The following is a 110,459-nucleotide window of genomic DNA, read 5'->3' on the forward strand; positions in this document are numbered from 1 at the left end:
CGCGCGAGCATGGGGGCGATCTTCACCCAGCGGCTGGTGCAGGCCGAATGGGACGAGTTTCTGCCCTGGCTGCGCAGCGGGCGCGGCGAACTGGTCGCAACCTGGCTCGGCGACGACACCAAGGATTATCAGGCGGTGCGTTATGCCGCCCCCACCTTCATCCTGATCGGCAATGAATCGCAGGGCCTGCCGCAAGCCTATGCCGAAGCCGCCGACGTGCGCGTAAAAATGCCGATGATGGGCAAGGCCGACAGCCTGAACGCGGCCGTTGCGGCCGCGGTCATGGCCTATGAAGTGCTGAACCAGCAGCGAAGCTGAACGCCGGCCATGCAACCTGTTCAGCGGCCGGCCATTGGACCCGAGGTAACCGCCGCCGCGAAAGGATTTGTCATGAAGATGCTGCTTGTCCCCGCCCTCGCCGCCGCAGCGACGCTTGCCGGCTGCGCTGCCACCGGCACCGGACCCGCGACGCCCGCTCCGCCGGCCGAGGCCTATATGGCGCTGGGGACCGAGCCGGGCTGGACGCTGGAAATCACGCCCGCGCGCCTTGCCTATAATGGCGATTATGGCGCGACGCGCATCGCGGTCGCCAACCCCGGCGCGCGGCCGAGTTTCAACGGCGAGCGCTATGTGACCGGCCGGCTGACCGTCGATGTGACGCACAGCGCGTGCAGCGAAGGGATGAGCGACCGCCGGTATCGCGACACGGTGACCGTCACCGCCGACGGCAAGACGGTGAATGGCTGCGGCGGCGCGATCTTGCCGCCCGCCGACCTTACCGGCACCCGCTGGACCTTCGTGTCGATTGGCGGCACGCCGGTCGCCGCCGATCGCCCCACCGAGCTGGTCTTTGAGGGAGAACGGATGAGCGGCAGCGCGGGCTGCAACCGCTTCGGGGGCAGCTATGCCGTCAAGGACGGCATGCTGTCCGCAGGACAGCTTGCGGCGACGCTGATGGCCTGCCCCGGCGCCGGCATGGCGCAGGAACGCGCCTTCTTCGACCTGATGAAAACGCCGGTGCGGCTGAGCTTCCCGTCCGACGGCACGATGGTGCTGACCGGCGAAAGCGGCCAGACGGCCGTGCTGAAGCGCGTGATCTGACGCGCCATATCGCTTCCGCCCGCGCGGGGGCGACAGGTCATTCGCTCGCGTCGTTTACCGCAGCCGGTGCCGCCGCAAGCTTCGCCAGCGGCCGCGCCGCCTGTTCGGCAACGGGCAGCACGGGAATTTCCTTGCCGCCCGTCTCGACGTCGAGCGCCTCGAAACGCTTCGCCTGCGTCAGCACCTGGCTTTCGAAGCTGCCCACAAAGGCGTTGTAGGCGCCGGTCGCCTGATCCAGATTCTTGCCGACGCGGGCGATATGCCCGCCCATCGTCGCCATGCGCGCATAAAGCTCCTTGCCCAGCGCGGCGATCTCGCGCGCCTGCCCCGCCAGCTTTTCCTGCCGCCAGACCGCCGCGACGGTGCGCGCAATCGCGATCAGGTTGGTCGGCGTGGCGAGCAGCACCTTGCGGTCGAAGGCATAATCCCAAAGCTCGGCGTCATGATCGAGCGCGGCGGCGAGGAAATGTTCGCCGGGAACGAACATCACCACATAGTCGGGCGTGTCGTCGAACTGGTTCCAATAGGCTTTGGCGCTCAGCGTGTTGACGTGCGCCTTCATCGCCGCGGCATGTGCGGCGAGATGCGCGGTCTTTTCGGCTTCGTCGACCGCGCCAAACGCGTCCTGATAGGCGTTGAGCGACACTTTGGCGTCGATGACCAGGCTTTGCCCGCCCGGCACCTTGACCACGACGTCGGGACGCAGCCGCCCGCCTTCGCCATCGGCGACGCTTACTTCGGTCTGGAAATCGGCATGTTCGGACAGGCCGCAGCTTTCGAGCACATTGCGCAGCTGTTGCTCGCCCCAGCGGCCGCGCGCCTTGGGCGCGTTGCGCAGCGCGTTGACCAGCTTCGCCGCCTCGCTCGACACGCGCTCGGTCCCTTCGCGCATGGCGGCGATCTGGCCGTGCAGCAGCCCGAAGGCGTCGCGACGTTCGGCCTCGACCTTGCCGACCGCCTCTTCATATTTGGCCAGCCGTTCGTGAACCGGCTGGAGCAGCGCCTTCAGATTCTGCCCCGCGCTTTCCTCACTCTGGCGGAACCGCTGATCGGCACGTTCGAGGAAGTTTTTCTGCGCCTCGCCCAGCATCGCCTGTCCGACCTCGCGGAATTGCGCGGTGAGCGCCGCCTGTGCCTCCTTGAGCTGCGCGATCTGCGCGTCGTGGGCCGCGTCGCGCGCCTTTTGTTCGGCGAGCAGCGACGCGAGCTGGATATCGGCGGCCTTGCGTGCCTCCGCTTCGGCGGCGAGATCGGTGACGGCGACCCTGAACCGTTCGGCGAGCCCGTCGCGTTCGGCCTTGAGCCCGCCCGCCTGCCGTCCAGCGAACAGCCAGCCGATCACGGCACCGACAACAAGGGCGGCAACGACGGCTAGGAGCAGGGGCAAGGTCATCGGCGGAACATAGGACGAACGCAGCGCGCTTGGCTAGCCGCTAATTTAGCGACCCGATCTGCCGGAGGCTCCCTCGCCCGGCGCGTCAGCCCTTGTCATAGGCATTGCGGCCGCGCGTCGCGGTCATCCGGTGCGACGAGGCGAGCGCGAGGTCGTGGCTGCGCACCGAGCTGACGAAATGCCAGTCGGCAGTGACACGCTCGGGCGTCAGCGCCACCGTCGCATAGCCGCGATCGCGCGTGTTCGCCCAGCGCAGCTGCGGCGACGCGGCGCGCAGGGCGGCGACCCGTATGTCGTCGGGGATGGCCGGCGTGTAGCTTTCGAACCCCGGCGAGGTAACGCTGTGTCCGCCGACCTCGATCCCCGCCGGTCGGCCGCCATGCGTCAGGTCGAAGGCCCAGGCATTGTGGCTGTCGCCCGACAGGGTGACGAGATTGGCGCCGGCGCGCTGCGCCGCGGCGAGCAGGCGGTCGCGCGCGGCGGGATAGCCGTCCCAACTGTCCATATTGAGCGGCAGCCCGGCCTTGGCGGCGAGCTGACCGATCTCGACCCGGCGCTGCACATAGTCGGGCAGGTTGGCGCCGAACCAGTTTTTCGATTCGGGCGGCGTGAACAGGCTGCCCATGACAATCTGCTGCGCGCAGACCTGCCAACGCGTGCCAGATTTCGCCGATGCCGCGAAGCCGTCGAACAGCCATTTTTCCTGCTCACTGCCCAGCAACTGCCGCGCTGGGTCGCGATAACCGGTTTCGGCAAATTGCTTGAGCGCGGCGGCCGCGTCGCCCTTGTCGGCAAGGATGTCGCCGATCTCGAACTGCTTGTCGCGCGCGGTGATGCGCGTTTCGGGCAGGAAGATCGTCGCCAGATCGCCGACCTGATAGCTGCGCCAGCGCGCGCCGCCGACCGGCATCCATTCGTCATAGGCGCGCATGGCGGCGGCTTCGCGCGCGCTCCAGTCGCCCTCGTCGGGTTGGTGGTTTTCGGCCCCGCCCTTCCAGGTGTCATTGGCAAATTCATGATCGTCCCACTGCGCGACGATCGGGAACAGCTGGTGAAGGCGCTGCAAATCGGCGTCGCTGCGATAAGCGGCATAGCGCAGCCGGTAATCGGCGAGCGCGATCAGCTCGTTCGAAGGTTGGATCAGGCGGCCGGGCACCGCCTCTTTCGCCGACGGATAGGTGCCGACCTTATATTCGTAGAGATAATCGCCGACGTGAACGACCAGATCGATGTCCGAACGGGCGGCCGCATGGCTATAGGCGTTGAACCAGCCGAAGGGCAGATTCGCGCAGGAGAACAGCGCCAGGGTGAAGGCGCCCGCTGCCCCTTCCGGCAAGGTGCGCGTACGCCCCGTCACCGACATCGTGCCGTCGGGCGCGACAAAGCGATAGAAATACCAGCGGCCGGGCTCGAGACCGTCGACGCGCAGCTTGGCGGTGTGATCCGCGTCGCCGGCGGCGGTGACGCTGCCGCCACCGACGATGCGCACGAAGTCGGCCGTGTCCGACACCTCGGCCGTCAGCGCGGTGTCGGCCGCAGCGGCATAGCGCGTCCATAGCAGCACCGACCGCGGACCGGGCTCGCCACTCGCGACCCCGTGGGTGAAGCCCTGTGCCGCCATCGCCTGCGCCGCGCCAGGCAAGGCCATGGCGGCAAGCCCTGCCGTGCCGAGCTTCATCAGCAGGCGGCGATCCATTTCGGCCCAAAGCTGGTGCATCGATTTTCCTCCCATTTCGCCGGGTCTGTGCCCGGCTTTCATGACAATTATGCGCTCACCCGCTCATACCGAGCGCGAGCAACAGCAGCATGAAAGCGATGACCGCGAACAGGCTGAAGAAAAGCAGCAGGGTCGTCCGTGCAAGCGCACCGACGCGCGACGAGCGATAGGCGCCGCGAAGCTGGCGATACATGTGGAACGGAACATAGAGCATCGCGAAGAAGGTCGCGAGATCGCCCAGCAACGTCAGATTGAGCAGCCGCACCACGACGAAGAGTAGCAGCATGAAGCTGATCGAATAGGTGACGAAGACGAAATGGTCATAGGTGTGGAAACGCCGGCTGAACGGATAGAGCAGCCACATGAAGGGCAGCGACAACGGGATCAGCGCCCAGGCGAATTTATAGGCGTTGGCCTGCAATTTGTAGAGAATCAGCGCCGGGTTCGCGAACGCCTTTTGCAGACCATGGTCGATGAAGGGCACCCCCGTATCGACCTTGTTGCGCGTGACGAAATCGGCGCTGGTCTTCACCTGATCGACGGGGTTGTCGAGAACCGGCGGCCCCGCGGCGCGGTCGGCCGTGCGCTCATCCTTGCTGCGGCTCCGCGAAATGCCTAGATAGTCGGCACTTTTCTGAAGAGTGGCGCGCTCGTCCTGCAATTCCTGGCGCTGCGCCGCGGGGAGATCCTTTTTCGCAAGTTCGGTATCGATACGGTCGACCTCGACCTGCATGCTGTCCTTGATCGCGGCCGATCGCGTCTGTTCGGCCGCGGCCTTGTTCAGTTCCTCCCCGACACCGCCGCCCGCGCCGACCATCGCCAGCACCGCATAGGTCAGGAACACCGCAAACAGGAACAGCGCCAGCGGCGAAATGAAGCTCGCCCGCTCGCCGTGAATGTAGCGGCGCGTCAGATCGCCAGGCCGCCATGTCAGGAGCGGCAGCGTGTTCCACAGCTTGCCCTCGAAATGAAAGATGGCGTGAACCAGATCATGTCCGATCGCGCCGAAGCTGCGATGGACATCGGCCTTCTGCCCGCAGCGGTGGCAGTGCGACCCGCGCAACACCGTCCCGCAATTGAGGCAGCGGGCGCCCGCGTGCGCGCTGCCTTCGCCATGCCCCGGCTCGATCGCGCGGCCTGCAAGCCCTGCCGTGATCGCCGCCCCGAATGCTTCGATGTCCCCGCTCATGCGCCCTGACTAGTGGGCCGAATGACCTCGTGCAACGGGGCTTTCGGGAATCACGCCAAAAGTGATATTGGCCCGTCGCATGAACGCTGAAACCTCCACAGCCCTCGGCGCCGCGCTGCACCATAACGACGCGGATACGCTGATCGCCGACATGGGCGCACGCGCACGCTTGGCAGCGAAGGCGCTCGCGGTGGCGACGACAGCCGAAAAGGCCAAGGCGCTGCGCACGGCTGCGGCCGAGCTGCGCGCGCGCGCCGCGACGATCCTGGATGCCAATGCGCGCGATATGGAGGCGGGGCGCGAAGGCGGCCTGTCGTCGGCGATGATCGACCGGCTGCGCCTCGACGAGAATCGGCTCGCCGCGATTGCCGACGCGGTCGAGGGTATTGCCGGCCTGCCCGACCCGGTCGGCGCCGAAATCGACCGGACCGAGCGCCCCAACGGCATGACGCTGGCCCGCGTGCGCGTTCCGCTGGGCGTCGTCGGCATCATCTATGAAAGCCGCCCGAACGTCACCGCCGATGCTGCGGCGCTGGGGCTGATGTCGGGCAATGCGGTAATCCTGCGCGGCGGCAGCGAGGCGGTTCACTCGAACCGAGCGATCCACGCCGCACTCGCCGCGGGTCTCGCCCAGACCGGCCTCCCCACCGATGCCGTGCAACTGGTGCCGACGCAGGACCGCGCCGCGGTGGGAGCGCTGCTCCGCGCGCAGGGCCTGATCGACATCATCATCCCGCGCGGCGGCAAGGGGCTGGTCGCCCGCGTGCAAGACGAGGCGCGCGTACCCGTGCTCGCCCATCTCGACGGGATCAATCATCTCTATATCGACGGCGCCGCCGATCCCGCCAAGGCGGTGGATCTTGCGGTCAACGCCAAGATGCGCCGCACCGGCGTCTGCGGCGCGACCGAAACGATCCTGATCGACCGGGCCTATCCCGCGCCGCTTGCCATCGTCGACGCGCTGATCGCCGCGAGCTGCGAAGTGCGCGGCGATGCCGCCATCGCGGCGCTCAGCTCCCATGTCACGCGCGCGAGCGCGACTGATTGGGACTGCGAATATCTCGACGCGATCGTCTCGATCGCCGCGGTCGACGGGATCGAGGGCGCGCTGTCGCATATCGACGCCCACTCCAGCCACCACACCGACGCGATCGTCACCGAGGATGTCGCGACCGCCGAGCGGTTCCTGTCCGAAGTCGACAGTGCGATCGTCATGCACAACGCCTCGACGCAATTCGCCGACGGCGGCGAGTTCGGCCTTGGCGCCGAGATCGGAATCGCGACGGGACGCCTCCACGCACGCGGCCCCGTCGCACTCGAAGGGCTCACCACCTATAAATGGCTGGTGCGCGGGAGCGGGCAGGTTCGACCCTGACCCGTCCGCTTACCACCGGCCTCCTCGGCGGCAGCTTTAATCCCGCGCATAGCGGGCACCGCGCGATCAGTCTTGACGCGATCGATGCGCTGAGGCTCGACGAGCTGTGGTGGCTCGTTTCGCCCGGCAATCCGCTCAAGGCGCAGGCGGGCATGGCGCCGCTTGCCGCCCGGTTGGCCTCGGCACAGCGCATGGCGCGGCGCTCGCCGATCCGCGCCACCGCGATCGAGGCCGAGCTGGGTACGCGCTATACGGTCGACACGCTGCGCGCGCTCATCCATCGCTATCCGAATCGGCGCTTCATCTGGATCATGGGCGCCGACAATCTGGTTCAATTGCCCCGCTGGCGCGACTGGCGGGAGATTGCGCGATTGATGCCGATTGCGGTTATCGCGCGTCCGGGCTATAATGGCCGCACCCATGCTGCAGAGGCGATGGGTTGGCTGCGGCGCTTTGTCCGGCCCGCGGACCAGAAACGTCTTTGGACAGACTGGAGACCGCCTGCCCTCGTGTTCCTGCGTTTTTCGCCCGATGTGCGATCCGCAACTGCAATACGGCAGGCCAACCCCCGCTGGTTCGAAAGCTATGCAGGCCGCGCGCTGCGCGACCCTGTCACGCATTCGCGGCTGGCCATGGATGAAAGGAATGAAACCGCTTGATAGCCGCCAGTAAGGATGCCGCGCCCGGCGCCGCGTCCGCACCCAAGTCTTCGGACGACAGCGTGGAAAGCCTCCACGCGCTGATCCTTCACCAGCTGGACGAGGATCAGGCCCAGGAAACCATTTCCATCCCGCTTGCCGGCAAGAGCAGCATCGCCGACCATATGGTGATCGCGAGCGGTCGGTCGACGCGCCATGTGTCGGCAATCGCCGACAAGCTGGCGCAGCGGATCAAGCAGGAAACGGGCCGGCCGGTCCGCGTCGAGGGGCTGCCCAATGCTGATTGGGTGCTGATCGACGCCGGCGACGTGATCGTCCACTTGTTCCGTCCGGAAGTTCGCAGCTTCTATAATCTCGAACGCATGTGGTCGTTCGGCGATGCACCGCCGGTTGCCGCGGTAAATTGACGCCTTTGCCTCGCTAACGTAGGCGAGGCGTCATGTTGCTGCACATCATCGCGCGCGGGCGCATCGGGCGCGGGCCCGAGGCCGAACTGGTCGAGCGCTATATGAAGCGCGTGACCTGGGCGCAGAAGATTTCGGAGCTTCCCGACACCGGCGGCCGCGTGCCCGCCGCACCCGTCGGCAGTCGCACCGTGCTGCTCGACGAAGGCGGCGAACAGATGTCGTCGCTCGAATTCGCCAAACTGCTGGAAAAATGGCGCGACGGCGGCGTACGCGAGGCACGATTCTGTCTTGGTGCCGCCGACGGCTTCACCCCCGACGAGCGCGAAGGGGCCGACAAGGTCATCGCCTTCGGCCGCGCGACCTGGCCGCATCTGATGGCGCGCGCGATGCTCGCCGAGCAATTGTGGCGCGCCACCAGCATCGTTGCGGGCCACCCCTATCACCGCGAGGGTCGCCAATGAGGGCCGCCTTGCTTGTCGTCGTCGCCTTCGCAGCGATCGCCGGCGGCGCGCTGGCGCTTGCGCAGAGCGACGTTTTCGATCCCGCCGCGATTGCGGCGCGCGAGCGCCAGCAACTGCTGACCGCCAAGGCCCAGTCGGCCGCGGCAATGCGGCGAAGCGCGGTGCTCGAAGCGCAGGCAAGCGCCGCGCGCGACGAGGCCGACCGGCTGAAGAAGCGCAGCGCCGCCCTCGCCGCGCGGATACAGTCCGCCGAGGCCGACATCGACGCGGCAGAGGCGCGCGTCGCGCTGGTCAGCCGCCGCCTTGCCGATCAACAGACGCGGCTCGCCGAACAGCAGCAACCCCTGCTCGCGCTCACCGCCTCGCTCCAGCAATTGAGCCGCCGCCCGCCGGTGAGCGTGCTCGCCCAGCCTGGCTCGCTGCGCGACATGGTCCACGCGCGCGCCGTACTCGACGCGGTGATGCCGGTGATTCAAGAGCGCACCGCGGGAGTCCGGCAGGAACTCGCGCGGCTGCGCACTACGCAGCAGCAGCAACGCGTCGCGCTGCAGGCGCTTTCGGCAAGCAAGGCACAGCTTGCCGAGCGGCGGGACGCGCTGACGCGGCTCGAGAATGAAGGCCGGCTGCGCTCGCGCGACCTGATGAGCAGCGCGCAGCTCGAAGCCGACCGCGCGCTTGGTCTCGGCGAAAAGGCGCGCGACATCGTCGATCTGATGGACGCGCTGGAGGCCGACGCGGCGGTGCGCGGCGAACTCGCTGATCTGTCCGGGCCGCTTCCGCGCCCCGCCGACCCCGCGAGCGCGGCGCCGCAAGCCGCGCCCGTCGCGCCGGCCGCAAGCCGCGATGCGGACTTCGGCGCGGGCGCCTATCGCCTGCCGGTCGTCGGACGCATCGTTGCGGGGCTCGGCGAAGTGAATGACAGCGGCGTCCGCTCGCGCGGCATCACCGTCGCGACGCAGCCCGGCGGTCAGGTGGTCGCCCCCGCCGCGGGCCGCGTGAGCTTTGCCGGCGATTATCGCGGCTATGGCAAGATCGTCATCATCGACCATGGCGGCGGCTGGACATCGCTGATCACGGGAATGATCGCGCTGTCGGTTTCGGTCGGCGACACGCTGGACGCCGGGGCGCCGGTGGGCCGCGCCGGGTCGGACGACAGCCGCATCACGGTCGAACTGCGCCGCGCCGGGCGCCCGGTCGATCTGGTCGCGATGCTTGGCTGACGCCGCCGCCGTTAACGCGCCGTTCGGGCGACCTTTGCTAGGGCAATCGCGCGCTTGACGCCGATGCAAAGGCATTGGACGATGGCTCGCCGGGGATTATAGTGCGGCCTATTCCGCGTGACTGAAAGACATCCATGACCGAATCGACCAAGACTCCCGCCTCCCCGAAGCGCCGCTTCGCCTTCTGGCAGGGGGCTGCCGCGCTCAGCACGCTGGCGCTCGTGCCGCTCGCAACCGGCGCGATGGCGACGGTCGATTCGAAGACCACCGAGGAAATCCAGCGCTTCATGGACGTGTTCCTGGAAGTGAAGGCCAATTATGTCGAACCGGTCAGCGACGACAAGCTGATCGAAGGCGCGATCAACGGCATGCTCGCCAGCCTCGATCCCCATTCAGGCTATCTCGACGCGCGCGACTATTCGACGCTGCGGACGCAGACCGATGGCGAATATGGCGGCCTGGGCCTGTCGGTGACGATGGAGGACGGGGTGGTCAAGGTGATCGCGCCGACCGCCGACACACCGGCCGACCGCGCGGGCATCAAGGCCGGCGACTATATCACCCATATCAACAAGCAGCTCATCTTCGGCATGACGCTCGACGAAGCGGTCGAACAGATGCGCGGCCGTCCCGGCACCGAAGTCGAGATTACGGTCGTGCGCGAAGGCCAGGACAAGCCGATGGAGCTGACCCTGAAGCGCGAGATCATCGACGTGAAGCCGGTCAAATGGGAGGTGAAGGACGATGTCGGCGTGCTGACCATCGCCAGCTTCTCCGCCGATGCGGGTCGCGATCTGCGCGCCGCGATGGTCGCGGTCGAAAAGTCGCTCGGCCATAAGCCGCGCGGCTGGATCGTCGACCTGCGCTCGAACCCTGGCGGTCTGCTCGATGAGGCGGTGAGCGTCAGCGACGTCTTCCTCGACCGCGGCGAAATCGTCTCGCAGCGGGGGCGCCGCAAGAACGACATCGAGCGCTTCTTCGCCGAACCCGGCGACCTTGCGCAGGGCGCGCCGCTGATCGTGCTGATCGACGCCGGATCGGCATCGGCGTCCGAAATCGTGGCCGGCGCGCTGCAGGACCAGCACCGGGCGCTGATCATGGGCGAACGCAGCTTCGGTAAGGGGTCAGTGCAGACCGTGCTGCCGCTGACCGACACGACGGCGCTGCGCCTGACGACGGCGCGCTATTACACCCCGTCGGGTCGGAGCGTGCAGGAAGGCGGAATCGAACCCGATATCCGTGTGCCGCAGCTGTCTGACCCCGACTATAAGGACCGTCCGCGCTTTCGCGAAAGCGACCTGCGCCGCCATCTGATCAACGAGAAAAAGGTCGACAACAGCCTGCTCGAAAAGGACGAGAAGGACGATCCGCGCTTCACTGCCACCGCCGAGGAGCTGAAGGCCAAGGGCATCGACGATTATCAGCTCTATTATGCGCTGCAGACGCTCGGCCGCATCGGCCCGCCAACGTCGCGCATGGCGCAGGCGACCAAGCCCGCCGCCAAGCCGACGACGCGCAACTAAGAGGGGCTGACCGACGATGCGAACTTCGCGTTACGCCGCGCCGCTTGCCGCGCTTGCCATCCCGCTGGCGCTCTATGGCGGTGCGCTGGTGTCGCAATTCGGCTTCGGACTCCACCCGTGCGAGATGTGCTACTGGCAGCGCTGGCCGCATCAGGCGGCGATCGTGCTGGCGGCGCTGGCACTGCTGCTCTCCCGCAATACGGCCGCGATGCGCGGGCTGACCCTGCTCGCCGCAATCGCCATCGCGATCAGCGGCGTCATCGGCGTCTTTCACGCCGGGGTCGAATATGGCTTCTGGGAAGGGCTGACGACGTGCAGCACCGGCGTCAGCGGACCGGTATCGCTCAGCGACATCATGGCGGCGCCGATCACCCGCTGCGACGTCCCGCAATGGACGCTGCTCGGCGTTTCGCTCGCCGGTTTCAACGCGATCTTCTCGCTCGCCGGCGCGGCGCTCGTCTTGACCTTGCTGCGCCGCCGTCCCACATCGGCGGCATGATGACAGCTGACCGCAAAACGGCCTCGATGATCCGCGTCGATCAGGCGGGCGAATATGGCGCGACGCGCATTTATGCGGGTCAGCTCGCGGTGATGGGCGACCGCCATCCGATGGCGCGCGAGATCGCGCATATGGCCGAACAGGAAGAGCGACACCGCAAATTTTTCGACGCGATGGTCGCGCGCCGCGGCGTGCGCCCCACCGCGCTTCAGCCCTTCTGGAACGTCGCAGGCTTCGCGCTCGGCGCCGTCACCGCCGCGATGGGGCCGCGCGCCGCCATGGCCTGCACCGCCGCCGTCGAGACCGAGATCGATCGCCACTATCGCGAACAGCTTGATACGCTGGGCGACAGCGACCCCGAACTGAGCGCAGCGGTTGCCGATTTCCGCGCCGAAGAGCTGGAGCATAAGGAAGCGGCGATTGCCGCGGGGGCCGAAAGCGCACCCGCCTATCCGTTGCTCAGCCTCGCGATCCGCGCGGGCTGCCGCGCAGCCATCGCGCTGTCGAAGCGTATCTGATAGGGTTCCACAGGGAAAGCCTGACCGTTCAGCGCGGATGCAGGCAGCGGGTGGCAAGCCGCCCGAAACGAAAAGGAAATGACGATGACCCGCCTGCCGCTTGCCATGCTGATCCTCGCCGGGGCAGCGATCGCCCAGCCCGCCGCCGCGCAAGATACGGGGCCGGTGGGCCCCGCGAATGAGAAGATCAATCAGGTCATCGTCTATGGCAACGACAAATGCCCCGAGGCGAATGGCGATGAAATTCTGGTCTGCGCCGTGTTGCCCGAAGGCGACCGTTACCGCGTCCCGCAGATTTTCCGTGGCGGCGACCCGCTCGACCCGCGCAACGAAGCCTGGGTGAACCGGGTCGTATCGCTCCAGCGCGTCGGCCGCTTCGGCACCGACAGCTGTTCGCCGGTCGGACTCGGCGGCTTCACGGGCTGCACCCAGCAATTGCTCGCCGGCGCCAAGGCCGAACGGCAGGCCGCCGACAAGACCGACTGGCAGGCGATGATTGCTGACGAGCGCGCCAAGCGCCTCGCCGGGATCGATGCGGCCGCCGACACGGTCGAAGCAGCCGTCGTCGCCGAGGAAAAGGCGCTGGCCGACCGGCAGAAGCAGGCCGAAGAGACCGCGCCCGCAACCGACGCACCGGCAACCGACAATCCCGACGCCGAACCGCTGCCGGTCCCCCCGCCGCGCTGATTTGCGGCACGGCGCGCGGCGCGCGCCCCTCTCTACCGCTATTTTCGACTCGGGCAGAGTTCGGCCTCGCGACCGGGGCTGATGGCGCGCGCCTTCGCGCCCGGCTCCCGGTGAAACAACCGAATCTGCCGCAATATCAGCCGTCGGACCCGATTTTGTTGCGATTCTGCGGTGAATCGAACCCGAAAATTAACGAATCGCTGGCAACCTGTCTTGACTTGGGAATTTTCGGCTGAAAACTTCGCATTTATGGGAATCGCCAGCCGGGGAGGCTGAAAAACAACATGGCATCGACCTTCGAACCGCGCCTTTGGCGCCGCGCTACCGCCAGCGTTCCACCGGCACGCAGTCTAGGTCGTCGCATGACCTGGCACGCCGCCGCCGCGCTGATCGTTTTTGCGGCCCTCCAGGTCTGGCTGGTCATGAGCGCGGTTTCCGCCGGCGCCCCGTCGATGCTGGCGGTCGTGTCGCTGATCGTCGTCCTTGCGCTCGCGCTTCCCGTCGCGCGCTCGACCGAGCGGCGCTGGTATCATCTGAGCCGCCAGGCGCTGGCAAGTTGGGGGCTGCACGCCCGCTTCCGCCGCGATGTGCGCCGCCTGTGGGTTGCCGCGATCACCCTGCCCTTCCTGTGGGTCAGCGGTGCGATGGCGGCCACCGATGCCATCGCCGCCATCGCGCGCTGAAGCGCACGTCATCCGACTTTGATTTTGACGCCCCGCCGCGCGCCGTATAGGGCGCGGCCATGCTGAGTGTTTCCGAAGCCCTCGACCGCGCGCAAATGCTTTGCGCCGCCGCGACCAAGGCGGGCGCCGACGCCGCCGACGCGCTTTACTATTGCAATGCCGCGACCTCGGTCTCGATGCGGCTGGGCGCGCTCGAGGATGTCGAGCGGTCCGAGGGGCAGGATATCAGCCTGCGCGTTTTCGTCGGGCAGCGCAGCGCCAGCGTCTCGACCGCCGACATGGATGCCGCCGAACTGGCGAAGCTCGTCGAGCGCTGCGTTGCCATGGCACGCGAGGCGCCCGAAGATCCCTATGCGGGCCTCGCCCCCGCCGACCGCCTGTTCACCGGCCCGGTCCCCGATTTCGATCTCGACGACGGCAGCGAAGCCGATCCCCAGGCGCTGCGCGAGGCCGCGCTGGCGGTCGAGGAGGCTGCGCGCGCCGTCGCCGGCGTCACCAACAGCGAAGGCGGCAGCGCGAGCCACAGCCGCACGCGCTTCGCGCTCGCGACGAGCCATGGCTTCGCCGGCGGCTATGGGTCGAGCGGGCACAGCCTGTCGGCGAGCGTCATCGCCGGCGAAGGCGCGGCGATGCAGCGCGATTATGGCTGGCACAGCGCGCATCATCTGTCCGACCTCGAAAGCGCCGCCGAAATCGGCGCGCGCGCCGGAACCCGCGCCGTCGCGCGGCTGAACCCCGGCAAGGCGCCCGTCGGCAAGGTGCCGGTCGTCCTCGATCCGCGCATCGGCAGCAGTATCGTCGGCCATCTGCTCGGCGCGATCGCCGGCCCCGCGATCGCCCGCGGCACCAGCTTCCTGCTCGGCAAGGAAGAGCGGGCGCTGTTCGACAGCGCAATCGTCGTGCGCGACGAACCGCATCGTCCGCGCGGGCTGCGCAGCCGGGCCTTCGACGGAGAGGGCCTGCCGACCGCCGCGCGCGATATCGTCGCCGATGGCCGCATTACGGGGTGGCTGCTCGACACCGCGTCGGCGAAGCAGCTCGGGCTCGAACCGACCGGCCATGCGAGCCGCGGCGGCGGAGCGTCGGGGGTCTCTGCCAGCAATCTGCATCTCGCGGCCGGGTCGATTGCGCCCGACGCGCTGATCGCCGACATCGACCGCGGCGTCTATATCACCGAACTGATCGGCCAAGGCGTCAACCCCGTGACCGGCGATTATAGCCGCGGCGCATCGGGTTTCCTGATCGAGGGCGGGCGGATCGCCGGCCCGATCGCCGAATTCACGATCGCGGGCAATCTGATCGACATGTTCGCCGCGCTGGTCCCCGCCGACGATCTGGTCTTCCGCCACGGCACCAACGTGCCGACGCTGCGCATCGACGGCATGACCGTCGCCAGCAGCTAGGCCGGCCGCCCGATGCCCGCGCGCAACCTGGAAGCCGTGATCGCCGCGACGCGCGAGGTCGGCGACATGGCGATGGCGCGCTGGCGCGGCGAGGGCAAGGCAGTCAATGTCTGGCACAAGTCGGAAAATAATCCGGTCAGCGACGTCGATCTGGCGGTCGATGCCCGGTTGAAGGCGGTTCTCGGCGCGATGGTGCCGGAGGCCGGATGGCTTTCGGAGGAAACCGCGGACAACAGCGACCGGCTGTCGCGCCGTTTCATGTGGTGCGTCGACCCCATCGACGGCACCCGCGACTTCATCCGCGGCCGTCCGGGCTGGGCGGTGTCGGTCGCGCTGGTCGTCGACGGCGCCCCCGAAATCGGCGTGCTCTACGCGCCCGCGCTCGACGAACTGTGGGTCGCCCGCAAGGGTCAGGGTGCGACGCTCAACGGCGAAACGCTGCGCGCCAGCCGCCGGATGATCTTCAACGGATCGCGCGTTCCCGCCGACAGCCTGCCCAAGATCGACCGCGACCTCATCATGGTGACAAAGCCCAACAGCATCGCGCTGCGCATGGCGCTGGTCGCCGACGATCGCGCCGATCTGGTCGCGACGCTGCGCTGGGGTTTCGAATGGGACGTCGCCGCCGCGGCGCTGATCGCGACCGAGGCCGGCGCGACCGTCACCGACGCCTTTGGTGAGCCGCTCGTCTTCAACACGCCGCGCGCGCAGGCCTTCGGTGTCATCGCGAGCGCGCCGGGCATTCATGGCGCGGTCGTCAACCGGCTGCACGACCGGGCGGTGGCGCTGACCGCCGATGATTGAGGCGCGCCCCGGCAGGCTGCAAAAGCCGCCGCTTCGCTTGACAATTCGCCCGACTCACCTTAATTGCGCATCCATTCCAACACCCTGACCGGACGGCGAAACGCTCAGCGCGTCTTCGTGGTCCGTTTTTTGCGTTGGAAAACAGACGCTTTGAGATAGGGCTCGTTTGCCAGCGAACCCTGTGGAGCAGGAGAAAGAACAGATGGCACGTATCGCGGGCGTAAACCTGCCCACCAACAAGCGCGTAATCATCGCGCTCACCTACATCCACGGCATCGGCCGCAAGACCGCCGTCGACATCGCCGACAAGCTCGGCATCGACCACACCCGCCGCATCCAGGACCTGTCGGACGCCGAAGTCCTGCAGATCCGCGAAACGATCGACGCCGACCTCACGGTCGAGGGTGATCTTCGCCGCAACACGGCGATGAACATCAAGCGCCTCATGGACCTCGCCTGCTATCGCGGCCTGCGTCATCGCAAGGGCCTTCCGGTCCGCGGCCAGCGCACGCACACCAATGCGCGCACCCGCAAGGGCAAGGCCAAGCCGATCGCCGGTAAGAAGAAGTAAGAGCAGAGATTCGTCCGGGGGACGGATTTCCTTATTTCTCCGCCGGAGGTCGCCATCGCACTGGCACCACCGGTCGTTTTCAGGATTTAGGGTTTAGGAATTCAAAATGGCTCGTGAACCGCAGCGCCTTCGTCGGCGCGAACGCAAGAATATCTCGTCGGGCGTCGCCCACGTCAACGCGACCTTCAACAACACGATGATCACCATCACCGACGCGCAGGGCAATGCGATTGCCTGGTCGAGTGCCGGCATGATGGGCTTCAAGGGCAGCCGCAAGTCGACGCCCTATGCAGCGCAGGTTTGCGCCGAGGACGCCGGCAAGAAGGCCGCCGAACATGGCGTCCGCACGCTGGAAGTCGAAGTGAAAGGCCCCGGCGCCGGTCGTGAATCGGCCCTGCGCGCGTTGCAGGCGGTCGGTTTCCACATCACGTCGATCCGCGACGTGACGCCGATCCCGCACAACGGCGTACGTCCGGCCAAGCGCCGCCGCGTCTGACGTTTCCGGACTGGCGGTCTTCGGGCCGCTCTGCCGTCACCATATCTAACGCAGGACAGGCTCGACCCGCCCCGCCCGTCCCGCCCAAAGCAAAGGGAAGTCCATGACTGTCAATATCCGGAACTGGCAGGAATTGAAGAAGCCCAGCAACCTGGAAATCAAGGCTGGCAGCGACAGCAAGCGCAAGGCCACCTTCGTCGCCGAACCGCTCGAACGCGGCTTTGGCCTGACGCTTGGCAACGCGCTGCGCCGCGTGCTCCTGTCGTCGCTCCAGGGTGCGGCCATCACGTCGATCAAGATCGAGAACGTCCTGCACGAATTCTCGAGCCTGGCCGGCGTGCGCGAGGACGTGACCGACATAGTTCTCAACGTGAAGCAGATCGCGCTCAAGATGGAAGGCGAAGGCCCGAAGCGGCTGCAGCTTTCGGCGACCGGTCCCGCGACCGTCAAGGCCGGCGACATCATGGTGTCGGGTGACATCAAGGTGATGAACCCCGATCACGTGATCTGCCACCTCGACGACGGGGCGACGCTGAACATGGAACTCGTTGCCGACACCGGTAAGGGCTATGTTCCCGCGACGGCCAACCGTCCGGCCGACGCGCCGATCGGCCTGATCCCGGTCGATTCGCTCTACTCGCCGGTGCGTCAGGTCGCCTACAAGGTCGACAATGCTCGCATCGGTCAGGAACTGGACTATGACAAGCTGTCGCTGACCGTCGATACCGACGGCACCGTGACCCCGGAAGATGCCGTCGCCTATGCTGCGCGCATCCTCCAGGACCAGCTTCAGGTCTTCGTCCACTTCGAAGAAGCGATGAACGACAGCGGCCTCATCGGCATGGCGGCTCCGTCGGCTTCGACCGAGGAATCGGACGTCAACCAGCTCAACCGCTTCCTTCTCAAGAAGGTCGACGAGCTCGAACTGTCGGTTCGTTCGGCCAACTGCCTCAAGAACGACAACATCATCTACATCGGCGACCTGGTCCAGAAGACCGAGGCCGAGATGCTCCGCACGCCGAACTTCGGCCGCAAGTCGCTCAACGAGATCAAGGAAGTGCTCTCGTCGATGGGTCTGCGCCTCGGCATGGACATCCCCGGCTGGCCGCCGGAAAACATCGAGGAAATGGCCAAGAAGCTCGAACAGGAGCTACTGGGTTAAGTCCCGAACTGTTCCCCGGCGAAAGCCGGGGCACAGGTGCAACGCTGAATCTGGACCCCGGCCTTCGCCGGGGAACACAAAGGGAAAAGGGCTCCCCCGCAAGCGGGCCTGGCTTGGGGTTCCGTAAAACGGCCCCTCTGACAAACGAAGGAATGGATTATGCGTCATAAATCGGGTGGCCGGAAGCTTCAGCGCACCGGCGCGCATCGCATCGCGATGTTCCGCAACATGTCGGCTTCGCTCATCAAGCATGAGCAGATCACGACGACCGTCGCCAAGGCGAAGGAACTGCGTCCCTATGTCGAAAAGCTGATCACGCTCGCGAAGCGTGGCGGCCTTGCCAATCGCCGTCTGGCGATGAGCCGTCTGATGGACGAAGCGCAGCTTCAGAAGCTGTTCGACGTCCTCGCCGAACGCTACAAGGACCGCAACGGCGGCTACACCCGCATCATCAAGGCCGGCATCCGCGCTTCGGACGCCGCGCCGATCGCGATCATCGAATTCGTCGACCGCGACGTCGATGCCAAGGGCCAGGATTCGGGCCCGGTGCTGACCGACGAGGAACTGGAAGACGCGGCCTGAGCCGAACTTTCCATCGACACAAGGTCAAGGGCGGCGTCCAACCGGACGACCGCCCTTTTTCTTGGCCAGCCGCCGGGGACCAGCGCGCAGCAAGCGATTATCCGATCTTGAGGACGATCTTTCCGACGTGCGCGCCCGCCTGCATCCGCGCGTGCGCAGCGGCGGCATCGGCAAGCGGAAAGGATTGATCCATCGCGGGCTTCCAGGCCCCGCTGGAAAGGCGCGGCCACAACGTCTTGTGAATCTCGTCGGCCAGCGCGGCCTTGAAGTCGGCGCTGCGCGCCCGCAGCGTCGATCCGGTCATCGTCAGGCGGCGGCGCATGAGCTGCGACATGTCGATTTCGGCTTTCGCGCCCCGCTGGAAGGCGATGGTGACGTGCCGCCCGTCGTCGGCCAGACACGCAAGATTGCGCGGCACATAATCGCCGCCGACCATATCCAGCACGACATCGACCCCCGCCCCGCCGGTAAAGCCCTTTACCGCCTCCACATAATCCTCGGCCGAATAATCGATCGCGAGGTCGGCGCCGAGCGCCCGCGCCGCGTCGCATTTGTCGGCGCTGCCGCAGGTGACGATGATGCGGATATCGAATAGCTTGCACAGGCCGATCGCCGTCGTTCCGATACCGCTGGTCCCCCCGTGGACGAGCGCTGTCTCCCCTTCCTTGATCCAGCCGCGCTCGAACAGATTATGCCATACCGTGAACACCGTTTCGGGCAGTGCCGCCGCTTCGGCCATGGTGAATCCTGCGGGAACGGGCAGCACGCTGCCCACGGGCGCGACGCAATATTCGGCATAGCCCCCGCCCCCGACCAGCGCGCACACCGCCTGCCCCAGCATTTCGGGATCGCCGCCCGGTCCGGTCGCGACCACTGTCCCGGCGATTTCGAGGCCGGGAAGGTCCGACGCGCCGGGCGGCGGCGGATAGAAGCCCATGCGCTGGAGCACGTCGGGACGGTTCACCCCCGCCGCGGCGACGCGGATCAGCAACTCGCCCGGCCCCGGCCGCGGCACGGGTCGCTGCTCGGCAACGAGCACTTCGGGGCCGCCGGGTTCGCGGATCGCGACGGCGGTCATGCTCTCGGGCAGGCTGGTCACGCTAAATCCCCCACTTTGTTCGATTTCCCACTCGTCCCGCCTTATTGACAGCCGCGGCGCGGGGGTCAACAGTTCGCGCCCCACAAGGCCGCAATTCGACAGGGAGGATGGCCATGGACGACGACGACCTTCCCCGCCGCCGCGACGATGTGCTGACGGCGCTCGCCAAACAGTCGCTCGACCCCTTGTCGGTCGCCGAACTCGACGATCGGCTTGCGGTGCTGGAAGCCGAGATAGCACGCACAAAGGCGCACAAGGCGGCAGCGGGCAGCTTCAAGGCAAATGCGGAGGCACTGTTCCGCAAGGGATGACGGGGCGGCCGTCGCTGCAGCGCCATGAATCTGCAGGCAAAAGCGGCCGATTTGGCGGGGTCGACTCTTGCCCGCCGCATGGGCTCTGCCTAGCCTGTAGCCGAAATTTTCCCCCGAAATCAGGAACGGAACGAGCCCATGCCCCTTATTGTCGCGCTTTCGATTGCCGCCCTGGCCAGCACGCCGCCACCCCCTCCGCCCATTGTCATTCCGGCTCCTGTCGACAAGTCGCCCCTTCCGCTGCTTGAGTCTGCCGACGGTTGGCCGGCGCTGCTTTCCTGGGATATCGCCGATGCGCGCTGCAGCGACGGCGCCCTCGACACTGCGGGCGTAAAGGCCGTCCTGCGCGCGATGTCGAACCGGCCGATGCGCACCGCCGCCCAGATAATTTATCGTTTCGACATCGACGCCGACGGACGGCCGATTTCGATCGAGAGCGACGGGTCGCCTGGCGCTCTTGGTCAGGATCTACCGGCATCGCTGGCGGCAAGCCGTTTCCCGGTCGGGCAAGCCCGCACCCGATGCACGATACGCTATCGCATCAGCGCGCAGGCGGTCGGCGCCGCTGCACCCCCGGATCTGCTCGCTTATACGATGACGCCGATTTCGGGACCGTTGCCCAAAGAGGGATGGGCGCGCATCCGCGACATCGGCACTTGCGCCGCACCGCCGCGCCCCCGGCCGCTCCTTCGCGCCTTTCCGGACTTTTCGAAAATCCCGGCGACGCGGGGACGAAAAGACTGGTCCTTTGTCCTTTACGACACCGATGCGAAAGGGCGCCCCGTCAACCTGAAGACATTTGCGACGTCGGGCAATCGGGAGCTCGATGCGGCGGCGCGCGACGCCGTGGCACGATCGCGCTTCACCGGAGGCGTTCGCACGCAATGCCTCTACCCTTATCGGCGGGCGCCAGAGACGGTATCACCGCCGCCGATTCCCGATGCCGACGCATTCAGGCCGCAGGGCGCGACCTGCGGCGACGATCGCGCGTGGGACCGCAAGCCGGCCCTGATCTACCCCGCCGCTTATCGCCGGCGCGCAGTCGAAGGCTGGGCGGTGCTGACGTATGACATCGCCCCTTGGGGTGAAATCGGCAATGTCAAGGTTGCCGCGGCGCAGCCTGCTGCCGACTTCGGCACCCAGGCGCAGCGAATGCTCCTGTCCGCGCGGGCCGCGGCTTCGCCGCAAGGATGGACGGGCTGCGTCGAGCGGGTCCGTTTCCAGATGGGAACGGCGCAGGACGACGATGACAAACCCGACTCCGACGACGCGACCTAGCGCAGGCCCTGTGATTGAGCGGCGTCGCGCCCGCCAAATCGCAACGCTGCGTTAACCATAAGACAAGCCTGTCATCGTAATTTCACACGAGCTTCCGCTTTTCCCTTGCGGAGAGACGGGAGCATCGCCACGTTGTGTTCCTAGGGGCGGCCTCTCCCCGGCACGTCCCCGCAAGGAGATGAAGACCATGCCGTCCTTTTCGGAGTCCCTCGAAAAGACCCTGCACAACGCGCTGAAGGCCGCGTCGGAGCGCCACCACGAATATGCGACGCTGGAGCATCTGCTCTACGCGCTGATCGACGACGAACATGCTGCCGAAGTGATGCGCGCGTGCGGCGTCGCGCTGGGCGAGTTGCAGTCGGCGGTGGTCCATTATCTCGACACCGAACTCGACAGCCTGAAGGTCGAGGGGCACAGCGACCCCTCCCCAACCAGCGGTTTCCAGCGCGTCGTCCAGCGCGCGATCCTGCACGTCCAGTCGTCGGGCAAGGATGAGGTGACGGGCGCGAATGTCCTCGTCGCGCTGTTTTCGGAGCGCGAGAGCTATGCGGTCTACTTCTTGCAGCAGCAGGATCTGACGCGGCTCGACGCCGTTTCCTACCTCAGCCACGGGGTCGGCAAGGGCGGCAAGCCGTCGCCCACCGCCGAGCCCGAGGAAAAGGAAGAAGCGAAGGACAAGAGCGAAGGCAAGAACAAGAAGGAAACCGCGCTCGACCAGTTCACGGTCAACCTCAACGAAAAGGCGAAGGGCGGCAAGGTCGACCCGCTGATCGGCCGCAGCGCCGAGGTCGACCGCACGATCCAGATCCTTTGCCGCCGCAGCAAGAACAACCCGCTCTATGTGGGCGACCCCGGCGTCGGCAAGACCGCGATCGCCGAGGGCCTCGCGCGCAAGATCATCGAGGGCGACGTGCCCGAGGTGCTGAAGGAAGCGGTGATCTATTCGCTTGATATGGGCGCGCTGCTCGCCGGCACGCGCTATCGCGGCGATTTCGAGGAGCGGCTGAAACAGGTCGTCTCCGAACTCGAAGGCATGCCGCACGCGATCCTGTTCATCGACGAGATCCACACGGTGATCGGCGCCGGCGCGACGAGCGGCGGCGCGATGGATGCGTCGAACCTCCTGAAGCCCGCATTGTCGGGCGGTGTGATCCGCTGCATCGGTTCGACCACCTACAAGGAGTTCCGCAATCATTTCGAGAAGGACCGCGCGCTGCTGCGCCGGTTCCAGAAGATCGACGTGATCGAACCGAGCATCGAGGACACGAAGAAGATCCTCGCCGGCCTGCGCGACGCGTTCGAGAGCCATCATAATGTGAAATACACCGCCGACGCGATCAACGCGGCGGTCGAGCTGTCATCGCGTTACATCAACGACCGCAAGCTGCCCGACAAGGCGATCGACGTGATCGACGAAGTCGGCGCGATGCAGATGCTGGTGCCGCCGTCGAAGCGCCGCAAGACGATCACCGCGAAGGAGATCGAGGCGGTGATCGCGACGATGGCGCGTATCCCGCCGAAATCGGTGTCGAGCGACGACAAGAAGGTTCTCGAAACGCTCGAGACCGACCTCAAGCGCGTCGTCTTCGGTCAGAATACCGCGATCGAGGTGCTGTCGTCGGCGATCAAGCTCAGCCGCGCCGGGCTGCGCGATCCCGAAAAGCCGATCGGCAATTATCTGTTCAGCGGCCCCACCGGCGTCGGCAAGACCGAGGTCGCGAAACAGCTCGCGCATCTGCTCGGCATTCCGCTCCAGCGGTTCGACATGTCCGAATATATGGAACGCCACTCGGTGAGCCGCCTGATCGGCGCGCCGCCGGGCTATGTCGGCTATGACCAGGGCGGCCTGCTGACCGACGCGATCGACCAGAACCCGCACTGCGTGCTGCTGCTCGACGAGATCGAGAAGGCGCATCCCGACCTGTTCAACATCCTGCTCCAGGTGATGGACAATGGCCGGCTGACCGACCACCACGGCAAGACGGTCGACTTCCGCAACGTGATCCTGATCATGACGACCAATGCGGGCGCGAGCGACATGACGCGCGAGTCGATCGGTTTCGGCACCCAGACGCGCGAGGATGCGCAGGAAGAGGCGGTGAAGCGCATGTTCACCCCCGAATTCCGCAACCGCCTCGATGCGATCGTCCCCTTCGGCTATCTGCCGCCGGAAGTCGTGGCGCGCGTTGTCGACAAGTTCATCCTGCAACTCGAACTGCAGCTTGCCGACCGCAACGTCCACATCCAGCTCGACGACAAGGCGCGCGAATGGTTGACCGCCAAGGGCTATGACAAGCTCTATGGCGCACGCCCGATGGGCCGCCTGATCCAGGAAAAGATCAAGCAGCCGCTCGCCGAAGAACTGCTCTTCGGCAAGCTCGTCCACGGCGGCGAGGTCAAGGTGAAGCTGAAAACCGGCGAGGATGCCAAGGTCGGCAATCCGCTGAGCTTCGAAATCACCCCGGCGGCGCCCAAGGCGAGCAAGGGCAAGGGCAAGGCCAAAGCTGAGAAGGCGGCAGAGTAGAAACCGCTTCAACCCCTCCCGCTTGCGGGAGGGGTTTTGTTTGACCCCCTCGCTTTTTGGGGCTGCGGCGCCTATATCACCGGCATGTACAACTACATCTCCGTAACCGCCGACGAAGCGGCCACCCCCGCCCCCGTCCGCGACGGCACGATCAAGCTTCACGACGAATCCGGCTTTGCCGGAATGCGCAAGGCCGGCCGGCTGTCGGCCGAGATTCTCGACGCGCTCGTTCCTTTCATCCAGCCCGGCGTGACCACCGGGGCGATCGACGATCTGGTGCGCGAGATGATGCTTGCGGGCGGCGGCATTCCCGCGACGCTGGGCTATCGCGGCTTCACGCATAGCTGCTGTACCAGCATCAACCATGTCGTGTGCCACGGGATTCCCGACGACAAGCCGCTGCGCGAAGGCGATATCGTCAATGTCGACGTCACCAGCATCATCGACGGCTGGCATGGCGACACCAGCCGCATGTATCTGGTCGGCGAAGTTCCGATCAAGGCGCGGCGGCTGGTGGACGTGACCTATGAATGCCTGATGCTGGGCATCGAACAGGCGAAGCCCGGCAATACGATGGGCGACGTCGCGCACGCGATCCAGAGCCACGCCGAACGCCACCGTTATTCGGTGGTGCGCGATTTTTGCGGTCACGGGCTCGGCCAGATGTTCCACGATGCGCCCGAAGTGGTCCACGCCGGGCGCCCCGGCACCGGCCCCGAGCTGAGGCCCGGCATGTTCTTCACCATCGAACCGATGATAAACACCGGCAAATATGCCGTGAAGATGCTTGCCGACGGCTGGACCGCGGTGACGCGCGACCGGTCGCTTTCGGCGCAGTTCGAACACAGCATCGGCATCACCGAGGACGGCTGCGAAATCTTTACCGCAAGCCCCAAGGGACTCAACACCCCGCCCTGGGCCTGAAACCTGCCAGACTTTAGGTAGAACACCCTAAATTCCCGCTTGCGAATCCGCTTCGCCCGGCGCAGTCTTGACGTGAACGTCAAGCATAGGACGTCGAGGGAGAGCGAATATGGCGAAACGGGTCATGGCGACCGCGCTGCTTTGTGGTGCGGCCTTGGTTCTGGCGGGTTGCAACGCGTCGAAGTCGGGCGGCACGGGCAGGTCGCTCGACGATGCCGAGAGGGCGAGCGAAGCACTGCTCAAGACCGGCGGCAACGGCGACAACTGGGCCGGCATCGGCTATGGCTATGACGAGCAGCGCTTCAGCCCGCTCACCGACATAAACGACAAGAATGTGGGCGAGCTTGGCATTGCCTGGTTCGCCGATCTTGAGGACGCGCGCGGACAGGAAGCCACCCCGGTCGTCGTCGATGGCACCCTTTATGTCAGCCACGCCTGGTCGAAGGTCGACGCGTGGGACGCCGGGACCGGCAAGAAGCTCTGGTCCTTCGATCCCAAGGTGTCGGGCGACCGCGCGGTCAACGCCTGCTGCGACGTCGTCAACCGCGGCGTCGCGGTATGGGGCGACAAGCTCTTCGTCGGCGCACTCGACGGGCGGCTGATCGCGCTCGATCGCAAGACCGGCAAGGAATTGTGGTCGACGCAGACCTTCGATCCCCAAAAGCCCTACACGATCACCGGCGCGCCGCGCGTCGTGAAGGACATGGTGCTCATCGGCAGCGGCGGCGCCGAATTCGGGGTGCGCGGCTATGTCACCGCCTATGATGCCGATACCGGCAAGGAACGCTGGCGCTTCTACACCGCGCCGAACCCCGAAAAGAAGAAGGACGGCGCCGCAAGCGACGACATCTTCGCGTCGAAAGGCAATGCAACCTGGTCAGACCAAGGGGAATGGAAGACGTCGGGCGGCGGCGGCACGGTGTGGGACGCGATCGTCTATGACAAGGATCTCGACCAGATCTATCTCGGCGTCGGCAACGGCAATCCGTGGAACCATGGCACGCGTTCGAACGGCGAAGGCGACAACTGGTTCCTCTCGTCCGTGGTGGCGCTCGATGCGTCGACCGGCAAATATAAATGGCATTATCAGGAAACGCCCGGCGAGAGCTGGGACTATACCGCGACGCAGCCGATCATCCTTGCCGAGCAGGCGGTGAACGGCACGCCGACCAAAGTGCTGTATCATGCACCGAAGAACGGCTTTTTCTTCACGATCGACCGGACCACCGGCAAGCTGATCGACGCCAAGCCTTTCGTCGACGGGATCAACTGGGCGACCGGCTATGACATGGCCACTGGCCGGCCGATCGAAAATCCCGACGCGCGCTTCTACAAGACCGGCAAGCCCTTCATCGCGATCCCGGGCGCGCTTGGCGCGCACAACTGGCATCCGATGAGCTACAACCCTGCTACCGGCCTCGTCTATATTCCGGCGCAGCAGATTCCGCAGGGCTATATCCAGGATATGGATGAGCTGGACCGGCGCAAGGTACTCGGCTTCAACATCGGCGCCTCGCTGACCGCAGCGATGCTCCCCGACGACAAGGCTGCCTTCCGCGCGGCCGTCGCCGCGACCACCGGCCGTCTCGTTGCCTTCGACCCGCGCACCGGCAAGGTCGCTTGGGGCGTCGACTATCCCGCCGCATGGAACGGCGGCACGATGACGACCGCCGGCAATCTGGTTTTCCAGGGAACGAGCACCGGGCGCTTCCGCGCCTATGCCGCCGACACCGGCAAGCAGCTGCTCGACCTCGACATGCAGTCGGGGATCGTCAGCGCGCCATCGACCTTCCGCGTGGGCGGAGTGCAATATGTCGCTTTCCAGACCAGCAAGGGCGGCGCCTTTCCACTTGTCGCCGGGGTCGCGGGCGGAGTGACGCGCAAGGTGCCCAATATTCCGCGCCTCGTGGTGCTCAAGCTCGGCGGTACGGTGCAGCTCCCCGCCCCGCCCGCGACCACGACGCTGGCGTGGAATCCGCCCGCGCAGTTCGGCACGCCGCAGCAGATCGCATCGGGCAAGGCGCATTTCGGGCGCTATTGCCAAGTCTGTCACGGCGACAGCGCGATCGGCAACGGCTTCACCCCCGACCTGCGCGTTTCGGGTGCGCTGACCAGTGCCGATGCATGGAAGGGCGTGATCCTCGACGGCGCGCTGAAGGACCGCGGCATGGTGAGCTTTGCCAAGGTGCTCTCCCCCGCCGATGTCGAGGCGATTCGCGCCTATGTCATCGACCGGTCGAACTGGACCAAGGCTAACCTGCCCGACGCGTCGGCGCCCGTCGGGCGCTGATTGCACAAAATTTAATCACCTAAATCACGCCGCTGCCCAAAGGACAGGCAGCGGCGTAATTTCGTGCCAAATTTCTTACCGAAAGCTTGCGATTCGCCAATTGGCACGGGTCTTGATTGGTGCAAGATGGCCGCACACCGCACCGACTCACGGGGGAAACCGGTTCAGGCGTACCTGACCCGGCTTCGTCCACAGGCAAAGGTGGAAGGCCCAAAGGGGGACATGAAGCGTGAAGAAGATTGAGGCGATCATCAAACCGTTCAAGCTCGACGAGGTGAAGGAGGCGCTGCACGAAGTGGGTGTCAGCGGCATCACCGTCACCGAGGCGAAGGGCTTCGGTCGCCAGAAGGGTCACACCGAACTGTATCGCGGCGCTGAATATGTCGTCGACTTCCTGCCGAAGGTGAAGCTGGAGGTTATCGTCGATGACAATATGGCCGAACGCGTGGTCGAGGCGATTGCCGCGGCGGCGCAGACGGGCCGCATCGGCGACGGCAAGATTTTCGTGATCCCCGTGGAAACCGCGCTGCGCATCCGCACCGGCGAGCGCAATGAGGACGCGCTCTAAGCTTCCATCGCTCCATCCCGTTCAACAGACGCCGGTCCAGCCGGTACTATTCGCAAAAAGGAAGAAGTGACCATGGCCACCAAGCCGAAGGATATCATCGCCCGGATCAAGGATAATGACATCGAGTGGGTCGATCTGCGTTTCACCGATCCCAAGGGCAAATGGCAGCATCTGACCATGTGCGCCGGCGTGATCGACGAAGACGCCCTCGAAGACGGCCTGATGTTCGACGGTTCGTCGATCGAAGGCTGGAAGGCGATCAACGAAAGCGACATGATCCTGAAGCCCGATCTCGAAGCGGTCTATGACGATCCCTTCTCGGCAACCCCGATGCTGGTGATGTTCTGCGACATCGTCGAACCTTCGACCGGCGAAGGCTATGCCCGCGACCCGCGCACCACCGCGAAGCGCGCCGAAGCCTATGTCGCCTCGACCGGCATCGGCGACACCGTCTATGTCGGCCCCGAAGCCGAATTCTTCATGTTCGACGACGTCCGCTTCGAAACCGGCTATAACAAGTCGGGTTTCGAAATCGACGATATCGAACTGCCGACCAACACCGGCCGCGCCTATGAAGGCGGCAACCTTGGACATCGTCCGCGCGCCAAGGGCGGCTATTTCCCTGTCGCGCCGGTCGACAGCGCCGTCGACATCCGCGCCGAAATGGTCTCGACCATGCTCGAAATGGGCCTGCCCTGCGACAAGCATCACCATGAAGTCGCCGCCGCGCAGCACGAGCTGGGCCTGACCTTCGGCACGCTGACGCAGACCGCCGACCGCATGCAGATCTACAAATATGTCGTGCATCAGGTCGCCCATGCCTATGGCAAGACTGCGACCTTCATGCCCAAGCCGATCAAGGACGATAACGGATCGGGCATGCACACCCACATCTCGATCTGGGAAAAGGGCAAGCCGCTCTTTGCGGGCAACGGCTATGCCGGCCTTTCGGACATGTGCCTCTATTTCATCGGCGGCGTCATCAAGCATGCGAAGGCACTCAATGCCTTCACCAACCCGACGACGAACAGCTACAAGCGCCTCGTCCCGGGCTTCGAGGCGCCGGTGCTGCTCGCCTATTCGAGCCGCAACCGTTCGGCTTCGTGCCGCATCCCCTATGGCGCGGGCGCCAAGGCGAAGCGCGTCGAATTCCGTTTCCCCGACGCGATGGCGAACCCCTATCTCTGCTATTCGGCGCTGCTGATGGCGGGGCTCGACGGCATCCAGAACAAGATCCACCCCGGCGACGCGATGGACAAGAATCTCTATGATCTGCCGCCCGAAGAACTCGCCGAAGTCCCGACCGTCTGTGGCAGCCTGCGCGAAGCGCTCGACAGCCTCGCGGCCGATCACGACTTCCTCTTGAAGGGCGACGTCTTCTCGAAGGATCAGATCGAAGCCTATATCGAACTCAAATGGGCCGAAGTTTACAACTTCGAACAGACCCCGAGCCCGGTCGAATTCGACATGTATTACAGCGCCTGATCTGCAGCGATCAGTCACGCTCGAAGGGCGTCCGGCTTGGGGGAGCTCGGACGCCCTTCCCTTATCTGCTACCTGCGCTCAGCGCATCATCAGGCCGCGGCGACCGATCGCCACAAAGGCCCCGACAAGCATCATCGCCGCCAGCGTCGTCACCACGTCGATCGCGGTGAGCGCCGGTCCGAGCCCTAGAAAATCGGCGGCGCCCCAGAGGGTGAGCCCGATCCAGCTCAGGCCGAAGGCCCAATAGCCGCCTTCGATGCCCAATTGGCGGTTAAGCTCGTCATATTGCCACCGCCACGCCCAGCTCGCCGCGACACCGCCCGCAATCACGAGGGCCAGCACCGCCGCGGCCGCCTGCGCCGGAACGGGTCCGGTCGGAAAGGAGGGCGTGCGTGCGAGCGCGAGCGCAAGCAGTGCGGCCCCGATTGCGCCCATGACGATGACCGATCGCCCCATGCCCGCGCGCTCCTCGCGCAGTTCGTCGGCATCGGCGACGTTGAGCAGCCTGGCGCCGGTGCGCGGCACCGCCAGCCCGAAGCCGACAAAGGCCGCCATCAGGAGATAGAGGATGGCGACCCCGGCCAGCGCAACGCGCGATCCGCCCATCGCATCGATGAAATCGGTCCCGGCGACATGCATCAGCCCGGCGACCGTGCCCGCACCGACGATCGCGCCGACCAGCGCCCCGATCCCGCTCTTCTTCCACGCCGCAGCGCTATGTCCGGCCACCATCTTGTCCATCACTCGTCCTCCGGCATCCAATGATCGATAAACAGCTCGCGCACCTCCAGCCCGAACAGCCGGGCCATGCGCAGCGCGAGCGGCAGGCTGGGATCATATTTGTCGGTTTCGACGGCATTGATCGTCTGCCGCGAGACGCCGAGCCGGCGGGCCAGTTCGCCCTGGCTCCACCCCGCCTGCTCGCGGCAATCCCGAACGCGATTTTGCAATGACCATCCTTTCAGCCTGTCAGACACTCTTTACAGACGCGAAACATATGCTGTCAAACACTCTTTACAGGTCGTGCTCGAGATGGGGATCGGCAAGCGAGCGAATATTGCCGGGCGCGATGGCTTGCGGCGGCGGCCTTCAAGCGGCACAAGGGCGCCGACAAAGGAGATTGTGCAGATGAAATCAGCCCGCTTCGCCGCGTTCGCCGCCCTTGCCGCGCTCGCGCTCGCCCCGGCCGCGCATGCCAAGCTGAGCCCGACCGAAAGCCGGATGGCCGAAACGGTAAAGGCCGAGCAGGAACGGTCGATCGCGCTGCTCGAAAGGCTGGTGAATCAGAACAGTGGTACGTTGAACCTCGCCGGGGTCGAAAAGGTAGCCGAGATGATGCGCTCCGAGCTCGAGCCGCTGGGCTTTACGGTCACCTGGAAACCCACGCCCGAGACGAAGCGCGCCGGCCATCTGATCGCGGTGCACAAGGGGCGTGCCGACGGCAAGAAGATGCTGCTGATCGCGCATCTCGACACGGTGTTCGAACCCGACTCGCCCTTCCAGACCTTCACGCGCAAGGGCGGCTGGGGCGAAGGCCCCGGCGCGGGCGACGACAAGGGCGGCATGGTGGTGATCGTCGCGGCGCTGCGCGCGATGAAGGCTGCGGGCACGCTGAAAGACGCCAATATCGAAATCCATATGACCGGCGACGAGGAAGACGCGGGCGATCCGATCGAAAAATCGCGCGCCGACCTGATCACCGCGGGCAAGCGCAGCGACATCGCGCTCGATTTCGAAGGACTTGTCCGCGACAATGGCGCCGATATGGGATCGATCGCCCGCCGCAGTTCGGAAAGCTGGACCGTCACCGCGACGGGCATGAGCGCCCACAGTTCGGGCATCTTCAGCGCCGAGGTCGGCGACGGCGCGATCAACGAGCTGGCACGCATCATCCGCGATTTCCGCACCCAACTGCCCGAACCCAATCTGACCTTCAACGTCGGGCTAATCGCCGGCGGACAGGAAGCGACGCTCGACACCGGCGGTATCCGCGCGACCGCAAACGGCAAGACCAACATCGTCGCCCCGATTGCGGTGGCGCGCGGCGACCTGCGCACCCTGTCGCCCGAACAGTCGGCGCGGGTGAAGGACAAGATGGCGGCGATCGTTGCGCGCCATCTGCCCGGCACCGATGCGAAGCTTGCCTTCGACCCCGGCGCCTATCCGCCGATGGCGCCGACGGCGGGCAACAAGGCGCTGCTCGACCGGCTCAACGGCGTGAACCGCGACATGGGGCTCCCCGAAATGGCCGCGCTCGATCCGCTTAAACGCGGCGCCGGCGACATCAGCTTCGTCGCCGCCGATGTCGATGGCCTTGCCGGGCTCGGCACCTATTCGACCGGCGATCATGCGCCCGGCGAAAGGGTCGAATTGTCCAGCATCGCACGCCAGGCGACGCGCGCTGCGATACTCATGTCACGCATAGCCGCTGAAAAGCGCTGAGCTGGAAGAAATCGCAGCCGACCGCGCTTGATTCGCGCGGCACAGTGATTAGGTAGCAATCCGAGACGGAAGTTTCCGCCGATGGGAGAAAGATGATGAGCGATACCGAAACGCACCTGAAACAGAATTACATCGGCGGCAAATGGGTCGACAGCAAGGGCGGCAAGCTGCACGACGTCATCAACCCGGCGACCGAGGAAGCGGCATCGACCGTCGTGCTCGGCACCGCGGCCGACGTCGACGATGCCGTTGCCGCCGCCAAGGAAGCCTATAAGACCTATTCGCAGACGACGCGGGAGGAGCGCTTGGCGCTGCTCGGCCGTATCGTCGAGGAATATAAGAAGCGCGGCGCTGATCTCGCCAAGTCGATGGCGGCCGAAATGGGCGCACCGGTCAGCTTCGCGGGCACCGCGCAAGTCGGCGCCGGCATCGGCGGCTTCCTCGGCACGATCGAGGCGCTGAAGAATTTCGAGTTCAGCGAACAGCATGGCGCGAACAAGGTCGTCTATGAACCGATCGGCGTCGTCGGGATGATCACCCCCTGGAACTGGCCGCTCAACCAGATTGCGCTCAAGGTCGCGCCCGCGCTCGCCGCCGGCAACACGATGGTGCTGAAGCCGTCGGAAGAATGCCCCGGCAATGCCGTTATTTTCGCCGAAATCCTCGATGCGGCAGGCGTTCCGCCGGGCGTGTTCAACCTGGTTCAGGGTGACGGCCCGACCGTCGGCAATGCGATCAGCGCGCATCCGGGGATCGAAATGGTGAGCTTCACCGGATCGACCCGCGCTGGCATCCTCGTCGCCAAGGCGGCGGCCGACACGGTCAAGCGCGTCCATCAGGAACTGGGCGGCAAGTCGCCGAACATCGTCCTGCCCGACGCCGATCTGGCCCAGGTCCTGCCCCCGACGGTGCAGGGCGTGCTCGTCAACACTGGTCAGAGCTGTATCGCCCCGACGCGTATTCTGGTCCACAAGGACCGCAAGGAAGAGGCCGTCGGCGTCATCAAGGCGATGTTCGACGGAACGCAGGTTGGCGATCCGGCGCAGGAAGGGGGTCATATCGGCCCCGTCGTCAACAAGGCGCAGTTCGAAAAGATCCAGGGCCTGATCCAGTCGGCGATCGACGAGGGCGCAACGCTCGAAACCGGCGGCACCGGCCTGCCCGCGAACGTCAACCGCGGCTATTTCATCAAGCCGACCGTCTTCTCGGGCGTCACGCCCGACATGCGGATCGCCAAGGAAGAAGTGTTCGGCCCCGTTGCGACGATCATGGAATATTCCAGCCTCGACGAAGCGGTCGATATCGCTAACGACACCGAATATGGCTTGTCGGCCGTGGTATCGGGCGATCCGTCCAAGGCCGCCGAGGTGGCACCGAAGCTGCGCGCCGGCATGGTCGCCGTCAACGCCTGGGGCCCCGGACCGGGCGCGCCCTTCGGCGGTTACAAGGCGTCGGGCAATGGCCGCGAAGGCGGTCTGTTCGGACTCAAGGACTTCATGGAAGTCAAGGCGATCAGCGGCATCCCGGCGTAAGCCGGACGATCCTCCTTGTGGCGACGCCGCGGGGAGGACGACCGCCGGGAAGCGCTCGTCGCTGAACTCCGGCAGCAAAGCCCCTTCCGTTCGCGGGAGGGGTTTTTCTTTGCCCCCCCAACGGCTATGCGCGCGCCATGACTGATCGCTCGCCGCTCGCGCCCGCTGCCTTCCCCGCCCTGCCCGAAATCGCCGGGGTGACGCGCCGTATCGCGCGCGCGCACTACAAAAATTGGGACCGCTGCGACCTCACCTATGTCGAACTGGCGCCGGGTACCGTCGTCGCGGGCGTGACGACGCAGAATGTCTGCTGTTCGACCGAGGTCGAAATGTGCCGCGAGGGCATCGCGCACGGCCGCGCCCGCGCGCTGATCGTCAATGCGGGCAATTCGAACGCCTTCACCGGCTATCGCGGACGCGAGGCGGTCGAGCAGATCGTCGATCAGGTCGCTGCGCATCTGGCGTGCGATCCGAGGGAAGTCTTCGTCTGTTCGACGGGCGTGATCGGCGTGCCGCTGCCCAAGGACAAGGCGCACGCCGGCGTCGCCAAGGTCATCGGCTTCGACACGCCGAGCGCAAGCTGGGAAGAAGCGGCGCAGACGATCACCACCACCGACACCTTCCCAAAGGGCGCGGCGGCAAGCGCGGTCGTCGGCGGCGCCACGGTGCAAGTCGCGGGGATCGTCAAGGGATCGGGGATGATCGCGCCCGACATGGCCACGATGCTCGGCTATATTTTCACCGATGCCGCGGTGGCGCCTGATCTGTTGCAAGCGATGCTGAGCGAGGCGACCGCGGGGAGTTTCAACGCGATCACGGTCGACAGCGACACGTCGACCAGCGACACGGTGCTGTTGTTCGCGACCGGGCGGGCGGGCAATCCGGTGCTGACGACGCGCGACGATCCGGGCGCCGACGCGCTTTATGCGGCAATCCAAAGCGTTGCGCTCGACCTTGCGCAGCTTGTCGTGCGCGACGGCGAAGGTGCGTCGAAATTCATCGAAATTACGGTGACCGGCGCGGTCAGCGATGCCAGCGCCAAGCGCGTCGCGCTGTCGATCGCCAATTCGCCGCTGGTCAAGACCGCGATCGCGGGCGAGGATGCCAATTGGGGCCGCGTCGTGATGGCGGTGGGCAAGGCAGGCGAACCTGCCGACCGCGACCGGCTGGCAATCCGCTTCGGCGACCATTGGGTCGCGAAGGACGGGCTACCCGTCGACGGCTATGACGAGGGCCCCGTTGCGGCGCATCTGAAGGGCCAGGACATTCGCGTCGGCGCCGACCTCGGCCTCGGCGACGGGCGCGCGACCGTTTGGACCTGCGACCTGACCCACGGCTATATCAGCATCAACGCCGACTACCGGAGTTGACCGCGATCTTTTAGGTCCGCCCCCTGCGCGCAATCAGGTGCGCCGACCACAGGAGGCCGTCATGGTACGGCAAAAAGACTTCGCCGACCTGCCTTGCTTTCGAGATCACCTCGAAGCGGCGTAAGAGTTACCCGTCCGAAACGCAGGTCAAGCGTGGTCATCACTTCGTCCGCGGCGATATCGAACTTATCGAAAAACTCGGCCGAAAAGCCCCGTGCCCATGCGGATCAGGCCAGAGGTTTCCGCAATTTCTGCCTCGCTTCGGGCCGGTTTCGATGGCTCCGAACGACACGGCTATTGGCGTGACTGACCGATAGAAGGCTCCCCCAGACACCGATCACTCGGCGTCGGGGGGCTGGCTAAAATCAAAGCGCGCCTTCGAGCCAGCCCTTAAGCGCGCTCTTCGGTGCGGCGCCGACCTTGGTGTCGGCGATCTGGCCATTCTTGAACAGGATCATGGTCGGGATGCCGCGCACGCCATATTTGCTCGGCGCGTCGGGATGGTCGTCGATGTTCAGCTTGGCGATCACCACCTTGCCGGCGAGTTCGTTCGAAATTTCTTCGAGCGACGGGCCGATCATCTTGCACGGACCGCACCATTCCGCCCAGAAATCGACGAGCACGGGGGTGTCGCTGTCGAGGACATCGGCCTGAAAGCTGGCGTCGGTGATTGCCTTGGTTGCCATCGTCTGAACTCCTGAAATTCTGAAAAATCGTTGATGCCAAGCTAGGACGTCGGGGCGCCCGGCTCAAGAGGCGGCGGCGGCAAATTCGCCTTGGCGGCAAGCAAGCCGGGCTTGTGCGGTGCCAGCACGGCATCGTCGAGCGCGATGAGGCGCGGCCCCGCCGTATAGAGCAGCGCCGTTTCGACGCGCCGGCCCGGAAAGATGACCGCCAGCGCATCGCGATAGGCCGCCATCTGGCGCAGATAGGCGGGCGCGACATCGGCCGCGCTCCCGGGTATCCGCCGCCCGGTCTTGTAATCGATCACTGTCACCGCGTCGCCTGTCACGCGCAGCCGGTCGACGATCCCCGCCACGACCATGCCGTCGACCACCGCCGAGAGCGGCACTTCGGCCAGACTGTCGGGGCCGAAGAGTGCGGCGTGCGCCGGATCATCGAGGATGGCGAGCACCTCGTCCGCCATCGCCATACGCGCCGCATCGTCGAGCGTCGGTGCCTGCACCGCGAGCCAGCGCAGCGCCGCCGCGCGCCGCCTATCGGTCGCGACCGGCGGCAGGCGTTCGAACAGCGCGTGGAGCAGCAGGCCGCGCGTCACCGCCGCGACGCGCGCCGCCCCCTGCGGCGGCACCGCGACATCGTCTTCGCCCAGCGCCGAGGGCGCGAGCGGACGCGGCGGGCGCGCCTCCTCGGGCGCCGTGGCGTGGGTCCAGGCGGGCAGCGCGAGCGGCGGCGGTGCGGCGCGCACAGCCGCATCCTTGCGCGCCCATTTGCCATCATTGACGCGGTGGACACGGCGGCGGCCCCACAGCGGCCCCGCATCCTCCCAATCGCAACCAAGCCCCTCCAGCGCCATCGCGGCCGCGCTGTGCCAGCTTGTCTCGGGCACCGACAGGTCGGGCTTTTTGGTAACGCCCGCGACGATCAGCATCTCTTCGGCGCGGGTCATCGCGACGTAGAACAGCCGCCAATGCTCCTGCGCCGCGGCATCGGCCGCGTCCTGATAGGCCTGCGCCAGCGCACCCTGCCGCTCGTCGGCGGGCATCGCGAAGACGGGCAGCTTTTCCCAGGCGGCGACATCGACGGTGAAGGGACGATGACCGATCGCGGCATCGTCGGTCGCATCGGCGAGAATGACGATCGGCGCCTGCAAGCCCTTCGATCCGTGCACCGTCATCACGCGCACGACGTCGCTGCGCGCTTCGGTCTGCCGCTTGATATCGGCGCTGCTGCCCGCGATCCGGGTCAGAAAGCCGAGTAGCGACACGGTTTCGCGCGCCTCGAACGCCAGCGCCTGGCTCAGCAGTTCGTCGATCGGGTCGCGCGCCTCGCGCCCCAGCCGCGCGTACAGCTTGCGCCGTCCGTCGATCGGCCCTGAGAGGATCGTTTCGAGAAAGCGGAAAGGGGTCGTGAAATCGGCCATGCCGAGCAGTGCGCGCAGCGCCGCCATCGTTGCGGGCGGCATAGTCTCCTCATGGGAGCGCAGATGTTCCCAGATGGCGGCGCGGCCGCGCTTTGCCGTACGCGCGTAAAGCTCGTCCTGCGTCCAGCCGAGCAGCGGCGACACGAGCAGCGCGGCGAGGTTGAGATCGTCGAGCGGCTGCACCGCGAAGCGCATAGCGGCGATCAGATCCTGAACCGCGAGCGGCTGGGTCAGCGCGAAGCGGTCGACGCCCGCGACGGGGACGTGCAGCGTCTGAAGCCGCGCGACGATCCGCGCCGCCAGATCGCGGCGCCGGCGTACGAGGATCATGATATCGCCGGGCGCCACGGGGCGGCCATCCTTGCCGTTCGCGATCCAGTCCTGCACCTCGCCCGCAATCGCCTTGGCCAACCGCATCGAGGCAGGATCGGATGCGGGGGCGCTGCCGCCCCCCTCGTCCCCGCCGTCCTCCGCGGCTGCGGCATCGATCGCCTTGCCGACGGGCAGCGGCGCCCAGAGTTCGACCTGGCCGGCCTGCGCGCTTCGAAACGGACGGTGTGGCGGCTCTTCGCCGTCGAGTCCCATCGCTATCGTCCCGCCGTCGCCGAGCCAGCGGTCGACGACGTCGAGCACCGCGGGCGTCGAGCGATAGTTGGAAACGAGATCGACCTGGCGGAAGGGCTGGCCGCCCATCTCGCCCATCGCGTGGAACATGTCGCGCGCGTTCGCGAACGCCCTGGGGTCGGTGCCCTGAAAGCCGAAGATCGCCTGCTTGCGGTCGCCGACCGTGAACAGCGTCCGCAGCCGGTCGTCCTTCGCGCTGACGCCCGCGAAAAACTCTTCGGCGAGCGACACGACAATGCCCCACTGGCGCATGTTCGTATCCTGCGCCTCATCGACGAGGATATGGTCGGTGCGCTGATCGAGCTTGAAGCGCACCCATTCGCCGAAGCTGCTGACACGCAGCAGCGTCCCGGCGAGCGTGATGAGATCGTCGAAATCGGCAAGACCCGCATCGCGCTTGGCGAGCGCATAGGCTTCGGCAAAGCGCGCGCCAAGCTTCCACCCCGCCGCAAGATCGTCGGCGACGCGCATCGCGGTCGCCGTCGCGCGCAGCCGCCCGGCGGCATCGACGATGCGCACCGCGCTATCGGCACAATCGGTCATCCGGCCCTTATCGCTCGCAAAATCTGCGCGCAGCTCGCCCTTGCCGGTCAGGAAACAGCCGAGCAGTTCATCGAGCATCGCGGCGCGCGCCGAGGCCTCGGCGATGAGCCAGCCGACCATCTTGTCCGAACAAGCCTCGCCGGTCTTGGTACCCCACGCCGCCCCGCTGGTCGCGACCGCCTTGATATCGGCGTCGGAAATCGCCCCGCCTGCAATTTCGGCAGCGAGCCACGCATCGGGATCGCCGCCCGGCAGGTCGAACGCCGCGCGCAGATCATGCGCCGCGGGCGGCAACGCAGCGCGCGGGCCACCGAAGACCGCGGCGCAGCTCGACAGGAAGGCAAGCGCGGATTCCTGCCCCAGCCGCCGCGACAGCATCGCCGCAACCGCCCGCAGCGCCTCGCGGTCGGGATCATGCTCGAGCAGATCGCCGAGTATCTGCCGCTTCAGCGCCGATGCTTCATCTTCCTCGATAGCGCGAAAGCCGGGAAGCAGCTTTGCCTCGAGCGGAAAGCTGGCGAGCAGGGTCTGGCAGAAGCTGTGGATCGTCTGGACGCGGATCGCGCCGCCGGGGCTGTCGATCACTGTCGCGAACAGCGACCGCGCACGCGTCATCAGCCCCGGCCGCTCCCAGTCGAGCCCCAGCGCGTGGAGATCGAGCCGCAGATCGCCGTCGCTCATCCGCACCCAGGTCGCGAGCCGTTCGTGGATGCGGTGCGCCATTTCGGCAGCGCCCGCCTTGGTGAAGGTGATGCACAGGATCGCCTGCGGCGAAACGCCGTCCAGCATCAGCCGCAGCACGCGCGCCGACAGCACCTGCGTCTTGCCGGTCCCCGCCGATGCGCCGAGCCAGACATGGCTTTCGGGATCGGCAGCGGCACCCTGCCGCGGGTCGAGGATGGCGAGGCCGGCGCTCTTGCTCACAGCCCGTCCTCCCCGCGCCCGAACCATTCGTCGCGGCGCATGAGCTGGTCAAAATCGCCATAGCCGCGGCCCTCGCCGGGCAAGAAGGGCGCGTCGCCGAGCAAATAATCGCGCGCCAGCCGGGTCAGCATGTCGGCGGCATGGTCGATCGCCGCCTCGGCGGTCTTGAGCGTGCTGCGCGGGCCATAGCTGTTCGAAATCCGCCCCGCACCGTCGGCGCGGCGATCGGGACGCAAGCTCCAATATTCGAGCGCCACGACGGGGGCGGCATCGATACCCTCCATCGCCCCTTCGCGCGCAAGCAGGCCGAGCAGCCCGAGCTGATTGTCGAGCCCGTCGGCGGCGGCCTGCGCGCTCGGCGCGCCGCCCGATTTATAATCGATGATGGCAAGGCCATTGGGGCCGCGGTCGATGCGGTCGGCCTTGCCATGCAGCGTGATGCCGTCGTCGGTCCGTTCGCCCCGCGCCTCGACTGCGACCGGCTTGCGCTCGGCGTCCCAAACCTGCTCCGCAGCCCAGCGCAGCGCGGGTGCGATACGCGGCAGCCAGAAGGCGCGCGCAAGCCCGTCGAGCGCCGGATCGGCGGCGAGCGCGGCCAGTTCTGCCTCGAACGCGTCGCGCGTGGCGCCGCCGCGCACCCAATCCTCGAACAATTTATGCACCCGCGTGCCGCGCCAGCGCGGATCGGGAGCGGCGCTCAATGGATCGAGCGCCGAAAGGCCGAGCATCCGGTCGGCATAAAAGGCAAAGGGATCGCGCGCGAGCTTGTCGACGCCGGTGACGCTGATCCGGCGCGGGCGGTCGGCAGCGGGCGGCTGCGGCGCCGGACGACCGGCGGGCTGCGCGCCGCCCGGCGGCAGGTCGATTTCGGCGGCAAGGCGCGTGAGCGGCACCCCGCCCGGTGCGGGTTCGGGAAGCTCGCCCGCAAGCGCCGCGAGCCGCAGCCAGAAGCGCGAGGCGACGGCGGGATCGCCGCCGCTGCGCTGCGCGCGCGTGACGACGATCTTTCCGGCTCCGAGCGCGCCCGCGAAATCATGCGCCGCCATCCCCTGCTGCCGTTCGGGCGCGGCAAGACCGAGCAGACGGCGGATACCGGGCGCGAGCCACGGGTCGGGTTGCGTCGCGGCGGGCCAGCGCCCTTCGTCGAGTCCGCCGAGAATCATCAGGTCGGCCCGCTGCAACCGCGCCTCAAGCAAGCCCCAGATGAACAGGCGCGGATGCCCGCCATAGGGCGGACGCACGCTCGCTTGCCCAAGCAATTGCCCGAGCATCGCGGGAAAATCGGCAGGATCGACAAGCGCCGGCCCGGCGCCGCGCGCCAGCGCCCACTGGTCGAACAGTTCGGCGAGCATCCGGCCCGCCGGCCCCGCCCACACCGCGTCGCCCGCCAGCCATTCGGCAGCGCGCTGCAACGCCGCGAGCAGGTCGGCGGGCGGCGCCGGCCCGGCACCAAAGGGCACGAGCGCGGCGGCGAGTTCGGTCGAAACACGCGTCCACCAGGGCGCCATCTGGACCACAATGGCATGACCGCGCGCCTTGGGATCGGCAGCGCGCGCCGCAATGCGCGCGCTCACCCCGTCCCATCCCGGAAGCAGTCCGGGCTCACGCAGCGTCAGGTCGAGCCGCCGCACCTCGTCGAGCCACATGGTGCGCTCCCCTCCCGCGCGCACGAGCGGATGGCCGAGCAGCGCCACCAACGCGACCGGATCGAAGGCGGCAGCCAGGTCGGCAAGCAGCAGCAACAGCGCGCCCGGCGCGGTGCGCGACAGCGGTTGGCCGGCGCTGTCATCAACACTGATGCCCCAGCGCGTCAGCGCGGCGGCGACGCGCTCGGCGAGCGCGCGGTCGGGGGTTAGGAGGGCGGCCGTGCGCCCCGGCGTCTCGATCGCCTCGCGCATCAGCAGGGCGATTCCCTGCGCCTCCTGCCCGTCGTCGGCGAAGACGGCGCCCGACAGGCCGGCAACCGCCGCCGACAGATCGCCCGCCGCCTGCCACTGGGTGCTGTAGTCCGCGGGCGCGAAGAGCAGCGACGCGAAGGGCGTTCGCGCTTCAGGGCCATCGTGCGGCGATGCGGCATCCCATGGCTGCACTTCATCACGAGCAACGCCCATGCGATCGAGCAGCAGCTTCAGATGATATTGCGGATGCGTTTCGAGCGGGCGCCGATCGTCATCTGCATCGGGCCGCGTCGGGCCGAGCGCATCCCATTCATCCGCCGCCATCACCTGATCGAGCCCGGGCAGCACGACCATGCCGCGCGTCATATCGGCCACGGTGCGGAGCAACCGCGCGATGGCAGGAGCAGCGGTGGTAACGCCCGCCGCGACGACGAAGCGCGCCGGCGGCGCCGCACGCCATCCCGCGGCAACGCGATCGAGAAGCAAGTTGCGGCGCGCCGCGCGGTCGATCGCGCCGGTCCTGGCAAGCGTGGCCGGCCATTCATCGACCAGCAGCCGCAGTCGCGATAGCGACGCCCGCCAATGGTCGGCAAAGGCGCCGAGATCGAGGTCGACGAGCGCCGAAACCGGCACCTCTTCATAATGAAGCTGGTCGATCACGCGGCCGAGTCCGTCGGCAAGCTGGAACGCCGCCGCGCCGGTGATTGCCGGTTCGCCCGGCGGCGTATGCCGCTCGATGAGTTCGGCGAGCAGCAGGCGCCGGTGCAGCGGATCGATAGCAGGCGGCAGCGGATCGTCGTCTATCGCATCGAGCGACAGCGCGACCGATTCGTCGAGATCGGTATCGCCGATCACCGCCAGCCGCGGCATGAGAAGCCCCTGCCCGCCCGCGCGGACGAACGCCGCCTGCACCGCGCTGCGCGCCCGATTGCTCGGCAGCAGGATCAGGCCGTGCGCCAATCCCAGTGCGCCGTCGTCGAAGCGCGCGATTATCCCGGCGGCGAGCGCGTCGGCGAAGGCCCGATGAATCGGGATGGAATAGAGGGTGGGTGTGGACATCTCCGTCATTGCGAGCGCAGCGAAGCAATCCAAGGCGGCTTACGCAAGCTCTGGATTGCTTCGCGCAGTTCGTCCCGAGCGCCTGCAAAGCAGTCGAAGGGCTCGAAATGACTGCGGAAAGGAATCAAACCTCGCTCAGCGCCGCTTCGGTCGGTGCAATGCTGGCGGGGGTGCCGACGTCGAACCATTGCCCCATGTGCGACAGGCCATAAAGCCGCCCCGCCGCGATCGCGCGGTCCCACAACAGGTTCGTCGAAAAGGGCCCTTCGGGCGCGCCAACGAGCAGGCGCGGCGAAATGAGCTGGATTCCGGTATAGACGAAAGGCGCGACACGGCCGGGCTTGCGCCGCGACAGCTTGCCGCCCGGGTCCATGTGAAAATCGCCCTTGCCACCGTGTCCCGTCGCACTCGCTTGACGGATTACGAGGAGCAGCGCATCCATCCGATCGCCGTCCCAGTGGCGCGCCAGATTACGGATGCTGTCCTGCGGCCCGTCGGTCCAGATATTGTCGCTGTTGACGACCAGGATCGGATCGCCCTTGAGCAGCGGCAGCGCCTTGACCATGCCGCCACCGGTTTCGAGCAGTTCGCCGCGCTCGTCCGAAACCGCCAGGGTAAAGGATCGCTTCTGCTTTGCGAGATGCGCCTCGAGCGCGTCGGCGAGATAATGGACGTTGACGACGACATGGCCGATCCCCGCCGCCTCGATCCGGTCGAGGCTATGGTCGATCAGCGGCTTGCCGGCCACGCGCACCAGCGGCTTGGGCCGCGTCGCGGTGAGCGGGCGCATCCGCTTGCCGATCCCCGCAGCCATCACCATCGCGCTTTCGATCGTCGCGCTCATGCCGTCACTCGCTCCACGCCGCCGCGCGCTTGGCGGCGGGCACATTGTCGTCGAACCATTTTTTGACCGGTGCGAGCACCGGATGCGCAAGGTCGCGTTCGAGCAGACCCCACATGCGCGGCTGGAACTGGCGGTATCCGGGCTTGCCGTCGCGCTTCCACAAGCGCACGAAAACGCCCAGGATGCGCGTGTTGCGCTGCGCCGCGAGCGCCCAATAGGCAGCGCGGAACGCCGTGCCCTGTCCCGTCGCAGCGACATAGCGATCGAGCATTGCCGCCTCGACCATCGGGGTCACGTCGCGGCGCGCGTCCTCGAGCACCGAGGCAAGGTCATAGGCGGGATGGCCGACCAGCGCGTCCTGAAAATCGAGCAGGCCGAATTGTTCAATGCCGCTGCGTCCATCGACGAGCATGATATTTTCAGCATGAAAGTCGCGCAGTACGGTGACACGCGGCAGGCCGTCCTGCTCGACGGGCGCCAGCGTCGCCTGCCACGCCGCGCGAAATCCGTCGCGATCGACGGCAAGGTCCAGCGCGGGGCAGTACCAGTCGGTGAACAGCATCACCTCGCCCAGCCATTGTTCGATGCCGTGGACGGGCAGCCCCGGCATCGCGGGGCGCGCGTGCAGATGGACGAGCAGGTCGGTGACCCCGGCGTAGAATTCGGCCTCCGCCGCCGGGCGCGCGTCGAGCGTTTCGCGCAGCCGCACGTCGCCGAAATCCTCGATCAGCAGCAGGCCCCGCGCCAGATCGAGGGCGAGGATCGCGGGCGCGGTCATCCCCTGTTCGCACAGCCATTCGGCGACCGCGATGAAGGGGCGCGGGTCTTCGTGCGGCGGCGGCGCATCCATCAGCACCGCCTGCCGCCCCTCACCGACAACGCGGAAATAGCGGCGGAACGAGGCATCGCCCGCGAGCGGCAGAATGCGGGCATCGCCCCAGCCATGCGCGGCAAGAAAGGCGGGCGCATGGTCGGGAGGAATCATCTGAGCGGCCATCGCGCTTCCCAAGCGGGCGGCACCGCCGCTGTCAAGACGCGCGCATCGCCCCCTCCCGAAATCGTCAGCGCCAGCGCGTCGGGCCATGCCTGGGCGCCCAATCGTTCGGGCCATTCGATCAGCAGCGCGCCGTCGTAGAGATAATCGTCGAGGCCGAGTTCGATCAGTTCATCCTCTCCGTCGATGCGATAGAGATCGACATGCGCGATCGGCAGATCGACTTCGGGCGGGGCGTAGGGCTGGACGATCGCGAAGGTCGGGCTCGGCGCCTCGCCCGCCAGACCGCGCGCTTTGAGCATCGCGCGCGCCAGCGTCGTCTTGCCCGCGCCGAGGTCGCCCGACAACAGCACGACATCGCCGGGCCTCAGCGCGGCGCCGATGGCGGCACCGATGCGATCGGCGTCTTCGAGATCATAGGCGCAGCTGAAGCTCATCCGCGCGGCAGGGTGACGCGGACCAGCGTGCCCTGTCCCTTTTCGCTGAGCACCTCCATCGTGCCGCCGTGCGCGGCAACGAGCTGGCGCGCGAGCGCGAGGCCGATGCCGCCGGTCTGCGTACCCGCCTGCTGCCCCTTCATCACCGCGGCGACCGCATCGGGCATGCCGGGGCCGTTGTCCGACACGACGATCTCCACTCCGCGCGCGTCGCCGTCGGCGTGGAGCAGCACGCGCCCGCCGCTGCGCTTGGCCGGGGCGGTAAAGCGGATCGCATTGTCGAGCAGCCCGCCCACGACCCGCGACAGGCGCGGCGCATCGCCTTCGATACTGCCAAGATTGTCGGACAGATTGCCGACGAGTTCGATGTTTTCGGTCTCGGCGAACGGAGCCGCGTCGGCGAGCGCCTTGCCGAGCAGCGCGCGGACGTCGACCGGCGCGCGTTCGACCGCCAGCGTCCCCGCCTCGCCCTGCGCGAGGTCGAGCACATTGTCGATCTGGCGGCCGAGCACCGCGACCGAATCCATGATCGCGTCGACATAGGAACGCGCGGCAGGCGGAAGTTCGCCCGCATAACCCGCCTGCAGCATCTCGCCGAAGCCGCCGATCGAGGTCAGCGGCGTGCGCAGTTCGTAACTCATCCGCGACAGAAAGGCGGTTTTGACCTTGTCCGCCGCTTCGAGCGCCTCGTTGCGTTCGCGCAGCGCGCCCTCCATCTTCCGGCTGGCGGTGATGTCGAGCATGATGAGCAGCGCATTGCCGTCGGGCAGCGGGATCGAGGCGAAATCGAAATGGCGCCCGTCCTTGAACCGGATTTCGCCCGCGCGCTGCGTCCGCTCGAGCGTCGCGGCGCGGATCACTTCCTGGACGATGCTGATCTGGTTGGGCTTGGCGAGCCGGTCGGCGAGGCCGTTCATCAGCACATCGACGCGCGGATGCGCCGCAAGGGTCGATTCATCGACGCCCCACAGGCGGCGGAAGCGCTGGTTCCACAGATGCAGGCGGCCATCGGGAGCGAAGACCGCGATCGCCTCGAACAGATTGTCGAAGGTTGCGGTGCGCACGCGCAGCAACGTGTCGCGCGTCGAGGCCAGTTGCACCTGCTCGGTGCGATCCTCGGCGATCAGCAGCAGGCCGCCGTCGGGGGTCGGCTGGGCGACGACGTGCAGATGGGTGCCGTCGCGCAGGCGCCATTCCTCCTCGCTCGCGTGCGGCAGCGCGAACCAGTCGACATGCGCCTGCCGCCATTCGGGATAGTCGCGCACCTCGGGCGTCCGGCCGCCCTCACGCCATGCATCGAGCAACCGCGCGAGCGCCCGGCCTTCGGACACATCTTCGGCCGTCACGTCGAACAGCCGGCGAAAGGGCTGGTTCGCAAAGACAAGGCCATGATCGGGGCCGAACTGTGCCACTGCCGCCGACAGCCGGTCGAGCAATTCGCGCTGCGTATCGACGAAGCGGCGGTGCGCGCCGCGCTCGCTCTCCAGCTCCTGAATATCGATCGCATAGCCCGCGATGCCGATGACGCGGCCGCCCTCGGGCGCCAGCGGCACGTCGACGACCCGCATGATCCGGCGCTCGCCCTCGATCGTCACCGGGACGGTGCGCATATGCGCCGAGCCCGCGGCACGCGCCGCTTCGGCCGCGTCAGTCGCGCTGACCCCGGCGATCGGCTCGCACAATTCGGTGCCATCCTCGATCACCCGCGCCGCACTTTTCGCCTCGACCGCCCGGACATAGGCGGTGTTGACGAGCGCGAGGCGAAGATCGGGTTCGCGGAACCACATCGGAAACGGCGCCGCCTCGATCAGTCCCGACAGCGCCTCGAACGCCGCCATCGCCTCGTCGCGCTCGATCCGCGCCTTGGCGAGCGATTGCTGGCCGTCGGTCGCATCGCTGAGCCACAGCAGAACGCTGCCCGGTCCGCCGACCGACTGCGGCGCCGCCACGCCCTGACAGACGATCGTACGGTTGCTGCCCTGCGGACGCAGGCTGAGCGTGAAGGGTTTGGCACCGCGCTGGGCGCCGAGGATCGCCTGGCGCAGCGCTTCGTGCGCCTGCGCGTCGAGCCCGGCGCCGAGTCCGCGAAGCTCGTCGAAACTGCGCGGTCCGGCATCGAGCCCGAGCCAGCGGCCGAGCCGCTCGCTCGCCTCGATGCGCCAGTCGCCGCGCACCACGACGGGCAGATAGGGCGACGCTTCGAGCAGGCTGGCGAGGCGTTCGGTCTGCCCGGCGACGAACGCCGAGCGCCGCTGCATCGCAACCCCGCGCCCGACCGCCCACAGCCCAGCGACCAGCCAGAGCGCGGCGAACAGGCCGAGCGCGAAGAGCAAGCCCGCGCTCATCGGCACGGGCATCGCGCCGATCGAAGCAAGAGGACGACAGGGACGCCGGATATCATCCGTCTGCCCCTATCGACTGCGCAGCCTCTATTCAATCGTCCGCCGCACAGGCACGGCGGAACAGGACGCCGGAAGGCCTCGTCCGGTCGAATATCCCCCGCACCCCGCGCGGATTGCGCGCCGGTACGCGGTCAGAATTTTGCCGTCGCCGATGCGCGGAAATAGCGTCCCAAAATGCCCGAATAATAGGTGATCGTGCCATTGGCCGCCGGCGCCGGGAACGGCGGTTTTGCGTCGAAGACATTGTCGACGATCAGGCGCAACGAAAACTGCTTCGACACGTCGACGCCGAGCGAGGCGTTGAACAGCCACCACGAGCCGACACCGCTATATTCCAGCGCGTTGGGCGCCGCGTCGGCGTTCCACACACTCTTGCCATAATATTGCGTTTGCCAGAGCAGATTTACCGGGCCGCGATCGACCGTGACATTCGCGGTGAACGAATGTTTGGGATTGCCGATTTCGCCGCGCGCGGTGTCGATATCGCCGGTTCCGACGCGCGTTTCGAGCTTGTCGAGATAGAAGTAATTGAGCGACAGGCCGAGCGCCGTGTCCGCCGCAATCTCGCGCCGATAGGCGATTTCGGCGGTCAGGCCGCGGAAGTCCATCGACGCCGCATTGGCATAGCCGGTGCGCACGAAAGTCACTTGCCCGCCCGGATCGCGGTCGATCTGGCGACAAACCGCCGCCGGATAGGCGACCGCATCATAGCAAGCGTCGAGCGTCTGGCCGGCACCGAGCAATATTATCGCATCGCGCAGCCGGATATCGACCCAGTCGGCGGTGATCGTCAGACCAGGCACGAAGCGCGGGCGGACAATCGCGCCGACGGTCCAGCTGTCGGCGCGCTCGTTCTTGAGTGCGGCATTGCCCGAAACCGAGATCGGCGCCGTGAATCCGACGATGTTCGACGTGAAGGCATCGGGGTTCGCTATCCCCCCGGCAATGCAGTTTGCGCGCCGCTGCGCCGGGTTCGGTCCCGAATTGACGAAGCGGCGATCGCACGGATCATTGGCCGTCGCAAAGGCCAGCGACGTCGGGCTGAAGCTTTCGGTGATCGCGGGCGCGCGCACCGAGCGGGTGAAATTGCCGCGGATCGTCACATCGGCGACCGGCGACAATCGTCCGCCCGCGGTCCACGTCCAGTCGCCCCCCGCTGCCGAATGATCGATATAGCGCGCCGCGCCGTCGAGTTCGAACGCATTGACGAAGCTGTCCATCCCCGGCGTAATGACCGGAATCTTGAGCTCGCCGGAAAATTCATTCGTCGTGAAGCTGCCCCGCACCGGATCGATCGGGATGCTGCGGCCAAACGGCATCCGGAATCCGCCCCCGACATCCTCGCCATAATAATAGGCGCCGGGGTCGAAAGCGGTCTTCTCGTGCCGATGTTCATAGCCGAGCGAGGCGATGACATCGCCGCCGGGCAGCTGGAACAGCGGCCCGTTGACCGACGCGCTGAGCACGAACTGCGAATTGGTCGCGGTCGGATCGGCGATCGTCGTCACATAATCGAGCGCAGCCTGGCTGAAGCGGCCGACACCGAACAGGTCGAGCGGCGCGCAGGTGGCATTTAGCGTCGCGATGTTCGCGTTGCTGTATCCGGGGCGGCAGATGATATTGCCGTTGGCGGCACCGCCGCCGAACACACCCTCATCGACGGCATCGACCGCGTTGAGGAAATTCTGCTGCACCAGCACACGTTCACGCCCACGCGTTTTGGAATGGCCGTAGTTGGCCGAGACATCCCATTTGTAGATCCGGTCGCCGACGCCGAGTTCGCCGTCGAGCCCGGTGACGAAGCGATAGAGTTCGACCGTCGTGTCGGCGCGGCCCGTCGTCAGGTCGGTATTGGCACGGGCCATCAGAAAGCTGTCGGGAGCCGTCGCAAAATCGGGATTGCCGTCGCCGTCGGCATCGATCGGAATCCCGCCGAGCAGACCATAGGCGGCCAGATTGTCACGGATTGTCGCCCGGTCGGCGTCGTTCAGATAGGGATTGTCGAGGCTGAGCACCAGATTGCCGTTCGGCGACGTTCCCGGTCCGGCCAGCGCCGTGTTATACAGCGGCTGGGCCGCGATGTTCGTCCCTTTGCTGTGCGCATACCAGCCCTCGCCGAACCAGCGGACCGTGTCGCTCAGGTCGAAACTGCCGAGCGCGGTTGCGAGATAGCGGTCATTGTTCGTCGAGAGATTGCCATAATCTTTCGTCGCGAAGCCGTTGCCCCCCGAGCTTTCGAACAGGCTGCCCGTGCGCGTCCCGAAGTCGAGCGGGACGAGCCGCCCCGCGTCGTTGAACGTCAGGACATTGCCCGATGCATCGAAAATTCCGCCGAATTCGGGAATGCTGTCGAAGGCGAGCGGCACGCCGCTGTTGGTGAAGACATTCAGCCGCTGGTCGTAATAGAGTTGCTGCTGAAAGGGAGATGCCGGATCGGCGGCGGTCGTAAAAAAGGGGCCGGCGGCGCTCGTCAGAAAGCGGTCGCCCGTGGTGAGGCCGCGCGCGCGATTCCATTCGCCGCTCAGCGTGATATGGCCGCGCCCGCCCGCAAAACCGGCGCCCCAGATGCCGCTGATGCGATAATCCGGTGCGTCGCCGCGCTGCGACACGCCCGCCTGGCCTTTGAGTTCAAGCCCGTCGAAATCCCGTTTGAGGATGATGTTGACCGTGCCCGCGATCGCATCGGAGCCATATATGGGCGCGCCGCCGACCGCGACCGTTTCGATGCGATCGACCAGCGTTTCCGGGATGACGTTGAGGTCGACCTGACTGCCCGGCCCCACCGGCCCGAATACCGAGGCGGTATTGGACGACACGAAGCGCCGGCCGTTCACCAGCGTCAGCGTGCGCTGGCTGCCCAGCGAAAAGAAATCGACGAAGGTCTGGCCCGAACCGAAGGGGCCTTCCTGCGCACCGACATTGCTGTTGCCGGGAACGCCGAAGGCGGCAATTTCCGACAGCGCCTGCGCGACATTGGTATAGCCGCGCCGGTCGATCTGGTCGGCGGTGGTGACCAGCGTCGGCTGGATCGTGTCCGCATCGGTGCGCGCGATGCGCGACCCGGTGACGATGATCTGTGCACCGCTGTCGGCGTCCGCCGACGCATCGGGCGCAACATCCTGCGCCGCAGCCGGTGTAGCCGCCGCCAGAATAGCCAGCGCGGACAGGCCGCCATAAAGCCCTGCTCGCATCGCGCGCACGGTAATCATTCCGGGAACTCCCTCGTTTAAGCGATGCCCCCCGGCCGCACCAAAATATGAATCGAGCGAGCGGTGCCCCGAACCCCCAAAAGCAAAGGGCCACGCCCCCATCCGGTCTCCGGACGGCAGCGCGACCCTACAGTCTGCTTATGAAAAATTTGTAACGATCAGTAACGATAATGATCGGGCTTGAACGGTCCTTCGACCGGCACGCCGATATAATCGGCCTGCTTCTGCGTCAGCGTCGACAGCTTCACCCCCAGCTTTTCGAGGTGCAGCGCCGCGACCTTTTCGTCGAGATGCTTGGGCAGGACATAGACGTCGTTCTTGTAATCACCGGCCTTGGTAAACAGCTCGATCTGCGCGAGCGTCTGGTTGGTGAAGCTCGACGACATCACGAACGACGGGTGGCCCGTCGCACAGCCGAGGTTCACGAGGCGGCCCTTCGCCAGCACGATGATCTGCTTGCCATCGGGGAATTCGACGAGGTCGGTGCCCGGCTTCACTTCGGTCCACTTGTAATTGGCGAGTCCCGCGATCTGGATTTCGCTGTCGAAGTGGCCGATGTTGCAGACGATCGCCATCGGCTTCATCGCCGCCATATGGTCGGCGGTGATGACGTCGGCGTTGCCGGTCGCGGTGCAGAAGATGTCGGCGCGGGCGACCGCTTCGTCCATCGTGACGACTTCATAGCCTTCCATCGCCGCCTGCAGCGCGCAGATCGGATCGATTTCGGTAACCAGCACGCGCGCGCCGCCGTTGCGGAGCGAGGCGGCCGAGCCCTTGCCGACATCGCCGAAGCCCGCGACGCACGCAACCTTGCCGGCCAGCATGACGTCGGTCGCGCGGCGGATCGCATCGACCAGGCTTTCCTTGCAGCCGTAAAGATTGTCGAACTTCGACTTGGTGACGCTGTCGTTCACGTTGATCGCCGGGAAGGGCAGCTTGCCTTCCTTGGCCAGCTGGTAAAGGCGGTGGACGCCGGTCGTCGTTTCTTCCGACACGCCCTTGATCGCGCGCACGCTCTTGGTGAGATAGCCCGGCTTGGCGGCCAGAAATTCCTTGAGCGCACGGACAAATTCGACTTCTTCGGCGTTGGTCGGCTCGAACAGCGGCTCGCCGGCTTCGACGCGCGCCCCCCACAGCGCGAACATCGTGGCGTCGCCGCCGTCGTCGAGGATCATGTTCGCGGTCTGATCGTCGCCCCAGTCGAAGATCCGGCCGACATAGTCCCAATATTCGGCGAGGCTCTCGCCCTTCACCGCGAAGACGGGCGTGCCGCCGGCGGCGATCGCGGCGGCGGCATGATCCTGGGTCGAAAAGATGTTGCAGGTCGCCCAGCGCACCTCGGCGCCCAGCGCGGTCAGCGTTTCGATCAGCACCGCGGTCTGGATCGTCATGTGCAGCGATCCGGTGATGCGCGCGCCCTTCAGCGGCTGCGCCGCACCATATTCGGCGCGCAGCGCCATCAGGCCGGGCATTTCAGTTTCGGCGATCGCGATTTCCTTGCGGCCGAAGTCGGCGAGGCCGATGTCGGCAATCACATAGTCGGCGGCGCCGTCCTTGGTCTTCGCCGCCGCGATTGCGGCATTGGCGGCGGTAATGGTGGCATTGGCTGCGGTGGTGGCCACGGGGGAGTCTCCATATTGGCGAGTACGGCCGCAGGCGAGCGGCCCCGAATTGTCGAGCAATTATGTTGCGCGCCCTAATCGAAAGCGCGTCGCCATTCAAATATAAACTTTTCTTTATATCTGCAAGGCGCGGGTCGCAGTCGAACGCGGCGCAGGCACGATTCGTCCTCCGCCAAACGCGAGGCAGCGCAAAATAAATTTCGGGCGCGCGCCAATGTTACAACCCGCGGGGCGCAATTGTGACACAGCCTTGCAATGGCCAACTTCCTAAGAAATTTGCCTTATAATACGCCTTGCGATGAGTATAATCCGTCTATGTGACACCAATGTTACATAGCCCGCGATTCATTGACTTTTATCCCCACAAACGAGAAAATAGGTCAAAGTTTTCGGGGAGATACCTAGATGAAAAAAATTCTGCTCAGCCTGGCTGCCCTGGCCGTCGCGTCGCCGGCGATGGCTCAGTCGATCGTCGTCACGGGCACCGAGGACAGCGCCTCGACGCCGCTGTCGGTTGCCTTTGAAGAATTACAGGCGGGCGAAAACAAGGCGGCAGTGGCCAAGCTGACCGACGGCCGGGTCGATGCCCGCGATCCGTCGCGCCTGATCAATCTGGGCACCGCCTATGCCCGGCTTGGCCGCACCGCCGACGCCGCGACCGCCTATCGGTCGGCGATCGACAGCCCGATCCGCTACGACCTCGAGCTTGCGAACGGCGATTTCATGGATTCGCGCTGGGCCGCCCGCACCGCGCTCGCGCGGCTTGACCAAGGGCGCCCGCTCCTCGCCCTCGCGCACTGACGCAGCCGATCGACGGGCGGCGATCCTACGCTTCGCCGCCCTCGACCGTCAGCAGGCGCGCATCGATGCCGGCTTCGGCAAAGGCTGCCTGCCACCGCTGCGCCGGCGGCGTGTCGAACAGCAGCGCGTCGCTGCCGGGCGTCAGATGCCAGGCATGGCGCACCATTTCCTCTTCGAGTTGCCCCGGTGACCATCCGGCATAGCCGAGCGCGACGAGCCATTGCGACGGCCCGCGCCCCTCGCCGATGGCGCGCAATATGTCGTGCGAGCTCGATATCATCCAGCGCCCCGACACCTGCACCGCGCCTTCGCCCGACCAGTCGCGGCTGTGGAGCACGAAACCGCGCGACGGTTCGACCGGTCCGCCCAGAAAGACCGGCTGATCGAGCGGAGCGTCGTGCGCGATATCGAGCTGATCGAGCACCGCACCGACGGTCATGCCGTCGATCGGATCGTCGATGCTGATCCCCATCGCACCATCCTCGTCGTGGCTGATCATCGCGATGACGGAGTGATCGAAACGCGGATCGCCGATGCCGGGCAGGGCGAGCAGCAATTGGCCGGTGAACCAGGTCGGCGCCTTTTCCATCGCCCCATCATGGACTGCCGGGCGCGCACGGTCCAGCGTCTTTGCGGCCATATCGACGAACGGCGGGGTCCATTGTGCAATGTGAACGCTCCGCCGCTTGACTCGCGGCGGCGCACACCCAATGTCTCGCCCGCACAAGACCCCCCTCAACGAAAGGATGCCAGCATGACCATCACTACCGGAGACTCGCTGCCCGACACCAAGCTGGTGAAGGTCACCGAAGGCGGCCCCGAACAGGTTTCGGCCGCCGATTATTTCAAGGGCCGCAAGGTTGCGCTCTTTTCGGTTCCAGGCGCTTTTACGCCGACCTGTTCGGCCAAGCACCTGCCCGGCTTCGTCGAGAAGGCAGCCGAACTCAAGGCCAAGGGCATCGACGAAATCGTCTGCACCGCGGTCAATGACGCCTTCGTCATGGGCGCCTGGGCGAAGAATGCCGGCGCGACCGACAGCGTGACGATGCTCGCCGATGGCAATGGCGATTTCGCCGAAGCGGTCGGGCTGACCATGGATGGCAAGGCGTTCGGCATGGGCAAGCGCGGCCAGCGTTTCTCGATGGTCGTCAACGATGGCGTCGTCGAGCAGCTCAATGTCGAAGCCCCGGGCGAATTCAAGGTGTCGAGCGCCGACCATATGCTCGAACAGCTTTGAGCGGTTTGCGGATTGAAATGAGGGGCGGCGCGGCGCGGCGCCGCCCCCCTTTCCTTTTGTCATATTTTCGTGCAACAGCGTCGCGATGACATCAGAATCATCGAACGAAAATATCGCCGACCCCACCACCCTTGTCGAAGGGGTCATCGCCGAACTTCAGTCGCGTTTCCGCACGTCGGTCGGCAATCTCAAATCCGCCATCGCCGCCTTCGTCCGTGACGGCACCTTGCCGCCCGCCGACGCCGCCGCGACCGGCCTGTTTGACTATCCGGCGCTGCGCCTCGTCACCAATGGCGAGTTTCGCGAAGGCCAGGGCGGCCACAACCTCGCCTTCGGTCATTTCGAGCGGGCGGGCGAGTTCGTCACGACGGTAACGCGCCCCGATCTGTTCGAGGCCTATCTGCGCGAACAGCTGACCCTGCTCGTCCGCCACTATGAGGTGACGCTGGAGGTGACGCGCACCGGGCAGCAGATCCCCTTCCCCTATGTGCTCGACGCCAGCGACGGGTCGGACATGGGCCGCGTCACTCCGCTCGAACTCGCGCGCCACTTTCCCACCACCGAGCTCGCCGATATCGGCGACGAGCTGGCCGACGGCCTGTTCGGCTTCGACCCCGCGGCGGCGCAGCCGCTCGCGCTGTTCGACGCGCTGCGCACCGATTTCAGCCTCGCGCGCCTGCGTCACTATACCGGCACCGCGCCCGAGCATTTCCAGCGCTATATCCTGTTCACCAACTATCACCGCTATGTCGATGAATTCGTCGCCTGGGCGGGGGCGCAGGTCGGCAAGGGACGCTACACCGCGCTCGCCGGTGCGGGCGGTCTCTATGTCGACGAGCCGGATATCAATGCCAGCGCGCTCGCGAGCGACAGCGCATGGCGACGGCACCAGATGCCCGCATATCACCTGATTGCCGAGGGCGGCAGCGGCATCACGCTCGTCAACATTGGCGTCGGCCCCTCGAACGCCAAGACGATCTGCGATCACCTCGCGGTGCTGCGGCCCGAGGCATGGATGATGATCGGCCACTGCGGCGGGCTGCGCCCCAGCCAGCGGATCGGCGATTATGTGCTCGCCCACGCCTATCTGCGCGACGACCATATTCTCGACAGCGTGCTGCCGCCCGAAATTCCGATCCCGCCGATCGCCGAAGTCCAGCAGGCGCTGGCGAGCGCCGCCGAGGCGGTGTCGGGAACCAGCGGTGCCGACCTCAAGAAACGGATGCGTACCGGCACCGTCGTCACCACCGACGACCGCAACTGGGAATTGCGCTTCACCGATTCCGCGCTGCGCTTCTCGCAGTCGCGCGCGATCGGCATCGACATGGAGTCAGCGACCATCGCGGCGCAGGGCTACCGCTTCCGTGTGCCTTACGGCACCTTGCTGTGCGTGTCCGACAAGCCGCTCCACGGCGAACTCAAGCTGCCGGGACAGGCCAACCGTTTCTATGAAGAAGCGATCGCGGCGCATCTCCAGATCGGCATCCGCACCTGCGAATTGATGCACGACGAGGGCGCCAAGCTGCACAGCCGCAAACTGCGCGCGTTCAACGAGCCGCCGTTCCGGTGACGCCGGCAGCCGCCCTTTCGCGCTCCGTCGCGGGCCGCGTCGCAATCGTCACCGGCGCCGCGAGCGGAATGGGGCGGGCGACCGCGCTGCTGCTAGCGCGCGAGGGCGCGAAGGTGGCGGTCACCGACCTTGACCCTGCCGCATGCAAGGCCGTTGCCGCGGAAGCCGGCGACGGCGCGCGCGCCTTCGCGCTCGACGTATCGGACGGCGAGGCGATCAAGCGTGTCGTCGCCGACGTCGCGGCGCATTTCGGCGGCATCGACATCCTTATCAACAACGCCGGCGTGTCGAGCTTCTGCCCGCTCGATTCGGGTGACGATTACGATGAGATCTGGCACCGCGCGATCGCGGTGATGCTGACCGCGCACCAGCGGATGGTGCGCGCGGCGCTGCCGTGGCTGCGGCAAAGCGACGCGCCGCGCATCGTCAACATTGCCTCGACCGAGGGACTGGGCGCGACGCCCGGCGACACGCCCTATGTCGCGGCCAAGACGGGCGTGACCGGGCTGACGCGTGGGCTGGCGGTCGATCTGGGCAAGGATGGCATCACCGTCAACTGTATCTGCCCCGGCCCGATCCGTACCGCGATGACCGACAAGGTGCCCGACGCGGACAAGGCGATCTTCGCACGGCGCCGCACCGCGCTGCGCCGCTATGGCGAGCCCGAGGAGGTCGCGCATGTGACGCTGAGCCTCGTCCTGCCCGCGGCTAGCTATATCACCGGCGCGGTGATCCCCGTCGATGGCGGGCTGATGGCGCGCAACGCATAGACGGCATCAGACATAGAAATCGGCGCGCAGGTTTATGCCGCGTTCGACCCAGAGTTTGAGCGCGCAGAGCATCTGCGTCCAGCCGTGACAATTGCCGTAGCTGCCGTCGAGCGCCGCCTGCGTTTCGCGCCAGCCGCCCTCGGCGATCTCGACCAGTGTGCGGCCGTCATCGAGCGGCTTGAAGGTCATCGTCACGCGGGTACGGTAAGCGGCGTCCGCCATCGTGCCGCCCTCTACCCCCGGCGCCTGGCCTTCATAGGCCGCCCATTCCAGAACGATCTTCTCATCCTGCACCACCTCGATCACATGGACCGGAAAGGCGCCGGGATAATCGTGGAAATCCCACGTCACCACCGCACCCGTCTCGATCCGCCCCTGCGCGCCGCCGGTGGTGAAATAGCGCGAAAGCTGCGCGGGATCGGCAACCGCCTCGAACACCTCATGCACCGGCTTGGCGATGCGCGCCGCGACCCTGAATTTCAGTTCCATTTTCATTCTCCGCTTGAGTCGCATTCAATTATGTTATAAATTTATAACATGTCAATCCACGACGATTTCGACCGCATCTTCAAGGCGCTCGCGCACGGCGTGCGGCGGCAGATTCTGGACGATCTGAAGGATCAGCCGCTCACGACGGGGGCGCTGTGCGACCATTTCGCCGATCTCGACCGATGCACGGTGATGCAGCATCTGAAGGTGCTGGAGGAGGCGAGGCTTGTCATCGCCGAACGTCGCGGCCGCGAACGCTGGAACCATCTGAACGCGATGCCGATTCAGGACATCCACGACCGCTGGATCGGCCCGCATGCCGCAGCGGCGGCCGCGCAGCTTGCGCGGTTCAAGCAGGCTGTCGAAACGCAGTAGAAGCAGTCGCTGCCGGCCCTATTTCGAGCGACCGCGCGGCCGACGGTCAGCCAGCCACGCCCTTCGCCGAACCCGCGACCAGGTTCATCACCAGCTTCGGCAGGCTGCGGTAGTTGGCGGCATGATATTGCGAATCGCCGGGCAGCGCTGCTTGCAGGCGGCGGTGCGCCTCTGGCAACGCGTGATAGGGAACGCCGGGCAGCAGATGATGCAGCGCGTGATAGCGCAACCCCACCGGCGCCCACAGCTCGGGGAGCAGGCCCGGCGGCGGGACGTTGACGCTGTCGAGGAACTGCGCGGTTACGGTCAGCACCTCTCCGTCATTTTCCCACAGATGCGCAACGAGCGTGCGGATCTGGTTGAGCACGAGGCTGGCCGCCGCAATCGCGCCGAAGATCAGCAGCGCGCGCAGCGGCACCCAGCCGAACACGCCCGCCGCGATCAGCAGCGTCGACCAGGCCCAGGCCCCGCCCTCCTGCCACGCCCACTGGCGGCGGAAATCGCCTTCGGGCGGGCGGCGGCGGAACATCGGGTTGATGATCATCCCCGAATAGCGCTCCATCACCACGCGGCGGAGCGGCGGGATGACGAACGACAGCGGGGTCAGCACCGCAAAGCGAAAGAGCAGCGCCAGCGGCGCAAAGGCGGCCGCGACGACGAACAGCGGCACCGTCCACGGCTTCATCAGCGCCAGCGGCAGATATTCGGGATCTTCTACCGTGCCATATTTGGTGCGGTTGTGGTGGAGGCTGTGGATGCCTTCGTAAAGGAAGGAAGGGATAAGCAGCGGGATACCGACGAGCAGGTTCCACACGAGCCGGAAACCGGGCAGCGCGTTTTTGCGGATATGCGTCAGTTCATGGATGAAGCTGCCCGCGCGGTAGAGCGCGACGACGGCGATGAGCGCCGCGGCGAGCATCCATGCGGTCGATGGTGCCAGGATCGCAGCCGCGACACCGGCATAGCCGATGAATGCCGAACCGAGGAAATCCACCCAATAGATGCGCGCGTTCGGATTGACGAGATCGCGCGTCAGCTCCGAGGCCGCGCGAATCATCGCCATATCGTCGGCAATCGCCGATTTGGGCGTCTGGGTGGCCGGGGCCGCGGGGGGAGTCGCGATCCGTTCGGCAGCGGGATTGGTCGTCATCATGCCGGCGTCTTCACCATGATTTCGTGGCAGCATGATGGCCGAATACGGGTCGCCAGCGCCACAGCTATGCCCTAATGCGTCGCCACAAATATAGGCACCGTCATTCAGGAAACCAGCCATGGCCGCACATTCGCAAGGTCCCGTCTCCATCCATCCCGTCAAGGACAAGGCGGACAAGCGCGAATTCGTCGAACTGGCCTTTCGGCTCAACCGCGGCGATCCCGCCTGGGTGCCGCCGCTGAAAAACGAAGCGTTCGACCTGTTGACGCCAGGCAAGAACCCCTGGTTCGAACATGGCAAGGCGCAGCTGTTCCTCGCACGCCGCGACGGCCGCACGGTGGGACGCATTTCGGCGCATGTCGACTTCCTCGCGCTCGAACAGCCGGCGAGCCAGGGCATGGGTCCGGGGACGGGCAATTGGGGGCTGCTGGAGGCCGAGGATGCCGAGGTCGCGCACGCATTGATCGTCAGCGCCGAAGACTGGCTGCGCGGCCAGGGAATGAACCGCGCGCTCGGCCCGCTGTCGATTTCGATCTGGGACGAACCCGGGCTGCTGGTCGAAGGCTTCGAGACGCCGCCGACGATCATGCTCGGCCACAACAGCCCGCTCTATCAGGGGTGGATCGAGGCCGAGGGCTATCGCCCGGTCAAGAAGCTGTTCAACTATGCGGTCGATATCGTCGACGGCTTTCCGCCGCTGGTAAACCGCATCGTCGCGGCGGGCGAGAAGAACGAGCGCATCCGCATCCGCCGCGTCGACAAGCGCAAGTTCGATGCCGAGGCGCAGCTGATCATGGGCATTTTGAACGACGCCTGGTCGGACAATTGGGGTTTCGTTCCGCTGACCGACAGCGAAATCGCCTATGTCGGCAAGAAGCTGAAGGACATTGTTTTCGAGGATCTGATCCGCGTCGCCGAAGTCGATGGCGAGGCGGTCGCGTTCATGATCGTGCTGCCCGATCTCAACGAACTCTTGATCGGGATGGACGGATCGTTGTTCCCCTTCAACTGGGCGCGGCTGCTTTGGTGGCTGCGCAAGCCCAAGAGCAAGCGGCTGCGCGTGCCGTTGATGGGCGTGGTCAAGAAGTTGCAGAACAGCCGCATGGCGAGCACCCTCGCCTTCATGATGATCGAATATATCCGCCGCGACGGCGTCGCCAAATATGGCGCCGAGCAAGGCGATATCGGCTGGGTGCTCGACGACAATCAGGGGATGAACGCAGTCGCCGACGCCATCAACGCGACGGTCAACCGCGTGTATCAGCTTTACGACAAGCCGCTATCCTGACGCGGCGGGCCGCCATTCTGCTGGCATGATTTTGCGACAAAGGGCGGGCAGCTTCGGGGTCTGAACCCGAAGGATGCGCGATGCCCAGCCTTTATCTTGCCGCCAACCGCTTCGGCCTCGGCCGCCGCTTCGACGATCCCGCGACCGACGATCCGCAGGCCTGGCTGCTGCGACAACTTGACGACTATGACCCGGTTCCCGCACCGATCGCCGCCTTGCCCGGCCGCGCCGCCATCGCCGCCGCCTATGTCGAATATCAGGACGACCGGCGAGCGATGCGCCGCAATGCGCCGGATGATGTCGCCCAGAAGGACGGCACAGGCACGGCGATGGCCCCCGAACTGCAACGCTTGTCGCGCTCGGCAATCCGCACCCATTATGTCGATGCTGCCGCCGCGCGGCTTGCCAATGCGGTCGCGACGCCAACGCCCTTCCCCGAACGGCTCGTCCACTTCTGGTCCAACCATTTCGCCGTGTCGGCCGACAAGCTGCCGGTGATCGGTTTTGCCGGCAATTACGAGTTCGAGGCGATCCGCCCCCACATCATGGGCAAATTTTCGGATCTCCTGATCGCGGCGGTGCGGCATCCCGCCATGCTGCTCTATCTCGATCAGGCGCAAAGTTTCGGGCCCGACAGTCCGGTGTCCGACCGCATCCGCGCGCGCGGGCGGCGGCAGGCGCCGGGGCTCAACGAAAATCTGGCGCGCGAGATCATGGAATTGCACACGCTGGGGGTGCGTACCGGCTATACGCAGGCCGACGTCACGGCCTTTGCCAAGGTACTGACCGGGCTGACCGTCGCCGGGCTTGGCCGCGGTGCCGGGCAGCGGCTGATGCCTGCGGGCGCGGCCGACGGCGACACCGTCTTTATCGCACCGCTGCACGAACCCGGCGCGCAGTCGATCATGGGCAAACGCTATGCGCAAGGCGGCGCGGACCAGGCGGAGGCGGTGCTGCTCGACCTCGCGCGACATCGGGCAACCGCGCGGCATATCGCGACCAAGCTGGCCCGGCATTTTTCCGGCGACACGCCTGCCCCCGCGCTCGTTGCGCGGCTTGAGGCCGATTTCCTTCGAACGGGCGGCGACCTGACCTCGCTCTACCGCACGCTCGTCGCCGCGCCCGAGGCATGGGCGGCCGCCCCCGCGATGTTCAAATCGCCGTGGGACTGGACCGTATCGGTGATGCGAAGTCTGAAACTGCCGGCGCTTGGCGACCGGCAGAATGTCCCGGCGCTGTTCACCCAGCTCGGCCAGCCGATCTGGCGCCCCGGATCGCCCGCCGGCTATGACGATCTGGTCGCGACCTGGGCCGGATCGGCGGCGCTGATGCAGCGCGTCGAGCTCGCCAGCCGGATCGCCGGTCGCATCGGCGACCGCGTCGACGCCCGCCAGCTCGCGCCGCTGATCCTTGCCGACGCCTTGACGACGCAAACCGCGCAGGCGGTCGCCCGCGCCGACAGCCCCGGCCAGGCGCTCGCGCTGCTCTATGCCAGCCCGGCCTTTCTGCGGAGATAGACGATGACCCTCTCCCGCCGCCATATGCTCATCAGCGGACTGACCGTTGTCGCCGCCGGTGCGGTGCCGCGTTTCGCCTATGCCGCCGCGGCGACGCCGCGCCGGCTGGTGTTCGTGATCCAGCGCGGCGCCGCCGACGGCCTTGCGATCGTCGCACCGACGGGCGATCCCGCCTATGCCGCGGCGCGCGGCGCGCTCGCCGAAGATGGGGGCGGCGCCAGCCTCAATGGCCTGTTCACGCTGCACCCGGCACTCGCCGCCGGTGCAGACCTCTATCGCGCCAGGCAGGCGCATTTCGCGCACGCCGTCGCCACCGCCTATCGCGACCGGTCGCATTTCGACGGCCAGAATGTGCTCGAAGGCGGTGGCTCGCGTCCCTATGAAAAGAGCGACGGCTGGGTCGGAAGGCTGCTGACGCTGCTGCCGCCCGCCGAGCGCGAGGCGCTCGCGATTGCGCCGGCGGTGCCGCTGGCGCTGCGCGGCAGCGCCCCCGTCGCCACCTACGCCCCTAGCCGCCTGCCGCAGGCCGACGCCGATCTGATCGCGCGACTGTCGGCACTCTATGCCGACGACGCGCTGCTGCACCCGCTGTGGGACAGCGCGGTCAAGACGCAGGAGCTGGCGGGCGACATTGGCGGCAACAATGGCCGCAACGGCGCCGACCTCGGCAAGCTCGCGGCATCGCTGATGCTTCCGGCCGACGGCGCGCGGGTAATGATGATCGAAACCGGCGGCTGGGACACGCACAGCGGCCAGCGCGGGCGACTGACGGCGCAGCTTCGCGGGCTCGACCAGCTTGTCGGCGCGCTGCAAGTCGGGCTTGGCGCGGCGTGGAACGACACGCTGGTCGTGGTCGCGACCGAATTCGGGCGCACGGTTGCGGTCAACGGCACCGGCGGCACCGACCATGGCACCGGATCGGCGGCGATGTTCTTCGGCGGTGCGCTGGCGGGCGGGGGGCCGGTCGCGGGCGGGATGGTCTCGGCCGACTGGCCCGGGCTGAGCGCCGCAAACCGCCTCGACGGCCGCGACCTCAAACCGACGCGCAGCCTCGAAAGCGTGATCGGCGCCGCGATCGCGCATCACTATGCGCTTGATCCGGCGCGGGTGATGCAGACGCTCTATCCCGACGCCTGAGGCCATGGTGCCATCGCGACGGACGGGGCTGGCGGCCTTTCATAACGGCCCGAATGGTGTAGGCTGAACGCGAAGCAGCGGGCGGGGACCGATCATGTGCCGTGCGATGATGTATCTGGGCGAACCGGTGCAGCTCGACGATCTGTTGTTCAAGCCCGATTCCAGCCTTGTCAATCAGGCCTATATGCCGCGCATGTTGCACATGCTGAATCTCGCCGGGTTCGGGATGATGGCGTGGGATTCGACCAGTTTCGTGCCCGATGTGCCGCACCGTTACCGATCACCCTCGCTGCCAATTTTCGACGGCAATCTGAAATCGCTGGCGATCAAGACGCGCGCCGAATGTGTGATCGCACATGTCCGCGGGGTGCCCTATTCGACCAGCGTCAAGGTGAGCGAACAGAATACCCACCCCTTTCATTTTCCCGGCGCCGCGGTGGCGATGGCGCATAATGGCGACATCTATCGCATCGGCGATCTCAAGCGCACGCTGGCGGAGGCAATCGCGCCCGACTTGCTCGCGCAGATCTCGGGATCGACCGACAGCGAATGGGTCTATGCGCTGCTGCTATCGCAGCTGGGCGACTGGCGCGCCGAGCCCGCGCCCGATGAACTGGTGGCCGCGGTCCAGCGGACGGTGGATCTGGTCGAGGCGGCGCGGCGCCGGCACGGCATCGCCATCTCATCGAGCTGCAATCTCTTTCTGACCACCGGCCGCCAGATATTGGGGCTGCGCCACTGTTTCGATTTCGGCCATTACCGCACCGGATCGCCCGACCAGCTCCACGAAGCCAATATGAACTTCCTGTCGATGTGGTTCACCACCGGGCGCGACTACGGTTTGCACGATGGCGAGTGGCAAATGTTCGGCGGCGAAGAGGAACCGCGCGCGATCATCATCGCATCCGAACCGCTTTCGTCGAACAGCGCGACATGGATGCCGGTGCCCGAATATGCGATGGTCCACGCGGTTATGGACGGAAAGCGGCCCGATTTCCGGGTGATCCCGCTGGAGCGCTAGCGCCTAAGCGGCGACGGAATGTCCGCGGCGCATCGCCACGATCCGGGCCTCGACCTGATCGAGCGTATCGAGCGCGGTCACGAGATCGGCGTTGACCGACGTACCGAGCTCGCGCGCTAGGCTGTCGCCGGTCGCCAGCAGTTCGGAAAAGATCGCGTGATCGAAAGCCAGCAGCGTGGTCTGCTCGCTGCTACGCAGCACCCGGTCGTGCGGGCTGTCCAACAGCGCGGGGGCCAGCCCGACGAGTTGCCCCGGTCCGGTCACGGTGAGCTGGTAAATGCCCGCGCGATGCGGCAGCGCGCTGCGCACCGCGCCGCGCACGACAAGCCAGATGCACGCGGGATCGCCGCCCGGCGCGGCCAGATCGCGATCGGCGGCCACATCGACACGGCGACCGGCATTCCAGAAAGCGAGCCGCTGGGCCGCGCTCATCGCCGCGCAGCAGGGCAGCCGCGCCAGAAAGACTTCGGCGGCGAAATCATCTTCGGCGACAGGCGGGAGCGCGCGCTGCGGGCGGGCGGCAAAACTGTCCGGCCAGCGCTCGAGGAGCGCGGCAATGTCGCCGGTCTTCCCCTGGATGCGCTGCGCGATCGCACGGCCGAGGGCCGCCTGCAATTGCAGCGATGCCGGCCGAAGCTGCGCCAGCGCGGCGCGAAATTGTTCGGCCGGCAGGTGCCAGGTCGCCACCGGCCCGCGCGCGATGCCCATCGCCGACCGCCGAAGATCGCGGCCGATCAGCGCCATGTCGCCGATCACCTCGCCCGGCCCGGCCTGGGCCAGCGTGGCGAGCCCGCCACCGGGCAGCCGTTTGCCGATTTCGACGCGGCCGTCCGCGATCAGATAGAGACCGTCGGCGCGCTCGTTCTGGATCAGGATCGCCTCGCCGTCGGCGAAGTGGCGCGGCGCAAAGGCGGTCGCAAGTTCGTCGCGTTCGGCGTCTCCCAGTCCGGCGAAGAGCGGGACGTCCGCCAGTTGATCGGCGGACAGCGGCGTCATGCAAAGGTGGCCCAGGTTGGCGCGTGGTCGCTCGCCTTTTCGCGGCCGCGATACGCCTTGTCGACCTGCGCATCGATCAGGCGGTCGGCCATCGCGGGGCTTAGCAGCAGATGGTCGATGCGGAAACCATGGTCGCGCTGCCACCCGCCGGCCTGATAATCCCAGAAGGTCCAGACATGCCCGGCCGGATGGCGGCTGCGGATCGCATCGGTCCAGCCATCGCCGAGAATTCGGAACCACGCGTCGCGCGATTCGGGCTGCATGAGCGCATCGTCCGCCATGCCGCGCACGTCCCACACATCGTCATCGTGTGGGATGACATTATAGTCGCCTGCCAGGATCGCGGGAATTTCGCTTGCGAGCAGCGCCTTCGCGCGTTCGCGCAGCCGGGCCATCCAGCGCAGCTTGTAATCGAATTTGGGGCCGGGATGCGGATTGCCGTTGGGAAGATAGATCGCCCCGATGCGGACGCCGAAAACATCCGCCTCCAGATAACGTGACTGTTCGTCCTCGGCCTCGCCGGCGAGTCCGCGCTGCACTTCGACCGGATCGGTCCCCTTGGCGAGGATTGCGACGCCGTTGAAGCCTTTTTGCCCGTGATAGAGGAAGCCGTAGCCCGCCGCCTCGATCTCCTTGGTCGGCATCGTTTCGTCGCTCGATTTCAGTTCCTGCAGGCAGACGACATCGGGCTGCGTTTCATCGAGCCATTCGACAAGACGCGGCATCCGCGCCTTGATCCCGTTGATGTTGAAGGTGGCGACTTTCATCGCCCCGCTATGGCAGGAAGCGCGCCGCTTAGAAAGGCGTCAGATCGAGAAGCTGGAGCCGCAACCGCAGCCCGAGGCGGCGTTGGGATTTTCGACCTTGAACGAAGATCCGCCGAGCGAATCGACAAAATCGACGATGCAGCCGCGCAACAGATCGAGGCTGATCGAATCGACCACCAGCTTGACCCCGTCGGTTTCGGTGACGCGGTCATCGGCGTCGATGCTTTCAGCCAGACCGAAGCGATAGGTGAAGCCCGAACAGCCGCCGCCGTCGACTGCAAGGCGCAGTGCAGGTTCCACGCCGCCCTTGCGTTCGGCGATCCAGCGGACGCGCGCCGCAGCGGCGGGAGACAGGGTGATATCGTCGATCTGCGTGGCCATCCTGTGAAGATAGGATTGCTAGCCCCAAAAGAAAAGGGCGCCCCGGCCGCTGGCCTGGGGACGCCCCTCCTCTCCGACCCAGAGAAACTGTTACTCGGGACCGCCCATGGCCAGCTTGTCGCCGGTGAGCGCCGCGATCGTCATCGAATCCGACCGCACGAACGGCATCGGGTTGACCGGTTCGCCGTCGATGCGGACTTCGTAATGGAGATGGTTGCCGGTCGAGCGGCCGGTCGAACCGACATAGCCGATGACATCGCCCTTCTTCACCTGCTGCCCGGGCTGCACGACGAAGGACGACATATGGCCGTAGCGCGTCTCGATCGCGTTGCCATGTTCGATTTCGACATAATTGCCGTAGCCGCCGAGGCGCTGGGCGCGGCCGACAATGCCGTCGGCGGTGGCGTAGATGGGGGTGCCATAAGGCGCCGGAATGTCGACGCCATTGTGACGCGCGAGCTTGCCGGTAATCGGGTGGACGCGCATGCCATACGAAGACGAGAGCGACATCTGCTCGATCGGACGGCGCGACGGGATCGCGATGCCAATATTGGCCGTCAGCCCCGTGTCGAGACGCTTCCACGCCTGAAAAATCGCATAGGCTTCGCTGTCGTCGCGCTGCGTCGGTGCCCCCGGGACGCTGTCCTCATCGGGTTCGTCGGGGACGACGATGCCCGCGTCGCTGCTGCCTTCGACCGCATGTGCAGCCGGAACAGTCATGCCTGTCAGTGCCAAGGCACCGAAAACAAGACCAAATCGGAACTTTTGCCCCAGAGAAGCGTTTCGCACGTATCGACCCCGCTATCGCCTTGTCGCCGACCCGTTTTACGGCGGTGTCGGCGCCGGTTGTTTCTCGTGGATGGGATTATTCCCTTGCCCGCGATGGTTACTGCGTGGGCGATCCTTACGAAGCAATAACAGCATAGTATTCTTGCGTTAAACCGGCATCCCGGCGCGCCGAGTCGTTGAACGGCGGCTTCAGCACCCCGCGAAATCGCGATTTCACGAGGGTTTGCCATGTCGGCGCCGGGGCGAATCCCAATTCGTCGCACATCCAGTTGAACCAGACAGTGCCGGCGCTCACATGCCGGATCTCGTCGGTATAAATGCGCTCCAATATCTTTGCCGAAGCCTCGTCGCCTTGGGCGCGGAAGCGCATGACGGTGGCGGGCGTCACGTCGAGGCCGCGCGCCTCCAGCACCATTGGCACAATCGCCAGCCGCGCGAGCGGATCGTCGGCGGTCGCCGCCGCCGCTTCCCACAGGCCTGCATGGGCGGGCAGCGCGCCATAGTGACTGCCAAGCGTGCGCAGGCGCCGCTCGAGCAGCGCGAAATGCATCGCCTCGTCGGCCGCGACGGCGATCCAGTCATCGACGAAGCCGCGCGGGAAGCGGTCGCCGAAGCGCCCCAACAGATCGACCGCCAGATCGATCGCGACGAATTCGATATGCGCCAGCGCATGGAGCATCGCGATGCGACCCCGCTCGGAGCCGCCCTTGCGGCGGCGCGGCATCTGGTTCGGCGGCAGCAGCGCGGGCTCGGCCGGCCAAGCGGGCTGATCCGGCATCGCCACGTCGCAGCGCTGGGCAAGCGCGCCGCGGCGCCACGCCCGCGCCAACGCCCGCGCCGCGCGGCGCTTGTCGTGCGGGTCCGCCGTCAGCAGGACCGCGCGCGCCGCTTCGCCCAGGCTTTGCATCAGAGCGTCTTTGCCGCCTCCAGCACCGCATCGGCATGGCCCTTCACGCGCACCTTGCGCCATTCGCGGGCGAGCTTGCCATCGGCCCCGAACAGGAAGGTCGAGCGTTCGATTCCCATATAGGTGCGGCCATAATTCTGCTTTTCGACCCAGGTGCCAAAGGCTTCGCACACGCTGCCGTCCTCGTCGGAGGCGAGCCGCACGGTCAGACCATATTTGTCGCGAAACTTGCACAGCTTCGCCGGCGCGTCGCGCGACACCGCGATCACCTGCGCATTCAGATGCGCGAAATCGGGTGCGAGCCGGGTGAAATCCTGCGCCTCGGTGGTGCAGCCCGGCGTATCCGCCTTGGGATAGAAATAGACGACCAGCGGCGCCCCCTTCAGCGCCTTGAGGTCGATCTCTGCGCCGTCGGCATCGGCAAGCGTGCCGGCCGGAATATCGTCTCCGATCGCGAGTGCGCTCATTCGTCCTTCTCCTTCTGGGGCGCGGCGGACCGAATCGCGGCCCACCAGTCGCCGACCTCCTGCCGCGCCGCATCGTGCGCGGCAAGCAGTTGCGGCCAGCCCGGTTCGCCGCAGGCGCTGGCGACCAGTTTGCGCGCCGCCGCGTTGGCGGGGGCGCCTTCGGGCGCGGTCAGTCGCAGCATGACGAGCATCCGCGCAAGCAGCGCATGCGCCGTCCCCATTCCGGTCGGCGCCAATGCCGCTGCTTCCAGGCAGGCGAGCGCGGTCGGGATATGCGGATCGCGACAGCGCCCGCTCGCCAGTTGCTCGGTCTGCATCGCAAATTCCAGATCGACGAGCCCACCGGGGCCGCCCTTGATGTCGAGCGCGCCCTGCGGCGGCTTATGCGCGGCGATCTTATCGCGCATCGTCGCGGCGTCAGCGACGACCGCGGCCCGGTCGCGCGGCGCCGTCAGGACCTTTTCGATCACGCGGCCCACCTCGGCGCGCGCCGCGTCGGAGCCATAGACAGCGCGCGCGCGCAGCAGCGCCATATGCTCCCACGTCCACGCCTCCTCCCGCTGATAGCGGTCGAAGCTGTCGACCGTGACCACCAGCGGCCCTTGCGCGCCCGACGGGCGGAGCCGGACATCGACGTCGTAGAGCTTGCCCGCCGCGGTCGGTACCGACATCGCCGCCGTCACCCGCTGCGCAAGCCGGTTGTAATAGGTCGTGGCGCCGAGCGGCCGCAGCCCGTCGGATTCCGCGAGATGGTCGCCGGTGAACAGATAGATGAGATCGAGGTCGGAGGCATGGGTCAGCGCGCTGCCGCCAAGCCGCCCGAGCGCGAGCACGACCAGTTCGCTGTTCGGAACGCGGCCGTGCGCGACGACGAATTCGGCAACCGTGGCGTCGGCGAGCACCTGCAACGCCGCTTCGGCCAGATCGGCATAACCGCGCGCGACGATCAGCGGGTCGGTCGATCCCGCGATCAGTTGTACGCCATAGGCAAAACGCCGCTCGCCCACCCGGTCGCGCACGCGGTCGAGCAACCGCTCATAATCGAGACCGGCAAGCGTCGGCGCCCATTCGGCGAGCAGTTCGGTCTTGCTGGCCGGTGCCTCGAACGCGCGCGCGTCGATCAGCCCCTCGATCAGCTCGACGCGCGCCGCGAGCGCATCGGAAAGCGCGGGCGCGAGCGCGAGGATGCGCGTCGCGATTTTCGCCAGCGCGGGCTGCGCCGCGAGCAGATGAAAGAAGCCCACCGCACTGGGCAGCCCCCCCACCAGCTTGTCGAAGCGGACGAGCGCCGCGTCGGGATCGGGTGCCGCGCCGAGCGCCCGAACGAGTTCGGGGAGCACCGTCTCCAGCGCCTCGAGTGCTGCCGGGCTGCGCAGCGCGCGCGCCTTGCCGCCGCGCCATTCGGTGATGGTGCGCAGCGCGGCGTCGGGCGGATCGAACCCCGCCGCGGCGAGCGCCCCCGCCAGCTCCCCCTCGCCCATCGGCAGCCCGCGCGCCACCGCGCGTTCGGCCACCAGCCGGTCGTAGACGGCGCCGACATCGGTAACCACAGGTTCGAGCGCGGCGAGCAGCGCGGCGCCGTTGGGCGCTCCGTCGAGCCGCGCCACAGCGTCGAGCGCGACGGGCTGGACCGGCAGGCTGTGCGTTTGCTGATCCTCGATCATCTGCAACCGGTGTTCGATCCGCCGCAGCACCGCATAATGATCGGCAAGCCGCGTCGCGATATCGGCATCGATCCGTCCTGCTCCGGCGAGCGCAGCGAGCGCGTCCACCGTCGCCGGCACGCGCAGCGACGGATCGCGCCCGCCGTAGATGAGCTGGTGAACCTGCGCGAAAAATTCGATCTCGCGAATGCCGCCGCGGCCGCGCTTGAGATCGAAACCCGGGCCGAATGCCTGCCCTTGCGCGAAATGGTCGCGGATGCGGTCGCTCATCGCGCCGATTTCCTTGAGCTGGCGGAAATCGAGGCTGCGCCGCCAGATGAAGGGCTGGATCGCGTCGAGGAAATGCTCCCCGAGCGCGCGGTCGCCCGCCGACGCACGCGAACGGATGAAGGCCGCCTGCTCCCATGCCAGCGCCTCCGACTCATAATAGGATATGGCGGCGCTTTCGGGCAGGACGATCGGCGTCACTTCGGGGTGCGGGCGCAGGCGCAAATCGACGCGCAACACATGGCCATCGGCAGTACGCGCCGACAGGATTTCGACCATCCGCCGCGCGATCCGCACCGCCGCCTCATCGGGGTCGTCGCGCGAGCGGCGCGGCATGGTGTCGGGGTCGAAGATCAGGATCGGGTCGATGTCCGACGAATAGTTGAGTTCGTGGCTGCCGAGCTTGCCGAGCGCAATGACGGCAATCCCGCGCGGCGCCTCTCCGGGGACGCGCTCGGCAAAGGCTGCGGCCAGCGCCGCGTCGCAGGCGGCATCGGCAAAGGCGGAGAGGTGGCGCGTCGTTGCCGCCACATCATGCTCGCCCGACAGATCGCCGAGCGCGAGCAGCAGCGCCGTGCGCCCGCGCCACCGGCGCAGCGCTGGCATGATGTCGTCGTCCGCCGCTGGCAGCGCCACCGGCGGCAGCGCCGCATCGGCCCCATCGGCCAGAAAGCGCGCCACGTCGTCGGGATAAAGCTCCGCGAGCCGCGCGAGAAACGGGGCGTTGGCGGTCAGGCGGTCGAGCGCGGACTGGCGGGCGGCTGTCATCGCCCGCCGCTATCGCCTGCTCAACCGGCGCTCGCAACCCTCACTGACAAAAGGTCAGGCCGGAACGGTGCTTTCGTCAAAGAACAGTACCTGCGAAATCGCGGCGCGGAGCGTGGCCGGCTGATAGGGTTTGGTCAGCAGGAAAGCCGGTTCGGGACGGTCGCCTGTGAGCAGTCGTTCGGGGAAAGCGGTGATGAAGATCACCGGCACGTTCATGCCGGTCAGGATTTCCTGCACCGCCTCGATGCCCGAACTATTGTCGGCGAGCTGAATGTCGGCGAGGACCAGGCCCGGCTTGTGCGTCTGCGCTTCGGCCACCGCCTCGGCGTGGGTGGTCGCCACCGCGACGACGTCGTGCCCCAGGTCGCGGACGATCATTTCGATGTCCATCGCGATGATCGGTTCATCCTCGATGATCAGGATGCGCGCGCGCGTCTGGCGTTCGATTTCCTCGGTCGCCTCTGCAATCAGGGCGTTCACGGCATCGGTGTCGCGGCCGATGACCCTCCCTGTATCCTCGGCATCAAAGCCTTCGACCGCGGTGAGCAGCAGCGCCTGGCGTGCGAGCGAGGGGATACGGCGGAGCCGCGCGTCGGCGATCGCGATTTCGGGCGAGGCGCCATCGTCGTTCGCGGCCGCCTGTTCGGCGACGAGGCCGAAATTGTCATGAACCATGCGATAGAGCTGGACGCGCAAATCATGATCGAGATCGACCGCGGCCGGGTTGGCCACCAGCGTTTCGAGCAAGCGTGCCACCAGCGCATCGCCCGCCGGCTGGCTTCCGGAAATCGCGCGGCCATAGCGCCGCAGATAGGGAAGATGCGGCGCGATCGCCTGACCCAAGGACATATATAACCTCCACATGCGGACGATGAACCCGCTTGAAAACCCGCAGAATATCGAGGGTCCGGCAAGGAAATGCGTGCGCCCCCGACATAATTTCACCTGATGGGAACGATTTAGCCGCAATTTGGTTTCATAGGGAAGGAACAAACGCGCCATTGCAGTTTGGTGAAGGCGCGGTTAGCAACGGGGCCCATGTCGCAAGGAAGCAACGATAATGACGTCTAAGGCCGGCTCGTCGCCCGAAAAGGCCGCCGGGAAAGACGCCGAGAAAAAGCTCCCCAGAAAGGCGCAGGATGTCAATCTTGCGCTTCGGCGCGCCTATGAGTCGGCGATCGACGAAACGATCCCGCAATCCATGCTCGACCTTCTGAACAAGCTCGACTGATTTTTCAGCGCCGGTAACGCGCCGCGAAATCGCTCTGGAAGGCGGCGAAACGGCCTTCGGCAATGGCGTCGCGCATCGCCTGCATCAACGCCTGATAGAAATGCAGATTATGTTGCGTCATCAGCATGGCGCCCAGCATCTCGCCCGACCGGACGAGGTGGTGGAGATAGGCGCGCGACCATGTGGTACAGACAGGGCAGTCGCACGACGCATCGAGCGGCCCCAGATCCTCGGCATATTTGGCATTGCGGATATTGAGCGGCCCGTCCCAGGTGAAGGCCTGCCCGTTGCGGCCCGAGCGCGTCGGCAGCACGCAATCGAACATGTCGACCCCGCGCGCGACCGCTCCCACCAGATCGTCGGGCTTGCCCACCCCCATCAGGTAGCGCGGCTTGTCGGCCGGAAGCTGGCCGGGCGCGAAATCGAGCACCCCGAACATCGCCTCCTGTCCCTCACCGACCGCCAGCCCGCCGATCGCATAGCCGTCGAAACCGATGTCGATCAGCGCCTCGGCCGATCGCGCACGGAGTTTCTCGTCGAGCGAGCCCTGCTGAATGCCGAAAAGCGCCGACCGCGCGGCGTGCGCCTCACCCGCGTCGAAGCCCGCGCGGCTGCGCGCCGCCCAGCGCATCGACCGCTCCATGCTCGCCTCGGCGCGCTTGGCGTCGACGCCGTTCGGCGGACATTCGTCGAACGCCATGACGATATCGCTGCCGAGTAGCCGCTGAATTTCCATCGATCGTTCGGGAGTCAGCATGTGCCGCGAGCCGTCGAGGTGGCTCTTGAACGCCACACCCTCTTCACTCTGCTTGGTCAGCGCCGAGAGGCTCATCACCTGATAGCCGCCGCTGTCGGTCAGGATCGGCCGGTCCCAGCCCATGAAATCGTGCAGCCCGCCGAGGCGCGCCATGCGCTCGGCGCCGGGACGCAGCATCAGATGATAGGTGTTGCCAAGAATGATGTCGGCGCCCGTCGCGCGCACTTCGGCCGGGCGCATCGCCTTCACCGTCGCGGCGGTCCCCACCGGCATGAAGGCGGGGGTGCGGATATCGCCGCGCTGCATCCGGATCACGCCGGTACGCGCGGCGCCGTCGGTCGCGGCGACCTGAAAAGCGAATCTGTCGGTCATGGCGCGCGCCTATGACGGGGACAGCGCCGAAAGTCGAGGTCAGAGCGCCAAGGACGCCGCAACGCTGTCCGGCAAACAGAGACCGCCGCCTAGGCGCGCTCGTGCTCGCTCGACGGTTCTTCCTCGGCCGCCTTGGCCTTTTCCTTCGGCTTTTCCTTTTCGAAGATGGCGAGCAATTCCTGCTTCTTCGCCTCCGAAAGATCCTTCTCGGCCTCCGGGAACATCTCTTCCTCTTCCTCGTCGATATGATGAAGATAGCGGTCCTTCATCGTGCGAAAGCGGGTGAGCCAGCCGGTCGAGGCAAAATCCATTTCGTAAAGCTCGGTCAGGAAATCCTCGATCTCCTTATGCTCCGACACGCTGTGCTGTGCATCGTCACGCAGTTCGGGCTTGGCGAGCATCGTCGCATAGAGCGACATTTCCTCGGACGCGGCGTGCGCGGTCACTTCGACGCGGAACGCCTCGAACAAGGTGCGGCGCTCGTCGCTGTCGCCGTGGGTCTCGTCGATGCGCGCCAGCAGGTCGCGGTGGCGGTCGTGGTCGGCCTTCAGCCGCGCGAAAATCTTCGTCTCAGCCATGATGGTCTCCGTTCCGTGAATGGGATCGGAGGTAGAACGACCTACGCGCGGCGCGGTTCCCGGTTCAGGCGGCCTTCCAGTCGCTCGAGGTGCTGAACGCCGGCAGGACGAGCGTATTCGCCGCCTGCTGGCTCGCCGCCGCGATCAGATAGGGGGAGACGCGGTGACGGGTGCAGAGCCCGCCGTTGCCGTCGCTGACCATCGATTGTTCGAATTCGATGCCCTGCTGATGATTGATCGAGCGCCGAACCGTCGCCGTCGCGAGCTGCCCTTCGCCGAAGTCGATCACGAATTGCGTCCCGACTGGAACATCCAGAATTCCCTCGATGAAGGCGCCGGTGCGCGACAGGTTGCGGATCACCACCGCGTAGCGATGATTGTCGTGAATCGCATGCACCTTGCGGAACATCTGGAAGCGGTCGTTGCGCTGGCGCGCCGGGCCCGACGGCTTGATCGTCCACGCGCCGCGCTCGGTCTGCTCCACCAGTTCGGCGTTGGCGACCGGCTTGCTGTAGACATAACCCTGGACGTGGCTGACGTTGAGTTTGCGGATCAGGTCCAGCTGATCGAGCGATTCGATGCCTTCCGCGGTCGTTTCCATGTCGAGCGCTTCGGCGAGCGCGACGATCGCCGCGATGATCGCCGCATTGCGCGACCCCTTCACGGTCGCACCGCGCACGAAGCTCTGGTCGATCTTGATCTTGTCGAACGGCGCCGATTGCAGATAGCCGAGCGACGAATAGCCAGTGCCGAAATCGTCGAGCGCCAGCCGCACGCCAAGCGCCTTCAGCGCCGTGAACATCCGCGCCGTCTCGCTGGAATCGGCCAGGAAGACGCTTTCGGTGATTTCAAGTTCGAGGCGGTCGGCGGGCAGCCCGGCGTTGGACAGCGCGCTGGTGATGATCTTGGGCAGGTCGCCGTTGGCGAACTGGATCGCCGACACATTGACCGCGACGCGCAGGTCGCCCGGCCAGCGCGCGGCATCCTCGCACGCCTTGCGCAGCACCCATTCGCCGAGCGGCCAGATCAGATTGGCCTCCTCGGCGATCGGGATGAACAGCGCGGGCGAGATCGGGCCGCGGTCGGGATGGTTCCAGCGCAGCAGCGCCTCGACGCCGGTCACCATATTGCTCTTGGCATTGACGACCGGCTGATAGGTCAATTCCATCTGCCCGCGCGCCAGCGCGTCGCGCAGGTCTTCCTCCAGCGCGCGGCGATCCTCGGCCGATTGATGCAGGTCGCTCGAATAGAAGCGGAACCGGCCGCGTCCGTTGCCCTTTGCGGCATAAAGCGCAAGGTCGGCGTTGCGGACCAGATCCTCGCTCGACTGCCCGTCGAAGGGCGCGATCGCGACCCCGACCGACGCGCCGATGATGCAGCGGCTGCCTTCGACCGAATAGGGCTGCGACAGGCTGCCGATAATGTCGGCGGCCATATCGCCGAGGCGTCCGCGATCCTCGATATCGGGCAGGATGATCTGGAATTCGTCGCCGCCGAGGCGGCTGACCATCTCCTTGTCGCCGACGATCTTGAGCAACCGCTCGGCCACCTGCTTGAGCAGCGCATCGCCTGCCGGGTGGCCGAGCGTGTCGTTGACCTGCTTGAAGCGGTCGAGGTCGAGCAGCATGATCGCGCAGCTCCGCTGCTGCTGCGAAAAGGCCGCGAGCGTCGTGTCGAGCTTTTTGGAAATGTGGAAACGGTTGGCGAGTCCGGTCAGCGAATCATAGAGCGCGAGCCGCGAGGCATCCTCGGCCGATCGGCGCTGCGCGGTGATGTCGGTGCCGCTGCCGCGATAGCCGCAGAAATTGCCACGATCGTCATGGTGCGGCCGCCCCGAAATCGCCCACCAGCGATCGTCGCCCTCAAAGGCGCTGCGCAGGGGCAGATCGTCGAATTTGGACTGGCGCGTCAGCAGGAACGGCAGCGTGCGCTGCCGCTCGCCATGGCTTTCGGGCGGCAGGAACAGATCGGTGAGCGGCGTGCCGAGCAGTTCGCCGCTCGACCGGCCCATCAGGCGCGCGACGGCATCGGTGATATAGGTCAGCCGACCCTTGGTATCGGTCGACCAGAACCAGCCGCGGCCGCTTTCCTCGTAATTCTGGAGCAGCAGCAGCGCTTCGCGGGTGTGCAGATTGGGGATCGCTTCGGCACCCGAACGCGCGGCGCGCGCGCCGAACTTGCCGAGCAGGCCGCGACCACCCGTCGCAGCGCCCCCATCGACATGTTCCCCGTCCCCGCGAAATGGCATGATTACAACGACACTCGTGCTGGTCCCCACTAGCGGAGATGTTTGGGCCCAATGCCTTGCGATAATGTAAATATCCGCTTTCCGGCCGCGGAAAATTGTCCCGTTCAGGGAAGGAGCAAGCTCGAATCGCCGTAGCTGTAGAACCGGTATCCACCGGCGATCGCATGCGCATAGGCCGCCTGCATCGTCTCCAATCCCATCAGCGCACTAACCAACATGAACAAGGTCGATCGCGGCAGGTGGAAGTTGGTCATCAGTCCGTCGATCGCGCGGAAGCGGTAGCCGGGGGTGATGAAGATCGCCGTATCGCCTTCGAAGGGTCGGATCACCCCGTCCTCGCCCGCCGCGCTTTCGAGCAGGCGCAGGCTGGTGGTGCCGACCGCTATGACCCGGTTGCCGCGGGCGCGCACCGCGTTGAGCCGCTCGGCGGTCGCGGCATCGATCACGCCCCATTCGGCGTGCATGACATGATCTTCGGTATCGTCGGCCTTGACCGGCAGAAAGGTGCCCGCGCCGACGTGCAGCGTCAGCGTTTCGCTCTCGATCCCCGCCGCGCCGAGCGCCGCGAGCAGATCGGGCGTGAAATGCAAGGCCGCCGTCGGCGCAGCGACGGCGCCGTCCTTTTGCGCGAACATCGTCTGATAATCGCTGCGGTCGGCATCGTCCGTGGCGCGCTTGCCCGCGATATAGGGCGGCAGCGGCATCGTGCCCGCGCGTTCGAGCAGCAGCTCGACCGGCTCTTCGCCCGGGAAGTAGAGCATGAAGCTGCCGTCGGCCAGCCGGTCCTCGGCGAGTGCGCTGACGCCTGCGCCGAAATCGACCGTCTCGCCGATGCGCAGCCGCTTGGCGTTGCGCACGAACGCCTGCCAGCGGCGCAGGTCGATCCGCTTGTGGAGCGTGGCGCCGATGCGCGCATCGCCCCGTCGCCCTTCGAGCTGGGCGGGGATAACGCGCGTATCGTTGAAGACCAGACAGTCGCCCGGCCGCAGCCATTGCGGCAGGTCGCGCACCCCGGCATCGGTCATCGCGCCGCCCGTCACGACGAGCATGCGTGCCGCATCGCGCGGACGCGCCGGACGGAGCGCGATGCGCTCGGGCGGCAGATCGAAATCGAAGGCGTCGACGCGCATTATCGGGATCGCGCGTGCGGCAAGATCAGCGCTGGATCGGCGCGTTGAGCTGATCGGCCGTGATATCCGTGGCGGGCTTTGCCGGCTGATCCTCGGTCAGCATCGATGCTGGCGGCACCGGCTTGTTGTCGGCGGCCACCGACACCTGGACCATGCGCGACATCACCGCCGGCGGCTCGCCCTTGTGCACGGCATCGACGAATTGCATGCCCGACACGACGCGGCCGAAGGCGGTGTAATTATGGTCGAGGCTGAAGCGCGGCTGCAGCATGATGAAGAACTGGCTGTTCGCGCTGTCGGGGCTCTGCGCGCGCGCCATCGACACGGTACCGCGCAGATGCGGCGTATCGTTGAACTCGGCCTTGAGGTCTGGAAGCTCCGATCCACCCTGCCCGGTCGCGGTCGGATCGCCCGTCTGCGCCATAAAGCCGTCGATCACGCGGTGAAACTTCACCCCGTCGTAAAAGCCGGCCCGTGCAAGCTGCTTGACGCGTTCGACATGATGCGGCGCGACATCGGGATAAAGCTGCACCACGACGCGGCCGCCCGTCGAAAGGTCGAGGTTGAGCATATACTCGGGATTGCCCAGATATTGCTCGGGCTTGATCGTCGGCGCGGCTTCGGTCGCGGTATCGGTTGCCGGCGCCGCTTCGGTTGCGGGTGCGGCGGCCGCCACGGGGTCCGTCGTCGCCGGGGCCTCCTGCGCCATGGCGGGAAGCGCGAGCCCGAACGCAAGCGCCGTCAGGACCATGGGTCGGATAATCATCTTCATGCTGGGTCAGGCCTCTATCAAAAACTGCTTCGCGCCCCGTTGGCGCGACCTAGCGGGAAAAAGCTGAACGCTCAATGATCGGATTGCCGGCGACGGGATCAGCCCTCGCCCTGGCGAAGTCCGCGTTCGGATATCCGCGCGACGACGGCATCGCGAACGGCGGGGGTAACGAATTTGTGGATGTCGCCGCCGAAGATCGCGATTTCCTTGACCAGCCGCGACGCGATCGGCTGCAGGCTGACGTCCGCCATCAAAAACACGGTTTCGACGCGGTTGTTGAGCTGCTGGTTCATCCCCGCCATCTGATATTCATATTCGAAATCGGCGACGGCGCGCAGCCCGCGGACGATCACCGTCGCCCCCTCGCGCTCGGCAAAGTCCATCAGCAGCGAATTGAAGCCGACGACGCGAATGTCGCCGTCGATGCCCTCTACCTCGCGGCGGACCATCGCCAGCCGTTCCTCGTCGTCGAACATCGGCGATTTGGTGATATTGGTCGTCACCCCGATCACCAGCCGATCGACCAGCTTCGCGCCGCGGCGGATGATGTCCATATGGCCGAGCGTGATCGGGTCGAAGGTTCCGGGATAAACCCCAATGCGCATCAACGGTCCCTTTCCACCACAAAGCGCGCGATCGCGCGCAGCAGCGCCGCCTCTTCGCCGAAACCGGCCAGATGCGCAATCGCCTGATCGACGAGCAGCCCGGCCTGTTCGCGCGCGCGGTCGATCCCCATCAGCGTGACGAAGGTCGCCTTGCCCGCATCCGCGTCCTTGTGCAGCGCCTTGCCGGCCAGCGCCTCGTCGCCCTCGACGTCCATGATGTCGTCGGCGATCTGGAACGCGAGGCCGATGTCGCGCGCATAGCCGCGCAGCGGGCGCCGCCCTTCGGCCGGAATGCGCGCGAGGATAGCCCCCGCCTCGACCGAAAAGCCGATGAGGGCGCCGGTTTTGAGCTGTTGCAGCCGCGTCACCGTCGGCAGGTCGAAATTCGACGTTTCGGCCATCAGGTCCATCATCTGCCCGCCCGCCATGCCCGCCGGTCCGGCGGCGAGTGCGAGTTCGCGAACAAGCTCGCTGCGCACGAAGGGATCGGCATGCGTCGCCGGATCGATCAGCCATTCGAAGGCGAGCGCATGCAGCGAATCGCCCGCCAGCACCGCGGTCGCATCGTCGAATGCCTTGTGCACGGTCGGCTTGCCGCGCCGCAGATCGTCATCGTCCATGCACGGCAGGTCATCGTGGATCAGCGAATAGACATGCATTGCCTCGACCGCGGCGCCGACGCGCAGGCTGAGCTGACGGTCGACATGGAACAGGTCCGCCGCCGCGCAGACCAGCAGCGGGCGCAGCCGCTTGCCGCCGCCGATCGCAGCATGGCGCATCGCTTCATAAAGGCGCGCGCGCGGGTCTTGCGGGACCGCCAGCAGGCGATCGAACAGCGCGTCGATGCCCGCCGCCACATCGACGAGCGCATTGCGGAGAAGATCGGAAGAATTTTGCATCGCCCCCTCGGCCAGTGCCACCGCGCCTCAGCCTTCGCCGAAGGGCTTGGTTCCGGCGGGCTGTCCATCGGCGCCGAGCCCGACCTGCTCGATGCGCGCCTGCGCCGCGGCAAGCCGCGCTTCGCAGTGCGCACGCAAGGCATGGCCGCGTTCGTACAGCGCCACCGATTCCTCCAGGCTGACATCGCCGCTTTCGAGGCGGCGGACGATGGTTTCGAGTTCGCCCATCGCGGCTTCGAAGGACAGCGCCGCAATATCGGCGGCAGCGGCGGTATCGGGGGTATCCGTCATCCCCCAGCTTTGGCCCGCGAAGGGCGCTGCGGTCAAGCTTGACGTCGCCCTTTTCGTCGATAGCATCGCCGCCATGTTCGTCGGCCATTTCGCCCCGGCGCTCGTCGCCGCCACCCGGCCCAGGGCCCCGGGGCTCGGAACGCTGTTCGTCGCGGCGCAACTCGTCGATATCGGCTTCGCCGCGCTGCTGATCCCGGGGGTCGAGGCGATGCGCGTCGTTCCCGGCATCACCGCGATGAACCCGATGGACCTCTATCACATGCCCTACACGCACAGCCTGCTCGGCGCGCTGCTGTGGGGTGCGGCGTTCGGCGCGCTGGTCGGGGCGATTACCCGGCGGCGGGAGGCGGCGTTGCTGACGGCACTGGTCGTCGTTTCGCATTGGTTCGTCGACCTGATCGTCCATATCCCCGACCTCACCCTCTATGGCGCGCCGCCGAAATTCGGGTTCGGGCTGTGGAATTACCCGCTTGCCGAAATGCCGCTCGAGATCGGACTGACCGCCGCAGCGATGATCTATTATGCACGCCGGACCAGCGCGCCGACCGGCAACCGGCGATTGTGGATCCTCGGCGGCTTGCTCGCGGCGGTCCAGGCGGTCGACTGGTTCGGCGCCAAGGCGCCCGACTATTCGATCGAAATCCCGCTGACGATGCTCGCCGCCTATATCGTCCTTGCGCTCGTTGCGGCGTGGGCGGGCGCGAACCGCGCTGTCGTGATGGCGCAGGAGGAGGCCTCGACATGATCCACTACGCGATCGGCTATGTCGCCACCGCGATCCTTTTCGGCCTGCTCGACGCCTTGTGGCTCCGCACGATGGTGCCCGCGGTCTACCGCCCCGAAATCGGTACGTTGCTTATGGACGGATGGCGGCCCGCGCCCGCGCTGATCTTCTACGCCCTCTATATGCTCGGCATCCAGATTTTCGCGGTCGCCCCCGCGATCGAGGCCGGGCGTTGGCAGGTCGCGGCGCAATGGGGGGCGCTGTTCGGCTTCTTCTGCTACATGACCTACGACCTCACCAACCATGCCACGATGAAAATCTGGTCAACCAAGGTGACGCTGCTCGACATCGCCTGGGGCGGCGTCGCAACCGGCGTCGCCGCCGGCGCAGCGGCGTGGATCGTGCTGACCGTCGCGCCGCGCACCGCCTGACACGCCGCCCCATTTTGCAATCGCGATAAAGTTTTTTGCAATTGCTGCGCCGTGCGCGCGCCGTCATGCTGCAACGCACAATAAAGAGGGGCTTAAAGGCAAGTTTTGTTCATCAAGACAAGGACTTGCGCAATGAAAAATATCCTATTTCCTGCGTTCGCCGCCGCCGTTCTGGCACCCGCTTTTGCCGCGGCTGCCGAACCGGCGCAGCAGCGTTTCGAGCATGACGGTCACGTCTATGCCTATTCGGTGACCGAAACCAACGGCTATCGCGTCATCAGCGGGGTCGAGGAAAAGAGCGGCAAGCCGTTCAAGCTGCGCGTCGGCGCGCACCGCGTGCGCGGCACCGTCGGCACCCAGCAGGTCAATTTCTCGCTGCGCGACGTCGAACCGCTCGGCGAAGCCGCCGTGACGCTCGCCGCGCGCTGAGACGTCTCTCCGACCGCAGGCCCCATGGTGCGAAAAGCATCATGGGGTCTGTTCGTTTCGCGCCTACATCGCTAAAGGCGCGCCATGACTCAGACAGCAACCGCGCCCGCCTCCGTCATCACCCCCGAGATCGTCGCCGACCATGGCCTGTCTCCGGAAGAATATGAGCGCGTCCTTGCCGCGCTGGGGCGCGAGCCGAACCTTGTCGAACTCGGCATCTTCTCGGTCATGTGGTCCGAGCATTGCAGCTATAAAAGCTCGCGCATCCATTTGAAGAAGCTGCCCACCGAAGCGCCGTGGGTGATCTGTGGCCCCGGCGAGAATGCCGGCGTCATTGACATTGGCGAAGGGCCGGACGGCAAGAAGCTTGCCGCCATCTTCAAGATGGAGAGCCACAACCACCCGTCGTACATCGAGCCCTATCAGGGCGCGGCGACCGGCGTCGGCGGCATCCTGCGCGACGTGTTCACCATGGGCGCGCGCCCGGTCGCCAACCTCAACGCGCTGCGCTTCGGCCGCCCCGACCATCCGAAGATGAAGCACCTCATCTCGGGCGTCGTTCACGGCATCGGCGGCTATGGCAATTGCGTCGGCGTGCCGACGGTGGGCGGCGAGGTCAATTTCCACAAGGCCTATGACGGCAATATCCTCGTCAACGCGATGACCGTCGGCGTCGCCGAACAGGACAAGATCTTCTATTCGGCCGCCAGCGGCGTGGGCAATCCGATCGTCTATGTCGGATCGAAAACCGGCCGCGACGGCATCCACGGCGCGACGATGGCGAGCGCGGACTTCGGCGAGGATGCCGAGGAGAAGCGCCCGACGGTGCAGGTCGGCGATCCCTTTACGGAAAAGCTGCTGATCGAGGCATGCCTCGAGCTGATGGCGTCGGACGCGATCGTCGCGATCCAGGACATGGGCGCCGCGGGCCTCACCTCCTCGTCGGTCGAAATGGCGTCGAAGGGCGGCGTCGGCCTCCACCTCAAGATGGACGACGTGCCGCAGCGCGAAACCGGCATGACGGCCTATGAGATGATGCTGTCCGAGAGCCAGGAACGCATGCTGATGGTCCTGAAGCCCGGCAAGGAAGAGTTTGCGAAGGCGATCTTCGAGAAATGGGAACTCGACTTCGCGGTTATCGGCACCGTCACCGATACGGGGCGCATGGTGCTGGAACATCATGGCGAGATCGTCTGCGACATCCCGCTCGCCCCGCTTGCCGATGATGCGCCGCTCTATGACCGGCCGCACGTTCCGACGCCGAAGCAGCCCGAACTGACCGACGTCCCCGAAACCACCGATGTCGCGGCCGACCTCAAGACGCTCATGGGATCGCCCGACATCGCAAGCCGCCGCTGGATCTACGAACAATATGACAGCCAGGTCGGCGGCGACACGGTGCAGATCGGCGGCGATGCCGCGCTCGTCCGCATCCACGGCACGAACCGCGCGCTCGCGATGAGCACCGACTGCACCCCGCGCTATTGCTATGCCGACCCGGTCGAGGGCGGCAAGCAGGCGGTCGCCGAAACCTGGCGCAACATCAGCGCGGTCGGCGCGACCCCGCTCGCGATCACCAATTGCCTGAACTTCGCCAATCCGCAGCGCCCCGAAATCATGGGGCAGATCACCGGCTGCCTCGACGGCATGGGCCAGGCGTGCCGCGCGCTCGACTATCCGATCGTCTCGGGCAACGTCAGCCTCTATAACGAGAGCAAGGCGACCGGCGGCGGCAGCGCGATCCTGCCCACCCCCGCGATCGGCGGCGTCGGCGTGATCGACGATCTGTCGAAGGCCGTCGGCATCGGCTTCAAGCGCACCGGCGATATCGTGCTCGCGGTCGGCGAGCGCGCCGGCCACCTCGGCCAGTCGGTCTGGCTGCGCGAAATCCATGGCCGCGAGGAAGGCCCCCCGCCGCCGGTCAACCTTCGCGCCGAAAAGCGCACTGGCGATTTTATCCGCCACGCGATCAACGCCGGCTGGATCACCGCCTGCCACGATGTGTCGGACGGCGGCGTCGCGGTTGCACTCGCCGAAATGGCCCTGAAATCAGGCATCGGCGTGCTCGTCAGCGAGGAACAGCCCTTCGGTATTGCCGAAAGCTTTTTCGGCGAGGATCAGGGCCTCTATCTCGTCACCGTCTGCGACACCTGCCTCGCCGACTTCCTCGACGCTGCGAACCGCGCCGACGTGCCGGTCGATCCGCTCGGCCGTACGATCAAGGACCGCATCGTATTCGAACTGCCCGACAGCGATTTTTCGGTGACGCTGGCCGAGTTGCGCGAGGCGCATGAAGGTTTCTTCCCCAACCTGATGGGGGCCGACGCAGCGCTTGCCTAGGTCGTCATTGCGAGCGTAGCGAAGCAATCCAGAGTGGCGTACGCATGCTCTGGATTGCTTCGCTACGCTCGCAATGACGCGATGCTCATTGGCACGGAGGTAGAAGTCTATGACCATCCACATCGGCGTCGGCGGCTGGACCTACGAACCATGGCGCGGTACCTTCTATCCGCCGAAGCACCCGCAAAAGCGCGAGCTCGACTATGCCGGGCAGCATCTGACCGCGATCGAGATCAACGGCACCTATTATGGCAGCCAGAAGCCCGAAAGCTTCGCCAATTGGGCGGCCGCGGTCCCCGACGGGTTCAAATTCAGCGTCAAGGCGTCACGCTTCTGCACCAATCGCAAGCAGCTCGCCGATGGCGCGGCGTCGGTCGAGAAATTTCTGACGCAGGGACTGACGCGGCTCGGCGACCGGCTCGGGCCGATATTGTGGCAGTTCATGGCGACCAAGACCTTCGATCGCGATGATTTCGCGCGCTTCCTCGACCTGCTGCCCGAAAGCCAGGACGGGCTACCGCTGCGCCACGCTCTCGAGGTGCGGCACGAGAGCTTTCGCGACCCCGCCTTCGTCGACCTGGCGCGCGAGCGCAACATGGCGATCGTCTTCGCCGACAGCGATGAATTTCCGTGCATCGACGAGGCGACGGCAGACTTCAGCTATGCGCGGTTGCAGCGCAGCCGCGACGATGTCGCGACGGGCTATGACGAGGCGGCGCTCGACCATTGGGCGGCGCGCGCGAAGGCTTGGGCGGCCGGCGGGCGCGACGCTTATATCTTCTTTATCGCGGGCGCCAAGGTGCGCAATCCTGCAGCGGCGCAGGCGCTGATCGCCCGGTTGGGCGCCTGAGCGCGCGCGGCGTTCAGGCCGCCTGCGCGAGTTCGGGCTGCTTCGCCGCTTCGGCGGCCTGCTTGGTGCCGAGCAGGTCATAAGGATCGACGCCGTCGGCGCGCATCATCGCGTGGACCTGCTTGTAGATTTTCGGCTCGGCGATCCCCAGGCGCTGGCGCGCCGCGTCGATCGGTTCAGCCAGCAGCGCCTCGATATCCTGAAAGGCGATCTGCTGCGCGACGCGGCCGATGCGCTGGCCTTCGCGGACCGCACCGTAAATCGGGTAGCGGCTGCCAAAACCCTTGCGGATCTCGCGCGCGCCGGCCCAGGCGATGAACAGCGTGCCCCAGCTCGGCGTCTGGCTGTACGAAAAGGCGAGCACGCATTGTTCGCCCAGCGCGTCGCGACCATAGCCGGTCAGGATATGGAACAGGTCGTGCGTATCGCGCAGCCGGTCGCCATAAAGCTCGACCATATCGTCGAAGCGCGGCTTGGTGCGGCGGAACTTCATCGATTCATCGACCAGCCCCTGCGCCGTCAGCCCTTCGCGTTCCATGAAATCGACATAGACGCGACCGACGCTGCCTTCGGGCAATTTGCGCAGCGCGTCATGATCGTCGAGCATCGCCGGCAGATAGGGACGATCGGCCAGGACCTTCTGACCTTCCGCGGTCGCGAAGAAACGCGCGACCGACCGTTTGAACCGATTGTCGCGCAGCGCGTCGAGAATGTGAAACACCTGTTCGGTGTCCTCCTTGTCGGCGATCAGCTTGCGGAAATGGTGCAGCGCCTTCAGCGGGCGAAAGCCGGTGTCGGTGCGGTCGGGGTGGATCAGCGGGATAGCGGTCATGGCGTATCTCTTGCGGTTGGGGCCGTGAAGTCTCGATCTAGTCACTACTGACACAAATGTCAATATATCGTGAATGGCAGGAATATGCGGGCCGGACAAGCCGCTGGACGCGGCCGCTGGGCTCGGCGATAGACGTGTTGGGGGACAAAGCATGACCGACCGGTACGAAAGCCTCGACGCGATTCGCGGCGTTGCGGTGATGGGCATATTGGCGATGAACATCGTCGCCTTTGCGATGCCGATGAGCGCCTATTTCAACCCCGCCGCGGGCGGTGCGCCGGGCGGCGCGGACCTTGCGGCGTGGGCGTTCAATTTCGTCTTCGTCGATTCGAAGATGCGCGGCCTGTTCTCGATGCTGTTCGGGGCGAGCACGCTGCTGGTGATCGAGCGCGCCGAGGCGGCGGGCCGCAGCGCGGCGGCGACGCATTATGCGCGGATGCTGTGCCTCGGCCTCTTTGGCCTCGCCCATTTCTATTTCATCTGGTTCGGCGACATATTGTCGCTTTATGCCGTCTGTGGCCTGCTGCTCTTCCTGTTCCGCGGTCTGTCAGTGCGCGCGCTGCTCTGGTGGGCGGCGGGCTTCCTGCTGGTCGCGATGGCGCTGATGGGATCGATGTGGCTGTCGATGGCGCTGCTCGAAGCGGGGCAATTGCCCGGCACTGCGGCCGCCGAGGCGCGGGAACAGATGGCACAATTCAACGCGATGATGGGTCCGGACTCGCCCGACTATGCCAGGGATGTCGCCCATTATCTGGGAAGCTACGGCGCGATCGCGGGGATGCGGCTCGGCGCGGGTGCGCTCGAACCGCTGACGCAGGTGATGCTGTTCCTTTGGGAAAGCATGGCGCTGATGCTGATCGGCATGGCGCTGTTCAAGGCGCGGATGCTGACGGGCGAATGGGACGCCGCGCGCTATCGCAAATGGGCGATCGCGGCCTTCCTGTTATCCGCGCCGCCGCTCGCGCTGCTGGCCTGGCATAGCGCAGCCGCGGGTTTCGGTACCGTCGCGGTGTTCGGGGCGGCACTCGTCTGGTCGACCCCGTTCGATTTCGTGATGACGGTCGGCTGGGCCGCAATCATCATGCTGCTCATCAAGACCGCGGCGTCGCCGGCGCTGCGCGCCCGGCTCGCGGCCACCGGGCGCATGGCCTTCACCAACTATCTCGCGACGTCGGCGGTGATGACGACGATCTTCTATGGCTATGGGCTGGCGCTGTTCGGCAGCGTGCCGCGCGCGGCGCTCTACCTCTTCTGCTTCGCCATGTGGGCGGCGATGCTGCTATGGTCGAAGCCCTGGCTCGCGCGTTTCGAATATGGCCCGCTCGAATGGCTGTGGCGCAGCCTGTCGCGCTGGCAGCGACAACCGATGCGGCGCACGCTGGCCGAAGGTCCAGGGCTTAGCTGACGGCGCGGCCGAAAGTCGGGCGGCGCTGGACGAGCGGGTTCGCTTCGCGTTCGAGCGCGGTCAGCGTTTCCTCGAACAGCGGGCGCAGTTCGACGACGCGCGGCAGATATTCTTCCGGGCTGACCTGCGCCTCGACGCAGTGGCGCGCGAACATTTCGATATCTTCGGCCAGCGCGCCGAGCCGTTCGGCGCCGAACTGGCGCGCCTCGCTCTTGAGCGTATGCGCAGGCATGACGAGGCCGCCGGCGCTGCGGGCGCGCATCGCCTCTTCGATCGCGGCGACCGACTTGATGCCGTCCTCGCGAAAATAGCCCAGAATCCGCACGAATGCCGCCCCCAACTGGGTGCGAGTCGCGCGAAATTCATTCCAATCGACCAGGATCTCGTCCAATTTTCCGTCCCTCGGTGTTCAGTCTGGTCCGTGGTCCCGTCCTGCACATGCACCGAAGTCGGTAAAAAAGAGGTTACGCGCGCAAAGCGGACACCGCCGAATCGCCCCGAAACGGGTCAGTCGCGCCGAACGCGCCAGCGCGCGGCGTCGCCCATCGGCCCGGCGTCATCGACCCGCCAGCCCTGTTCGGCGGCAAGCGCCGCAACTTCGCGCGCGGCGTTGGGGTCGTCGGCGATCAGCACGACATCCTGCGCGACGCGCATCGCGCGGGCGAGCCGCAGCGCCGGCCAGGGACAGCGCATGCCGCGCGCATCGACGGTCAGCGCCGCCGATGCCCCCGCGGCGTCATTCGTCATAGGGGTTGCGCGTGTTGCGGAAATTGATGCGGATCGGCACGCCCTGGAACCCCAGTTCCTTGCGCATCCCGTTGACCAGATAGCGCTGGTAGCTGGCGGGCAGGGAATCGGTCCGGCTTCCGAAGATGATGAAGGTCGGCGGACGCGTGCGCGCCTGCGTCATGTAGCGCAGCTTGATCCGCTTGCCGCCCGGCGCCGGCGGCGGATTGGCGTCTACCGCGCGTTCGAACCAGCGGTTGAGCTTCGCGGTCGAGACACGGTTGGTCCAGATCGCGCGCTGTTCAAAGGCGACGCGGACGAGCGTGTCGATCCCCTTCCCCGTCGCTCCCGAAATGCTGAGCAGCGGCACGCCCTTGATCTGGCTGAGCCCGTCGTCGAGCGCTGCACGGACGCCGTTGAATAGCGATGACGGGTCTTCGGCGACGTCCCATTTGTTGAGCGCGATGATCAGCGCGCGCCCTTCCTCCAGCACGCGGTCGGCGATGCGCAGATCCTGCGCCTCCAGCCCCTTTGTGGCGTCAAGAAGCAGCACGACGACCTCGGCGAAATCGACCGCGTGCAGCGCGTCGGCCACCGACAGCTTTTCCAGCTTGTCCTGAACCTTCGCCCGCTTGCGCATCCCCGCGGTGTCAAAAAGCTGGATCGGATGGACCTCGCCATCCTTTTCCCATTGCCAGTCGACGCGGATCGAATCGCGCGTGATCCCGGCCTCGGGTCCGGTAATCAGCCGGTCTTCGCCGATCATCCGGTTGATGAGCGTGGATTTGCCCGCATTGGGCCGCCCGACGATCGCCAGCTTGAGCGGGCCGAGCGGCGCATCCTCGTCCGCATCCTCGCCGACCGCCTCTTCGTCGGCGTCCATGAAGGGTTCGACGATCGGGCGCAGCGCGTCGAACAGATCGACCAGTCCCTCGCCATGTTCGGCGCTGAGCGCAATCGGCGATTCGAAGCCGAGAGAATAGGCCTCCATCAGCCCCGCCTCGCCCTGCTTGCCTTCGGCCTTGTTGGCGCAAAGGATGATCGGCGTGTCTTCGCTGCGCAGCCAGCGCGCAATTTCTTCGTCGAGCGGGGTCACGCCCGCGCGCGCGTCGATCATGAACAGCGCCGCATCGGCTTCGCGCACCGCCTTTTCGGTTTGCACGCGCATCCGGCCGGGCAGCGTCGCCGCGTCCTGATCCTCGAACCCCGCGGTATCGACAATCAGAAATTCCAGGCCGAGCAGCTTGCCATCGCCCTCGCGCCGGTCGCGCGTCACGCCCGGCTGGTCGTCGACCAGCGCCAGGCGCTTGCCGACCAGCCGGTTGAACAGCGTCGATTTGCCGACATTGGGCCGGCCGACAATGGCGATCGTCGCGGATCGCGCCATGCGTCTATCCTATCTTCGCGGCGGGCCAACCCGGCCGCGCCCTGTTATTGCCAGGCGGTGATCGTGCCGTCGTCCGCCAGGATATAGAGCCGGTTGTTCGCAACCACGGGCGGCTGCGACAAGGACGACTTGAATTCGGTGGTCGCGAGCGTCGAACCATCGGTCGGCGAAAATTCGACGAGTTGTCCCTCGCTGTTCACCGCGATCAGGCGTCCGCCGGCCAGAATCGGACCGGTCCAGCGGATCGGATCCTTTTTCTTCTTTTCGGTTTCGACGCGATAGCGCGCGAGCTGCTGGATCCAGCGGACCTTGCCGGAACCGCGCGCAACGCACAGCAGCTTGCCGTCGTCGGTCATCGCATAGACCCATTCGCCGACGACATAGGGCGTCGAAATACCGGCGATCGAGATTTCCCAGATGCGCTGCCCGGTGAGCAGGTCATAGCTCGCCATGCGCCCCCCCTGACCGAGCGCGAAAACGCGGCCGCGGTCGATCACCGGGTCGGCATCGACGTCGGTCAGCGTCGAAACCGACAGCGCCATCGAGGTGCGCGCGAGCGCGTCTTCCCACAGGTCGCGGCCGTTTTCGTAACGATAGGCCTGAACCTCGCCCGACGAAAAACCGGCGACGATCGTCCCCTGCCCCGCCGCGGGCGATGCCGCACCGAACACGCTGCCGGGCTCGATCGACGCGGTCGCCTGCCACTGCACCGCGCCGTCGCCGGCGTTGAGCGCGAAAATCTGGTTGTCCTGCGTGATCACATAGACCCCGCCGAAGGCAACCGTCGGCGCACCGCGCAGCGGCCCCGCGGGTTTGACCTTCCACAACAGCTTGCCATCCTCGGCGTTCAGCGCGGCGACGTCGCCGACGCCGCTCGTCGCATAGACGACATTGCCGTCGACCGACGCGCCGCCGCCGAACAGCGAATTTTCGAAATCCTTGCCCGTGCTGCCGATCGACACGCTCCAGAGCTTCGCGCCGGTATCGGCGGCGAAGGCCGACACGACGGCATCGGTGTCAACGGCGAACAGCCGGTTGTTCGAAATCACCGGCGCCGCGGCGAGCCGCTGCTTCTTGGTGCTGCCCGCAATCGACGCTTCCCACGCCTTGGTGCGCGCAGCGCCGAGCGCCGGATGCCCCATCGACTTGGACGCATTGCCGCCCGACTGCGCCCAATCGGCGTTGAGCACCGGATCGGGCAACACCACCGCGACCGCGGCGGTGGTCGGGTCGACCTTGATGCTGTTGTCGTTCGACAGGATCGAAACGCGCTCGCCGACCGTCGGCGTGCGCGGGCCGCCCTTGCCCTTGAACGCGCCGCAGCCCGCAAGCGGCAGCGCGAGCATCATGGCGCAAATCACATAGTGGCGTTTCCGCATCTTATTTGGCTTCCTCACTCTTGGCGGCGGCCGCTGCGCCCGGGGCGGCACCGCCTTGCTGGTCCTTTGTCGTGTCCTTGGCGGCGCTTTCCGCCGCGCGATCCTCGACCGCATCGACACCAAGCATCCCCGCCATCTGCACCGTCCGCGACTGCAGCGATTTGAAGGTGGCGGGCGCCTTGGCGATCCGCGCATAGAGCGCGCCGGCCTTGTCATATTGGCCGAGGTGATAATAAGCCGCGGCCGTCAGCTCGGCCGCGCTGCCGAACCAGCTCGATACCGGGTCGGTCGCATCGACAAGCGGCTTCATCCGCGCGATCACCGCCTCAGGCTTCATCGTATCGAATTCGAGCGCGGTCTGGCGAACCAGCGCCATATCGCGCATCGACTGGTCGAGCTTGGCGTCGCCCGCGACCTGCGCGAGCAGCGCGGCGGCGGTTTTCAGGTCTCCGGCCTTCGCCTTCATGTTCGACTGCTCGATCAGCGCGGCGGCGCGATAGGCGGCATTGCCCTCGCCTGCCAGCGTCTTGAGATCGGCGGTCGCCGCCGTGGGCTGCGCCGCGGCCTTGTCGAAAGCGGCCAGCAGCTGTTCGGCCTTTTCGCCGCGCGCCACCGTCTGACGGTGCTCCCAATAGAGATAGCCGCCGAACGCCAGCAGCGCCGCGATCGCCGCGCCGACGATCCAGCGGCCGTAGCGCTGCATGATGGAGCTGAGCTGATCCTTGCGGACGGCCTCGTCGACTTCCTGCAGGAAGGCCGCATTGTTCGTCGGGCTCAGGGCCAATCAATCCTCCATAACTCGTTCGCGAGCGATGCCCGCTTCGGGTCCGCCGGCCGTTCCTTAGCGGTCATGCCGAAAAAGGCCAAGCGATTCACTTGACCCCTGCAGGCACCCGTCCGGGACGCCGTCAACCCTTGTAGATTTGATCGTCGGTCGGGAATGAACGCGACCTGACCTGCTGGGCATATTCCTTCACTGCGCCGTCGATCACACCCGCCATATCCTGGTACCGCTTCACGAATTTGGGGACGCGTTCGAACATGCCGAGCATGTCGTCGGTAACGAGCACCTGCCCGTCGCATTGCGCCGAGGCACCGATACCGATCGTCGGACAGGCAACCTTGCCGGTAATCTCGATCGCGATCGATTCGAGCACGCCTTCGATAACGATCGAAAAGGCACCGGCCTGCGCGACAGCGACCGCATCCTCGACGATCGTGCGCGCTTCCTCGTCGCTTTTGCCGCGCACGCCATAGCCGCCGAGGATGTTTACCGCCTGCGGCGTCAGCCCGACATGCCCCATCACCGGAATCCCGCGCTGGGTCAGAAATTCGATCGTCGGGGCAAGCACCTTGCCGCCCTCGACCTTCACCGCCGCCGCGCCGGTTTCCTTGAGCAGGCGTGAGGCATTGGCGAAGGCCTGTTCGGGGCTCGCCTCATAGCTGCCGAAGGGCATGTCGACGATCACCGCGGCATGATAGCTGCCACGCACCACCGCGGCGCCGTGCAACGCCATCATCTCCATCGTCACCGCGACAGTATGCGGCAGGCCATAGATCACCTGCGCCAGCGAATCGCCGACGAGCAGCATGTCGCAATGCGGGTCGAGCAGCTGCGCCTGCCGCACCGTATAGGCGGTCAGCATCACCAAAGGCTCACCGCCGCCCTTGCGCTGGCGAATGCGCGGCACCGTCAGGCGCTTCATCGGCTGCGGCGTCGGATTGGCGCGGCTGGTGGAGGTATCGAGGGTGAGCGTTTTTGGGAGCGTGGACATGGGGCGCGGGTTTAGCGGCTTATGCTGCGCTGCGAAAGGCTGCAAAGCGGAGCGATGTTCGCAAAGATTGACTCTATGTCAAAAATTATTTACATCGAGTCGCATATTATGAACATGGAGACGCCAAATGTCGTTCCGCGAAAAAATTCACTGGGTGACGCTGGTCACGATGATCGCCGCCTTCGGCTGGTATTTTCTTGCCTATCCGTGGGGGATCGCAGCCAGCCCGGCAGGCCTTTGGGCGAGTGCGGGGATGCTGCTGCCGGTCACCGTCGCGATCATCATCGCGATGACGATCGCATCGGCCTGGATGGCGATCCGCGCCCCGGCCGAGGCCAACCTCAAGGAAGACGAGCGCGACCGTTCGATCCATTATCGCGGCACCCATTATGCCTATTATCCGCTCGTCGTCGGCGTGTGGGTCAGCATCTTCGCCCTGTTCTGGAACGCGGGGCCGGCGGTGCAGCTCAACCTGTTGCTTGCGACGGTCGTCCTCGCCGAACTGACGCGGATCGGCGTCCAGCTTTACCTTTATCGCCGGGGCTATTGACCCATGCCCCGCGCGACCCTTGAAACGGCGCGGCAGCTTGCCAGCGCAGGTACCGGAGACTTGTCCATGAATTTCCGCGAAAAGTCCGCGTGGCTGAACGTCTTGGCCATGCTCGCCGCCTATAGTCTCTATTTCGGACTCATCATCGCCGGGCATCCGGCCGGGCGCGAAGTTTTCCCCATGCTGTGGTTGTTCGGCTCGATCGCCTTGGCGCACGCGGCCATCGTCATCGTCGGCACCATCATCCTGTCCGCGCAGGCGCCAAAGTCGGAGCGGGTCCGTGCCGATGAGCGCGACCGCGCGATCCGCCGTCGCGGCGCCACGATCGCCTATTATGTCCTGCTGGCGGGGATGATGGTCGTCGGCGTCTATCTGCCCTTTGTCGAGCAGGGCGTGCCGCTCGCAAACACAGGCCTGTTCGCAATCGTTCTCGCCGAACTGGTGAACAGCGCCGTCGTCCTCATCAGCTATCGCCGGGGTTGGCATGGCTAGGCTGCCCTTCTCGAACGACATCCGCACCTTGCGCTTTCTCGCGGGAGAAATGACGCAGGCCGAACTCGGCGAGCGCGTCGGCGTGACCCGCCAGACGATCGCCGCGATCGAACAAGGCAAATATTCGCCCTCGCTCGAAGTCGCCTTCCGTATCGCGCGCACCTTCGGCAAGCCGCTCGAACAGGTGTTCGGGTGGGACGAGGAAAGCGGCTGATCCGATGCGCGGCCGCGCTGGCCCGGCTCGTCTCTCCCCGGGGGCCGGCCGGGCCGAAACGGCCGCGTGCGCGGCGAACCTTATGCGGTGCCGCGCCCCGCTTCGTTCAGCGCCGCCAATTGCAAGTCGGTCAGCGTGACCGTCTCGCTGTCCATGATCTCGTCGAGTTGCGCGACCGAGGTGGCGCTCGCGATCGGCGCGGTGACGCCCGGCTGCGCGGCGACCCAGGCGAGCGCGATCTGCGACAGGGTGGCGCCGGTTTCGGCAGCGATCGCGTCCATTGCGGCGAGCACCGCCGGCCCCTTGCCCTCCAGATAGGCTTTGGCGCGCGCGCCGCGCGGGCTCTTGCCGAGATCCTCGGCGCTGCGATATTTTCCTGACAAATAGCCCGACGCGAGGCTGAAATAGGTGACGACGCCCAGCCCTTCGGCGATGCAAAGCTGTTGCAGCGCGCCTTCATATTGATCGCGGTCGAGCAGGTTCAGTTCGGGTTGCATCGCGGTGAAACGCGGCAGGCCCCCGGCGTCGGCGACGCGCAGCGCCTCGGCCAGCCGCTCGGCACTATAATTGGATGCCCCGATCGCGCGCACCGTCCCCGCATCGACCAGTTCGCCGAACGCGCCGAGCACTTCGTCCAACGGCACATCGGGGTCGTCCTTGTGCGCGAAGTAGAGGTCGATCGTATCGACGCCGAGCCGATCGAGCGAGCCTTTCACCGCTTCGCGGATGCGATCGGGCTTCAGCCCGCCGGGCATCATGCCGACCTTGGTGGCGATCAGCACATGGTCGCGCGCGCCGCTATCCTTCAGCCACGCACCCATCATGCTTTCGGATTCGCCGCCCTTGTGCCCCGGCACCCACGCCGAATAGACATCGGCGGTGTCGATCATCCCGCCGCCGCGCTCGACGAAGCGGTCGAGGATCGCGAAACTTGCGGCCCGATCGGCGGTCATCCCGAAGACATTGCCGCCCAGCACGAAGGGACGGACCGACAGGCCGCTCTGGCCAAGGGGACGCTGCGTCATTGCGATACTCCTGCATGGACCACCGGCACCGCTTCGCGCGAATTGTCGCTGAACAGGCCGTCGATCCCGGTCTTCAGATAGGTGCGGATCTCGTCCGCCAGATCGCCTTGGCCGGCGGGGTTGATGCCGCTCTTGTCGCCAAGCGGCAGGAAATAATTCTCGCGGCGAAAGGTCCACGGATGGACCTTCAGTCCGGCGGCATGGGCATCGCGCACCAGATGGGTCGGATCGCCGAGCGTGCCGAGCGCAGTCCGCGGGATGATCATTGTCTTGTTGGGTCCGATCCCGTCGGCATAGGCGGCAATCGCCTTCAGCCCCGTAGGCGTCGCCATCGCGGCGTAGCGTTGCTGCGCATGGTCGGCCGGACCGCCCTCGCCGTCCATGAGCTGGATCAGCGGCAGGTCGCTTTTCGCCCGGATCGCTTTCAGATTGCCGACCTCGAAACTCTGGATGAACACCGGCGCGCTGCGGCCATGATAGCCATAGCGCGCCAGCATGGCGAGCAGCGGCGCTTCGTGCGGCAGGCCGATGCTGGCGAAATAGCTCGGATGCTTGGTTTCGGGATAGACGCCGACCGGATGCTCGCGCCCCTTGTTGACCCGCACGAGCAGGTCGAGGATCTCGGCAAAGGTCGGGATCTGGTAGCGCCCGTCAAATTCAGTCGCGCGCAGTTGTGGCAGCCGCTCCTTCGCACGCAGCGTCTTGAGCTCGGCCAGCGTGAAATCCTCGGTGAACCAGCCGGTCACATCCTGGCCGTCAATCTGCTTCGTCGTCTTGCGCGCGGCGAATTCGGGGTGGTCGGCGACGTCGGTCGTCTCCGAAATCTGATTCTCATGCCGCGCGACGAGCACGCCGTCCTTGGTCAGTACCAGATCGGGCTCGATGAAATCGGCGCCCTGTTCGATCGCGAGTTCATAGCTTGCGAGCGTATGTTCGGGCCGTTCGCCCGACGCCCCGCGATGCGCGATGACGATCGCGGGCTTTCCGTCGAGCGTGGGCTGCGCCGCCATCGGTTCAGCCCCGCAGCCGGCGAGCGCGAGCAGCGCCAGCGCGGCGCGCCAGGCCTTCATGCCGCAAAGCGCTGTTGCCAGTCACCGGCGGAAAATCCCACACTATACGCGCCGTCCGCATCGACGAGCGGGCGCCGTATCATCGCCGGCTGATCGAGCATCAGCGCCTTCGCCTTCGCCGCATCGATCCCCGCCTTGTCGGCATCGGGCAGCTTGCGGAAGGTCGTCCCGCTCTTGTTGAGGAGCTTTTCCCAGCCGAGCGCATCGACCCAGCGATCGAGCAAGGCGGGATCGAGCCCGTCCTTGCGATAATCGTGAAACGCATAAGCCACGCCCCGCTCGTCGAGCCAGCGCCGCGCCTTCTTCACCGTGTCGCAGTTCGGAATGCCATAGAGAGTCAGTGCCATGCCGCCGTCATAGCGACGGCGCCTCGGCAATGCGAGCGTTTGCGCTTGCCAATTTTCCGCGCAGCGCCCGGGCAAAGCCTTCGTGCAATGCCGCAGCGATGTCGGGATTGGCGGCAAGATAGTCGCGTAGCACCGCGGCGGGGATGAACCACAGCCTGGCGTTGGTCGATAGCGTCACCGTCCCCGTCGCCTGCGCGCCGTCGAGCACAGTCGCCTCGCCGATCAGCGCGCCGTCGCTCACCGCGCCGACCTCGACCCCGTCGCGCAGCACCGACGCCGCGCCCTGGCTCAGATAGAAAAGGCTGGGTGCCGCCTGATTTTCGCGGATCAGCACCTCGCCCTGCCGCGCCGAAATCCAGTGCCCCTGATCGATCAGCCCGCGCGCCGCCGTCGCGCTCAACCGGTCGAAATGACGGGCGCGAAGCTGCTCCTCCTCGGACGAGAAGCGGATGCTCAGATTGCGCAGCCAGTCGCGCCAGCCGAACGCGATATTGGCGAGGATGATCGCGAGCAGCAGCAGACCCGCGACCAGCGCCTGCCCCGCGACGAGCGCCAGCGGCAGGGCGACGAGCGCGGCGAGCGCCAGCCCGGCGCGCACATATTCGATGCGCACCGCAAAGCTCGCCGCAAGCAGGATGAACAGGGCCAGATAGCCAAGAAGGGCCGGATCGAAATTCGCCATAGCCAATCGTTTTACAGCGGTCCCTGTGCTTAGATTGCTAGGGAGCAAATCTTACCGATTACCGAAGACGGACGCGCGACCCGTAAAAGCGTCCCGATTTGCGAAAGAAACTAACAGTTTTTTGCAATGAAGAAAAGCATAGGTGCGCGAAAGCCACCATCATGCTAATTTTATCGCCCGCGCTTGCTTTGGCGGGGCAATCGCGCCAAGGCACCCGGCGAATCGATTTTGACGCAGAAAACGTAAGAAGACCGCATATGACGCACCAATGGCAACCGCAAAGCTGGCGCTCGCACGAAGCCCGTCAGCTGCCGACCTACACCGACGAAGCCGCGCTTGCGGCCGCCGAGCGTGAGCTTGCCGGATATCCGCCGCTCGTCTTTGCCGGCGAGGCGCGCGAGCTGACCAGCGAGCTGGGCCGCGTTGCGGAAGGCAAGGCGTTTCTGCTTCAGGGCGGCGACTGCGCCGAGAGCTTTGCCGAATTCCATCCGAACAATATCCGCGATACCTTCCGCGTCCTGTTGCAGATGGCGGTGGTGCTGACCTTCGCGTCGAAAATGCCGGTCGTTAAGGTCGGCCGCATGGCGGGCCAGTTCGCCAAGCCGCGCTCGGCCGACATGGAAGAAGTGGGCGGCGTCGAACTGCCAAGCTACCGCGGCGACATCATCAACGACATCGCTTTCGAAGCCGCAGGCCGCGCCCCCGATCCGCAGCGGATGATCCGCGCGTACAACCAGTCGGCGGCGACGCTCAACCTGCTGCGCGCCTTTGCGAACGGCGGCTATGCCAATCTGCATCAGGTCAACGCCTGGACGCATGATTTCATGGACCGCAGCCCGTGGGCGAAGAAATATCAGGAAACCGCCGCGCGGATTTCCGAAGCGCTCGCCTTCATGGAAGCGTGCGGCGTGACGCCCGAAACGGTGCCGCAGATCAAAGGCACGAGCTTCTATACCAGTCACGAGGCGCTGCTGCTTCCCTATGAGCAGGCGCTGACCCGGCAGGACAGCCTGACCGGCGGCTGGTACGACACGTCGGGCCATATGCTGTGGGTCGGCGACCGCACCCGCTTCGAAGGGTCGGCGCATATCGAATATCTGCGCGGCATCGGCAATCCGGTCGGCATGAAATGCGGCCCCAGCCTCGACCCCGACGTGCTGCTGCGCCTGCTCGATACGCTGAATCCCCAGCATGTCCCCGGGCGCATGACGCTGATCACCCGCTATGGCCACGACAAGATCGAAGCGCATCTGCCGGCGCTGGTGCGCGCGGTGAAGGCGTCGGGGCACCCGGTCGTCTGGTCGTGCGATCCGATGCACGGCAATGTCATCAAGACGGGCAATGGCTACAAGACGCGCCCGTTCGAGCGCATCCTCGCCGAAGTGCGCGGCTTCTTCGCGGTCCACCGCGCCGAAGGCACGCATGGCGGCGGCATCCATATCGAGATGACGGGCCAGAATGTCACCGAATGCACCGGCGGCGCGATGGACGTGACGCAGATGGACCTTGCCGACCGTTACCACACGCACTGCGATCCGCGCTTGAACGCCGGGCAGAGCCTCGAACTCGCCTTCCTGCTCGCAGAAATGCTCAATCAGGAAATGACCGACCGGGCAAAGCAGGCCGCATGAGCGAACGCCGCATCATCGTGCAGAAGGAAGTGATCCGCAACGGGGTCGGCTTCGGCAGCGCGCTGGCGATGGCGATCAGTTTCACCACCCACAAATCGGTGCTGTGGGCGATCATCCACGGCATCTTCAGCTGGTTCTACGTCGCCTATTTCGTGCTGACCCGCTGACCAGCGCGCGGCGGCGGGGCCTGAACCTAGTCCGCCGTTCCCGGCCAGCGTTTCGTGTCGGCGAAGGCGCGGCCCAGCGCGACGTGCAGATCGGCATCCTCGGCGGCGCCGCCGAGCGGTACCTTGTCCGAAAATTCGTCGGCGGGGCGATGATAGTCGCTGCCGAGAAACGCCTCGAGCAGTTTCATGTCCGAAAAGCTGCCGCCGACCATTAGCGAGGTGACGCCCTTGGCGCCGAGCGCCCAGCCATCCTGCCGCTGGACGAAGGCATCGGCCTCGCCGTCGCTGTCGATCGTCCGGCCGAGTGACGTCGCAACGTTGCGCACCATCGCGTCATAGGCGGGCTTGCCGCGTCCGATCGTCGCGACCGGCGTGCCGCGAGGCGAAATGGCGATAGTGTCGATGTTGAGCGCGACAGTGATGCCGGACAGCGGCACGACCGGATGGTCGGCGAACCAGCGCGCGCCAAGCAGCCCCTTCTCTTCCGACGTGGTCGCGAGGAAATAGATGTCGCGGTCGGGACGCGGCCCCCCTGCAAGACGCTTGGCCACCTCGATCAGCACCGCGATCCCGCTCGCATTGTCTACCGCGCCGTTGCAGATGCGATCGGCGGCGCCTTCGGGCCGGCAGATGCCGAGATGGTCCCAATGGCCGAGGAACAGCACTGCCTTGCCGTCGGGCTTCGCGCCCGGCAGCTTGGCGACGATATTGTTGCTGGCAAAATTGCGCACCGCGGCGGTCGCAGTGAAATCGCCCGTCACCGGCAGCAGCGCGCCGCGATAATCGCCCGCCTCGGCTGCTGCGCGCAGCGCCACGCCGTTCTGCCTCGCCTTGGCGAGCATGGCATCGAGCGCCGCCGGAGCGATATAGCCGCTGATCGTCGGTCCTGCCGGCGCCGACCCCATGCGCATGCTCTTGGCGCCCAGGCTCTCGCGAATCTCGTTCCACGGCATCGAATCCGGCGCGACGATCAATACGCCCGCCGCGCCCGCGTCGGCGAGCATCTGGCGCCGCTCACGGTAGCGCGGCAGCTTGTCGCCGAAGGGCGGCGTATCAAACAGCATGACCGCGACCTTGCCCGCTACATCGGCGTTGACCCGGCCGTCCGCATCGACGCCATAGCCGACGAAGACGAGCGGCGTATCGGCCAGCGCCACCGACGCCTCGCTGCCGGTGACGATGATATCCTCGTCGCCGATCGCGAAGGGTTGTCCGGCCACCTTGAACCGCGCGCTTCCGCCCGTCGTCTGCGTTTCAACGAAAGGAACCGGCTGCAGCCAGGGCGTGTCGCTGCCCGGCACCGCCTGCAATCCAGCCTTTGCCCATTCGCCGACAATATAGGCGATGGTGCGGTCCTCGCCCTCGGCACCCGGACCGCGGCCCTCGAAGGCATCGCTCGCAAGAACGCGGATATGCTGCGCCAGATCGGCTTCGGCGACGGGCGTATTGCCCTTCGCATAGGCGGCGGGCGTGACGGCAAGCAGGGCGGCAGCCGCAACGGCGGCGCGAAATGGCGACAATGTCATGGATGTGCCCGATGGCATGGCCATGCCGAAGCGGCAAGGCGCGTTTGTCGAACGATGAACAGCATCGACGGAAAGCAGGCCGCTATTGCGCCCGCGCCCGCGCCAGCAGCGCCTTCGCCGCCGCGACGTGCATATCTTCGATCATATGGCCCGCGTGCCGCTGCGCCCCGCCGGTTGCTGCGGCGACCAGCGCTTCGGCAGAGGCGATCTCGCGCGCCGACGGGGCGAAGGCGCGGTTGCACGGATCGACCTGCGACGGGTGGATCAGCGTCTTGCCGTCGAAACCGAGCCGCCGCCCCTCGCGCGCTTCGGCCGCAAATCCCTCCGCGTCGTCGATCGCATTATAGACCCCGTCGAAGCACCAAACGCCGCCTGCGCGCGCCGCGAGCACAATCGCCTGGATCGCATGGCCCATCGCGCCGCGATCCATGCCGTCGGGCAGCTTGAGCTCATAGGCCAGATCGTTGAGCCCGGCGATCAGCCCCTGCACCGCGGCATCGGCGGCGATCCCCTGCGCCGCATAGATGGCGGTCGGCGTTTCGATCATCGCGAGCAGTGGTAGCCCCAGAGCGCGCAGCGGGTCGAGGTCCGAGGGCGCGTCGACCTTTGGCAGCACCACCGCGTCGAGCACGAGGCCGTCCAGCGCCGCGAGATCTTCCGCCTGCTCGGCGCTGCCACTGGCGTTGACGCGCACGGCCACGCGCTTGCCCGCAAAGCCCGCCGTCACCGCGGCGCGCATCGCCGCGCGTGCCTCTGCCTTGCGCTCCGCGGGCACCGCATCCTCCAAGTCGATGATCAGCATATCGGCGGCGAGCCCGCCCGCCTTTTCGAGCGCACGGGCGTTGGAGCCGGGCACATAGAGGAGCGAGCGCGGGGCGAAGGCGGCATGGGTCATGCGCTTTTCTGTGGCGCAGCTGGACCATTGCCGCAATAAGGAAGCGGGATTGCGATCGAATTTGCAAAGGGGATGATCATGTATTTCGCACTTGCACTGGTGGTGCTGGCGCTGGTGTTTCTGATCTGGGCGCTGACGCCGGTGCGGCAGGGTTTCGCCTATACGATCGAACGCTTCGGCCGCTACACGCACACCGCGCAGCCGGGCCTCAACTTCATCATGCCGATCTTCGACCGCGTCGGTCGCAAGGTGAACATGATGGAGCAGGTGCTCGACATTCCGGGGCAGGAAATCATCACCAAGGACAATGCGATGGTCGCGGTCGACGGCGTCGTCTTCTTCCAGGTGCTCGACGCCGCGAAGGCGGCCTATGAGGTCAGCGACCTGTACCTCTCGATCATGAACCTGACGACGACCAACCTGCGCACCGTCATGGGGTCGATGGACCTCGACGAGACGCTGTCGAAGCGCGACGAGATCAACGCGCGCCTGCTGCATGTCGTCGACGATGCGACGACGCCATGGGGGGTGAAGATCACCCGCGTCGAGATCAAAGACATCCGCCCGCCGGCCGACATTTCGAACGCGATGGCGCGCCAGATGAAGGCCGAGCGCGAAAAGCGCGCCGCGATCCTCGAAGCCGAAGGGCTGCGCGCCTCCGAAATCCTGCGCGCCGAGGGCGAGAAGCAGGGCCAGATCCTGCAGGCCGAAGGGCGGCGCGAAGCCGCCTTCCGCGACGCCGAAGCGCGCGAGCGCGAGGCCGAAGCCGAAGCCAAAGCGACGCAGATGGTCAGCGACGCGATCGCGAGCGGCAATGCGCAGGCCATCAACTATTTCATCGCGCAAAAATATGTCGAGGCGGTAAGTCAGTTCGCGACCAGCCCCAACGCCAAGACGATCCTGTTCCCGGTCGAGGCGACGCAGCTCATCGGCACGCTGGGCGGCATCGGCGAACTCGCGCGCGACGCGCTCGAACGCAAGACGGAGGCCTGACATGCCCGACTGGCTGGCCAGCATGGAACCGCACTGGATTTGGCTGTCGGTCGGCGTCCTGCTCGCCGCGGCCGAGATTGTCGCGCCGGGATTTTTCCTGATCTGGATCGGCGCCGCGGCGATCGTCACTGGGGTCATCGCGTGGATCGCGCCGATCGGCGTACCGATTCAGCTCGGCATCTTCGCAGTGCTGGCGGTGATCATCCTCTATGGCGCGCGCAAATGGCTGCGCGACAATCCGATCGTCTCGACCGACCCGCTGCTCAACCAGCGCGGCGGCCGTCTCGTCGGTGAGGTGCTGACGGTGACGACGGCGATCGAAGACGGCCGCGGCCGCGCCCGGGTTGGCGATGGCGAATGGCCGGTGCGCGGACCCAACGCCGCCGAAGGGGCCAAGGTCCGCGTCGTCAGCGCCGACGGCGGCGTGCTGGTGGTCGAGGCGGTTTGATCCAAATCGTCATTGCGAGGAGCCGAAGGCAACGCGGCAATCCAGTGTAGCGCAAACCTCTCTGGATTGCTTCGCTCCGCTCGCGATGACGACCGATTCAACCACCCCGCGGCCGCGAATAAATCCCCACCACATGCCCCAGCGCGTCACTGTCGCCGATGCGGCGAAAGCCCAGTTTTTCGGCGACACGCTCTGATGCAGCATTGCCCGGATCGATGATGCAGCGCACCTCGGGCGCGTCGAGCGTCGCGTCGGCCCAGCCGAGCGCCGCGCTCATCGCCTCGGTCGCCAGCCCGCCGCCCCAATGGTCGGCGTCGAACGCCCAGCCCGCCTCGGGTAGATCCTCAAGTTCGGGGATGCCGCGGCAGAAATAGGAAAGCCCGCCCATGCCGATCAGCGCATTGCTGTCGCGGTCGGCGAACACCCAATAGCCAAAGCCCATTACCGGCCACAGCCCGGCAGAGCTCAAAAATTTGCCCCAGCTCACGTCGGGCGCACGCGGTTCGCCGCCGATGAAGCGCGTGACGCGCGGATCGGCCCACATCGCGATATGGACCGGCTTGTCCGAAAAATGCGGCGGGCGCAGGCGCAGCCGCGCGGTTTCGATCGTGGGAGGCGAAGTGATCATCGTGCCGACATGCCCAGCGCGGCGGGCATGGTCAATCGGGGTCGAAGAAATGGTCGAACAGGTCGTGCAACACGGCCTTGCCGTCGACCTGCGGCCGGACGCGCAGCACCGCCAGCGTATCGACGCGTGCCAGCACGTCGCAATGGTTCAGCACGAGATGATAGGCGGCGCGGTCCCTGAAATCGTGAAACAGGAGCATCGCGTCGGGTTTGCAGTGGACGATCGCCTGCAACAGGCAGGCGACACGAAAGCGCCCGTCGATCAGTACCGCGTCAGGGCTGCCGGTCAGGTGGCGCCAGATATGCGTGTGATAGCGCGGCCAATCGCGCAGGCGCGCCGGGTCGGTGGGCCGGCCCTCCGCATCGACCGGACCGATTTCGGGCTGATAGGGCGTGTAGCCCTCCGCCTCTTCGCCCAGTCGGCGCGCGATGGCGGCGAGCCGCTCGCGATCGCCGTCGACCGCCACGATCCGCCGGGCCTGCCGCGCGGCGACGAGCGTCGCCTCGCCGCATCCGAATTCGAGCAGCGATTGGCGTCCGGCGAGTTGCAGTTCGAGCTGCACGAGCTCGGTCGCGGTCCAGATCGATGGCATGAACGGTCCCCTGTTCCCCCCCCGCAGGAGATATGGGACTTCGCCGCAGCCGTCCAGCTATGGAACACCCCCACGAAGGCAGAGACCCGGAGAGGGAGAGAGAGGCCTCTCCGGCCGCCCGCCTTCGCGGGGGTGCCGGGCCGCGGCGTCAGGCCGCGGCTGTTGCCAGCTCGGGCGCGACCGACGAATGCGACGGCATCACCGCATCGGAATAATCGCTTTCGAATTTCTTGATGAGTTGGCGGTCGTCATGGTTCCAAGGGTGAAAGCCCGGCATGAAATAGGCCAGCCAGGGCAGAAAGCTTTTGCGCAGGATGCCCGGATAGCCGAGCATGAACCACCAGATGCGCGCGCTGACGCGCCAGCCGGTCAGCCCGTCCTGCTGCAAGAGCGCCTTCATGCCCCGGATGCGCTTGGGCCAGAAGCGCGCGGTGATCGCGACCATCATCAGCGACTTGGCCTTCCAGCGCCGCCAGCGGCTCCAGTCGCGCGTCGCGTGGAGCCAGGTGTCGTAAGCCACGCCCTTATGCTCGATTTCCTCGATCGCGTGCCATTTCCACAGCGCCGCCCATTCGGGCTCGGCGCCGTCGTACATCGCGGAATCCTTGAGCATGATCGCCGCCATCATCGCGGTATAATGTTCGAGCGCGATCGTCGCCATCAGGTTGACGATGGGCGGGCGCGTCTTGATGAGTTCCATCACATTGTCGACATCGGCCTCTAGCTCCGACAGGTCATAGCCCGCCTCCGCCGCCTTGCGATTGAAGACGACATGTTCGCGGCTGTGAATGACTTCCTGCTGGGTGAAGGCGCGGATTTCGCGCGCGAGCTTTTCGGGCACGCCGTCGCGGTGCGCCTTCACCGCCTCGATGAACATCGCCTCGCCCTTGGGAAAGGTGACCGACAGCGCGGTGTGAAAGACCGACGCGATCGGGTCGCCGTTCATCCACCAGCGCCCCTGCCGGTCGTCGCGGCCGAAGCGGCGATCGCGCGGGGTGATCGACAAATCCTGCGGCGTCGGCGTGCGGGAAAGGCTGGACATATGGTTCTCACCGTCGAAAAGGGGGTCCAGGGCGTGGGGACGCCCGACGGGGCAAGAAATAGGAATTACTTACAGTGGTGTCAATAGTAAAGAAACGGCTCAGCCCGGAGGAAAGCCGGTCGGTGGCGCTCGAAGCCGCGCGGCTGATCCTGATCGAGATGGGGCCGCAGGCGGTGACGCTGAAAGCCGTGGCATCGCGCATCGACCGCACCCACGCCAATCTGCTCCACCATTTCGGCAGCGCCGCCGGGCTGCAAAAGGCGCTCGCCGCCTATCTAGCCGAAACGGTGTGCGACACGATTGCGGCGAAGATGACGTCGTCGCCGCCGGGCGAACGCAATGTGCGCGAGATCGTCGACCTTGCCTTCGACGCCTTCGACAGCGGCGGCGCCGGGGCGCTCGCCACCTGGATGGCGGCGACGGGCAATGAGGACGCGCTCGACCCGATCCTCGATGCCATCCACCGCCTGATCGACGGAACGGCGCCCGACGCGCACGAAAAGCGGCTGATGCACGAAGACACGTTGGCGCTCGTGCTGATGGCGATGGGCGATGCCCAGCTTGGCGGCCCGATGGCCGAAGCGCTGGGCCTGCCCCGCGATACCGCGCGCACGCTCGCGACCGAACTCATCACCGGCCGCATCGCCGCCTTCTGGACCGAACAGGGCGGCAAGCCCCCGCAATAGCGGGGCGCGCCGGCACGCGATATTTGCCCCCTTGAATCCCTTACGCCACGCGCCGATGTAAGGCGCCGAGGGGCAGCCCGCCGGTTCGCGGCGGGCATCCCGGATACTGAAGGACGAAATTTCCATGATCGACCCGCTCGCCGCCCTTGTTCCCGTCGTCGTCGAACAGACGAGCCGCGGCGAACGCAGCTTTGACATCTTCTCGCGCCTGCTGCGCGAACGGATCGTCTTCGTGACGGGCGAGGTCGAGGACAATATGGCGTCGCTGATCGTCGCGCAGCTTCTGTTCCTCGAATCGGAAAATCCGAAGAAGGACATCTATATGTACATCAACTCGCCGGGCGGCGTCGTCACGGCGGGCATGGCGATCCACGACACGATGCAATATATCCGCCCCCGCGTCGGCACCGTGTGCATCGGCCAGGCGGCGTCGATGGGCAGCTTCCTGCTCGCCGCCGGCGAACCCGGCATGCGCGTCGCGCTGTCGAACGCCCGCATCATGGTCCACCAGCCCTCGGGCGGCGCGCGCGGCATGGCGTCGGACATCGAAATCCAGGCCAAGGAAATCCTGCGTATCCGCAAGCGGATGAACGACCTCTATGCGCAATATACGGGCAAGCCCTTGAAAGACATCGAAAAGGCGATGGATCGCGACACTTTCCTCGAAGCCGAGGAAGCGCGCGCATTCGGGATCGTCGATCATGTCTACGACCGCCGCCCCGCGCTCCCCGGCGACGAGGCGCCCAAGGAAATCAGCGAAGGTCCGACGCCCTGACGCCGGCCAGCCCGCTTTCGGTAACCGCGTTTGTTGACGCCCCCGTTCGCGGGCCGTCGTCAGGTTGGACATGTCCCAATGTCACCTAATTGCCATATTGTAATTGGGTGATCGCGGGCTAGGATGAAGGACGGCAGCGCCCTTTTGCGGCTGCCAGAGGAAGATTTATGACGAAATTGAGCGGCTCGGACAGCAAGAGCACTCTTTACTGCTCCTTCTGCGGCAAGTCGCAGCATGAAGTCCGCAAGCTGATTGCCGGCCCCACCGTGTTCATCTGCGATGAATGCGTCGAACTGTGCAACGACATCATCCGCGAGGAAATCAAGGGCGGGGTCGCCGCGCGCAAGGATGGCGCGGTGCCGACGCCGCTCGAAATCTGCCAGCACCTCGACAATTATGTGATCGGCCAGAACACCGCCAAGCGCGTGCTGTCGGTCGCGGTCCACAACCATTACAAGCGCCTCGCCAATTCGGGCCGCGGCGACGATGTCGAACTGGCGAAGTCGAACATCCTGCTCGTCGGCCCGACGGGCAGCGGCAAGACGCTGCTCGCGCAGACGCTGGCGCGCTTCCTCGACGTGCCTTTCACCATGGCCGATGCAACGACCCTCACCGAAGCCGGCTATGTCGGCGAGGATGTCGAGAATATCATCCTGAAGCTGCTGCAGGCCAGCGACTATAATGTCGAAAAGGCGCAGCGCGGCATCGTCTATATCGACGAGATCGACAAGATCAGCCGCAAGGCCGAGAATCCCTCGATCACGCGCGACGTGTCGGGCGAAGGCGTGCAGCAGGCGCTGCTCAAGCTGATGGAAGGCACCACCGCGAGCGTGCCGCCGCAGGGCGGGCGCAAGCATCCGCAACAGGAATTCCTGCAGGTCGACACGACCAACATTCTGTTCATCGCGGGCGGCGCCTTTGCCGGCCTCGAAAAGATCATCGGCGACCGCCTGCAGGGCAAATCGATCGGTTTCGGCGCGCATGTCGCCGGCCCCGACGAGCGCCGCGCGGGCGAGGTGCTCAAAAATATCGAGCCGGAGGATCTCCTCAAGTTCGGCCTGATTCCCGAATTCGTCGGCCGCCTGCCGGTGATCGCGACGCTCGAGGATCTCGACATCGACGCGCTGGTCAAGATTTTGGGCGAGCCCAAGAATGCGCTGATCAAGCAGTATAAGAAGCTGTTCGATCTCGAAGAAGTCGCGCTGACCTTCACCGACGACGCGCTAGTCGCGGTCGCCAAAAAGGCGATCGAACGCAAGACCGGCGCGCGCGGGCTGCGCTCGATCGTCGAGGCGATCCTGCTCGATACCATGTTCGACCTGCCCGACCTCACCGACGTGATCGAAATCGTCGTCGACAAGGACGTCGTCGAAGGCCGCAAGGCGCCGGTGCGCGTCTACGCCGACAAGGCGAAGGAAGCAGGCGACGCCGCCTGAGTCGAGTCGCGGCGCGCACCCGCGCCGCGGTTTCGCCCCTGCCAATGTTGCATTGCAGCAACAGTTGCACGAAAAAACGCAGCGCTGCCTTTCGATAATTCTGCCGCAGCGACGGAAATTCGCGCTTTTTTGACCTTTTCCCGCGCCTGGGCGCCGGCGCGGCTTGCACTGTCACATTTGCTGTCACAATCGTGCCACATGCGGGCTTCAGGGGCGCTCGCAGGTCAAGCGCGCCCCAAGCCGCGCGCCTGCCGAATGCCACAATCAAGGGGACAACCTGTCATGAATTTCCGCAACACGCTCGCCGCTGGCGCCGCGCTGCTTCCGCTTGCGCTGCTTTCCACGCCGGCCTTTGCCCAGTCGACGGGCTCGGTCGATTTCGACAACGAAATCGTCGTCACCGGCACCTCGGCGCAGGACGTCGCCGGCATCCAGTCGCCCGATACGTCGAAGGCGAAGTCGGTTCTGGGTCAGGAAGTGATCGCGCGTCAGAACCCCGGTCAGACCATTCTCGACACCATCAACCTGGTCCCGGGCGTCGTCTTCACCAACAATGACGCTTATGGTTCGTCAGGCGGTCAGCTGACCATCCGCGGCTTTTCGGCCGACCGCATCAGCCTGACCTTCGACGGCGTTCCGCTGAACGACTCGGGCAACTATGCCATCTATTCGAACCAGCAGCTCGATCCCGAACTGATCGAACAGGTCAACGTCAACCTCGGTTCGACCGACGTCGACAGCCCGACCGCCGCGGCAACCGGCTCGACCGTCAACTACCGCACGATGACCCCGACCGAAGAATTCGGTGTCAAGGTCTCGGGTTCGGCGGGCGAATACAGCTTCTTCCGCGTTTTCGGCCTGATCAACACCGGCGAATTCACGCCGTTCGGCACCCGCGCCTTCATCTCGGCTTCGAGCGCATCGAACGACAATCCGTTCAACAACTATGGCCGCGTTCGCAAGAAGCAGTTCAACGGCCGCATCTGGCAGCCGATCGGCAGCAACGGCGACTTCATCTCGGTGGCCGGTCACTATAACGAGAACCGCAACAACTTCTTCGGTTCGGTTAGCCTGCGTAACGATCGCGCCGTTCCCTCGGGCTTCCCGCAGTCCTCCGACGAGCGCGAATATAACATCAACTATCCGTGCACGATCGACACGCCGCAGGCCGGCGCTCCTGACTCCACCAACGGCTGCGGCACCGAATTCGATCGTCGCTACAACCCGTCGAACACCGGAAACATTCGCGGCGCATCGAAGTTCACCCTGTCGGACGGCCTCACCCTGACCGTCGATCCGAGCTACCAGTATGTGAAGGCGAACGGCGGCGGCACGGTTACCGGCCGCGAAGACCTCCGCAACGTCGGTGGCACAAACATCCCCGGCTTCGTCGGCGGCCGCTATTATTTCGGCGTTGACCTCAACGGCGACGGCGATCTGCTCGATCAGGTCACGCTGCTTGCACCGAGCCAGACCCAGACGCACCGCTATGGCGTGATCGCCAACCTGCGTTGGGATATTTCGGACGGTCAGACCGTTCGTATCGGCTACACCTTCGACCGCGCGCGTCACCGTCAGACGGGTCAGGTCCTGGGGCTCCAGCAGAATGGCGAACCGCTTGACGTCTTCCCGGTCAACAATCCGCTGATCGATTCGACCGGCACCGTCATGCAGAAGCGCGATCGCCTGTCCTACGCGACGCTGAACCAGATCTCGGGCGAATATCGCGGCGAATGGATGGACGGCTCGCTCGTCACCACGCTCGGCATTCGTGCGCCTTTCTTCAAGCGCGACCTGAATAACTACTGCTTCACGACCAGCGACTCCGGCTTCCTCGATTGCTTCGGTCAGAATGCCGCGTCGAACGCGATCTACGCGGCCGCGAACCCGGCAGTTCAGGGTCCGCAGCGCCGCGTGCTCAAGTATGACGACATTCTTCCGAACGTCGGCCTGCTGTTCAAGCCGAGCAACCGCATGTCGATCTTTGCGAACTATTCGAAGGGTCTGCAGGTTCCGGGCACGGACTCGCTTTACAACGCGTTCTTCTTTGCACCGAACACCGCATCGGCGCGTCCGATGCCTGAAAAGTCGGATAACTTCGACCTTGGCGTTCGCTATCGCACCGGTCAGGTTCAGGCGCAGCTTTCGGGCTGGTTCACGAAGTACAGCGATCGTCTGGCTTCGGCTTATGACCCCGTCACCGAACGCAACGTGTACCGCAACCTCGGCCGCGTCGACAAATATGGCATCGATGGCAGCATCGCCTATCAGCCGGTATCGAACCTCGCGCTCTATGTGTTCGGTTCGTACCTAAAGTCGGACATCAAGGACGACGTCCAGTCGGGCGTGGATGGCAATGGCGATCCGGTTTTCGCACCGACCGCCGGCAAGCGCGAATCGGGAGCGCCCGCCTACACCTTCGGTGGCTCGGCGCGCGGCACCCTCGGCCCGGTCGAACTGGGCGTCACGGCGAAGCGCACCGGTGGCCGTTACATCTACGACACCAACCTGCCGGTCACGGCGACGGTCAATGGAACCAGTGTTGAAGTCTATCCGGCCAAGACCAATGCGTATTGGCTGGTCAACCTCGATGCGCGCCTGAGCCTGGAATTCCTGGGTCTGAACGACAAGACCTTCTTCCAGCTCAACGTCTACAACCTGTTCGACAAGCTCTACGTCGGCAGCTACACGACCTCGCTCGCTCAGGGCACGTCGTCGCCGCCGTTCGCCCAGATCGGCGCACCGCGCACGATCAGCGGCACGCTGACCGTCGGCTTCTAAGCCCCCAGCAGTATGCGAAAATCAGGGCGCGGGAGGAAACTCCCGCGCCCTTTTTCGTGCTTGTCAGTAGGACGTGCCGACCTCGTTGGCGATGGATAGTTGAATCGGGATGCTCAGGCGCCGGCGATGCGCCGCGCCGTGTCCTGGACCAAGGCAATCATGTTGGGGACGCCCTGCGTGCGGTTCGACGACAGCTGGCGGGTCAGGTCGAACGGGGCGAGCGCGGCGGCGATGTCCATCGCGGCGACCTCTGCCGCGGGCTTGTCCTGCACCGCGGCGAGTACGAGCGCGACGATCCCCTTGGTGATCGCGGCATTGCTGTCGGCAAGGAAGTGCAACCGGTCGCCGTCATGCGGCAGCGGGTAGACCCAGACGCTCGCCGAGCAGCCGCGGACCAGCGTCGCGTCGGTCTTGAGCGGATCGGGCATCGGCTCCAGTTCGCGACCGAGATCGATCAGCAGGCGATAACGATCGTCGCCGTCGAGGAAGTCATATTCTTCGAAAATGTCGTCGAGGCTGCGCATGGTCGCGGCCGTGGCAGAAAGCGCGTTGGAAGGAAAGCCTCTCTCACGGCGTCATTGCGAGCGTGGCGAAGCCATCCGGAGGAAGCGTGGGCCGCCCTGGGTCGCTTCGCTACGCTCGCAATGACGGAGGCAGGCTGATCAAAGATCGACCCCCGCCGCAATGGCTTCGAGCTTGCGCAGCCGTTCCTTGAGGTCGGCGATCTCGATCCGCGATCCGGCGTTCGGCACCGCAGGGTCCTGGCCGACGCTGTGGCAGATGGCGAGTTCTTCGCGCTTGAGCTGGATCCAGTCGCGCCAGCCGCGCAGCGCGGCGAGGCTGACGATGCCGAGAGCGGACAGCGCCACTGCGGCGGTGACAAGATTGGTTGCGAGGTCAGAAGTGATGGCGGCCATGACAGGGCTCCTTCTTCGTCACATCAGGGGTGCGAACGATCGCGCAGCTTCTCGATTTCCTCGTCGAGGCTGACGGCGCGATTATTGTCGGTGGCGATCCGTTCGAGCACCTGGATGCGCTCTTTCAATTGACGGATTTCGGCTTGCAGCGCCTTGGTCTCGGCATCCTGATTCGCGTTGCCGACGAAATACTCGTTGCCGCGGCGGTCGCGGTGGACGCCATATTTCGCCCGGACAATGCTGCCGATCGTCACGATCAGCACGATGCCGATGACCATTTCAAAGGGGTTCATGGGGAGCGATCCTTTCGGTCTTGTCTTGTCTTGTCAGTTCAGCGGGGCTTCGCGCAGCTTCTCGATCTCGTCGGCGACGTCGATTCCCTTGTCGGTAACGATGCGTTCGAGGACGCGGACGCGCGCTTCCAGCCGCTCGGTCTGCGCCGCATATTGCGCGGCCTTTTCGGCGGTGAGTTCGGACTGCTTCTCGATCATCTTCTGCTGGTGCTTGGACCAGATGGCGAAGCCGCCGAGGAGAAAGGGGGCAAGCGGGATCAGGATCCAGATGGTATCGCTCATGACGGCTGCTCCTTCCTCAGTTCGCCGGACGCCGCAGCGCCTCGATCTCGCGCTCCAGCCGGTGGCCTTCGTCGGTGACGATGCGTTCGACCACCGCCAGGCGATCCTTGACCGATCCGAGTTCGGCGCGAAGCTGGGCATTTTCCTGGCTGATCAGCTTGACGCGTTCCATCGCCTCGTCGCTGGTCTTGGGATAGATCGCCTTGCCCCAGCTGTTTTCGAGGGGATAGCCGTGCTTGATGCGCAGCCAGGTGGTGAAAATCCAGCCGCCGATTGCCGCGAGGCCGATGATCGCCGCGACCGGCGCGATTGCTTCCTTCAGGATGATGAAGTCCATGGTTATTCCCCTCAGCGCAGGCTGTCTATCTGACTGGCGAGCTGCGCCGCCTGTCCGTTGGTGTCGGTCGCAATGCGTTCGAGAACCGAGATGCGTTCCTCCAGCCGGACGATCTTGCCGGCGAGCTTGGCATTGTCGCTTTCGAGCAGTGCGATTTTTCGATCAGCGTCGGCGTCGGTTCGATGAACCGTG

111 protein-coding genes (2 of these 111 cut by a window edge) are annotated in these 110,459 nt (G+C 66.0%); 55 read left to right on the forward strand and 56 right to left on the reverse strand.

From position 1 onward, the window contains the following. Both ACT17R_RS03890 and ACT17R_RS03895 read left to right on the forward strand, forming a co-directional pair. Positions 1-318, forward strand: partial view of a TrmH family RNA methyltransferase gene (locus ACT17R_RS03890; RefSeq protein WP_062900634.1) — the 3' end only. It extends 513 nt beyond the left edge of the window; only the last 318 of its 831 coding nucleotides appear in the window; its start codon lies beyond the left edge, outside the window; its stop codon occupies positions 316-318. Between the two features lie 72 nt (positions 319-390). Then, positions 391-1,101 (forward strand): META domain-containing protein, encoded by a 711-nt coding sequence (locus ACT17R_RS03895; protein ID WP_186402621.1) that lies wholly within the window; start codon positions 391-393, stop codon positions 1,099-1,101. A gap of 37 nt (positions 1,102-1,138) precedes the next feature. On the opposite strand, the gene ACT17R_RS03900 is transcribed toward ACT17R_RS03895, so the two are convergent. From ACT17R_RS03900 to ACT17R_RS03910, 3 genes are all read right to left on the reverse strand, one after another. Then, positions 1,139-2,494: a DNA recombination protein RmuC gene (locus tag ACT17R_RS03900; RefSeq protein ID WP_062900636.1), complete on the reverse strand. Its 1,356-nt coding sequence runs from the start codon at positions 2,492-2,494 to the stop codon at positions 1,139-1,141. A gap of 85 nt (positions 2,495-2,579) precedes the next feature. Then, complete coding sequence (locus tag ACT17R_RS03905) at positions 2,580-4,211, reverse strand: alkaline phosphatase D family protein (RefSeq protein WP_444809019.1); 1,632 nt, start codon at positions 4,209-4,211, stop codon at positions 2,580-2,582. Positions 4,212-4,266: 55 nt separating this feature from the next. After that, the gene (locus ACT17R_RS03910) at positions 4,267-5,400 is read right to left on the reverse strand and encodes a DUF3667 domain-containing protein (protein ID WP_062900638.1); all 1,134 of its coding nucleotides are present in this window, start codon (positions 5,398-5,400) and stop codon (positions 4,267-4,269) included. 79 nt (positions 5,401-5,479) lie between these two features. Here ACT17R_RS03910 and ACT17R_RS03915 point away from each other — a divergent pair, with 79 nt between their 5' ends. The 16 genes from ACT17R_RS03915 to rplQ all read left to right on the forward strand — a co-directional run bounded on the left by ACT17R_RS03915 (position 5,480) and on the right by rplQ (position 18,450). Beyond that, on the forward strand, positions 5,480-6,775 hold the full coding sequence (locus ACT17R_RS03915) for a glutamate-5-semialdehyde dehydrogenase (RefSeq protein WP_062900639.1): 1,296 nt from the start codon (positions 5,480-5,482) through the stop codon (positions 6,773-6,775). Continuing rightward, entirely contained in the window at positions 6,739-7,434 is a 696-nt protein-coding gene (locus ACT17R_RS03920; RefSeq protein ID WP_062900640.1) for a nicotinate-nucleotide adenylyltransferase, read from the forward strand. The genes ACT17R_RS03915 and ACT17R_RS03920 overlap by 37 nt, the downstream gene beginning before the upstream one ends. Beyond that, positions 7,431-7,841, forward strand: coding sequence for a ribosome silencing factor (rsfS, locus tag ACT17R_RS03925; protein ID WP_003040371.1), 411 nt, complete (start codon positions 7,431-7,433; stop codon positions 7,839-7,841). Before ACT17R_RS03920 ends, rsfS begins: the two co-directional genes overlap by 4 nt. A gap of 32 nt (positions 7,842-7,873) precedes the next feature. Then, positions 7,874-8,302, forward strand: a complete 429-nt coding sequence (locus tag ACT17R_RS03930) for a 23S rRNA (pseudouridine(1915)-N(3))-methyltransferase RlmH (protein ID WP_003040374.1) — start codon at positions 7,874-7,876, stop codon at positions 8,300-8,302. Beyond that, positions 8,299-9,522 (forward strand): murein hydrolase activator EnvC family protein, encoded by a 1,224-nt coding sequence (locus tag ACT17R_RS03935; RefSeq protein ID WP_444809020.1) that lies wholly within the window; start codon positions 8,299-8,301, stop codon positions 9,520-9,522. Before ACT17R_RS03930 ends, ACT17R_RS03935 begins: the two co-directional genes overlap by 4 nt. Before the next feature lie 134 nt (positions 9,523-9,656). After that, positions 9,657-11,045 carry a S41 family peptidase gene (locus ACT17R_RS03940; RefSeq protein WP_444809021.1) on the forward strand — a complete coding sequence of 463 codons (1,389 nt, stop codon included), beginning with the start codon at positions 9,657-9,659 and terminating at the stop codon, positions 11,043-11,045. Positions 11,046-11,061: 16 nt separating this feature from the next. Then, positions 11,062-11,544, forward strand: coding sequence for a disulfide bond formation protein B (locus ACT17R_RS03945; protein ID WP_062900642.1), 483 nt, complete (start codon positions 11,062-11,064; stop codon positions 11,542-11,544). After that, on the forward strand, positions 11,541-12,062 hold the full coding sequence (locus tag ACT17R_RS03950) for a demethoxyubiquinone hydroxylase family protein (protein WP_058813105.1): 522 nt from the start codon (positions 11,541-11,543) through the stop codon (positions 12,060-12,062). The genes ACT17R_RS03945 and ACT17R_RS03950 overlap by 4 nt, the downstream gene beginning before the upstream one ends. An 84-nt stretch (positions 12,063-12,146) precedes the next feature. Beyond that, positions 12,147-12,749 (forward strand): hypothetical protein, encoded by a 603-nt coding sequence (locus tag ACT17R_RS03955; RefSeq protein ID WP_058813104.1) that lies wholly within the window; start codon positions 12,147-12,149, stop codon positions 12,747-12,749. Between the two features lie 362 nt (positions 12,750-13,111). Beyond that, positions 13,112-13,432, forward strand: a complete 321-nt coding sequence (locus ACT17R_RS03960) for a hypothetical protein (protein ID WP_234178554.1) — start codon at positions 13,112-13,114, stop codon at positions 13,430-13,432. Between the two features lie 59 nt (positions 13,433-13,491). Next, positions 13,492-14,835 carry a TldD/PmbA family protein gene (locus ACT17R_RS03965; RefSeq protein ID WP_062900644.1) on the forward strand — a complete coding sequence of 448 codons (1,344 nt, stop codon included), beginning with the start codon at positions 13,492-13,494 and terminating at the stop codon, positions 14,833-14,835. A 12-nt stretch (positions 14,836-14,847) separates the two neighbouring features. Then, complete coding sequence (locus ACT17R_RS03970; protein ID WP_062763912.1) at positions 14,848-15,639, forward strand: inositol monophosphatase family protein; 792 nt, start codon at positions 14,848-14,850, stop codon at positions 15,637-15,639. Between the two features lie 202 nt (positions 15,640-15,841). Beyond that, positions 15,842-16,210, forward strand: coding sequence for a 30S ribosomal protein S13 (rpsM, locus tag ACT17R_RS03975; RefSeq protein WP_003040400.1), 369 nt, complete (start codon positions 15,842-15,844; stop codon positions 16,208-16,210). Between the two features lie 106 nt (positions 16,211-16,316). Next, positions 16,317-16,706, forward strand: a complete 390-nt coding sequence (rpsK, locus tag ACT17R_RS03980; RefSeq protein WP_003040416.1) for a 30S ribosomal protein S11 — start codon at positions 16,317-16,319, stop codon at positions 16,704-16,706. Positions 16,707-16,809: 103 nt separating this feature from the next. Further along, positions 16,810-17,868: a DNA-directed RNA polymerase subunit alpha gene (locus ACT17R_RS03985; protein WP_003040418.1), complete on the forward strand. Its 1,059-nt coding sequence runs from the start codon at positions 16,810-16,812 to the stop codon at positions 17,866-17,868. A 159-nt stretch (positions 17,869-18,027) separates the two neighbouring features. Continuing rightward, positions 18,028-18,450 carry a 50S ribosomal protein L17 gene (gene rplQ / locus ACT17R_RS03990; RefSeq protein WP_003040421.1) on the forward strand — a complete coding sequence of 141 codons (423 nt, stop codon included), beginning with the start codon at positions 18,028-18,030 and terminating at the stop codon, positions 18,448-18,450. A 97-nt stretch (positions 18,451-18,547) separates the two neighbouring features. Here rplQ and ACT17R_RS03995 read toward each other — a convergent pair whose 3' ends face one another. Beyond that, complete coding sequence (locus tag ACT17R_RS03995) at positions 18,548-19,549, reverse strand: NAD(P)H-quinone oxidoreductase (protein ID WP_234178552.1); 1,002 nt, start codon at positions 19,547-19,549, stop codon at positions 18,548-18,550. Between the two features lie 113 nt (positions 19,550-19,662). Between ACT17R_RS03995 and ACT17R_RS04000 the strand changes: the two genes are divergently transcribed. From ACT17R_RS04000 to glnA, 7 genes are all read left to right on the forward strand, one after another. Then, positions 19,663-19,860 (forward strand): DUF1192 domain-containing protein, encoded by a 198-nt coding sequence (locus tag ACT17R_RS04000; protein WP_062900646.1) that lies wholly within the window; start codon positions 19,663-19,665, stop codon positions 19,858-19,860. 138 nt (positions 19,861-19,998) lie between these two features. Continuing rightward, the gene (locus tag ACT17R_RS04005) at positions 19,999-21,138 is read left to right on the forward strand and encodes an energy transducer TonB (RefSeq protein WP_062900647.1); all 1,140 of its coding nucleotides are present in this window, start codon (positions 19,999-20,001) and stop codon (positions 21,136-21,138) included. A gap of 187 nt (positions 21,139-21,325) precedes the next feature. Further along, positions 21,326-23,662: an ATP-dependent Clp protease ATP-binding subunit ClpA gene (gene clpA, locus ACT17R_RS04010; protein WP_058813119.1), complete on the forward strand. Its 2,337-nt coding sequence runs from the start codon at positions 21,326-21,328 to the stop codon at positions 23,660-23,662. 84 nt (positions 23,663-23,746) lie between these two features. Further along, complete coding sequence (gene map / locus ACT17R_RS04015) at positions 23,747-24,586, forward strand: type I methionyl aminopeptidase (protein WP_062900648.1); 840 nt, start codon at positions 23,747-23,749, stop codon at positions 24,584-24,586. A gap of 109 nt (positions 24,587-24,695) precedes the next feature. Next, positions 24,696-26,876: a PQQ-dependent dehydrogenase, methanol/ethanol family gene (locus ACT17R_RS04020; protein WP_062900649.1), complete on the forward strand. Its 2,181-nt coding sequence runs from the start codon at positions 24,696-24,698 to the stop codon at positions 26,874-26,876. Between the two features lie 229 nt (positions 26,877-27,105). Beyond that, positions 27,106-27,444, forward strand: a complete 339-nt coding sequence (locus tag ACT17R_RS04025) for a P-II family nitrogen regulator (protein WP_003040441.1) — start codon at positions 27,106-27,108, stop codon at positions 27,442-27,444. 72 nt (positions 27,445-27,516) lie between these two features. Beyond that, complete coding sequence (glnA, locus tag ACT17R_RS04030) at positions 27,517-28,929, forward strand: type I glutamate--ammonia ligase (protein WP_058813096.1); 1,413 nt, start codon at positions 27,517-27,519, stop codon at positions 28,927-28,929. Positions 28,930-29,007: 78 nt separating this feature from the next. On the opposite strand, the gene ACT17R_RS04035 is transcribed toward glnA, so the two are convergent. After that, positions 29,008-29,670, reverse strand: coding sequence for a hypothetical protein (locus ACT17R_RS04035; protein ID WP_062900650.1), 663 nt, complete (start codon positions 29,668-29,670; stop codon positions 29,008-29,010). Further along, on the reverse strand, positions 29,670-29,879 hold the full coding sequence (locus ACT17R_RS04040) for a helix-turn-helix transcriptional regulator (protein ID WP_003040449.1): 210 nt from the start codon (positions 29,877-29,879) through the stop codon (positions 29,670-29,672). Before ACT17R_RS04040 ends, ACT17R_RS04035 begins: the two co-directional genes overlap by 1 nt. A 178-nt stretch (positions 29,880-30,057) precedes the next feature. On the opposite strand from ACT17R_RS04040, the gene ACT17R_RS04045 reads away from it, so the two are divergent. The 3 genes from ACT17R_RS04045 (at position 30,058) to argJ (ending at position 34,273) form a co-directional block, all read left to right on the forward strand. Then, a complete protein-coding gene (locus tag ACT17R_RS04045; RefSeq protein WP_062900651.1) occupies positions 30,058-31,371 on the forward strand; it encodes a M20/M25/M40 family metallo-hydrolase in 1,314 nt (437 codons plus the stop codon). A gap of 92 nt (positions 31,372-31,463) precedes the next feature. After that, positions 31,464-32,903: an aldehyde dehydrogenase family protein gene (locus ACT17R_RS04050; protein ID WP_058813093.1), complete on the forward strand. Its 1,440-nt coding sequence runs from the start codon at positions 31,464-31,466 to the stop codon at positions 32,901-32,903. 137 nt (positions 32,904-33,040) lie between these two features. After that, a complete protein-coding gene (gene argJ / locus ACT17R_RS04055) occupies positions 33,041-34,273 on the forward strand; it encodes a bifunctional glutamate N-acetyltransferase/amino-acid acetyltransferase ArgJ (protein WP_444809022.1) in 1,233 nt (410 codons plus the stop codon). 365 nt (positions 34,274-34,638) lie between these two features. Here the strand turns inward: argJ and trxA are convergent, their stop codons facing one another. The 9 genes from trxA to ahcY form a co-directional block, all read right to left on the reverse strand. Beyond that, complete coding sequence (trxA, locus tag ACT17R_RS04060) at positions 34,639-34,959, reverse strand: thioredoxin TrxA (RefSeq protein ID WP_003040459.1); 321 nt, start codon at positions 34,957-34,959, stop codon at positions 34,639-34,641. A gap of 41 nt (positions 34,960-35,000) precedes the next feature. After that, positions 35,001-38,468: a double-strand break repair helicase AddA gene (addA, locus tag ACT17R_RS04065; protein WP_444809023.1), complete on the reverse strand. Its 3,468-nt coding sequence runs from the start codon at positions 38,466-38,468 to the stop codon at positions 35,001-35,003. Then, the gene (gene addB, locus ACT17R_RS04070) at positions 38,465-41,425 is read right to left on the reverse strand and encodes a double-strand break repair protein AddB (protein ID WP_444809024.1); all 2,961 of its coding nucleotides are present in this window, start codon (positions 41,423-41,425) and stop codon (positions 38,465-38,467) included. The genes addA and addB overlap by 4 nt, the downstream gene beginning before the upstream one ends. A 124-nt stretch (positions 41,426-41,549) precedes the next feature. After that, positions 41,550-42,269, reverse strand: a complete 720-nt coding sequence (locus ACT17R_RS04075) for a nucleotidyltransferase family protein (RefSeq protein ID WP_186402609.1) — start codon at positions 42,267-42,269, stop codon at positions 41,550-41,552. Between the two features lie 4 nt (positions 42,270-42,273). Continuing rightward, positions 42,274-43,266 (reverse strand): aminoglycoside phosphotransferase family protein, encoded by a 993-nt coding sequence (locus tag ACT17R_RS04080; RefSeq protein ID WP_444809025.1) that lies wholly within the window; start codon positions 43,264-43,266, stop codon positions 42,274-42,276. Further along, entirely contained in the window at positions 43,251-43,700 is a 450-nt protein-coding gene (gene tsaE, locus ACT17R_RS04085; protein ID WP_062900655.1) for a tRNA (adenosine(37)-N6)-threonylcarbamoyltransferase complex ATPase subunit type 1 TsaE, read from the reverse strand. Before tsaE ends, ACT17R_RS04080 begins: the two co-directional genes overlap by 16 nt. Next, positions 43,697-46,045 (reverse strand): PAS-domain containing protein, encoded by a 2,349-nt coding sequence (locus tag ACT17R_RS04090; RefSeq protein ID WP_444809026.1) that lies wholly within the window; start codon positions 46,043-46,045, stop codon positions 43,697-43,699. The genes tsaE and ACT17R_RS04090 overlap by 4 nt, the downstream gene beginning before the upstream one ends. Before the next feature lie 188 nt (positions 46,046-46,233). Then, positions 46,234-49,311: a TonB-dependent receptor domain-containing protein gene (locus tag ACT17R_RS04095; protein ID WP_444809027.1), complete on the reverse strand. Its 3,078-nt coding sequence runs from the start codon at positions 49,309-49,311 to the stop codon at positions 46,234-46,236. A 158-nt stretch (positions 49,312-49,469) separates the two neighbouring features. Next, positions 49,470-50,906 carry an adenosylhomocysteinase gene (ahcY, locus tag ACT17R_RS04100; protein ID WP_444809387.1) on the reverse strand — a complete coding sequence of 479 codons (1,437 nt, stop codon included), beginning with the start codon at positions 50,904-50,906 and terminating at the stop codon, positions 49,470-49,472. A gap of 432 nt (positions 50,907-51,338) precedes the next feature. On the opposite strand from ahcY, the gene ACT17R_RS04105 reads away from it, so the two are divergent. After that, complete coding sequence (locus ACT17R_RS04105; protein ID WP_003040480.1) at positions 51,339-51,734, forward strand: hypothetical protein; 396 nt, start codon at positions 51,339-51,341, stop codon at positions 51,732-51,734. A gap of 25 nt (positions 51,735-51,759) precedes the next feature. On the opposite strand, the gene ACT17R_RS04110 is transcribed toward ACT17R_RS04105, so the two are convergent. Further along, a complete protein-coding gene (locus ACT17R_RS04110; protein ID WP_444809028.1) occupies positions 51,760-52,374 on the reverse strand; it encodes a YqgE/AlgH family protein in 615 nt (204 codons plus the stop codon). Between the two features lie 114 nt (positions 52,375-52,488). On the opposite strand from ACT17R_RS04110, the gene ACT17R_RS04115 reads away from it, so the two are divergent. From ACT17R_RS04115 to ACT17R_RS04125, 3 genes are all read left to right on the forward strand, one after another. Continuing rightward, complete coding sequence (locus ACT17R_RS04115) at positions 52,489-52,971, forward strand: peroxiredoxin (RefSeq protein ID WP_003040485.1); 483 nt, start codon at positions 52,489-52,491, stop codon at positions 52,969-52,971. Between the two features lie 85 nt (positions 52,972-53,056). Further along, the gene (locus tag ACT17R_RS04120; RefSeq protein WP_003040488.1) at positions 53,057-54,541 is read left to right on the forward strand and encodes an AMP nucleosidase; all 1,485 of its coding nucleotides are present in this window, start codon (positions 53,057-53,059) and stop codon (positions 54,539-54,541) included. Then, on the forward strand, positions 54,538-55,311 hold the full coding sequence (locus tag ACT17R_RS04125; RefSeq protein ID WP_444809029.1) for an SDR family NAD(P)-dependent oxidoreductase: 774 nt from the start codon (positions 54,538-54,540) through the stop codon (positions 55,309-55,311). Before ACT17R_RS04120 ends, ACT17R_RS04125 begins: the two co-directional genes overlap by 4 nt. A gap of 6 nt (positions 55,312-55,317) precedes the next feature. On the opposite strand, the gene ACT17R_RS04130 is transcribed toward ACT17R_RS04125, so the two are convergent. Next, on the reverse strand, positions 55,318-55,806 hold the full coding sequence (locus tag ACT17R_RS04130; protein ID WP_444809030.1) for an SRPBCC family protein: 489 nt from the start codon (positions 55,804-55,806) through the stop codon (positions 55,318-55,320). A 42-nt stretch (positions 55,807-55,848) separates the two neighbouring features. Here ACT17R_RS04130 and ACT17R_RS04135 point away from each other — a divergent pair, with 42 nt between their 5' ends. Then, on the forward strand, positions 55,849-56,175 hold the full coding sequence (locus tag ACT17R_RS04135) for an ArsR/SmtB family transcription factor (RefSeq protein WP_444809031.1): 327 nt from the start codon (positions 55,849-55,851) through the stop codon (positions 56,173-56,175). A gap of 46 nt (positions 56,176-56,221) precedes the next feature. Here ACT17R_RS04135 and ACT17R_RS04140 read toward each other — a convergent pair whose 3' ends face one another. Beyond that, the gene (locus ACT17R_RS04140) at positions 56,222-57,328 is read right to left on the reverse strand and encodes a fatty acid desaturase family protein (protein ID WP_444809388.1); all 1,107 of its coding nucleotides are present in this window, start codon (positions 57,326-57,328) and stop codon (positions 56,222-56,224) included. Positions 57,329-57,446: 118 nt separating this feature from the next. Here ACT17R_RS04140 and ACT17R_RS04145 point away from each other — a divergent pair, with 118 nt between their 5' ends. The 4 genes from ACT17R_RS04145 (at position 57,447) to ACT17R_RS04160 (ending at position 62,291) form a co-directional block, all read left to right on the forward strand. Further along, complete coding sequence (locus ACT17R_RS04145) at positions 57,447-58,616, forward strand: N-acetyltransferase (protein ID WP_444809032.1); 1,170 nt, start codon at positions 57,447-57,449, stop codon at positions 58,614-58,616. Between the two features lie 80 nt (positions 58,617-58,696). Beyond that, positions 58,697-60,133, forward strand: coding sequence for a DUF1800 domain-containing protein (locus tag ACT17R_RS04150; RefSeq protein ID WP_444809033.1), 1,437 nt, complete (start codon positions 58,697-58,699; stop codon positions 60,131-60,133). 3 nt (positions 60,134-60,136) lie between these two features. After that, positions 60,137-61,270: a DUF1501 domain-containing protein gene (locus tag ACT17R_RS04155; RefSeq protein WP_444809034.1), complete on the forward strand. Its 1,134-nt coding sequence runs from the start codon at positions 60,137-60,139 to the stop codon at positions 61,268-61,270. Positions 61,271-61,364: 94 nt separating this feature from the next. After that, the gene (locus ACT17R_RS04160) at positions 61,365-62,291 is read left to right on the forward strand and encodes a class II glutamine amidotransferase (protein ID WP_444809035.1); all 927 of its coding nucleotides are present in this window, start codon (positions 61,365-61,367) and stop codon (positions 62,289-62,291) included. A 3-nt stretch (positions 62,292-62,294) separates the two neighbouring features. Here the strand turns inward: ACT17R_RS04160 and ACT17R_RS04165 are convergent, their stop codons facing one another. The 8 genes from ACT17R_RS04165 to ACT17R_RS04200 all read right to left on the reverse strand — a co-directional run bounded on the left by ACT17R_RS04165 (position 62,295) and on the right by ACT17R_RS04200 (position 70,146). Beyond that, positions 62,295-63,287, reverse strand: a complete 993-nt coding sequence (locus ACT17R_RS04165) for a cyclic nucleotide-binding domain-containing protein (protein ID WP_444809036.1) — start codon at positions 63,285-63,287, stop codon at positions 62,295-62,297. After that, complete coding sequence (gene xth / locus ACT17R_RS04170) at positions 63,284-64,054, reverse strand: exodeoxyribonuclease III (protein WP_062900668.1); 771 nt, start codon at positions 64,052-64,054, stop codon at positions 63,284-63,286. The genes ACT17R_RS04165 and xth overlap by 4 nt, the downstream gene beginning before the upstream one ends. Positions 64,055-64,093: 39 nt before the next feature. After that, positions 64,094-64,435 carry an iron-sulfur cluster insertion protein ErpA gene (gene erpA / locus ACT17R_RS04175; RefSeq protein WP_040589381.1) on the reverse strand — a complete coding sequence of 114 codons (342 nt, stop codon included), beginning with the start codon at positions 64,433-64,435 and terminating at the stop codon, positions 64,094-64,096. 90 nt (positions 64,436-64,525) lie between these two features. Next, complete coding sequence (locus ACT17R_RS04180; protein WP_003040511.1) at positions 64,526-65,155, reverse strand: M23 family metallopeptidase; 630 nt, start codon at positions 65,153-65,155, stop codon at positions 64,526-64,528. 184 nt (positions 65,156-65,339) lie between these two features. Further along, a complete protein-coding gene (locus ACT17R_RS04185) occupies positions 65,340-66,131 on the reverse strand; it encodes a ferritin-like domain-containing protein (protein ID WP_444809037.1) in 792 nt (263 codons plus the stop codon). Continuing rightward, entirely contained in the window at positions 66,131-66,598 is a 468-nt protein-coding gene (locus ACT17R_RS04190) for a peroxiredoxin (RefSeq protein ID WP_186402598.1), read from the reverse strand. The genes ACT17R_RS04185 and ACT17R_RS04190 overlap by 1 nt, the downstream gene beginning before the upstream one ends. Further along, complete coding sequence (locus tag ACT17R_RS04195) at positions 66,595-69,297, reverse strand: bifunctional [glutamine synthetase] adenylyltransferase/[glutamine synthetase]-adenylyl-L-tyrosine phosphorylase (RefSeq protein WP_062900671.1); 2,703 nt, start codon at positions 69,295-69,297, stop codon at positions 66,595-66,597. The genes ACT17R_RS04190 and ACT17R_RS04195 overlap by 4 nt, the downstream gene beginning before the upstream one ends. A 54-nt stretch (positions 69,298-69,351) precedes the next feature. Further along, complete coding sequence (locus tag ACT17R_RS04200; protein ID WP_444809038.1) at positions 69,352-70,146, reverse strand: response regulator; 795 nt, start codon at positions 70,144-70,146, stop codon at positions 69,352-69,354. 211 nt (positions 70,147-70,357) lie between these two features. On the opposite strand from ACT17R_RS04200, the gene ACT17R_RS04205 reads away from it, so the two are divergent. Continuing rightward, positions 70,358-70,528: a NepR family anti-sigma factor gene (locus ACT17R_RS04205; RefSeq protein ID WP_156000915.1), complete on the forward strand. Its 171-nt coding sequence runs from the start codon at positions 70,358-70,360 to the stop codon at positions 70,526-70,528. A 4-nt stretch (positions 70,529-70,532) separates the two neighbouring features. On the opposite strand, the gene tgt is transcribed toward ACT17R_RS04205, so the two are convergent. The 8 genes from tgt to ACT17R_RS04245 form a co-directional block, all read right to left on the reverse strand. Next, positions 70,533-71,657, reverse strand: a complete 1,125-nt coding sequence (gene tgt / locus ACT17R_RS04210; RefSeq protein WP_444809039.1) for a tRNA guanosine(34) transglycosylase Tgt — start codon at positions 71,655-71,657, stop codon at positions 70,533-70,535. Between the two features lie 89 nt (positions 71,658-71,746). Then, positions 71,747-72,235, reverse strand: coding sequence for a hemerythrin domain-containing protein (locus ACT17R_RS04215; protein ID WP_003040526.1), 489 nt, complete (start codon positions 72,233-72,235; stop codon positions 71,747-71,749). 64 nt (positions 72,236-72,299) lie between these two features. Further along, the gene (locus ACT17R_RS04220; RefSeq protein ID WP_444809040.1) at positions 72,300-74,483 is read right to left on the reverse strand and encodes a putative bifunctional diguanylate cyclase/phosphodiesterase; all 2,184 of its coding nucleotides are present in this window, start codon (positions 74,481-74,483) and stop codon (positions 72,300-72,302) included. Positions 74,484-74,587: 104 nt separating this feature from the next. Next, positions 74,588-75,613, reverse strand: a complete 1,026-nt coding sequence (queA, locus tag ACT17R_RS04225; RefSeq protein WP_444809041.1) for a tRNA preQ1(34) S-adenosylmethionine ribosyltransferase-isomerase QueA — start codon at positions 75,611-75,613, stop codon at positions 74,588-74,590. Between the two features lie 25 nt (positions 75,614-75,638). After that, positions 75,639-76,385: a peptidylprolyl isomerase gene (locus tag ACT17R_RS04230; RefSeq protein ID WP_003040541.1), complete on the reverse strand. Its 747-nt coding sequence runs from the start codon at positions 76,383-76,385 to the stop codon at positions 75,639-75,641. Positions 76,386-76,483: 98 nt separating this feature from the next. Further along, positions 76,484-76,990, reverse strand: coding sequence for a pantetheine-phosphate adenylyltransferase (gene coaD, locus ACT17R_RS04235; protein WP_003040543.1), 507 nt, complete (start codon positions 76,988-76,990; stop codon positions 76,484-76,486). Next, a complete protein-coding gene (locus ACT17R_RS04240; RefSeq protein WP_040589190.1) occupies positions 76,990-77,889 on the reverse strand; it encodes a polyprenyl synthetase family protein in 900 nt (299 codons plus the stop codon). The genes coaD and ACT17R_RS04240 overlap by 1 nt, the downstream gene beginning before the upstream one ends. Positions 77,890-77,916: 27 nt before the next feature. Continuing rightward, positions 77,917-78,180, reverse strand: coding sequence for an exodeoxyribonuclease VII small subunit (locus ACT17R_RS04245; protein ID WP_058813173.1), 264 nt, complete (start codon positions 78,178-78,180; stop codon positions 77,917-77,919). Between the two features lie 73 nt (positions 78,181-78,253). Here ACT17R_RS04245 and ACT17R_RS04250 point away from each other — a divergent pair, with 73 nt between their 5' ends. The 5 genes from ACT17R_RS04250 (at position 78,254) to ACT17R_RS04270 (ending at position 82,954) form a co-directional block, all read left to right on the forward strand. Beyond that, positions 78,254-78,925 (forward strand): hypothetical protein, encoded by a 672-nt coding sequence (locus ACT17R_RS04250; RefSeq protein WP_003040551.1) that lies wholly within the window; start codon positions 78,254-78,256, stop codon positions 78,923-78,925. Continuing rightward, on the forward strand, positions 78,922-79,335 hold the full coding sequence (locus ACT17R_RS04255; protein WP_444809042.1) for a DUF2177 family protein: 414 nt from the start codon (positions 78,922-78,924) through the stop codon (positions 79,333-79,335). Before ACT17R_RS04250 ends, ACT17R_RS04255 begins: the two co-directional genes overlap by 4 nt. Before the next feature lie 132 nt (positions 79,336-79,467). Continuing rightward, entirely contained in the window at positions 79,468-79,764 is a 297-nt protein-coding gene (locus tag ACT17R_RS04260) for a hypothetical protein (RefSeq protein WP_003040557.1), read from the forward strand. An 84-nt stretch (positions 79,765-79,848) separates the two neighbouring features. After that, positions 79,849-82,104, forward strand: a complete 2,256-nt coding sequence (purL, locus tag ACT17R_RS04265) for a phosphoribosylformylglycinamidine synthase subunit PurL (protein WP_444809043.1) — start codon at positions 79,849-79,851, stop codon at positions 82,102-82,104. A gap of 109 nt (positions 82,105-82,213) precedes the next feature. Beyond that, positions 82,214-82,954, forward strand: coding sequence for a DUF72 domain-containing protein (locus ACT17R_RS04270; RefSeq protein WP_058813127.1), 741 nt, complete (start codon positions 82,214-82,216; stop codon positions 82,952-82,954). A 13-nt stretch (positions 82,955-82,967) separates the two neighbouring features. Here ACT17R_RS04270 and ACT17R_RS04275 read toward each other — a convergent pair whose 3' ends face one another. Beyond that, entirely contained in the window at positions 82,968-83,786 is an 819-nt protein-coding gene (locus tag ACT17R_RS04275; protein ID WP_444809044.1) for a Coq4 family protein, read from the reverse strand. Positions 83,787-83,937: 151 nt separating this feature from the next. Here ACT17R_RS04275 and ACT17R_RS04280 point away from each other — a divergent pair, with 151 nt between their 5' ends. Continuing rightward, a complete protein-coding gene (locus ACT17R_RS04280; protein ID WP_444809045.1) occupies positions 83,938-85,191 on the forward strand; it encodes a DUF418 domain-containing protein in 1,254 nt (417 codons plus the stop codon). Here the strand turns inward: ACT17R_RS04280 and ACT17R_RS04285 are convergent. The 6 genes from ACT17R_RS04285 to panB form a co-directional block, all read right to left on the reverse strand. Then, positions 85,184-85,582 (reverse strand): Hpt domain-containing protein, encoded by a 399-nt coding sequence (locus ACT17R_RS04285; protein ID WP_003040572.1) that lies wholly within the window; start codon positions 85,580-85,582, stop codon positions 85,184-85,186. The genes ACT17R_RS04280 and ACT17R_RS04285 overlap by 8 nt on opposite strands. A 116-nt stretch (positions 85,583-85,698) precedes the next feature. Continuing rightward, positions 85,699-85,938: a sulfurtransferase TusA family protein gene (locus ACT17R_RS04290; RefSeq protein WP_444809046.1), complete on the reverse strand. Its 240-nt coding sequence runs from the start codon at positions 85,936-85,938 to the stop codon at positions 85,699-85,701. After that, positions 85,928-87,304, reverse strand: coding sequence for a ribosome biogenesis GTPase Der (der, locus tag ACT17R_RS04295; protein ID WP_003040578.1), 1,377 nt, complete (start codon positions 87,302-87,304; stop codon positions 85,928-85,930). Before der ends, ACT17R_RS04290 begins: the two co-directional genes overlap by 11 nt. 44 nt (positions 87,305-87,348) lie before the next feature. Beyond that, positions 87,349-88,683 (reverse strand): outer membrane protein assembly factor BamB family protein, encoded by a 1,335-nt coding sequence (locus tag ACT17R_RS04300; protein WP_444809047.1) that lies wholly within the window; start codon positions 88,681-88,683, stop codon positions 87,349-87,351. 1 nt (position 88,684) lies between these two features. Beyond that, on the reverse strand, positions 88,685-89,467 hold the full coding sequence (locus ACT17R_RS04305; RefSeq protein WP_444809048.1) for a tetratricopeptide repeat protein: 783 nt from the start codon (positions 89,465-89,467) through the stop codon (positions 88,685-88,687). Positions 89,468-89,591: 124 nt separating this feature from the next. Further along, the gene (gene panB, locus ACT17R_RS04310; protein WP_003040587.1) at positions 89,592-90,458 is read right to left on the reverse strand and encodes a 3-methyl-2-oxobutanoate hydroxymethyltransferase; all 867 of its coding nucleotides are present in this window, start codon (positions 90,456-90,458) and stop codon (positions 89,592-89,594) included. A 127-nt stretch (positions 90,459-90,585) separates the two neighbouring features. Here panB and ACT17R_RS04315 point away from each other — a divergent pair, with 127 nt between their 5' ends. The 3 genes from ACT17R_RS04315 to ACT17R_RS04325 all read left to right on the forward strand — a co-directional run bounded on the left by ACT17R_RS04315 (position 90,586) and on the right by ACT17R_RS04325 (position 91,714). Continuing rightward, positions 90,586-91,008, forward strand: coding sequence for a hypothetical protein (locus tag ACT17R_RS04315; protein WP_444809049.1), 423 nt, complete (start codon positions 90,586-90,588; stop codon positions 91,006-91,008). Between the two features lie 66 nt (positions 91,009-91,074). Beyond that, the gene (locus tag ACT17R_RS04320) at positions 91,075-91,500 is read left to right on the forward strand and encodes a DUF2178 domain-containing protein (protein WP_058813136.1); all 426 of its coding nucleotides are present in this window, start codon (positions 91,075-91,077) and stop codon (positions 91,498-91,500) included. Further along, positions 91,493-91,714: a helix-turn-helix transcriptional regulator gene (locus ACT17R_RS04325; RefSeq protein ID WP_040589196.1), complete on the forward strand. Its 222-nt coding sequence runs from the start codon at positions 91,493-91,495 to the stop codon at positions 91,712-91,714. Before ACT17R_RS04320 ends, ACT17R_RS04325 begins: the two co-directional genes overlap by 8 nt. Before the next feature lie 80 nt (positions 91,715-91,794). Here ACT17R_RS04325 and ACT17R_RS04330 read toward each other — a convergent pair whose 3' ends face one another. The 4 genes from ACT17R_RS04330 to ACT17R_RS04345 are packed head-to-tail and all read right to left on the reverse strand — an operon-like array spanning position 91,795 to position 94,838. Next, positions 91,795-92,739 carry an aldo/keto reductase gene (locus tag ACT17R_RS04330; RefSeq protein ID WP_062900687.1) on the reverse strand — a complete coding sequence of 315 codons (945 nt, stop codon included), beginning with the start codon at positions 92,737-92,739 and terminating at the stop codon, positions 91,795-91,797. Next, positions 92,736-93,809 (reverse strand): glycerophosphodiester phosphodiesterase, encoded by a 1,074-nt coding sequence (locus ACT17R_RS04335; RefSeq protein WP_444809050.1) that lies wholly within the window; start codon positions 93,807-93,809, stop codon positions 92,736-92,738. Before ACT17R_RS04335 ends, ACT17R_RS04330 begins: the two co-directional genes overlap by 4 nt. Continuing rightward, the gene (locus tag ACT17R_RS04340; RefSeq protein WP_062900689.1) at positions 93,806-94,156 is read right to left on the reverse strand and encodes an ArsC family reductase; all 351 of its coding nucleotides are present in this window, start codon (positions 94,154-94,156) and stop codon (positions 93,806-93,808) included. The genes ACT17R_RS04335 and ACT17R_RS04340 overlap by 4 nt, the downstream gene beginning before the upstream one ends. A gap of 7 nt (positions 94,157-94,163) precedes the next feature. After that, positions 94,164-94,838 (reverse strand): cyclic nucleotide-binding domain-containing protein, encoded by a 675-nt coding sequence (locus ACT17R_RS04345; protein WP_062900690.1) that lies wholly within the window; start codon positions 94,836-94,838, stop codon positions 94,164-94,166. Positions 94,839-95,095: 257 nt separating this feature from the next. Between ACT17R_RS04345 and ACT17R_RS04350 the strand changes: the two genes are divergently transcribed. Both ACT17R_RS04350 and ACT17R_RS04355 read left to right on the forward strand, forming a co-directional pair. After that, positions 95,096-96,469: a class II 3-deoxy-7-phosphoheptulonate synthase gene (locus tag ACT17R_RS04350; protein WP_287938756.1), complete on the forward strand. Its 1,374-nt coding sequence runs from the start codon at positions 95,096-95,098 to the stop codon at positions 96,467-96,469. Continuing rightward, positions 96,466-96,636 carry a hypothetical protein gene (locus tag ACT17R_RS04355; RefSeq protein ID WP_003040612.1) on the forward strand — a complete coding sequence of 57 codons (171 nt, stop codon included), beginning with the start codon at positions 96,466-96,468 and terminating at the stop codon, positions 96,634-96,636. The genes ACT17R_RS04350 and ACT17R_RS04355 overlap by 4 nt, the downstream gene beginning before the upstream one ends. A gap of 26 nt (positions 96,637-96,662) precedes the next feature. On the opposite strand, the gene ACT17R_RS04360 is transcribed toward ACT17R_RS04355, so the two are convergent. Both ACT17R_RS04360 and ACT17R_RS04365 read right to left on the reverse strand, forming a co-directional pair. Beyond that, a complete protein-coding gene (locus tag ACT17R_RS04360) occupies positions 96,663-98,162 on the reverse strand; it encodes a M28 family peptidase (RefSeq protein ID WP_444809051.1) in 1,500 nt (499 codons plus the stop codon). Between the two features lie 82 nt (positions 98,163-98,244). Further along, positions 98,245-99,057, reverse strand: a complete 813-nt coding sequence (locus tag ACT17R_RS04365; protein ID WP_444809052.1) for an HpcH/HpaI aldolase/citrate lyase family protein — start codon at positions 99,055-99,057, stop codon at positions 98,245-98,247. Between the two features lie 72 nt (positions 99,058-99,129). Between ACT17R_RS04365 and ACT17R_RS04370 the strand changes: the two genes are divergently transcribed. Continuing rightward, a complete protein-coding gene (locus tag ACT17R_RS04370; RefSeq protein ID WP_217372657.1) occupies positions 99,130-100,050 on the forward strand; it encodes an SPFH domain-containing protein in 921 nt (306 codons plus the stop codon). A 1-nt stretch (position 100,051) separates the two neighbouring features. Further along, on the forward strand, positions 100,052-100,498 hold the full coding sequence (locus tag ACT17R_RS04375) for an NfeD family protein (protein ID WP_217372658.1): 447 nt from the start codon (positions 100,052-100,054) through the stop codon (positions 100,496-100,498). A gap of 97 nt (positions 100,499-100,595) precedes the next feature. Here the strand turns inward: ACT17R_RS04375 and ACT17R_RS04380 are convergent, their stop codons facing one another. From ACT17R_RS04380 to ACT17R_RS04390, 3 genes are all read right to left on the reverse strand, one after another. Then, a complete protein-coding gene (locus ACT17R_RS04380) occupies positions 100,596-101,126 on the reverse strand; it encodes a GNAT family N-acetyltransferase (RefSeq protein ID WP_217372659.1) in 531 nt (176 codons plus the stop codon). A gap of 31 nt (positions 101,127-101,157) precedes the next feature. Beyond that, on the reverse strand, positions 101,158-101,718 hold the full coding sequence (locus ACT17R_RS04385; protein ID WP_062900696.1) for a hypothetical protein: 561 nt from the start codon (positions 101,716-101,718) through the stop codon (positions 101,158-101,160). 148 nt (positions 101,719-101,866) lie between these two features. Next, entirely contained in the window at positions 101,867-102,760 is an 894-nt protein-coding gene (locus ACT17R_RS04390; protein ID WP_444809053.1) for a metal-dependent hydrolase, read from the reverse strand. 122 nt (positions 102,761-102,882) lie between these two features. Here ACT17R_RS04390 and ACT17R_RS04395 point away from each other — a divergent pair, with 122 nt between their 5' ends. From ACT17R_RS04395 to ACT17R_RS04410, 4 genes are all read left to right on the forward strand, one after another. After that, complete coding sequence (locus ACT17R_RS04395; protein WP_062764005.1) at positions 102,883-103,446, forward strand: TetR/AcrR family transcriptional regulator; 564 nt, start codon at positions 102,883-102,885, stop codon at positions 103,444-103,446. 124 nt (positions 103,447-103,570) lie between these two features. Beyond that, positions 103,571-104,221 carry an ATP-dependent Clp protease proteolytic subunit gene (locus ACT17R_RS04400; protein ID WP_003040638.1) on the forward strand — a complete coding sequence of 217 codons (651 nt, stop codon included), beginning with the start codon at positions 103,571-103,573 and terminating at the stop codon, positions 104,219-104,221. Positions 104,222-104,388: 167 nt separating this feature from the next. Further along, positions 104,389-105,657 carry an ATP-dependent Clp protease ATP-binding subunit ClpX gene (gene clpX, locus ACT17R_RS04405; protein WP_003040640.1) on the forward strand — a complete coding sequence of 423 codons (1,269 nt, stop codon included), beginning with the start codon at positions 104,389-104,391 and terminating at the stop codon, positions 105,655-105,657. Positions 105,658-105,939: 282 nt separating this feature from the next. Further along, positions 105,940-108,438, forward strand: a complete 2,499-nt coding sequence (locus ACT17R_RS04410; protein ID WP_062900698.1) for a TonB-dependent receptor — start codon at positions 105,940-105,942, stop codon at positions 108,436-108,438. A 113-nt stretch (positions 108,439-108,551) separates the two neighbouring features. Here ACT17R_RS04410 and ACT17R_RS04415 read toward each other — a convergent pair whose 3' ends face one another. The 6 genes from ACT17R_RS04415 to ACT17R_RS04440 all read right to left on the reverse strand — a co-directional run. Further along, positions 108,552-108,962, reverse strand: coding sequence for a SufE family protein (locus ACT17R_RS04415; protein ID WP_062900699.1), 411 nt, complete (start codon positions 108,960-108,962; stop codon positions 108,552-108,554). Positions 108,963-109,100: 138 nt separating this feature from the next. Continuing rightward, positions 109,101-109,355, reverse strand: a complete 255-nt coding sequence (locus tag ACT17R_RS04420) for a hypothetical protein (RefSeq protein ID WP_003040645.1) — start codon at positions 109,353-109,355, stop codon at positions 109,101-109,103. A 23-nt stretch (positions 109,356-109,378) separates the two neighbouring features. Continuing rightward, positions 109,379-109,648 carry a hypothetical protein gene (locus tag ACT17R_RS04425; protein ID WP_003040647.1) on the reverse strand — a complete coding sequence of 90 codons (270 nt, stop codon included), beginning with the start codon at positions 109,646-109,648 and terminating at the stop codon, positions 109,379-109,381. Between the two features lie 33 nt (positions 109,649-109,681). After that, positions 109,682-109,930 carry a hypothetical protein gene (locus ACT17R_RS04430; RefSeq protein ID WP_003040649.1) on the reverse strand — a complete coding sequence of 83 codons (249 nt, stop codon included), beginning with the start codon at positions 109,928-109,930 and terminating at the stop codon, positions 109,682-109,684. Between the two features lie 16 nt (positions 109,931-109,946). Beyond that, positions 109,947-110,267, reverse strand: coding sequence for a hypothetical protein (locus ACT17R_RS04435; protein WP_003040652.1), 321 nt, complete (start codon positions 110,265-110,267; stop codon positions 109,947-109,949). An 11-nt stretch (positions 110,268-110,278) separates the two neighbouring features. Next, on the reverse strand, positions 110,279-110,459 hold the 3' portion of the coding sequence (locus ACT17R_RS04440) for a hypothetical protein (protein ID WP_003040654.1). It continues 119 nt past the right edge of the window; only the last 181 of its 300 coding nucleotides appear in the window; its start codon lies off the right edge, out of view; the stop codon is at positions 110,279-110,281.

It is taken from the genome of Sphingopyxis sp. Q841 (assembly GCF_052384365.1).
Taxonomy (GTDB): Bacteria; Pseudomonadota; Alphaproteobacteria; order Sphingomonadales; family Sphingomonadaceae; genus Sphingopyxis; species Sphingopyxis terrae_A.

Excerpts from the sequence above, each read along its gene's own strand:
- ACT17R_RS03895 (WP_186402621.1), top strand. The coding sequence starts at position 391 with ATGAAGATGCTGCTTGTCCCCGCCCTCGCCGCCGCAGCGACGCTTGCC.
- ACT17R_RS03900 (WP_062900636.1), bottom strand. The coding sequence starts at position 2,494 with ATGACCTTGCCCCTGCTCCTAGCCGTCGTTGCCGCCCTTGTTGTCGGT.
- ACT17R_RS03905 (WP_444809019.1), bottom strand. The coding sequence starts at position 4,211 with ATGCACCAGCTTTGGGCCGAAATGGATCGCCGCCTGCTGATGAAGCTC.
- ACT17R_RS03910 (WP_062900638.1), bottom strand. The coding sequence starts at position 5,400 with ATGAGCGGGGACATCGAAGCATTCGGGGCGGCGATCACGGCAGGGCTT.
- ACT17R_RS03915 (WP_062900639.1), top strand. The coding sequence starts at position 5,480 with ATGAACGCTGAAACCTCCACAGCCCTCGGCGCCGCGCTGCACCATAAC.
- ACT17R_RS03920 (WP_062900640.1), top strand. The coding sequence starts at position 6,739 with ATGGCTGGTGCGCGGGAGCGGGCAGGTTCGACCCTGACCCGTCCGCTT.
- ACT17R_RS03930 (WP_003040374.1), top strand. The coding sequence starts at position 7,874 with ATGTTGCTGCACATCATCGCGCGCGGGCGCATCGGGCGCGGGCCCGAG.
- ACT17R_RS03935 (WP_444809020.1), top strand. The coding sequence starts at position 8,299 with ATGAGGGCCGCCTTGCTTGTCGTCGTCGCCTTCGCAGCGATCGCCGGC.
- ACT17R_RS03940 (WP_444809021.1), top strand. The coding sequence starts at position 9,657 with ATGACCGAATCGACCAAGACTCCCGCCTCCCCGAAGCGCCGCTTCGCC.
- ACT17R_RS03945 (WP_062900642.1), top strand. The coding sequence starts at position 11,062 with ATGCGAACTTCGCGTTACGCCGCGCCGCTTGCCGCGCTTGCCATCCCG.
- ACT17R_RS03950 (WP_058813105.1), top strand. The coding sequence starts at position 11,541 with ATGATGACAGCTGACCGCAAAACGGCCTCGATGATCCGCGTCGATCAG.
- ACT17R_RS03955 (WP_058813104.1), top strand. The coding sequence starts at position 12,147 with ATGACCCGCCTGCCGCTTGCCATGCTGATCCTCGCCGGGGCAGCGATC.
- ACT17R_RS03960 (WP_234178554.1), top strand. The coding sequence starts at position 13,112 with ATGACCTGGCACGCCGCCGCCGCGCTGATCGTTTTTGCGGCCCTCCAG.
- ACT17R_RS03965 (WP_062900644.1), top strand. The coding sequence starts at position 13,492 with ATGCTGAGTGTTTCCGAAGCCCTCGACCGCGCGCAAATGCTTTGCGCC.
- ACT17R_RS03970 (WP_062763912.1), top strand. The coding sequence starts at position 14,848 with ATGCCCGCGCGCAACCTGGAAGCCGTGATCGCCGCGACGCGCGAGGTC.
- rpsM (WP_003040400.1), top strand. The coding sequence starts at position 15,842 with ATGGCACGTATCGCGGGCGTAAACCTGCCCACCAACAAGCGCGTAATC.
- rpsK (WP_003040416.1), top strand. The coding sequence starts at position 16,317 with ATGGCTCGTGAACCGCAGCGCCTTCGTCGGCGCGAACGCAAGAATATC.
- ACT17R_RS03985 (WP_003040418.1), top strand. The coding sequence starts at position 16,810 with ATGACTGTCAATATCCGGAACTGGCAGGAATTGAAGAAGCCCAGCAAC.
- rplQ (WP_003040421.1), top strand. The coding sequence starts at position 18,028 with ATGCGTCATAAATCGGGTGGCCGGAAGCTTCAGCGCACCGGCGCGCAT.
- ACT17R_RS04000 (WP_062900646.1), top strand. The coding sequence starts at position 19,663 with ATGGACGACGACGACCTTCCCCGCCGCCGCGACGATGTGCTGACGGCG.
- ACT17R_RS04005 (WP_062900647.1), top strand. The coding sequence starts at position 19,999 with ATGCCCCTTATTGTCGCGCTTTCGATTGCCGCCCTGGCCAGCACGCCG.
- clpA (WP_058813119.1), top strand. The coding sequence starts at position 21,326 with ATGCCGTCCTTTTCGGAGTCCCTCGAAAAGACCCTGCACAACGCGCTG.
- map (WP_062900648.1), top strand. The coding sequence starts at position 23,747 with ATGTACAACTACATCTCCGTAACCGCCGACGAAGCGGCCACCCCCGCC.
- ACT17R_RS04020 (WP_062900649.1), top strand. The coding sequence starts at position 24,696 with ATGGCGAAACGGGTCATGGCGACCGCGCTGCTTTGTGGTGCGGCCTTG.
- glnA (WP_058813096.1), top strand. The coding sequence starts at position 27,517 with ATGGCCACCAAGCCGAAGGATATCATCGCCCGGATCAAGGATAATGAC.
- ACT17R_RS04035 (WP_062900650.1), bottom strand. The coding sequence starts at position 29,670 with ATGGACAAGATGGTGGCCGGACATAGCGCTGCGGCGTGGAAGAAGAGC.
- ACT17R_RS04045 (WP_062900651.1), top strand. The coding sequence starts at position 30,058 with ATGAAATCAGCCCGCTTCGCCGCGTTCGCCGCCCTTGCCGCGCTCGCG.
- ACT17R_RS04050 (WP_058813093.1), top strand. The coding sequence starts at position 31,464 with ATGATGAGCGATACCGAAACGCACCTGAAACAGAATTACATCGGCGGC.
- argJ (WP_444809022.1), top strand. The coding sequence starts at position 33,041 with ATGACTGATCGCTCGCCGCTCGCGCCCGCTGCCTTCCCCGCCCTGCCC.
- trxA (WP_003040459.1), bottom strand. The coding sequence starts at position 34,959 with ATGGCAACCAAGGCAATCACCGACGCCAGCTTTCAGGCCGATGTCCTC.
- addB (WP_444809024.1), bottom strand. The coding sequence starts at position 41,425 with ATGTCCACACCCACCCTCTATTCCATCCCGATTCATCGGGCCTTCGCC.
- ACT17R_RS04075 (WP_186402609.1), bottom strand. The coding sequence starts at position 42,269 with ATGAGCGCGACGATCGAAAGCGCGATGGTGATGGCTGCGGGGATCGGC.
- ACT17R_RS04080 (WP_444809025.1), bottom strand. The coding sequence starts at position 43,266 with ATGGCCGCTCAGATGATTCCTCCCGACCATGCGCCCGCCTTTCTTGCC.
- tsaE (WP_062900655.1), bottom strand. The coding sequence starts at position 43,700 with ATGAGCTTCAGCTGCGCCTATGATCTCGAAGACGCCGATCGCATCGGT.
- ACT17R_RS04090 (WP_444809026.1), bottom strand. The coding sequence starts at position 46,045 with ATGAGCGCGGGCTTGCTCTTCGCGCTCGGCCTGTTCGCCGCGCTCTGG.
- ACT17R_RS04095 (WP_444809027.1), bottom strand. The coding sequence starts at position 49,311 with ATGATTACCGTGCGCGCGATGCGAGCAGGGCTTTATGGCGGCCTGTCC.
- ACT17R_RS04105 (WP_003040480.1), top strand. The coding sequence starts at position 51,339 with ATGAAAAAAATTCTGCTCAGCCTGGCTGCCCTGGCCGTCGCGTCGCCG.
- ACT17R_RS04110 (WP_444809028.1), bottom strand. The coding sequence starts at position 52,374 with ATGGCCGCAAAGACGCTGGACCGTGCGCGCCCGGCAGTCCATGATGGG.
- ACT17R_RS04115 (WP_003040485.1), top strand. The coding sequence starts at position 52,489 with ATGACCATCACTACCGGAGACTCGCTGCCCGACACCAAGCTGGTGAAG.
- ACT17R_RS04120 (WP_003040488.1), top strand. The coding sequence starts at position 53,057 with ATGACATCAGAATCATCGAACGAAAATATCGCCGACCCCACCACCCTT.
- ACT17R_RS04130 (WP_444809030.1), bottom strand. The coding sequence starts at position 55,806 with ATGAAAATGGAACTGAAATTCAGGGTCGCGGCGCGCATCGCCAAGCCG.
- ACT17R_RS04135 (WP_444809031.1), top strand. The coding sequence starts at position 55,849 with ATGTCAATCCACGACGATTTCGACCGCATCTTCAAGGCGCTCGCGCAC.
- ACT17R_RS04140 (WP_444809388.1), bottom strand. The coding sequence starts at position 57,328 with ATGATGACGACCAATCCCGCTGCCGAACGGATCGCGACTCCCCCCGCG.
- ACT17R_RS04145 (WP_444809032.1), top strand. The coding sequence starts at position 57,447 with ATGGCCGCACATTCGCAAGGTCCCGTCTCCATCCATCCCGTCAAGGAC.
- ACT17R_RS04150 (WP_444809033.1), top strand. The coding sequence starts at position 58,697 with ATGCCCAGCCTTTATCTTGCCGCCAACCGCTTCGGCCTCGGCCGCCGC.
- ACT17R_RS04155 (WP_444809034.1), top strand. The coding sequence starts at position 60,137 with ATGACCCTCTCCCGCCGCCATATGCTCATCAGCGGACTGACCGTTGTC.
- ACT17R_RS04160 (WP_444809035.1), top strand. The coding sequence starts at position 61,365 with ATGTGCCGTGCGATGATGTATCTGGGCGAACCGGTGCAGCTCGACGAT.
- ACT17R_RS04165 (WP_444809036.1), bottom strand. The coding sequence starts at position 63,287 with ATGACGCCGCTGTCCGCCGATCAACTGGCGGACGTCCCGCTCTTCGCC.
- xth (WP_062900668.1), bottom strand. The coding sequence starts at position 64,054 with ATGAAAGTCGCCACCTTCAACATCAACGGGATCAAGGCGCGGATGCCG.
- erpA (WP_040589381.1), bottom strand. The coding sequence starts at position 64,435 with ATGGCCACGCAGATCGACGATATCACCCTGTCTCCCGCCGCTGCGGCG.
- ACT17R_RS04180 (WP_003040511.1), bottom strand. The coding sequence starts at position 65,155 with ATGACTGTTCCGGCTGCACATGCGGTCGAAGGCAGCAGCGACGCGGGC.
- ACT17R_RS04185 (WP_444809037.1), bottom strand. The coding sequence starts at position 66,131 with ATGCAAAGCCTGGGCGAAGCGGCGCGCGCGGTCCTGCTGACGGCGGAC.
- ACT17R_RS04190 (WP_186402598.1), bottom strand. The coding sequence starts at position 66,598 with ATGAGCGCACTCGCGATCGGAGACGATATTCCGGCCGGCACGCTTGCC.
- ACT17R_RS04195 (WP_062900671.1), bottom strand. The coding sequence starts at position 69,297 with ATGACAGCCGCCCGCCAGTCCGCGCTCGACCGCCTGACCGCCAACGCC.
- ACT17R_RS04200 (WP_444809038.1), bottom strand. The coding sequence starts at position 70,146 with ATGTCCTTGGGTCAGGCGATCGCGCCGCATCTTCCCTATCTGCGGCGC.
- ACT17R_RS04205 (WP_156000915.1), top strand. The coding sequence starts at position 70,358 with ATGACGTCTAAGGCCGGCTCGTCGCCCGAAAAGGCCGCCGGGAAAGAC.
- tgt (WP_444809039.1), bottom strand. The coding sequence starts at position 71,657 with ATGACCGACAGATTCGCTTTTCAGGTCGCCGCGACCGACGGCGCCGCG.
- ACT17R_RS04215 (WP_003040526.1), bottom strand. The coding sequence starts at position 72,235 with ATGGCTGAGACGAAGATTTTCGCGCGGCTGAAGGCCGACCACGACCGC.
- ACT17R_RS04220 (WP_444809040.1), bottom strand. The coding sequence starts at position 74,483 with ATGCCATTTCGCGGGGACGGGGAACATGTCGATGGGGGCGCTGCGACG.
- queA (WP_444809041.1), bottom strand. The coding sequence starts at position 75,613 with ATGCGCGTCGACGCCTTCGATTTCGATCTGCCGCCCGAGCGCATCGCG.
- ACT17R_RS04230 (WP_003040541.1), bottom strand. The coding sequence starts at position 76,385 with ATGAAGATGATTATCCGACCCATGGTCCTGACGGCGCTTGCGTTCGGG.
- coaD (WP_003040543.1), bottom strand. The coding sequence starts at position 76,990 with ATGCGCATTGGGGTTTATCCCGGAACCTTCGACCCGATCACGCTCGGC.
- ACT17R_RS04240 (WP_040589190.1), bottom strand. The coding sequence starts at position 77,889 with ATGCAAAATTCTTCCGATCTTCTCCGCAATGCGCTCGTCGATGTGGCG.
- ACT17R_RS04245 (WP_058813173.1), bottom strand. The coding sequence starts at position 78,180 with ATGACGGATACCCCCGATACCGCCGCTGCCGCCGATATTGCGGCGCTG.
- ACT17R_RS04250 (WP_003040551.1), top strand. The coding sequence starts at position 78,254 with ATGTTCGTCGGCCATTTCGCCCCGGCGCTCGTCGCCGCCACCCGGCCC.
- ACT17R_RS04255 (WP_444809042.1), top strand. The coding sequence starts at position 78,922 with ATGATCCACTACGCGATCGGCTATGTCGCCACCGCGATCCTTTTCGGC.
- ACT17R_RS04260 (WP_003040557.1), top strand. The coding sequence starts at position 79,468 with ATGAAAAATATCCTATTTCCTGCGTTCGCCGCCGCCGTTCTGGCACCC.
- purL (WP_444809043.1), top strand. The coding sequence starts at position 79,849 with ATGACTCAGACAGCAACCGCGCCCGCCTCCGTCATCACCCCCGAGATC.
- ACT17R_RS04270 (WP_058813127.1), top strand. The coding sequence starts at position 82,214 with ATGACCATCCACATCGGCGTCGGCGGCTGGACCTACGAACCATGGCGC.
- ACT17R_RS04275 (WP_444809044.1), bottom strand. The coding sequence starts at position 83,786 with ATGACCGCTATCCCGCTGATCCACCCCGACCGCACCGACACCGGCTTT.
- ACT17R_RS04280 (WP_444809045.1), top strand. The coding sequence starts at position 83,938 with ATGACCGACCGGTACGAAAGCCTCGACGCGATTCGCGGCGTTGCGGTG.
- ACT17R_RS04290 (WP_444809046.1), bottom strand. The coding sequence starts at position 85,938 with ATGACGAATGACGCCGCGGGGGCATCGGCGGCGCTGACCGTCGATGCG.
- der (WP_003040578.1), bottom strand. The coding sequence starts at position 87,304 with ATGGCGCGATCCGCGACGATCGCCATTGTCGGCCGGCCCAATGTCGGC.
- ACT17R_RS04300 (WP_444809047.1), bottom strand. The coding sequence starts at position 88,683 with ATGCGGAAACGCCACTATGTGATTTGCGCCATGATGCTCGCGCTGCCG.
- panB (WP_003040587.1), bottom strand. The coding sequence starts at position 90,458 with ATGTCCACGCTCCCAAAAACGCTCACCCTCGATACCTCCACCAGCCGC.
- ACT17R_RS04315 (WP_444809049.1), top strand. The coding sequence starts at position 90,586 with ATGTCGTTCCGCGAAAAAATTCACTGGGTGACGCTGGTCACGATGATC.
- ACT17R_RS04320 (WP_058813136.1), top strand. The coding sequence starts at position 91,075 with ATGAATTTCCGCGAAAAGTCCGCGTGGCTGAACGTCTTGGCCATGCTC.
- ACT17R_RS04325 (WP_040589196.1), top strand. The coding sequence starts at position 91,493 with ATGGCTAGGCTGCCCTTCTCGAACGACATCCGCACCTTGCGCTTTCTC.
- ACT17R_RS04330 (WP_062900687.1), bottom strand. The coding sequence starts at position 92,739 with ATGACGCAGCGTCCCCTTGGCCAGAGCGGCCTGTCGGTCCGTCCCTTC.
- ACT17R_RS04335 (WP_444809050.1), bottom strand. The coding sequence starts at position 93,809 with ATGAAGGCCTGGCGCGCCGCGCTGGCGCTGCTCGCGCTCGCCGGCTGC.
- ACT17R_RS04340 (WP_062900689.1), bottom strand. The coding sequence starts at position 94,156 with ATGGCACTGACTCTCTATGGCATTCCGAACTGCGACACGGTGAAGAAG.
- ACT17R_RS04345 (WP_062900690.1), bottom strand. The coding sequence starts at position 94,838 with ATGGCGAATTTCGATCCGGCCCTTCTTGGCTATCTGGCCCTGTTCATC.
- ACT17R_RS04350 (WP_287938756.1), top strand. The coding sequence starts at position 95,096 with ATGACGCACCAATGGCAACCGCAAAGCTGGCGCTCGCACGAAGCCCGT.
- ACT17R_RS04355 (WP_003040612.1), top strand. The coding sequence starts at position 96,466 with ATGAGCGAACGCCGCATCATCGTGCAGAAGGAAGTGATCCGCAACGGG.
- ACT17R_RS04360 (WP_444809051.1), bottom strand. The coding sequence starts at position 98,162 with ATGACATTGTCGCCATTTCGCGCCGCCGTTGCGGCTGCCGCCCTGCTT.
- ACT17R_RS04365 (WP_444809052.1), bottom strand. The coding sequence starts at position 99,057 with ATGACCCATGCCGCCTTCGCCCCGCGCTCGCTCCTCTATGTGCCCGGC.
- ACT17R_RS04370 (WP_217372657.1), top strand. The coding sequence starts at position 99,130 with ATGATCATGTATTTCGCACTTGCACTGGTGGTGCTGGCGCTGGTGTTT.
- ACT17R_RS04375 (WP_217372658.1), top strand. The coding sequence starts at position 100,052 with ATGCCCGACTGGCTGGCCAGCATGGAACCGCACTGGATTTGGCTGTCG.
- ACT17R_RS04380 (WP_217372659.1), bottom strand. The coding sequence starts at position 101,126 with ATGATCACTTCGCCTCCCACGATCGAAACCGCGCGGCTGCGCCTGCGC.
- ACT17R_RS04385 (WP_062900696.1), bottom strand. The coding sequence starts at position 101,718 with ATGCCATCGATCTGGACCGCGACCGAGCTCGTGCAGCTCGAACTGCAA.
- ACT17R_RS04390 (WP_444809053.1), bottom strand. The coding sequence starts at position 102,760 with ATGTCCAGCCTTTCCCGCACGCCGACGCCGCAGGATTTGTCGATCACC.
- ACT17R_RS04400 (WP_003040638.1), top strand. The coding sequence starts at position 103,571 with ATGATCGACCCGCTCGCCGCCCTTGTTCCCGTCGTCGTCGAACAGACG.
- clpX (WP_003040640.1), top strand. The coding sequence starts at position 104,389 with ATGACGAAATTGAGCGGCTCGGACAGCAAGAGCACTCTTTACTGCTCC.
- ACT17R_RS04410 (WP_062900698.1), top strand. The coding sequence starts at position 105,940 with ATGAATTTCCGCAACACGCTCGCCGCTGGCGCCGCGCTGCTTCCGCTT.
- ACT17R_RS04415 (WP_062900699.1), bottom strand. The coding sequence starts at position 108,962 with ATGCGCAGCCTCGACGACATTTTCGAAGAATATGACTTCCTCGACGGC.
- ACT17R_RS04420 (WP_003040645.1), bottom strand. The coding sequence starts at position 109,355 with ATGGCCGCCATCACTTCTGACCTCGCAACCAATCTTGTCACCGCCGCA.
- ACT17R_RS04425 (WP_003040647.1), bottom strand. The coding sequence starts at position 109,648 with ATGAACCCCTTTGAAATGGTCATCGGCATCGTGCTGATCGTGACGATC.
- ACT17R_RS04430 (WP_003040649.1), bottom strand. The coding sequence starts at position 109,930 with ATGAGCGATACCATCTGGATCCTGATCCCGCTTGCCCCCTTTCTCCTC.
- ACT17R_RS04435 (WP_003040652.1), bottom strand. The coding sequence starts at position 110,267 with ATGGACTTCATCATCCTGAAGGAAGCAATCGCGCCGGTCGCGGCGATC.